At 39.3% G+C, this 115,343-nt stretch carries 96 protein-coding genes and 3 pseudogenes (1 of these 99 running past the window's edge); 54 read left to right on the forward strand and 45 right to left on the reverse strand.

Annotated elements, in window-relative coordinates; all coding sequences use genetic code 11:
- Positions 1–245: 245 nt before the first annotated feature.
- Positions 246–563 carry a hypothetical protein gene (locus SAGCYANO_RS27900; RefSeq protein WP_202223055.1) on the forward strand — a complete coding sequence of 106 codons (318 nt, stop codon included), beginning with the start codon at positions 246–248 and terminating at the stop codon, positions 561–563.
- 524 nt (positions 564–1,087) lie between these two features.
- Positions 1,088–1,366 carry a transposase family protein gene (locus SAGCYANO_RS45790; RefSeq protein WP_237396772.1) on the forward strand — a complete coding sequence of 93 codons (279 nt, stop codon included), beginning with the start codon at positions 1,088–1,090 and terminating at the stop codon, positions 1,364–1,366.
- 760 nt (positions 1,367–2,126) lie between these two features.
- Here the strand turns inward: SAGCYANO_RS45790 and SAGCYANO_RS27910 are convergent.
- On the reverse strand, positions 2,127–2,318 hold the full coding sequence (locus tag SAGCYANO_RS27910; protein ID WP_202223056.1) for a hypothetical protein: 192 nt from the start codon (positions 2,316–2,318) through the stop codon (positions 2,127–2,129).
- 176 nt (positions 2,319–2,494) lie between these two features.
- Between SAGCYANO_RS27910 and SAGCYANO_RS27915 the strand changes: the two genes are divergently transcribed.
- From SAGCYANO_RS27915 to SAGCYANO_RS27925, 3 genes are all read left to right on the forward strand, one after another.
- Positions 2,495–2,653, forward strand: coding sequence for a hypothetical protein (locus SAGCYANO_RS27915; protein ID WP_202223057.1), 159 nt, complete (start codon positions 2,495–2,497; stop codon positions 2,651–2,653).
- A gap of 167 nt (positions 2,654–2,820) precedes the next feature.
- A complete protein-coding gene (locus SAGCYANO_RS27920; RefSeq protein ID WP_202223058.1) occupies positions 2,821–3,642 on the forward strand; it encodes an alpha/beta fold hydrolase in 822 nt (273 codons plus the stop codon).
- 415 nt (positions 3,643–4,057) lie between these two features.
- Positions 4,058–4,255, forward strand: coding sequence for a hypothetical protein (locus SAGCYANO_RS27925; protein WP_202223059.1), 198 nt, complete (start codon positions 4,058–4,060; stop codon positions 4,253–4,255).
- Positions 4,256–4,632: 377 nt separating this feature from the next.
- On the opposite strand, the gene SAGCYANO_RS27930 is transcribed toward SAGCYANO_RS27925, so the two are convergent.
- The 5 genes from SAGCYANO_RS27930 to carA form a co-directional block, all read right to left on the reverse strand.
- Positions 4,633–4,926, reverse strand: coding sequence for a DUF1816 domain-containing protein (locus SAGCYANO_RS27930; protein ID WP_202223060.1), 294 nt, complete (start codon positions 4,924–4,926; stop codon positions 4,633–4,635).
- 463 nt (positions 4,927–5,389) lie between these two features.
- Entirely contained in the window at positions 5,390–6,253 is an 864-nt protein-coding gene (rlmB, locus tag SAGCYANO_RS27935; RefSeq protein ID WP_202223061.1) for a 23S rRNA (guanosine(2251)-2'-O)-methyltransferase RlmB, read from the reverse strand.
- A 397-nt stretch (positions 6,254–6,650) separates the two neighbouring features.
- A complete protein-coding gene (locus SAGCYANO_RS27940) occupies positions 6,651–7,061 on the reverse strand; it encodes a Mini-ribonuclease 3 (protein ID WP_202223062.1) in 411 nt (136 codons plus the stop codon).
- A gap of 423 nt (positions 7,062–7,484) precedes the next feature.
- On the reverse strand, positions 7,485–7,862 hold the full coding sequence (locus SAGCYANO_RS27945; RefSeq protein ID WP_202223217.1) for an STAS domain-containing protein: 378 nt from the start codon (positions 7,860–7,862) through the stop codon (positions 7,485–7,487).
- A gap of 372 nt (positions 7,863–8,234) precedes the next feature.
- On the reverse strand, positions 8,235–9,395 hold the full coding sequence (gene carA, locus SAGCYANO_RS27950; protein ID WP_202223063.1) for a glutamine-hydrolyzing carbamoyl-phosphate synthase small subunit: 1,161 nt from the start codon (positions 9,393–9,395) through the stop codon (positions 8,235–8,237).
- Between the two features lie 327 nt (positions 9,396–9,722).
- Between carA and SAGCYANO_RS27955 the strand changes: the two genes are divergently transcribed.
- From SAGCYANO_RS27955 to SAGCYANO_RS27970, 4 genes are all read left to right on the forward strand, one after another.
- A complete protein-coding gene (locus SAGCYANO_RS27955) occupies positions 9,723–10,349 on the forward strand; it encodes a TIGR02281 family clan AA aspartic protease (RefSeq protein ID WP_237396776.1) in 627 nt (208 codons plus the stop codon).
- A 286-nt stretch (positions 10,350–10,635) separates the two neighbouring features.
- Entirely contained in the window at positions 10,636–10,863 is a 228-nt protein-coding gene (locus tag SAGCYANO_RS27960) for a hypothetical protein (RefSeq protein ID WP_202223065.1), read from the forward strand.
- A 94-nt stretch (positions 10,864–10,957) separates the two neighbouring features.
- Entirely contained in the window at positions 10,958–12,163 is a 1,206-nt protein-coding gene (locus tag SAGCYANO_RS27965; RefSeq protein WP_202223066.1) for an RNA-guided endonuclease TnpB family protein, read from the forward strand.
- On the forward strand, positions 12,123–12,542 hold the full coding sequence (locus SAGCYANO_RS27970; protein ID WP_202223067.1) for a TIGR02281 family clan AA aspartic protease: 420 nt from the start codon (positions 12,123–12,125) through the stop codon (positions 12,540–12,542). Before SAGCYANO_RS27965 ends, SAGCYANO_RS27970 begins: the two co-directional genes overlap by 41 nt.
- 573 nt (positions 12,543–13,115) lie before the next feature.
- On the opposite strand, the gene trpD is transcribed toward SAGCYANO_RS27970, so the two are convergent.
- On the reverse strand, positions 13,116–14,183 hold the full coding sequence (gene trpD, locus SAGCYANO_RS27975) for an anthranilate phosphoribosyltransferase (RefSeq protein WP_202223218.1): 1,068 nt from the start codon (positions 14,181–14,183) through the stop codon (positions 13,116–13,118).
- An 899-nt stretch (positions 14,184–15,082) separates the two neighbouring features.
- Here trpD and SAGCYANO_RS27980 point away from each other — a divergent pair.
- Positions 15,083–18,076 carry a PAS domain S-box protein gene (locus tag SAGCYANO_RS27980; RefSeq protein WP_202223068.1) on the forward strand — a complete coding sequence of 998 codons (2,994 nt, stop codon included), beginning with the start codon at positions 15,083–15,085 and terminating at the stop codon, positions 18,074–18,076.
- Between the two features lie 399 nt (positions 18,077–18,475).
- Here SAGCYANO_RS27980 and SAGCYANO_RS27985 read toward each other — a convergent pair whose 3' ends face one another.
- The 3 genes from SAGCYANO_RS27985 to SAGCYANO_RS27995 form a co-directional block, all read right to left on the reverse strand.
- Positions 18,476–20,905: a WD40 repeat domain-containing protein gene (locus SAGCYANO_RS27985; RefSeq protein WP_202223069.1), complete on the reverse strand. Its 2,430-nt coding sequence runs from the start codon at positions 20,903–20,905 to the stop codon at positions 18,476–18,478.
- A gap of 95 nt (positions 20,906–21,000) precedes the next feature.
- Entirely contained in the window at positions 21,001–21,210 is a 210-nt protein-coding gene (locus tag SAGCYANO_RS27990) for a hypothetical protein (protein ID WP_202223070.1), read from the reverse strand.
- A complete protein-coding gene (locus SAGCYANO_RS27995) occupies positions 21,211–21,894 on the reverse strand; it encodes an NB-ARC domain-containing protein (RefSeq protein ID WP_202223071.1) in 684 nt (227 codons plus the stop codon).
- Positions 21,895–22,567: 673 nt separating this feature from the next.
- Between SAGCYANO_RS27995 and SAGCYANO_RS28005 the strand changes: the two genes are divergently transcribed.
- Positions 22,568–23,626 carry a hypothetical protein gene (locus tag SAGCYANO_RS28005; protein WP_202223073.1) on the forward strand — a complete coding sequence of 353 codons (1,059 nt, stop codon included), beginning with the start codon at positions 22,568–22,570 and terminating at the stop codon, positions 23,624–23,626.
- Positions 23,627–23,725: 99 nt separating this feature from the next.
- Positions 23,726–25,216, forward strand: coding sequence for a PEP-CTERM sorting domain-containing protein (locus SAGCYANO_RS28010; RefSeq protein WP_202223074.1), 1,491 nt, complete (start codon positions 23,726–23,728; stop codon positions 25,214–25,216).
- A 1,207-nt stretch (positions 25,217–26,423) separates the two neighbouring features.
- On the opposite strand, the gene SAGCYANO_RS50720 is transcribed toward SAGCYANO_RS28010, so the two are convergent.
- Positions 26,424–26,774, reverse strand: coding sequence for a pentapeptide repeat-containing protein (locus tag SAGCYANO_RS50720; RefSeq protein ID WP_375340011.1), 351 nt, complete (start codon positions 26,772–26,774; stop codon positions 26,424–26,426).
- Here SAGCYANO_RS50720 and SAGCYANO_RS50725 point away from each other — a divergent pair.
- The 10 genes from SAGCYANO_RS50725 to SAGCYANO_RS28060 all read left to right on the forward strand — a co-directional run bounded on the left by SAGCYANO_RS50725 (position 26,741) and on the right by SAGCYANO_RS28060 (position 35,125).
- On the forward strand, positions 26,741–26,836 hold the full coding sequence (locus SAGCYANO_RS50725) for a PEP-CTERM sorting domain-containing protein (protein ID WP_375340012.1): 96 nt from the start codon (positions 26,741–26,743) through the stop codon (positions 26,834–26,836). The two genes, SAGCYANO_RS50720 and SAGCYANO_RS50725, sit on opposite strands and share 34 nt — an antisense overlap.
- A 163-nt stretch (positions 26,837–26,999) precedes the next feature.
- Positions 27,000–27,143: a hypothetical protein gene (locus tag SAGCYANO_RS28020; RefSeq protein WP_202223076.1), complete on the forward strand. Its 144-nt coding sequence runs from the start codon at positions 27,000–27,002 to the stop codon at positions 27,141–27,143.
- Between the two features lie 163 nt (positions 27,144–27,306).
- A complete protein-coding gene (locus tag SAGCYANO_RS28025) occupies positions 27,307–27,450 on the forward strand; it encodes a hypothetical protein (protein WP_202223077.1) in 144 nt (47 codons plus the stop codon).
- 115 nt (positions 27,451–27,565) lie between these two features.
- The gene (locus tag SAGCYANO_RS28030) at positions 27,566–29,461 is read left to right on the forward strand and encodes a vWA domain-containing protein (RefSeq protein WP_237396778.1); all 1,896 of its coding nucleotides are present in this window, start codon (positions 27,566–27,568) and stop codon (positions 29,459–29,461) included.
- Between the two features lie 167 nt (positions 29,462–29,628).
- Entirely contained in the window at positions 29,629–31,428 is a 1,800-nt protein-coding gene (locus SAGCYANO_RS28035; RefSeq protein WP_202223079.1) for a hypothetical protein, read from the forward strand.
- A gap of 101 nt (positions 31,429–31,529) precedes the next feature.
- Positions 31,530–31,883, forward strand: a complete 354-nt coding sequence (locus SAGCYANO_RS28040) for a XisI protein (RefSeq protein WP_202223080.1) — start codon at positions 31,530–31,532, stop codon at positions 31,881–31,883.
- A gap of 57 nt (positions 31,884–31,940) precedes the next feature.
- Positions 31,941–32,123, forward strand: coding sequence for a hypothetical protein (locus SAGCYANO_RS28045; protein ID WP_202223081.1), 183 nt, complete (start codon positions 31,941–31,943; stop codon positions 32,121–32,123).
- Positions 32,124–32,199: 76 nt separating this feature from the next.
- Positions 32,200–32,868, forward strand: coding sequence for a tetratricopeptide repeat protein (locus tag SAGCYANO_RS28050; RefSeq protein ID WP_202223082.1), 669 nt, complete (start codon positions 32,200–32,202; stop codon positions 32,866–32,868).
- Positions 32,869–33,213: 345 nt separating this feature from the next.
- Complete coding sequence (locus tag SAGCYANO_RS28055; RefSeq protein WP_202223083.1) at positions 33,214–33,873, forward strand: sugar transferase; 660 nt, start codon at positions 33,214–33,216, stop codon at positions 33,871–33,873.
- A gap of 142 nt (positions 33,874–34,015) precedes the next feature.
- On the forward strand, positions 34,016–35,125 hold the full coding sequence (locus SAGCYANO_RS28060) for a trypsin-like serine protease (protein WP_202223084.1): 1,110 nt from the start codon (positions 34,016–34,018) through the stop codon (positions 35,123–35,125).
- Between the two features lie 516 nt (positions 35,126–35,641).
- Here SAGCYANO_RS28060 and SAGCYANO_RS50730 read toward each other — a convergent pair.
- The 9 genes from SAGCYANO_RS50730 to grpE all read right to left on the reverse strand — a co-directional run bounded on the left by SAGCYANO_RS50730 (position 35,642) and on the right by grpE (position 44,472).
- Positions 35,642–35,734 (reverse strand): DUF3368 domain-containing protein, encoded by a 93-nt coding sequence (locus tag SAGCYANO_RS50730; protein WP_202223085.1) that lies wholly within the window; start codon positions 35,732–35,734, stop codon positions 35,642–35,644.
- A gap of 208 nt (positions 35,735–35,942) precedes the next feature.
- Positions 35,943–36,098: a hypothetical protein gene (locus tag SAGCYANO_RS28070; protein WP_202223086.1), complete on the reverse strand. Its 156-nt coding sequence runs from the start codon at positions 36,096–36,098 to the stop codon at positions 35,943–35,945.
- 277 nt (positions 36,099–36,375) lie between these two features.
- Complete coding sequence (locus SAGCYANO_RS28075; RefSeq protein ID WP_202223087.1) at positions 36,376–36,606, reverse strand: UPF0175 family protein; 231 nt, start codon at positions 36,604–36,606, stop codon at positions 36,376–36,378.
- Between the two features lie 365 nt (positions 36,607–36,971).
- The gene (gene rsgA / locus SAGCYANO_RS28080) at positions 36,972–38,084 is read right to left on the reverse strand and encodes a small ribosomal subunit biogenesis GTPase RsgA (protein WP_202223088.1); all 1,113 of its coding nucleotides are present in this window, start codon (positions 38,082–38,084) and stop codon (positions 36,972–36,974) included.
- Positions 38,085–38,518: 434 nt separating this feature from the next.
- Complete coding sequence (locus SAGCYANO_RS28085) at positions 38,519–38,788, reverse strand: sulfurtransferase TusA family protein (RefSeq protein ID WP_202223089.1); 270 nt, start codon at positions 38,786–38,788, stop codon at positions 38,519–38,521.
- Between the two features lie 384 nt (positions 38,789–39,172).
- Entirely contained in the window at positions 39,173–40,294 is a 1,122-nt protein-coding gene (gene dnaJ / locus SAGCYANO_RS28090; protein ID WP_202223090.1) for a molecular chaperone DnaJ, read from the reverse strand.
- 890 nt (positions 40,295–41,184) lie between these two features.
- Positions 41,185–41,325, reverse strand: a complete 141-nt coding sequence (locus tag SAGCYANO_RS28095) for a hypothetical protein (RefSeq protein ID WP_202223091.1) — start codon at positions 41,323–41,325, stop codon at positions 41,185–41,187.
- A gap of 2 nt (positions 41,326–41,327) precedes the next feature.
- Positions 41,328–43,361 carry a molecular chaperone DnaK gene (gene dnaK, locus SAGCYANO_RS28100; RefSeq protein ID WP_202223092.1) on the reverse strand — a complete coding sequence of 678 codons (2,034 nt, stop codon included), beginning with the start codon at positions 43,359–43,361 and terminating at the stop codon, positions 41,328–41,330.
- Between the two features lie 385 nt (positions 43,362–43,746).
- Positions 43,747–44,472 carry a nucleotide exchange factor GrpE gene (gene grpE, locus SAGCYANO_RS28105; protein ID WP_202223093.1) on the reverse strand — a complete coding sequence of 242 codons (726 nt, stop codon included), beginning with the start codon at positions 44,470–44,472 and terminating at the stop codon, positions 43,747–43,749.
- A gap of 860 nt (positions 44,473–45,332) precedes the next feature.
- Between grpE and SAGCYANO_RS28110 the strand changes: the two are divergent.
- The 8 genes and pseudogenes from SAGCYANO_RS28110 (at position 45,333) to SAGCYANO_RS28140 (ending at position 57,448) form a co-directional block, all read left to right on the forward strand.
- A pseudogene (locus SAGCYANO_RS28110) lies at positions 45,333–47,503 on the forward strand (GspE/PulE family protein).
- A gap of 208 nt (positions 47,504–47,711) precedes the next feature.
- Positions 47,712–48,818 (forward strand): type IV pilus twitching motility protein PilT, encoded by a 1,107-nt coding sequence (locus SAGCYANO_RS28115; protein ID WP_202223094.1) that lies wholly within the window; start codon positions 47,712–47,714, stop codon positions 48,816–48,818.
- Positions 48,819–49,510: 692 nt separating this feature from the next.
- The gene (locus SAGCYANO_RS28120; protein WP_202223095.1) at positions 49,511–50,644 is read left to right on the forward strand and encodes a type II secretion system F family protein; all 1,134 of its coding nucleotides are present in this window, start codon (positions 49,511–49,513) and stop codon (positions 50,642–50,644) included.
- Between the two features lie 6 nt (positions 50,645–50,650).
- Positions 50,651–50,782, forward strand: a complete 132-nt coding sequence (locus SAGCYANO_RS48150; RefSeq protein ID WP_255502737.1) for a hypothetical protein — start codon at positions 50,651–50,653, stop codon at positions 50,780–50,782.
- 553 nt (positions 50,783–51,335) lie between these two features.
- Complete coding sequence (locus SAGCYANO_RS28125) at positions 51,336–51,815, forward strand: hypothetical protein (protein WP_237396780.1); 480 nt, start codon at positions 51,336–51,338, stop codon at positions 51,813–51,815.
- A gap of 737 nt (positions 51,816–52,552) precedes the next feature.
- Positions 52,553–53,938 carry a lipoxygenase family protein gene (locus SAGCYANO_RS28130; protein WP_202223096.1) on the forward strand — a complete coding sequence of 462 codons (1,386 nt, stop codon included), beginning with the start codon at positions 52,553–52,555 and terminating at the stop codon, positions 53,936–53,938.
- A 1,264-nt stretch (positions 53,939–55,202) separates the two neighbouring features.
- Positions 55,203–56,234: a catalase gene (locus SAGCYANO_RS28135; RefSeq protein WP_202223097.1), complete on the forward strand. Its 1,032-nt coding sequence runs from the start codon at positions 55,203–55,205 to the stop codon at positions 56,232–56,234.
- Between the two features lie 608 nt (positions 56,235–56,842).
- Complete coding sequence (locus tag SAGCYANO_RS28140; RefSeq protein WP_202223098.1) at positions 56,843–57,448, forward strand: Uma2 family endonuclease; 606 nt, start codon at positions 56,843–56,845, stop codon at positions 57,446–57,448.
- 361 nt (positions 57,449–57,809) lie between these two features.
- On the opposite strand, the gene SAGCYANO_RS28145 is transcribed toward SAGCYANO_RS28140, so the two are convergent.
- The 3 genes from SAGCYANO_RS28145 to mrdA all read right to left on the reverse strand — a co-directional run bounded on the left by SAGCYANO_RS28145 (position 57,810) and on the right by mrdA (position 62,775).
- Positions 57,810–59,063, reverse strand: a complete 1,254-nt coding sequence (locus SAGCYANO_RS28145; RefSeq protein ID WP_375340007.1) for a bifunctional sterol desaturase/short chain dehydrogenase — start codon at positions 59,061–59,063, stop codon at positions 57,810–57,812.
- A 20-nt stretch (positions 59,064–59,083) separates the two neighbouring features.
- A complete protein-coding gene (locus SAGCYANO_RS28150; protein WP_202223099.1) occupies positions 59,084–60,337 on the reverse strand; it encodes an RNA-guided endonuclease TnpB family protein in 1,254 nt (417 codons plus the stop codon).
- A gap of 644 nt (positions 60,338–60,981) precedes the next feature.
- Positions 60,982–62,775, reverse strand: coding sequence for a penicillin-binding protein 2 (gene mrdA, locus SAGCYANO_RS28155; protein WP_202223100.1), 1,794 nt, complete (start codon positions 62,773–62,775; stop codon positions 60,982–60,984).
- Between the two features lie 371 nt (positions 62,776–63,146).
- Here mrdA and SAGCYANO_RS48155 point away from each other — a divergent pair, with 371 nt between their 5' ends.
- From SAGCYANO_RS48155 to SAGCYANO_RS28165, 3 genes and pseudogenes are all read left to right on the forward strand, one after another.
- Entirely contained in the window at positions 63,147–63,278 is a 132-nt protein-coding gene (locus tag SAGCYANO_RS48155; protein ID WP_255502738.1) for a hypothetical protein, read from the forward strand.
- An 826-nt stretch (positions 63,279–64,104) separates the two neighbouring features.
- Positions 64,105–64,425, forward strand: a pseudogene (locus SAGCYANO_RS28160) (four helix bundle protein).
- Between the two features lie 3 nt (positions 64,426–64,428).
- On the forward strand, positions 64,429–65,601 hold the full coding sequence (locus SAGCYANO_RS28165) for a transposase (protein ID WP_202223101.1): 1,173 nt from the start codon (positions 64,429–64,431) through the stop codon (positions 65,599–65,601).
- A 631-nt stretch (positions 65,602–66,232) separates the two neighbouring features.
- Here SAGCYANO_RS28165 and SAGCYANO_RS28170 read toward each other — a convergent pair.
- The 9 genes and pseudogenes from SAGCYANO_RS28170 to SAGCYANO_RS28195 form a co-directional block, all read right to left on the reverse strand.
- Entirely contained in the window at positions 66,233–67,411 is a 1,179-nt protein-coding gene (locus SAGCYANO_RS28170; RefSeq protein ID WP_375340008.1) for an RNA-guided endonuclease InsQ/TnpB family protein, read from the reverse strand.
- Between the two features lie 121 nt (positions 67,412–67,532).
- Positions 67,533–68,231, reverse strand: coding sequence for an N-acetylmannosamine-6-phosphate 2-epimerase (locus SAGCYANO_RS28175; protein ID WP_202223103.1), 699 nt, complete (start codon positions 68,229–68,231; stop codon positions 67,533–67,535).
- 664 nt (positions 68,232–68,895) lie between these two features.
- Positions 68,896–69,246, reverse strand: coding sequence for a response regulator (locus SAGCYANO_RS45795; protein ID WP_237396781.1), 351 nt, complete (start codon positions 69,244–69,246; stop codon positions 68,896–68,898).
- Between the two features lie 53 nt (positions 69,247–69,299).
- Positions 69,300–69,440, reverse strand: a pseudogene (locus tag SAGCYANO_RS48160) (ATP-binding protein); the annotation flags it as partial.
- A 29-nt stretch (positions 69,441–69,469) separates the two neighbouring features.
- Positions 69,470–69,703 carry an ATP-binding protein gene (locus tag SAGCYANO_RS49485; RefSeq protein ID WP_307785984.1) on the reverse strand — a complete coding sequence of 78 codons (234 nt, stop codon included), beginning with the start codon at positions 69,701–69,703 and terminating at the stop codon, positions 69,470–69,472.
- Between the two features lie 55 nt (positions 69,704–69,758).
- A complete protein-coding gene (locus tag SAGCYANO_RS45805) occupies positions 69,759–70,823 on the reverse strand; it encodes a histidine kinase dimerization/phospho-acceptor domain-containing protein (protein WP_307785985.1) in 1,065 nt (354 codons plus the stop codon).
- Positions 70,775–71,416, reverse strand: coding sequence for a hypothetical protein (locus SAGCYANO_RS28185; protein ID WP_202223104.1), 642 nt, complete (start codon positions 71,414–71,416; stop codon positions 70,775–70,777). The genes SAGCYANO_RS45805 and SAGCYANO_RS28185 overlap by 49 nt, the downstream gene beginning before the upstream one ends.
- 533 nt (positions 71,417–71,949) lie before the next feature.
- Positions 71,950–72,117, reverse strand: coding sequence for a hypothetical protein (locus SAGCYANO_RS28190; RefSeq protein ID WP_202223105.1), 168 nt, complete (start codon positions 72,115–72,117; stop codon positions 71,950–71,952).
- Between the two features lie 334 nt (positions 72,118–72,451).
- A complete protein-coding gene (locus tag SAGCYANO_RS28195) occupies positions 72,452–73,756 on the reverse strand; it encodes a serine hydrolase (protein WP_202223106.1) in 1,305 nt (434 codons plus the stop codon).
- A gap of 587 nt (positions 73,757–74,343) precedes the next feature.
- Between SAGCYANO_RS28195 and SAGCYANO_RS45810 the strand changes: the two genes are divergently transcribed.
- Genes SAGCYANO_RS45810 through SAGCYANO_RS45820 form a run of 3 tightly spaced genes read left to right on the forward strand, consistent with a single transcriptional unit; the run spans position 74,344 to position 75,491 of the window.
- Positions 74,344–74,679 (forward strand): helix-turn-helix domain-containing protein, encoded by a 336-nt coding sequence (locus tag SAGCYANO_RS45810; protein ID WP_237396783.1) that lies wholly within the window; start codon positions 74,344–74,346, stop codon positions 74,677–74,679.
- Entirely contained in the window at positions 74,618–74,977 is a 360-nt protein-coding gene (locus tag SAGCYANO_RS45815) for a hypothetical protein (protein ID WP_237396784.1), read from the forward strand. Before SAGCYANO_RS45810 ends, SAGCYANO_RS45815 begins: the two co-directional genes overlap by 62 nt.
- A 10-nt stretch (positions 74,978–74,987) precedes the next feature.
- Complete coding sequence (locus tag SAGCYANO_RS45820; RefSeq protein WP_237396785.1) at positions 74,988–75,491, forward strand: transposase; 504 nt, start codon at positions 74,988–74,990, stop codon at positions 75,489–75,491.
- A gap of 583 nt (positions 75,492–76,074) precedes the next feature.
- Here SAGCYANO_RS45820 and SAGCYANO_RS28205 read toward each other — a convergent pair.
- The 5 genes from SAGCYANO_RS28205 to SAGCYANO_RS28225 all read right to left on the reverse strand — a co-directional run bounded on the left by SAGCYANO_RS28205 (position 76,075) and on the right by SAGCYANO_RS28225 (position 81,858).
- Entirely contained in the window at positions 76,075–78,207 is a 2,133-nt protein-coding gene (locus SAGCYANO_RS28205; RefSeq protein ID WP_202223107.1) for an FkbM family methyltransferase, read from the reverse strand.
- Positions 78,208–79,629: 1,422 nt separating this feature from the next.
- Positions 79,630–80,412, reverse strand: coding sequence for a glycosyltransferase (locus tag SAGCYANO_RS28210; RefSeq protein WP_202223108.1), 783 nt, complete (start codon positions 80,410–80,412; stop codon positions 79,630–79,632).
- A 37-nt stretch (positions 80,413–80,449) separates the two neighbouring features.
- Positions 80,450–80,824, reverse strand: a complete 375-nt coding sequence (locus SAGCYANO_RS28215; RefSeq protein WP_202223109.1) for a hypothetical protein — start codon at positions 80,822–80,824, stop codon at positions 80,450–80,452.
- Positions 80,811–80,987, reverse strand: a complete 177-nt coding sequence (locus SAGCYANO_RS28220) for a hypothetical protein (protein WP_202223110.1) — start codon at positions 80,985–80,987, stop codon at positions 80,811–80,813. The genes SAGCYANO_RS28215 and SAGCYANO_RS28220 overlap by 14 nt, the downstream gene beginning before the upstream one ends.
- A gap of 313 nt (positions 80,988–81,300) precedes the next feature.
- A complete protein-coding gene (locus tag SAGCYANO_RS28225; protein WP_202223111.1) occupies positions 81,301–81,858 on the reverse strand; it encodes a hypothetical protein in 558 nt (185 codons plus the stop codon).
- Between the two features lie 418 nt (positions 81,859–82,276).
- On the opposite strand from SAGCYANO_RS28225, the gene SAGCYANO_RS28230 reads away from it, so the two are divergent.
- Positions 82,277–83,632: a DUF642 domain-containing protein gene (locus tag SAGCYANO_RS28230; RefSeq protein WP_202223112.1), complete on the forward strand. Its 1,356-nt coding sequence runs from the start codon at positions 82,277–82,279 to the stop codon at positions 83,630–83,632.
- 31 nt (positions 83,633–83,663) lie between these two features.
- Here SAGCYANO_RS28230 and SAGCYANO_RS28235 read toward each other — a convergent pair whose 3' ends face one another.
- Together SAGCYANO_RS28235 and SAGCYANO_RS28240 are read right to left on the reverse strand one after the other, a co-directional pair.
- Positions 83,664–83,966 carry a hypothetical protein gene (locus tag SAGCYANO_RS28235; protein ID WP_202223113.1) on the reverse strand — a complete coding sequence of 101 codons (303 nt, stop codon included), beginning with the start codon at positions 83,964–83,966 and terminating at the stop codon, positions 83,664–83,666.
- A 130-nt stretch (positions 83,967–84,096) separates the two neighbouring features.
- Positions 84,097–84,243, reverse strand: coding sequence for a hypothetical protein (locus tag SAGCYANO_RS28240; RefSeq protein ID WP_202223114.1), 147 nt, complete (start codon positions 84,241–84,243; stop codon positions 84,097–84,099).
- A gap of 185 nt (positions 84,244–84,428) precedes the next feature.
- Here SAGCYANO_RS28240 and SAGCYANO_RS28245 point away from each other — a divergent pair, with 185 nt between their 5' ends.
- From SAGCYANO_RS28245 to SAGCYANO_RS28305, 12 genes are all read left to right on the forward strand, one after another.
- Complete coding sequence (locus SAGCYANO_RS28245) at positions 84,429–85,931, forward strand: DUF642 domain-containing protein (protein WP_202223115.1); 1,503 nt, start codon at positions 84,429–84,431, stop codon at positions 85,929–85,931.
- Between the two features lie 73 nt (positions 85,932–86,004).
- Entirely contained in the window at positions 86,005–86,238 is a 234-nt protein-coding gene (locus SAGCYANO_RS28250) for a hypothetical protein (protein ID WP_202223116.1), read from the forward strand.
- Between the two features lie 610 nt (positions 86,239–86,848).
- A complete protein-coding gene (locus SAGCYANO_RS28255) occupies positions 86,849–87,073 on the forward strand; it encodes a hypothetical protein (RefSeq protein ID WP_202223117.1) in 225 nt (74 codons plus the stop codon).
- Between the two features lie 1,447 nt (positions 87,074–88,520).
- Positions 88,521–88,766 (forward strand): zinc ribbon domain-containing protein, encoded by a 246-nt coding sequence (locus SAGCYANO_RS50735; RefSeq protein ID WP_375340009.1) that lies wholly within the window; start codon positions 88,521–88,523, stop codon positions 88,764–88,766.
- 378 nt (positions 88,767–89,144) lie between these two features.
- Entirely contained in the window at positions 89,145–89,435 is a 291-nt protein-coding gene (locus tag SAGCYANO_RS28270) for an interleukin-like EMT inducer domain-containing protein (RefSeq protein ID WP_202223119.1), read from the forward strand.
- A gap of 161 nt (positions 89,436–89,596) precedes the next feature.
- The gene (locus SAGCYANO_RS28275; protein ID WP_237396786.1) at positions 89,597–91,783 is read left to right on the forward strand and encodes a polyprenyl synthetase family protein; all 2,187 of its coding nucleotides are present in this window, start codon (positions 89,597–89,599) and stop codon (positions 91,781–91,783) included.
- A 529-nt stretch (positions 91,784–92,312) separates the two neighbouring features.
- Positions 92,313–93,842 carry a hypothetical protein gene (locus SAGCYANO_RS28280; protein WP_202223120.1) on the forward strand — a complete coding sequence of 510 codons (1,530 nt, stop codon included), beginning with the start codon at positions 92,313–92,315 and terminating at the stop codon, positions 93,840–93,842.
- Between the two features lie 1,059 nt (positions 93,843–94,901).
- Positions 94,902–95,963, forward strand: coding sequence for a hypothetical protein (locus SAGCYANO_RS28285; protein ID WP_237396787.1), 1,062 nt, complete (start codon positions 94,902–94,904; stop codon positions 95,961–95,963).
- 603 nt (positions 95,964–96,566) lie between these two features.
- Complete coding sequence (locus tag SAGCYANO_RS28290; RefSeq protein WP_202223121.1) at positions 96,567–97,151, forward strand: Uma2 family endonuclease; 585 nt, start codon at positions 96,567–96,569, stop codon at positions 97,149–97,151.
- Between the two features lie 77 nt (positions 97,152–97,228).
- Positions 97,229–100,831: a CHAT domain-containing protein gene (locus SAGCYANO_RS28295; protein WP_202223122.1), complete on the forward strand. Its 3,603-nt coding sequence runs from the start codon at positions 97,229–97,231 to the stop codon at positions 100,829–100,831.
- Positions 100,832–100,921: 90 nt separating this feature from the next.
- Positions 100,922–101,488, forward strand: coding sequence for a Uma2 family endonuclease (locus SAGCYANO_RS28300; protein WP_202223123.1), 567 nt, complete (start codon positions 100,922–100,924; stop codon positions 101,486–101,488).
- Positions 101,489–101,833: 345 nt separating this feature from the next.
- Positions 101,834–101,986, forward strand: a complete 153-nt coding sequence (locus tag SAGCYANO_RS28305) for a hypothetical protein (RefSeq protein WP_202223124.1) — start codon at positions 101,834–101,836, stop codon at positions 101,984–101,986.
- 295 nt (positions 101,987–102,281) lie between these two features.
- Here the strand turns inward: SAGCYANO_RS28305 and SAGCYANO_RS28310 are convergent, their stop codons facing one another.
- Together SAGCYANO_RS28310 and SAGCYANO_RS28315 are read right to left on the reverse strand one after the other, a co-directional pair.
- Positions 102,282–102,539: a hypothetical protein gene (locus SAGCYANO_RS28310; RefSeq protein WP_202223125.1), complete on the reverse strand. Its 258-nt coding sequence runs from the start codon at positions 102,537–102,539 to the stop codon at positions 102,282–102,284.
- Between the two features lie 28 nt (positions 102,540–102,567).
- A complete protein-coding gene (locus tag SAGCYANO_RS28315; RefSeq protein ID WP_202223126.1) occupies positions 102,568–102,825 on the reverse strand; it encodes a hypothetical protein in 258 nt (85 codons plus the stop codon).
- Between the two features lie 60 nt (positions 102,826–102,885).
- On the opposite strand from SAGCYANO_RS28315, the gene SAGCYANO_RS28320 reads away from it, so the two are divergent.
- A complete protein-coding gene (locus SAGCYANO_RS28320; protein ID WP_202223127.1) occupies positions 102,886–103,344 on the forward strand; it encodes a hypothetical protein in 459 nt (152 codons plus the stop codon).
- Positions 103,345–103,500: 156 nt separating this feature from the next.
- Complete coding sequence (locus SAGCYANO_RS28325) at positions 103,501–106,236, forward strand: valine--tRNA ligase (protein WP_202223128.1); 2,736 nt, start codon at positions 103,501–103,503, stop codon at positions 106,234–106,236.
- Between the two features lie 160 nt (positions 106,237–106,396).
- Here SAGCYANO_RS28325 and SAGCYANO_RS28330 read toward each other — a convergent pair whose 3' ends face one another.
- Positions 106,397–106,690: a hypothetical protein gene (locus SAGCYANO_RS28330; RefSeq protein WP_202223129.1), complete on the reverse strand. Its 294-nt coding sequence runs from the start codon at positions 106,688–106,690 to the stop codon at positions 106,397–106,399.
- Positions 106,691–107,202: 512 nt separating this feature from the next.
- On the opposite strand from SAGCYANO_RS28330, the gene SAGCYANO_RS28335 reads away from it, so the two are divergent.
- Positions 107,203–107,553, forward strand: coding sequence for a hypothetical protein (locus SAGCYANO_RS28335; RefSeq protein WP_237396788.1), 351 nt, complete (start codon positions 107,203–107,205; stop codon positions 107,551–107,553).
- 102 nt (positions 107,554–107,655) lie between these two features.
- Here the strand turns inward: SAGCYANO_RS28335 and SAGCYANO_RS28340 are convergent, their stop codons facing one another.
- Entirely contained in the window at positions 107,656–108,504 is an 849-nt protein-coding gene (locus SAGCYANO_RS28340) for a hypothetical protein (RefSeq protein ID WP_202223130.1), read from the reverse strand.
- A 514-nt stretch (positions 108,505–109,018) separates the two neighbouring features.
- On the opposite strand from SAGCYANO_RS28340, the gene SAGCYANO_RS28345 reads away from it, so the two are divergent.
- The gene (locus tag SAGCYANO_RS28345; RefSeq protein WP_202223131.1) at positions 109,019–109,393 is read left to right on the forward strand and encodes a XisI protein; all 375 of its coding nucleotides are present in this window, start codon (positions 109,019–109,021) and stop codon (positions 109,391–109,393) included.
- A 277-nt stretch (positions 109,394–109,670) separates the two neighbouring features.
- Positions 109,671–110,093, forward strand: a complete 423-nt coding sequence (locus tag SAGCYANO_RS28350; RefSeq protein WP_202223132.1) for a Uma2 family endonuclease — start codon at positions 109,671–109,673, stop codon at positions 110,091–110,093.
- 208 nt (positions 110,094–110,301) lie between these two features.
- Here the strand turns inward: SAGCYANO_RS28350 and SAGCYANO_RS28355 are convergent, their stop codons facing one another.
- Both SAGCYANO_RS28355 and SAGCYANO_RS28360 read right to left on the reverse strand, forming a co-directional pair.
- The gene (locus SAGCYANO_RS28355; RefSeq protein ID WP_202223133.1) at positions 110,302–111,075 is read right to left on the reverse strand and encodes a Uma2 family endonuclease; all 774 of its coding nucleotides are present in this window, start codon (positions 111,073–111,075) and stop codon (positions 110,302–110,304) included.
- 736 nt (positions 111,076–111,811) lie between these two features.
- Positions 111,812–115,343, reverse strand: the 3' portion of a protein-coding gene (locus tag SAGCYANO_RS28360) for an NACHT domain-containing protein (protein WP_202223134.1). It continues 680 nt past the right edge of the window; only the last 3,532 of its 4,212 coding nucleotides appear in the window; its start codon lies off the right edge, out of view; the stop codon is at positions 111,812–111,814.

Genomic DNA, 115,343 nt, shown 5'->3' on the forward strand with positions numbered 1-115,343 from the left:
TTTAACAATATGTGGTTTAGTGCGACTAAGAATTGGCTCATTTATATTAGTATAAATCATCAAAAACTGAGATAAAAATAATAAATCAAAGTCTAATAAATATTTGAATTAGTAACACTAAGTGTCTCTGATACCCATAAAACTGTACAAATTAACTATCTTCATAAGTAGCGATAACCTCCGGTTAAGCGTACGCTATCGCTCCACTAAAGATAGTTAGTATAAGCGTTTGAGTATTTTTGGAGATGTCTATTGCCGACCGAGAAGCGGATTTTTATGACTTATTTGCTTGTTGTGAGCATCTGGGGTCAGATTTTTTGATTAGAGCTGTTCAAAATCGTCGTTTGGCAGGCTGTGAGCAGGGTTTATGGGAAACATTAAAGTCAGTTGAGCCTCAAGGAACGATTATGGTGGAGGTCAAACGCAATCCGACTCGACCAGCCAGAAAAGCTGCTTTAACCATTCGTTATACCACTGTTACCCTTCAACCACCTCAGAATCGAGCCAAAAAAGAACAACTAGCTCCCTTGACATTACAAGCAATTTTTAGTCAAAGAAGTTGACCCACCAACAGAAATTGAACCGATTAACTGGTTACTGCTGACCACATTAAAGATTACCAGTATTGAAGATGTCAACAAGTATGTTCAATGGTACAGTCATCGTTGGTTAATTGAACGTTATCATTATGTTTTAAAAAGTGGTTGTGGCATGGAGAAATTACAATTAGACCTCTCCAAAATAGAAATTAAGGTAAAATTGTAGTGCCCAATTATATATATACTGTCCCCAAATGAATAATGTATTAGAATATATTTATAATCATCCACTCATAAACAAAAAGGATTATTGGTATTACAGATAAACAACTAATAAAATTAATAGAAAATGCTCAAAAAGTTGAAGACAAAAAAAGACAGGCGATAATGCTCCGCATCGCTAACGCGAACGCCAGTGAAGAAAAAAGATTTAAATAGGGAGGAGGAAGAAAAAAATCTTTAGGCAAGGCGAAAGAGATAATGTTGACATTATATTATTTGCATCATGTACCAACATTTCAACTGCTAGGAGCAACCTAAGCGAGTTAGTGAATCAACAGCAAATAATATTTTTCGCGCTTTGGAGCGATATTTTGAGGGAATTATTACCATCTAGTTTACTAGAGGAATTCTCGGGAAAAGAAAACGAATATTTATGGATAAAAGAAGCTTTGACAGAAATAGAATTGATAGTTGATAGTACAGAACAGGATATATTCAGGCCAAAAAATGATGAAAAGCAGAAAAAATATTACTCAGTCAAGCCAAAAAGTCATACGTTAAAAAATCAAATAGTAATCACTAGCTTTGGGAAAAGAAATAGTTGATGTAATAGTAGGAGAAAGAGGTCCAGAGAGTGATATAAATTTATTCAAAAAACGTAAGCATTCAGCTATCAGCAGTCAGCTATCAGCAATTAGTAATGAATAATTACTTCTGAGGTTTTGTCCAGGAACTTTGGTAGTAACTTTTTATTATTTTTCAATTTCAAAGGTTGCTTTTACCTTCCCTAAAATTAATAGCTGATAGCTAATAGCTGACGGCTGTTTGCGCAGCATTCCGGAGGAAATGCTTACCAAAAAACAACAAAAAAAGTTTGATAAAGAACAAAGATTTCAAAGAGATAAAGGTGATCAAAGTGGGGAAATAATTGACAGGCCAAAGAAAAAAAAGAAACCATAAAATGTCATACAAAGTCAAGAAAGAGAATCAAAAAAAGCTCAAAAAGAAGATTTGTAGAACATGTAATAAGACTGATAAAAATCTGCGCGAGTGGCACGAGAAAGATTCAGATTAAAAGAGAGTAACCAGTGAAAAAGTAATTTTAACAATATGTGGTTTAGTGAGATTAAGAATAGGAACACTAATGTTAACATAAATCATAACTTTAGGTATAGTAAAAAGCCAGAAATAATTACATAAAAATGCTAAAGAATTAACAATAACTATCTGTAATACTATAAATCTCATAAAAAATGACTATCTGGAGGAGCTGGCGATCGCTCTCTCAAAGATAGTTACAGTAAGTGCTTGATAATTTTTGGAGATGTCTATTAGAGACAGCACAAACATTAGAGATGGCTTTGGCTACCTATAGTATTGTTGCTTGGCGTTTGTTGTGGTTAACGGGACTTTAGCTCGTTGTTCTCCAACGAGCAGTTGTGAACAAGTTTTAGAACCATTTCTTGTGGCAAGTTTTATATGCAACCATACACCACCAACTTTATCCTGATTCAGCACCACCAACTCTGGCTCTCTGTTGTGAATTGGATTGCTCAATTGGGCGGATTTTTAGGTCGAAAAGGTGATGGTTCTCCTGGTGTTAAAGTTCGGGCTGCGTGGCAGATCGCGATTGCATGATCTTGTTAAAGGCTGGGTTGTTTGTCAGTCTCTTATGATTAATTAAACGTCAGTTCAACAGAATTTTCATCGCCGAACTTCAGATTCACCCAGCTTTGAGCTTTATAGCTGATATTACCTCCAAATCTAATGATCGACCAGCAGAACTTAATGACGATTTTCCCAGAGTCAGTTTGGCGTTGGCGGAGGATGGTGGCGGCAGCTATATCGCTACTCCATACATAAATGCTTTTTTTTGTCAAACCTTATGTTAAGAAAGATGTGGGTAATGGATAGCTTACTAAGGGGGTTAGGGGGATCTGGGGGCTGGGGGCGGTCTAAAAGTGTATCTCACCAATTTGAGAAACGCTATAAAAATAAAAAGGCTGTAGTAAATCTTTAAGAATTATCGTTATAAAAAAACTTTACAGAAAATATAATCATGGTCTCATCATTACCACTAAATTTTCAAGTCAAAGGACAAGGTTTTCCCATTCTTTGCCTCCACGGACATCCAGGCTCGGGCCAATGTATGTCAGTGTTTACCAATTCCCTCTGCCAAAACTTTCAAACTATTGCTCCTGACTTAAGAGGTTATGGCAAAAGTTATACGAAAAAAGACTTTGAAATTACTCAACATTTAGTAGATTTAGAAACACTGCTAGACCAACTTCAGATACCCAAATATTTTATCTTAGGATGGTCGTTAGGTGGAATTATTGCAATGGAGTTAGCTCTAAAAAACCCAGAGAAAGTTGCTGGTCTGATTTTAATAGGTACCGCAGCACGACCTAGAGGTAATCATCCACCCATTACTTGGCAGGATAATCTTTATACTGGTTTGGCGGGGATCATAAATTGGTTTATACCTGGATGGCAATGGAATATTGATACTTTTGGCAAGCGATCGCTATTTAGATATCTCATTCAACAACACACTCCTGCCACCTATAAATATTTAGCAAAAGAAGCAGTCCCTGCCTATTTACAAACTTCTAAATTTGCCACTAGAGCATTAAATCAAGCTTTAAGAAGTGGCTATAACAGATTGAGCGAGCTGCCACAGATACAATGTCCTTGCTTAGTATTAGCTGGAGCTAGCGATCGCCATATTACTCCTGAGTCCAGTCAAGAAACAGCTCTACATCTCAATCATGCACATTGGCAATGCTATCCTAACACCGCTCATCTTTTTCCTTGGGAAATTCCTCAGCAAGTGTTAACAGATATAAAAAAATGGATGCAGCCTCACCAAACATATTAGAAATTCTGGCGTTGCTGATTCTGGGTATGATGCAAGCCCCCTAGCCCCCTAAAATTGGAGGGAATAAAACTCTAAAAGTCCCCCAAAATTCCAGGTTTAGGGGGCTTGACCAGAACCAAACAATCGCACATTCATACTTCAATTCAGCAACGCCGAAATTCTTGTAAAAGTCAATTAAAAGTCAAAACTCAGAAAAATTGATAATTTCCTATTTATAACTTATCGGCATTGCTGAAAACAGATATCAAGACTGAAATTAAAGTAAATCAAGAGTATTCATCAGCTTTACCGAAACATTGTGGTTTAAAGCTTCCCCTTTTAAGAGGATAATAAATAAAAATTGTCATTATTAGTCAATCCTATCCGTTTTAAAGGAGAGGTAATTCTAAATTCGCGCATTCTAAATTCTAAATTCTTGAATACCTTTCTATCTACTATCAAACAAGTAGCTAGTATCTATGAATCTTATCGACTATTGACACTCCACGGACTAAAGTCGCGTGGATTCTTCAGAGGAGCTGTAAATCGGGCTAAAGCCACGATTTCCACATTGCTCGAAACGGCCACATTGCCAGTACCGTACCGTAGTACGTATACAGCAGCAGCTCACTAGGCGGTGTCAATTGCCACTACTCTCTCCGGTCTAGACCATTGAGGCTACTTTTTTTAGTTGTTGGTTGATTCACTCGCTCTGAGGTACAACGTGCTGACTAACGGCTGGAAACAGAGTGCTAACTGACACCGGGCAACCTTTTCGGTTAACCACCATTTAACTGAAGCGTCCATTAGCTATCGGGCTTTCACCATGATTCAGAGGTCTTCGTGTCTTTGGAGCTAATTATAACACATTTTTTTGACTACGGGTTAAAACCCGTCGAGTCGTTTCCCTCCAGCCGTTAAAACTGGCTGGTTTCACACTTACCGAAAATTTAAGATGACTTCAATGTTATACTATTATTCAGCAACACCATTTATCTTCAAATTTGATATTTAAAAGGATAAGGTTTGGGGACTAAAAGCAGAACTTACTACTCTTGTATCGCTACTATTTTCCAATTCATCATAAATAGTTAACTCCATAGGTTTAGACTGCTCAATAGACACCTGAATACCCTGAGCAGCTTCATCTTTTAAATCTTCTATATAACCAGCCTCAGCAGATTTTGCTTCTTCAGGTGTCAAAAAAGGTCCAAAATAATAAGTGCAACGAGGGTTAGCAGTAAAAATTTTAACCCACCAATCTAGACTAGAGAAGTTTAGTAAGTTTACCAATCTTTCTTTCATACTATGTTAATTATCGTTGTATTAATCGTTGTATTAGTAGTTGCTTTTGAAGTTACTGATTCTCACATCTACCAATGTTTGTGACTTTACGAGCAAAAGTTCTAAACAAACTATCAGGAAAAATTTGAATCAATAACTAAACTATACAAATTATAAAGAGTGTTTATTATAGTGAACTGGGAGTTTCAAAATCTATTTCGCTGGTAGTAGCAAAGTAGCTTATAGAAAGCCGTTTTACCCATGTTAAGCTATACTTCATTCTCTCTATTTTGTTATACTACGCCAATTCTATTTTTTCAATTTTTTCAATGATATTTTAGTAGTTGTGCATTGTAATGGTAGTCTATTTTAATTATTTTGCTCAAGGACAATGGTAGATGGTAGTAGGGGCATCTTGCTCCCATGAAGCAGTGCTATTGATCCCCATCTACCATTACGCTAGCAGGACTATCAATATTTTTTACTACATACGCCAACTTTTTGACCAGCGTTGTCTATGGATCTCATAAAGGGCCATACCCGTTGCTACTGATACATTGAGACTAGGTGTATTCCCTGACATTGGTATAGATACTAAAGTATCACATTTTTTTTGGATGAGAAGGCTTAAACCCTCTGCTTCACTGCCAATAACTAAAACAATAGGTCCTGTAAACTTTACGGTATGAATAATATCCCCATTATCAGCTACAGTACCATATACCCAAAATCCCTCTTTCTTCAATTCATCCAAAGCACGACTCAGATTAATAACTCTGGCTACCGGAAAATTTTCCAAAGCTCCTGCGGCAACTTTTGTTACAGTCGAAGTTATTCCTACTGCTCGTCTTTGCGGAATAATTAAACCTTGTACTCCCATAGCTTCTGCCGTTCTAATAATGGCTCCTAAATTATGGGGATCGTTGAGACCATCAGCTACTAGCAATATAGGTTGCTCGGTTTTAGACTTAGCTTGAGAAATTAGTTCGTCAAGCTCTTTATACTCGTAAGGAGATATTTGAGCAGCAATACCCTGATGATTTTTTCTGTGGGTAATTTGATCTAGGCGTCTATCGTCTACTTCATCTATGATCGTACCTCTGGCTTTAGCTTCATTGAGCAATGTATGAAACCTGGGATCGTATCTTAGTGGCGGAATAACCCAGATGCGGTTTAAGGAACGCTCACTTTTGAGAGCTGCTTGTACGGTATGTCGTCCATAGATTAGATCGTCATCTTCCCTTGTAGTCTCTGAACGATCATTGTTTGACTGCTTACTTTTGAGTTTTATTGATTTCTGTTTTTGGGGTTTGTCTTGAGAGTCAAATTTTGAAGGTTTTATCGGCATAGCTAATATCAAATTTAGTTTTATTTCTAATACAGAGGGGCCTATGCCAGAAGGCCCTTGGTAATATAAGTACTTGTGCAAAATTAATTTAACATTTGTAAGTAGGGAGTAGAGGAGTGGGAGAGTGGGGGAGTGGGAAAAAAACCTAAATAAATCCTCCCTCTTGGTCCATTGGATATAGCGAGGAGACCTCGCCACCCTACGGGAAGCTCCGAAGATTTACCGCTTTCTTTTAATTGGAGCTGAGGTAATAATAGCTGACATCATTAGGTAATTTGTCCCAAGTTCAATCAATACCATTACCGTTGCACCGACTGCCAAAATGTAAAAAAAAGTAGGGAAAGAGTATATTTAGGTAAATTTAGGCTTCTGTTTTTACCCCTGTGAAATTAACCTTTTAATTCTTTCTATCCTTTATATCTAATTCTATATAGCCTAGTAATTGGTTTAATCGTTGAGGATCTGTTAAATATAAGTACCCAATTAAAGCTTCTAAACTGGTCGCCTGTTGATAAACTTCTGGATCTAATCTTTTCGGTTTCCCAAAAGCAGCGTTGCGCCCTCGTTTGAGAATATCTAACTCTAAACTGGTAAGATGAGGTTTTAAATTATGTAAATGATGGGCTTGACTTTCTGCTCTAACTTGGGCTACCACAAGTTGATGATAAGACCGCGATCGCTTTGCTGGTATCAAGTAGTAGCTCCGAATAAACAATTCATAGATAGCATCCCCCAGATATGCCCAAGCTGAGGGTGTAATTTCTTGAATTTCTGTTGGTGTTAGTGCGACAAGGTTTAAATGTTGCAAACCGATCGTTCTCCTCGTTAGCCCAGCCTTTCTACTCGATCAAATATTAGTCGTAACTCATAGCGGTTTTCAAATAAATAGACTACAGTGGCCAAAGTATTATTCTACTGCCTACTCCCTGGGACCTACAGACGTTGCATGCAATGTCCCTACCTCCCTAACCCAAAAGAATTTTGTAGTCTACTGAAATGAATTGGGCTGTAACTTAAGTTTGGGTCTCAATTTACCAGTACAGGCCAAATTTTATTGTCACAATATTTCTAGTTTTTCCTATACTGACAATTATTATTTAAGTACCAATTTTTTCTCAAAATTTGGTATTTATCTCGAGCGGGCTTGACCAACTCCCGCCTAGACCTTTGCCTTTTGACGGGAGATAGCATCTATAAGCTATACTCAACAGTCGGTCATTGCCTGGCTTTGTCAAGATTTCTTGACATTCTCTATAGCTTCATCTAGTGAAGACCGTAAGGACAAAAATTTCTCTAAACGAACCAATTTAACAGTTTGATTTACACGGGCATTGGAGATTATTTGTAACGTACCTTCTTCATATTGTTTGGTATGCTTTACCAGTTGTACGAGTGCTCCTAACCCAGAGCTATCTACAAAATCTATTTTGGACAAATCCAAAATAATATTTTTTGGCCCTTGATCGATTTTTGTCTTCAGTGTTTTGTTAAAAGTACCTTCTGAGAAGGCATCTAGTAGCCCTGTTAAGCGGAATAGCTGGTAATTATCCCTCTCTTCATGAGTACATCTCAGGCTAACAGTTAGGGCTAGTGGCTTAGGCTCAGGAATAACACCCTCCTAGCTTGATTTTGCATAAGTCGAATATACATTATACTTTTTGATGTGAAATTTGTCTACCCCTACAAATAACTTAATTTTTTGAAGTAGCACTCAGCACTCAGCTAGCCTCCTATGGTCGGAACTGCGTTAACAGCAGTCAGCTTATTCTTGGTGTGTAATGGGGATTTTATCCCCCATAAAAGGCGCACCACTAATTTTTTCACCCTAAGCGTGGGGGACTTAAACCCTCGAATTTTTAGCTGACAGCTAAATACTGTTTGCGGAGCATTCCGGAACGGAAAAGCTGATAGCTAGTTAATACAAATTATGCAAAAATTACATAATTTAATTCAGGAATACATAAAATTTGTAGGCAAAATCCTACTTTGATTTCGAGGCTTTAGCTTTCCGCTCATCTTGCATTACCTGGACAAAACGTTCAAATAAATAATCAGCATCGTGAGGACCAGGGCTGGCTTCAGGGTGGTATTGTACTGAGAACAAAGGTAAAGACTTATGTCGTAAACCGGCAACAGTTTGGTCATTCAAGTTAAGATGTGTAATTTCTACCTCAGTAGCTAAAGAATCTGGATTAATCGCAAATCCATGATTTTGACTTGTAATCTCCACTTTTTGCTGCAAACCTGCTGGCTGATTGAGACCACGGTGGCCAAATTTTAATTTAAAAGTGTCGGCTCCCAAAGCAAGACCGAGGACTTGGTGTCCCATACAAATGCCAAAAACAGGTTTAGATGATTTAAGTAACTCTTTAGTAGTCTCAATACCTTCGGTAACAGCAGCAGGGTCTCCTGGGCCATTAGAAAGGAAAATACCATCAGGGTTATACTTCAGAATTTCTTCTGGTGGCGTATTAGCAGGAACAACTACAACTCGACAACCATAGCTAGCTAAACGTCGTAGGATATTTTTTTTCACTCCAAAGTCAATGGCCACGACTGTATACTTTTCTCCACTGTAACCAGAAACAGATGGGTTAAACTCCCAAGCTGCATTAGTAGGTTCAGACCATTGGTAAACTTCTTTAGTTGTTACTCCTTGAACTAAATTCAATCCTGCCATGCTAGGAGCAGACTGAACTTTTTCTAGCAATTCAGTTGGGTCTAGAATTTCTGTAGAAATTGCCCCATTCATTGCCCCTAAAGTCCGAATTTTTTTGGTCAAAGCACGGGTATCTATACCATAAATCCCTGGAATTTTATGTTCTTGAAGATACTCTGACAAAGACAGAGTAGAGCGCCAGTTACTAGGACGTGGACAAATATTACGAGCGATCGCACCTTTGATTTGTGGTTCATTGGACTCTTCGTCTTCAGGGTTTACGCCTGTATTTCCCAACTCTGGGTAAGTGAAAGTAACAATTTGCCCGCAATAACTTGGGTCTGTCAGAACTTCCTGATAACCAGTCATTCCTGTATTAAATACTACTTCTCCAATAGTGGTTCCAGGGGCACCGAAAGAAAAGCCTTGATAAGTAGTTCCATCTGCTAGTACCAGTAGTGCAGGTTGAGCTGAGATTGACATTTTAATTCCTCTAAATTAATTAGTCAGGACTTACGCAAATCTACCTTGAAAACGCCATGTGTAGGGGCGAATGGCATTGGCTAGCGCCAAGCTCCGAATTGCGCCCTCATTGGATTTAGTGTCCGTGCGTAAGTCCTGTTAGTATTAAATTAACAAAAAATCTAGTAGTAATAAGTACAGATTACAGTGACTATTCAAATAAGATAAAATTAACTTAAGCTATTAAATATTACAGTAAATAAATAGTTAAAATTCTTAAAAAATTTAGTAATTATGATTGAAAATTATTCACTCCAGAAATCTAATAATATAAGTCAGGTAAAGCAGATGAAATCAGATACTGAAAAAAAACAACAGGTCGAAACCAGATTTGGGCAAATACCATCAATATTGCTGACAACATTACTTTCTATAACAGGATTTGGCCTTGGTTATACTGCAGGTGCGATCGCTCAAGAATATCCAGGATGTTTTCTCCTTGATGAATTTGGCAATAGGAGAGATTTAACGATATCAGTTTGTGGTCTGTTTCCAGAAGAATTACCAGAGGAGGTATCAACTTCAACTGCAACAGCAGGGTTATATGAAATACCAATTAAAAGTCGTAGCGGTGGTATTCCTGTAATTGATGTTACTTTTAATGCTAATCAAACTTATGAAATGTTGTTAGATACCGGAGCTAGTGGAACATCTATCACTCAGGAAATGGCCAACTCCCTGAAAGTTATACCTAATGATCGGGGAACTGTAATAGTTGCTGATGGCAGAAAAATAGAAAAAGAATATGGAATAGTTGCTTCTATTTCGGCAGGAGGTTTAGAGTTCAAACAATTTAGAGTTGGTATCTTAGCGCCTGAAGCAAAGTTACCATTACTTGGACAAGACTTCTTTGGTAATTATGATATTACAGTTAAAGAAAAAGTAGTAGAGTTAAAGGTACGTTCTAGTAGTTAAAAGCATCATATTTATAAAAAATTTTATGTGAGGCTCACAGAATAAGGAGTCAGGAGTGAGGAGAAAATCATGGTGGTCAATTAAGAGTCAATAATTAGGAGTAATATCATGTCCGGTAGCATCGGTATTGTATAGATAAGGTAAGGAAGAAGGAAGAAGGAAGAACCTTACTTAATATGTAGATATTTCCCTAACTTTTCTTGTAATAAAAATCAGGTAAAGCAAATGAAATCAGATACTGAAAAAACAACAGGTCGAAACCAGATTTGGGCAAATACCATCAATATTGCTGACAACATTACTTTCTATAACAGGATTTGGCCTTGGTTATACTGCAGTTGCGATCGCTCAAGAATATCCAGGATGTTTTCTGCTTGATGAATTTGGAAATAGGAGAGATTTAACAATATCAGTTTGTGGTCTGTTTCCAGAAGAATTACCAGAAGAAGTATCAACTTCGAGTACCGCAGAAGGAATATACGAAATTCCGATTAAAAGTCGTCGGGGTGATTAACTGTTGAATAAAAATTGTAGAAAGTAGTTGCTATTTGTATAAAAGTGCTTTAATATTAAACAGGTAACTAAAGCTTAGGAAATAATTCAGGTGAATGCGACTTGTTGATAGACATATTATTAACCGAACACATAACTTTTGGGCTTGTTGTGATGAGTTAGCCTTTAAGTCGAAAAACTTGTATAACTTAGCTAATTATTACTGTCGTCAACATTTTTTCTGTACTGGTCATAGTCTGGATTTAACTAAACTGTACCACACCACCAAAGATAGCGATGCCTATAGAGCATTACCAACTAAAGTATCAAAACAAATAATCAAATGCTTGGTGGCAACTTGGCGTGGTTATTTTCAGGCAATCAAAGAATGGTCAAAACATCCAGGGAAGTTTTTAGGTAAACCTAAAATACCAAAGTATAAGGACAAAACCAAAGGTCGAAATGTAGTCATATATTCAAAGGAATCAGTCTATAGAGCAAGTTTAAAAGATGGTATTTGTCACTTATCAATGAGTGAAATCAAAATACCTGTAATTGTAGAAACTGTAATCGAAGTCAGGATAGTACCTGCTACTAGCTGCTATATAATTGAAGTAGTGTATGAAAAAGCTCTTCAGCCACAAATACACTCAACATATATAGCCGGAATAGACTTAGGGATTGACCGATTAGTAGCTCTATCTACAAATAAGCCTGGTGTCAAACCACTGCTGATTAACGGGAAGCCACTAAAAAGCGTCAATCAATTATATAACAAGCGTAAAGCTAAGTACCAAAGTCATCTCAAAGGCAACAGAAAAACCAGTCGTAAGATTGAAGCATTAAGTTATCATAGAAATCGTTTTGTCGAGAATTATCTGCATAACACCAGTAAGTTAGTGGTTGAGTATTTAACCACAAATAATGTTGGTACTGTAGTCATAGGAAAAAATGATAATTGGAAACAAGGTGCAAACATCGGCAAAAAAAACAACCAAAATTTTACTCAAATACCTCACTATAAGTTAATTCAACAGATAACTTATAAGTGTCAACTGGTTGGGATAAAAGTCATTGAAACCGAAGAAAGTTACACCAGTAAGACATCTGCTATTGACCTAGAAAAACCAATATACCATGAAAACTATGTAGGCAAGCGAGTCAAACGTGGCTTATTCAGAAGTGCAAAAGGTAAAGTAATTAATGCCGACGTGAATGGTAGTCTTCAGATAATTAGAAAGAAATTCCCAGGGGCATTTACTGCCGAGGGAATAGTGAGCTGTGCCGTACAGCCAGTATTGGTTAATCCAATATCAAGATAAAAGCTGTTTCATTTTTCTACAGTTTTTTTCGTACGGTGGTACTCCTGTAATTGATGTTACTTTTAATGGTAATCAAACTTATGAAATGATACTAGATACTGGTGCTAGTTCTACTTTAATTACTCAAGAAATGGCAACAGCTTTGAACATTTTGCCTTTTGGGCAAGGAACTTTTACTTTAGCTGATGGTAAAAGTGTAGAACTAGGAGTTGCTATTGTCGGTTCTGTTTCTGCTGGAGGTTTAACAATTAACCAGTTGAAAGTTGCTATTGCTCCTGAAGAGAAGGAAAGGGGTTTGTTAGGACAAAACTTTTTTGGTAATTATGATATGACAATTAAAGAAAATGTAGTGGAGTTGCGGGCACGTTCTAGTAGTTAATTTCATATCTGGTTGCATTAGAGTGTGGGGAGTAGGGGAGTAGGGGAGTAGGGGAGTAGGGGAGTAGGGAGATTGAAGTAATTATAGAATTATCAACATATATTATATAGAATCCCTGATCGTATCTTTATACGCGGTATGTGCTTTTGGCAGAAGTCCGACCCGACGACTGAGGAGTGAAGAGCGAAATTCAGGAACGAGAATAGGGGAGGCAAGCATATGCGACTCCGCGACGACGTTAGTCGCACTTGGTAGCAACCCTAGCAAGTTGAAATTTGCTTCCATCTCCTCACACTCCCCACATTCCCCTCCTGGGAGGGGTTAGGGGTGGGTCCCCACACTCCCCACACTCTCCCTATATTTTTAAATAGATCCACTCAGGGGTTCTATATCAGGAGGGAAGAAGAGGGAGTTTTAAGGTATAAGAAGGAGAAAGTTTTTTTGATCGCTTAATTTCACAGGATTATCGTACAGAAATTATCAATTACTCCCCTCCTGGGAGGGGTTAGGGGTGGGTTCCCTATTCCCTATTCCCTATTCCCTATTCCCTATTCCCTCTTTTGGAGGAGATGTCTAATGATTTAAGAATTGAACTAACTGCTCTAATTTCAACCAAGCTGCCCCACTCTGGAGAATATCTTTAGCTTTAGCAATACCTTCTGCATGAGCTTCTAGTGGTACAACACCTGCTACTTGTAGCGCTAGGGAACTATTCAGAGCAACGATATCTGTTTGTGCAGAAGTGCCTTTACCTTGGAGAACATTCTGTAAAATTTCAGCATTTTTTTCTACTTCCCCACCCTGTAAGGCACTTATGGGAGCAAAATTTAATCCTAAATCTTGGGGGTTAACGGTTGTCATTCGCACCTCACCATTAGATAAAATAGCCAGATCGGTAATATCGCCCAAACCAGCTTCATCTAGTTTTTCTCTACCGTGCAGCACGATCGCCGATCCTACCCCCAATATTCCTAAAGCTTGAGCTATCGTTTCTATTAGATGGGAATTGAACACTCCTATGACTTGACCTTGAGGACCCAAAGGGTTAACTAAAGGACCTAAAAGATTAAACACAGTTCGTACTTTTAAAGTGCGACGTAGAGGAACTACAGATTTCATTGCTGGGTGCCAACCTGGTGCAAATAGAAAAGTAACTCCTACTTCAGACAAAGCAGATATTACTTTTTCTGTGGGAGCACTCAAACGTATTCCTAATGCTTCTAATACATCAGCAGAACCAACTTTACCAGAAGCAGAACGGTTTCCATGTTTAGCTACTGGTACTCCGGCCGCAGCTACGACAAAGGCAACAGCAGTAGAAATATTGAATGTTGAAGCTCCATCTCCACCAGTACCGCAAGTATCAATGACTGGATATTTAGAGTCTGTGATGGGAACGGAGCGATCGCCATTTTCTTTTGTCAGAGATAAAGATTTTAATACTGTTGCCATACCTGCTAATTCTTCAGCAGATATACCTTTAGCTTGTAAGGCAGCTAAAATTGCTCCTGATAGAACGGGTGGAATTTCTTCTTGTAGCCATCCTTGCATTAAATTAGATGCTTGAGATGAAGATAAAGATTGGCCATCAAGTAACTGCTGTAATAAACTCGGCCATTCATTAGTAGAAGAATTAATCATTGGTGTATCTTGTTGGTTTTGAGCAATATTACCAGTGCAACATTTAACCTTATCAAATCTATTCATCACTGAACATCTTTGACAATAGTATGGCATTACCGTAACAGTAAAGGCTGTTGCCTGCAAAGCTAATCCTTAAAGAACTAGCGCGTCCGAGGCCTTTCTTCTCCTTTGAAGAAAGAAGAATCGTTTTCAGAAGGGTAGTGCTGGTATCCGAGCTAACTTCGCCTGGCAGCTAAAATCTACCGAACTGTTTCCAAAAGGCATTGTTTCCTATATCTTACCAGATTTAAGTTGTTTTTTGAGATTTTGAACGCTCAAAAATCAAAGAAATGGATAGGTTTAACAAGGTTTTTGGTTAATAGTTGCGTCTCATAGTTAAAAGTAAATATATATTTTTCCACTATCTGATTATCCTATGTCTATCCCGTATATATATCAAAAGAATATTTTCCACAACCAAACATAAGTCTATTAAAAAAAGCCAAAAGTCAAGTACATGAATTTCTAACCTTCTCTGGAGTGATTTTATTTTTGGCGTTGGTGATTTGAGGTATGATATCCTGTCCAGATAAGAGCGCGAAAAAAAACTTTCTCCTTCTACTCCTGTTTTTTCTTCTTTCTTTCCTCCTGACTCCTGTACGGGCGTTAACGATAGTTATGCGAAGCAAACGGCCGTTTGCTTGCGCATACTTCGTAACGCCCCTACTACCTGACTCCTAAATAATTAAGATTAATATCATAAACTAATTCACCAATAATGGTCACGTCTTCAAGCCAAAGAGTTAGAAATATGTCAATATATATAATAGCTAAGAGGGTGTAGTAATTCAATAATAAACTTCTTCGGTAGGTAAAAATAGTTACATACAAGGATAAATCTGGAACGGGAAAATTGAATGATTAATCGTCAGAAAAGTCAAGAGACATTACAGCAAATGGAAGATAAGTATCTCAGTATATTTGAGAATAAAGTTGTAGGTATTTACCAAACAACACTTGAAGGACGTTACATCAGCGCTAACGCTACACTAGCTCGTATCTATGGTTATGACTCTTCTACAGAAATGATTGCTGCTTTGGCAGATATTAAAAGTCAACTTTATGTAAATTCTCAGCGACGTGACGAATTTGTTGAGGTTTTACGAGAAAAAGGAGAAGTTTCTGAATTTGAATCCCAGATTTATCGCAGAGATGGTACAATAATTTGGATTTCTGAAAATGCCTGGGTAGTTCGAGATCGCCAGGAAAATTTTTTATATTATGAAGGGTTTGTTGAAGATATTACTAGGCGTAAACAAACAGAAGCTGCTTTGCAAGAAAGCGAAGAAAGACAAAGATTATTAATAGAAAGTATTCAAGATTATGCCTTATTTATGTTGGACTCGGACGGATATATAGTAAGCTGGAACCCTGGAGCCGAACATATTTATCAATATCAATCAGAGCAAGTTATTGGTAGACATTTCTCTACTTTTTATACTCAAAAAGATATTAAAAATAACCTACCAGAGCAAGAGTTAAAAATTGCAAGAGAACAAGGTAAATTTTCTGTCGAAAAAATCTGTCTGAGGCAAAACCAAACGCAATTCTGGGCTAATGTAATTACAACAGCTTTGTATGATGATAACCAACAATTACGGGGTTTTTCTCAAGTCACAAGAAATATTACTGAAAGTAAACAAGCTATGGCTATTCAAACAGGATTAATTGCTACGATACAAGCTTCAGAAAAAAAGTTTCGCGATTTATATGAATCCACTCAAGATGCGGTTTTATTCATAAATGAACTAGGTTTTATTGATTGTAACTTTGCTGCTTTAAAATTATTTGGCTGTACTAATAAATCAGAGTTGTGTGGAAAGCAACCTTGGGAATTTAGCCCGACAAAGCAGTCTGAAAAAGAAGATTCAAGTATGATATTTAAACGTTATTTAGAAATAGCATTACAAAGAGGTATAAGTCGTTTTAATTGGCGATATAAACGTTTAGATGGTTCTGAATTTCCGGCAGAAGTTTTCTTAAGTTCTATGAAGTTTGATGGTAGAAGTGGTTGGCAAGCAGTAGTTTTAGATATTAGCAATAGGGTGTTAAAAGAAAAAACACTAAAGCAGGCAAATGAGGAGTTAGAAAAGAGGGTAGAAAAACGAACATTTGAGCTACAGGAAGTAGTTGGGCGATTACAGAAAGAGATATTTGAACGTCAACAAATAGAAGCAAAGTTACGGTTATCGGAGGAAAAGTTCTCAAAAGCATTTCGTTGTAGTCCCAACCCGATCAGTATTACTACTTTTGAGAATGGGCGGTTTATCGAAGTAAATGATGGCTTTTTGGAGATAATGGGTTATTGCCGTGAAGAAATAATTGGCTTTACTGCAGAAGAGTTGAAGATATGGGTATATCCAGAAACAAGAACCGAATTTATGCAGAATTTACAACGGCAAGGAATTGTGAAAAATCAGGAATACCAGTTCAGAGTTAAATCTGGTGCCATTAGAGTATGGTTGTTGTCTGCAGAGATTATTGATATTGGTAATGAGCTTTGTGTGTTAGCAGTTATTACAGATATTACTGAACGCAAACGTGCAGAAGAAGCTTTATACGAAAGTCAAAGAAAATTAGCTACTTTAGTGAGTAATTTACCAGGTATGGCTTATCGTTTTCGTAACGATCCACATAGAAGTGTGGAATTTGTAAGTGATGGCTGTTACTCATTAACTGGTTACCAAGCAAAAGAATTTTTTGGTTCGCAGAAAGTATTTTTATCACAATTAATTCATCGAGAAGATCGGCAACGTTTATGGAATGCTATACGGTTTGCTATACAGGAAAATAGACATTATCAAGTTGTTTATAGAATTACTACTAAGGCTGGAGCAATTAAATGGGTTTGGGAACAGGGAATAGGGGTGTTTTTAGAGCCAGGAAAATTAATAGCTTTAGAAGGTTTTATTACAGATATTACTGAGAATAAAAATGCAGAAGTAGCACTAAAGCAATCTCAAAATGAGTTAAGACAACAAAAGCAAAAATTAGAAAATACTTTGCAAGAACTGAATGAAGCGGAGACGACTTTAACTAATGCTGAAAAGATGTCTAGTTTGGGTCAGTTAATAGCAGGAATTGCTCATGAAATTAAGAATCCTATAACTTCTGTTTATGGAAATATAGTGCATTTGAATCATTATGTTCAAGACATGATGAATTTACTAAATCTTTATCAAGGATATTGTACTAACCCACCAGATTACATTAAAAAAGAATTTGAGGAGATAGATCTTGATTTTATGAGGGATGATTTGCCCAAGGTAATATCAGCAATGCAAATGGGGGCAGAAAGAATTCGTGATATTGTGAGTTCTCTACGCAATTTCTCTCGTAAAGATGATGTGAAAAAAACTCTGATGAGTTTTCACGATGGTATTAATGGTACTTTAGTAATTCTCCAAAATCGTTTGAAAGGTCGTGGGAAAAAACCTGAAATTAAAGTTAATAAGGTGTATGGAGATTTGCCTTTAGTAGAATGTTATGTGGGTATGATCAATCAGGTATTTATGAATTTAATTGGTAATGCTATTGATGCTTTAGAAGAGGCTTTTGATAATTCTAATTGCCTAGATAAAACTCCTACTATTACCATTAAAACAGAAGCTACATTCGACAAAGTTACAGTTAATATTATAGATAATGGTTTAGGTATGGATGAGGAAGTTAAGAAGCGTTTATTTGAGCGATTTTTTACTACTAAACCGGCAGGGAAAGGTACTGGTTTAGGTTTGTCTATTAGTTATCAAATTGTTGTGGAAAAACACAAGGGAAAGTTGACTTGTATTTCTGCTCCTGGTGAAGGAGCAGAGTTTATAATTGAAATTCCCATTACACAACCAGAATAAAGAAGGAAGAAGGAAGAAGGAAGAAGGAAGAAGGAAGAAGGAAGAAGGAAGAAGGAAGAAGGAAAAGTCATACTTGATCTGAGTTTTAAATTTTTGAACTATTCTAACCTTACCTTCGACTATTAACTATATGCAAGATTTCAATGATTAAGTAATTATTAGGATTCAATAACGTTTTCAACGATTATTAGCCAGTGATTGTATATTATTCTTAATGTTTAATACTCCCCCACTTCCCTACTCCCAACTATTGAATAAGTATTCAACCAGATTTGGTATTATCAAAATAATTGAGTCTAAAGCCCCACCTTTTAAGGCGAAATATTTTTGGAGGCTTGCTCAATCAAATCCCCGTTACAAAAATAACTTCTGAGTTCTGAGTTCTGAATTCTGAGTTCGTTAAATGATGGCTCCCAATGCCAACAGAGTCTCTTTTTGACCCTCCGTCAAACCGATCGCGCCTGTAATATTCATTCCTTCATAGAGGCGTTTTGCTTTCAGAGTTTTAATGCAGCTACCTGTTTGAATATTCCACAGTTTAATAGTCTCATCTTCGCTACCACTTGCAAGCATCGACCCGTCATTACTAAAAGCAACAGTTTGAATAGTATTTTCATGTCCTGTTAAAGTTTGCCAGAGGTTGCCACTAGAAACATCCCAGAGTTGAATTGTCCGATCGCCCCCACCAGTTGCTATCAGGTTACTATTAGGACTAAATTCCATCGCTCTAATTTGCTTGGTATATTCTGCCAAAGTATGCAGACATTCACCTGTACTGACATTCCAGAGCTTAACAGTGAGGTCATCACTAGCACTAGCAATAATTTTACCATTAGAACTCCAGGCAACTTGACGCAACTTATCTTGATGTTCTCCTATATCTGTAAGCTCTCCCGTTTCCATATTCCATATTTGTAATAATTTTCCATCACTAGCGATCGCTAAATCCCGATCGTCAGGACTTAAAGCAACTGACCACAAACAGTTTGAATAATCTTTGAAAGTTTGCAGACAGCTATTTGTATTCAGATCCCATAATTTAATGCAGCGGTCGTCCCCAGCACTAATCAGTTTTCTTCCTTCCCTATAGAAAGCAACTAACCAGATCCAGTCTCCATGTCTTTCGGGGAGAACTGAACATTTCCCAGTAGCAATATCCCATAACCTAATCTGACCATCATTTCCCCCACTAGCAACTTTTGTTCCTTGAGGATGAAAAGCAACTGATTGAACACGCTTTGTATGACGACCTAAAGTTTTACTGTCACCTGTTTCAATATTCCAGAGTCTAACCACGCGATCGTCACTGCCACTCACCAGAGTTTGACCATCAGGAGAAAAAGCAACCGACCACACTCGTTGAGTATAACCATCAAGAGTTTTCAAAGATTCACCTTTGCTCACATCCCACAACCTGACACCTCGATCGTCGCTCCCACTAATTAGAGTTTTACCATCACTGCTAAAGGTTATTGCTCGAACTCGTCGGTTTTGTTCGGGTAAAGTAAGTAATAATTTATCTGTCTGAATATCCCATAATTTGACAGTTTGATCTACACTACCGCTAGCCAGAATTTTACTGTCAGGACTAAAAACAACTGACCAAACTCTTCCATTATGTCCTGAAAAAGTTTTCAGACATTCACCAGTATAGATATCCAATAATCTGACAAATTTATCGTCGCTACCAGTGGCTAGAGTTTGACCATCAGGACTAAAAGCGATCGAGCGAACGACATGATTATTCTGTGGGCAAGTGGTGAGGGGTTTACCTGTCTGAACATCCCATAATTTGACAGTTTGATTTACAGTAAAACTAGCCAAAATTGTTCCTTGAGGGTTGAAAGCAACTGCAGATACCCAGTAATTATCTTCCTCTAAAATATGAAGACATTGATGAGATTCAATATCCCATAGTTTTACGGTACAGTCAGCACTAGCGCTCGCCAAAATATTACCATTAGGACTGAAAGCAACTGAGCAAACTTGCTCGGAATGTTCCTCTAATGTAGCAAGACATTCGCCTGTATTAATATTCCAAAATTTAACAGTAAAATCGCTACTTCCACTAGCTAAAATTTGTTTTTGAGGATGAAAAATAATTGACCTTATCCAATTAGTATGACCTAAACAAGTAGCGATCAATTTACCGTCTGCTACTCGCCAAATATAAATATTTTTATCTGCATCTCCTATGGCCCATAATTTGCCATCATGACTAAATGCTACTGAAAGAATGCTGCCTAAAGGTTCGGAAAAAACGGATTTAGATAAATCGGAATGGGCAAAATTAACGTGATGTAATTCAACTCCTTGAAGATAGGCTTGGCAAATAGTTAAATAGGATAAATTATAGTTGCTTAATTCGGTATTTAGCTGAGACAATATATTCAGAATATTTCCTCCTAAATACCCTGGTGCTTGAGGAAATTCTTTTTGCCAATTTGAGATAATTTGTTGGAGTTTATTTTCTACATTTATTTTTCCGCCAAGTTCTTGAAGTAATCTTTCTAGTAATGGTTGGATAATCAGGCGAATTTGAGTTTCTCGAATATAATCTTTGGATGTTGCTTTGCAGAGACAGTAATTATTAAAAAGCTGTATTTTACCTGTCTTAATTTCTTGGAAAATTTCATCTATTAATCGATCAATAATATATTCTCTAGTTACAGGTAGAACTGTATATTCTAATTGGGTAGTTTTGATAAGCGACCGCCGTTTTAAAGATATTAATGATTGGAGTAATTCTTGTTTGATTTGCCATGAAATAATATCTTCTTTTAGTTCTGTATCTGAAACAGGCTCATAATTAATTGCCAGCCAATACATAACTTGCTGTTCTGAGGTAGATAGACGATTAAACTGACATTCATATAAATCGGTAATTTCGTCAAATTTTAGTTGTCCTAGTTTTAAATAATTTTCTACAAATTTAGATAAATTTCCCCCAATCCATCTTGAATACGCGCTGCTACAACTTCTAAAGCAGAAGGATTACCTGCATAATGCTCAATAACAAATTTCCATTCATTTTCTGAGCCTTCAAATTCTCCATATTCTGTAAATATTTTTTGACTGTTTTCTACATTTAATCCTTCTAATTCTAAAATTTTTATAGTTTTAGTTTTTAGCAATTAAATCAATTGCTTCTGGTTTTCTCGACTGGTAATTAACAAACAACTTTGATGAGAAGACTGAGCTATTCGTTGGAATAAATAACCATAGCTTTCATAACCTTCCCGATATTTACCTATATGACAACCACTGTGGAGAATTGATTCTGCATTATCTAGTATCAGCAAACAACGAGAGAATGCAAAATAATTAATTAGTTTGGTTATTTTTTCATCTAGAGTTGATGGTAATGTAGTTTCTTGCTGCTGAGAAAAGAACTTAATTGAATCTTCTAGAATATATTCTATTGTTGGAGATGTTTCCAGACTTCGCCAAATTACATAGTCAAAATTATTCTGAATTTCTTTGATTAATCGTATTGAGAACAAAGTTTTCCCTATACCCCCTCGACCAAGCAGGAAAATTAAATTACATTTATCCTGCAAAATCCATTTTTTTGAACTCTCTAATTGTTGATTACGCCCGTAAAAGTAAGGAAAAACAGGGGAATTTTCTAAATCTAAAGATACAGGCATAGTAGTTGATTCAGATTGAATATTATCAACTATTTCTTCCCAATTTAATCCCAAAGATTTACAGAATGCTTGGAAATACTTAGGTGTTACACCCGTATTTTTTCGGAATCGTTTCCAAGTACCAATTGAAACAGTATCCGCCACTTGTTTCTTCCCATTTTTAACCATAGATAGAAACTTACTGGCTTCATCCAGCCAATTTTCATTATCTAAGGCCCATCCCTTTTCTATTTGGATTTTCTTAATAGTTTCTTTAATTTTTCAAGTCCTTTAGATGAGGCTTTCAGAGTTGTCATAAAAAACTTTACACTCAAGTTGTCAAGAACAATTTTAGATCATTATACTCCAAATTTAGATCATTATACGCCAAATTGAACCGATCTATTTTTGTACTGGAATCTCCAGAAAGCCAATGGCATATTTGAAATTAATTCAATTAATTCAGTTAGTTCTGCTTTGAGTATTTATACGGTTGTACTTTTTTCAGTTAGTTCTAATTTGAGTATTTATGCAGTTGTATGTATTTCTTTAGTACAACTTAAGCATTCAGCTATCAGCTATTAACTATGAGTTATTAACTCATTGTCTTGGAAGAAGGAATTAGTCTCCAAGGAGAATTAAAAGTTATGAAGAATTATGAAGAAAAAGGTCATCAGCTAACCTAATGAGTTGTTTTATTGGGCGTTGCTGATGGGTGGCTATGATTTTTCTTTAATGGCGATGTTTAACTATTAACTGAAAAGCATTTGAGATTTTGCCAAATTTAGGTTTCATAGCTTAATTCAGTAACGCCCTTTATTCTTTCAAAAACTGTTTGCGCAACATTCCGCAGTAGGGGCGAATGGCATTCGCCCTCAAATGGCATTCGCCCTCAAATGGCATTCGCCCTCAAATGGCATTCGCCCTCAAATGGCATTCGCCCTCAAATGGCATTCGCCCTCAAATGGCATTCGCCCTCAAATGGCATTCGCCCTCAAATGGCATTCGCCCTCAAATGGCATTCGCCCTCAAATGGCATTCGCCCTCAAATGGCATTCGCCCTCAAATGGCATTCGCCCTCAAATGGCATTCGCCCTCAAATGGCATTCGCCCTCAAATGGCATTCGCCCTCAAATGGCATTCGCCCTCAAATGGCATTCGCCCTCAAATGGCATTCGCCCTCAAATGGCATTCGCCCTCAAATGGCATTCGCCCTCAAATGGCATTCGCCCTCAAATGGCATTCGCCCTCAAATGGCATTCGCCCTCAAATGGCATTCGCCCTCAAATGGCATTCGCCCTCAAATGGCATTCGCCCTCAAATGGCATTCGCCCTCAAATGGCATTCGCCCTCAAATGGCATTCGCCCTCAAATGGCATTCGCCCTCAAATGGCATTCGCCCTCAAATGGCATTCGCCCTCAAATGGCATTCGCCCTCAAATGGCATTCGCCCTCAAATGGCATTCGCCCTCAAATGGCATTCGCCCTCAAATGGCATTCGCCCTCAAATGGCATTCGCCCTCAAATGGCATTCGCCCTCAAATGGCATTCGCCCTCAAATGGCATTCGCCCTCAAATGGCATTCGCCCTCAAATGGCATTCGCCCTCAAATGGCATTCGCCCTCAAATGGCATTCGCCCTCAAATGGCATTCGCCCTCAAATGGCATTCGCCCTCAAATGGCATTCGCCCTCAAATGGCATTCGCCCTCAAATGGCATTCGCCCTCAAATGGCATTCGCCCTCAAATGGCATTCGCCCTCAAATGGCATTCGCCCTCAAATGGCATTCGCCCTCAAATGGCATTCGCCCTCAAATGGCATTCGCCCTCAAATGGCATTTGCTCTCAAATGGCATTTGCCCTCAAATGGTATTCGCCCTCAAATGGTATTTGCTCTCACTGGATTTACTGTCCGTGCGTAAGTCCTGATACCTTAGAGAATTGCTGAAAAATCAGGAAGTTTTCTGGTAAATCTCAAAAACTAACTGTTTCGTTCATCACAGTTCAACACAAAAGTAATTATGAGCAATCACACAAATCATCAAAGACATCGGTTAACAAGTTTAAGTCAAGCAGTATTAGTAGCGATCGCTTCTACTTTTGGTGTTGGAGTCAAAGTTGCTCTAGCAGATCCAGCAGTTAACCCACCAACAACATTACCTCAAGTATTCTGCTTCCGGTTTACTGATATTAAAGCAGTAGAAGACGACCCAGAAGGAGATAAGTTTCAAATTGCCTTTGAAGTTCTCAACTGGTCTAACCAACCTGCTGCTGGGGTTCGTATTGCTCTCAATCAAGGAACAAGGGGTTTCGAGGGTGCAGCACCCACTCTTGCAGGAGCAGGAATTGACGCTAATGGTCGCCCTCTCGGTCCTGATGCAGATCCCCTGACAGGAAATCAACTATTTACCAACACTGGTAGTGTAGTGCAATCAACTGACACAGCAATTCAATGGGATGCCAGTCAGTTCAACTTTAATACTTTTATTGACGGACCCATACCAAACCGAGACTTGCTTGCTCCTGGACCAAGAAACACTCCTGGTGCTTGCGCTTTAGTTCCTGGCTGTCAAGTTGTCGGCCACCCCAACCCTTTCTTTGGTCGTCCCAACATTGCTGACCCGGAGACCATTGATGATGGTAATAATGTGTTGGATGGTTTCGTTATCACAGTAGATGATTTCGACGAAACAGAGGTACTTTCTTTCAACTGGGATCTCCTTAATGTTGCTGGCAACCGTATTGGAGATACTAACGATTTTGGTTTTGGCACAGTGAATATTGCTCGCTTACCTATCAATGAAACAGGCGATCCTGATGCTGACTTCCGAATTTTTGAGCAAAATACTGGTGTAGGGCGCTCCAACCGATTATTTGCTGAAAATTCTCATACTGTTACAGAATATTCTCCTGTTGATTATGACACAACTATTGCAGGTGGCTTGTCTGCTAGCAATGCCGAGGCAACTCAAGCTGTTAATTCTACAGGAGGAGATGAACCTATTGCTCTATTTGCTGCTGAATTTTCGCCAGGACTTACTGGTGCATTTTTGAATTCAGCGGATAACATTTTCGGTGCTCCAGTGAATGCTACGTTAATAGCTAGTAACCCTGGTGACGGTGGTTCTGGTGACGTTGGTTCCGGTGACGGCGGTTCTGGTGACGTTGGTTCCGGTGACGGCGGTTCTGGTGACGTTGGTTCCGGTGACGGCGGTTCTGGTGACGTTGGTTCCGGTGACGGCGGTTCTGGTGACGTTGGTTCCGGTGACGGCGGTTCTGGTGACGTTGGTTCCGGTGACGGCGGTTCTGGTGACGTTGGTTCTGGTGACGGCGGTTCTGGTGATATTGGTTCTGGTGATATTGGTTCTGGTGACGTTGGTTCTGGTGATATTGGTTCTGGTGATATTGGTTCTGGTGACATACAACCAGAGTCTGTCCCTGAACCAAGCACACTGGCAATGCTAGGAATGACAACCCTCGCTTTATTAGGTTATAAACGTCGTCGCAGTTAATTAAATATATCAGGACTTACGCAAATTAACTGTTAAAGCACCATCTGTAGGGGCGAATGGCATTGGCTAACGCCAAGCTCCGCTAACGCCCTCACTAGATTTAGTCTCCGTGCATAAGTCCTGTTTGCCCCACAACATCAAACGCCCCGACATTAACTGAGTGTATAGAAGTCAGTAATTATGATTAATCAAATAAACCATGAAAGACATCGGTTAACAAGCTTAAGTCAAGCAGTATTAGTAGCGATCGCTTCTACTTGTGGTGTGGGAGTTAAAGTCGCCCTAGCAGATCCACCAGTTACACCACCTCCTGAAACTTTACTTCCTCCAGTTTTCTGCTTCCGGTTCACTGATATTAAAGCAGTAGAAGACGACCCAGAAGGAGATAAATTTCAAATTGCTTTTGAAGTTCTCAACTGGTCTGACCAAGCTGCTGCAGGCGTCCGTGTTGCCCTCACCGAAGGAACATTCGGTATTGATGAAGCTCCCATTTTTGCAGGTGCAGGAATTGACGGTAATGGTCGTCCTCTCGGTCCTGATGCAGACCCCTTACCAGGAAATCAAGTGTTTAACAACACTGGTGGAGTAGTTGAATCAACTGACACAGCGATTCAATGGAATGCGAGTCAGCGTAGCTTTAATACCTCGACTAATACCTTTATTAACAGACCAATACCAAACCGGGACTTACTTGGTGTTGGACCAAGAAACACTCCTGCTGCTTGTGCTTTAGTTCCTGGTTGTCAAGTTGTTGGTCACCCCAACCCTTTCTTTGGTACTCCTCAAGTTGCTGACTGGGAGACCGTTGATAATGGTAATAATGTGTTGGATGGTTTTGTCATCACAGTAGATGATTTCGATGAACAAGAGGTAATTTCTTTCAACTGGAATCTCCTTGGTGTTGATGGCAACCCTATTGGTATGCCTGGTGATGGAAACGAATATGGTTTCGGAACAGTTAATATTGCCCGCACAGCCATCAGCGAAAGCCTTGATGCTGAATTCCGGATCTTTGAGCAGAATACTGGTGTTGAACGCTCCAACCGATTATTTGCTCAAGATTCCTATAAGGTGACGGAATATTCTCCTTCGACTGATGGCGAAGTTATTGCTATGTTTGCAGCAGAGTTTGGTGCAGGTATTACTGGTCAGTTTCTCAACTCAGAGGATAATATTTTTGGTTCTGCTGTTAATGCTCAGTTAGTAGCTAGTAACCCTGGAACTGGAGGCACTGGTGGAACTGGCACTTGTGAAACTGGCACTTGTGGAACTGGTGGAACTGGAACTGGCGGAACTGGAACTGGTGGAACTGGCACTGGCGGAACTGGAACTGGCGGAACTGGAACTGGCGGAACTGGCACTGGCGGAACTGGAACTGGCGGAACTGGAACTGGTGGAACTGGCACTTGTGGAACTGGCACTTGTGGAACTGGCGGAACTGGAACTGGAACTGGCGGAACTGGAACTGGAACTGGTGGAACTGGAACTGGTGGAACTGGCACTGGTTCCGGTGGTTATGATGATATACAACCAGAGTCAGTTCCCGAACCAAGCACAACTCTAATGTTAGGTCTGACAGCACTAGCCTTATTTGGCTATAAACGTAAACGTCGTAGTTAATTAAATTCGATCCCCCCTAACCCCCCTTGTCAAGGGGGGAACTGGTTAAAGTGTAAGAGGGAGAACACAAAATTCAAAATGATTGTTCGTGCCAAATCTATACCAGCCATGGATTTTGAGCAACTAATTTGTCAAATTCCTTAGCCCCCCTTACTAAGGGGGGTTGGGGGGATCGCCTTGTTTTGTCAACGTCAAAGCCACAATTAATCACCTATCCTATTATGAACAGAACCTGTCAAACAATTCTCAGGCCATGCTAGGAATGATAGCGATCGCTTTATTAGGTTATAAACATCGTCGTAGTTAATTAAATTCGATCCCCCCTAACCCCCCTTGTCAAGGGGGGAACTGGTTAAAGTTGAAAAGGCACAAGACAAAGTTAAAAATGATTGTTCGTGCCAAATCTATACCAGCCATGGATTTTGAGCAACTAATTTGTCAAATTCCTTAGCCCCCCTTACTAAGGGGGGTTGGGGGGATCGCCTTGTTTTGTCAACGTCAAAGCCACAATTAATCACCTATACTATTATGAACAGAAACTGTCAAACAATTCTCAGGCCATGCTAGGAATGATAGCGATCGCTTTATTAGGTTATAAACATCGTCGCAGTTAATCACATATATATATAGGGGCGAATGCCATTCGCCCCTACTAAACCAAATATTAGCACCTACATTTTTTGTCGAAGAACCAATAGACCTAAAAAGGTTGACAAACAGACAAAACTAATGAATCTTAAGAACCAATACTTACAAACTGGGACTCTCTACCTAACTTTGCTGATTGCAGGAACTCCTGCCGCAACCGCCGCCACCTTACAAAGCGCTGATGTAGTCGTTCTTATTGATGAATCCAATTCTATGTCCGGCGAGCAACGATGGATCGGCAACATGATTCCGCAGCTAGATGCAATTCTGCAAAGCCAAGGTCTCACAGGTCAACGCTTTGGCCTTGTTGGATTTGGTAGTGGTCGCCCGGATCTCTTGGGGCGTTCTGTGCCTGTAGGTGGAGCCAATTTTGGTACTTCTGCTGAATTTGCCAGTGCCACGAATAACTTACTCGTATCTGGCAAGTTTGAAGATGGTTATTCTGCCATTGACTTTGCTCTGAATAACTACACCTTTCGGGAAGATGCTGCTGTTAGCTTCATCCTCGTGACAGACGAAGATCGAGATAATGGCAACTTTGGTCTCAACTTCACCAATATCCTAGCAGGGTTAAAGCGAGGAACCGAAAACACTGAAGATGATATTTTATTAAATGCTATAGTCAACGCCAACTTTGTGAATAATGCCATTGGAGTCAACTCTGAAGCAAATGCTTATATTGCTGACGGTAGAGGTGGATACACAACGACCCAACTTCCATCCCTAAATGGTATTGTCACCAGTAGTTTTGAGAATACTAAACCAGATTATGTAGACTTAGCTCTTGCCAATGGTGGTGCAGCATGGAACTTGAACCAACTGCGAACTGGTGGTTTAACTACAACCTCTTTCACAAAGGCATTTATTGATGCCAACGTCCGAGATATTCAGCAACAGCAGGCACCTGAAACAAAATTACCTCCAGTCTACAACCTCCGATTCACTGATATTAAAGCTGTGGAAGACGATCCAGAAGGAGATAAATTTCAACTTGCCTTTGAAGTTCTCAACTGGTCAGACAAACCTGCTGCTGGAGTTCGTATTGCCCTCAATGAAGGAACAGATTTTTTTCCCATCATCGAGGAAAGATCCTCTTTTGCAGGTGCAGGAATTGATTTTAACGGTCGTCCTAACGGTCCTGATGCAGAACCCCTACCAGGAAATTTACTATTGGCCAATAGTAGTCGAGTAGTAGAATCAACTGATACAGCAATTCAATGGGATGCTAGTCAGTTTGACTTTAATACCTCTGTCAACGGACCAATACCAAATCGCGACTTACTTGGTGCTGGACCGAACAACACTCCCGATGCTTGCGCTTTAGTTCCTGGTTGTCAAGTGATCGGGCACTCCAACCCTTTCTTTGGTCGTCCCGACATTCCTGACCTAGAGACCGTTGATGATGGTAATAATGTTTTGGATGGTTTCGTAATCACAGTAGATGATTTCAACGAAGGAGAAGTGATTTCTTTCAATTGGAATCTCCTGGATGTTAATGGCAACCCTATTGGAACCCCTGATTCTGGAAATGAGTATGGTTTCGGGATAGCAAATATTCTTCGCACACCTATTGGTGAAGACCCCGATGCTGACTTCCAGATTTTTGAGCAAAATACTGGTGCAGATACCTCCAAGCGATTATTTGCTGAAGATTCTTATCGGGTTACAGAATATTCTCCTGTTAGTTATGACACGACTCTTGCCAGAGCTTTTTCTGCTAGGAATACCGTGGCAACTCGGACTATTAATTCTAGAGGAGGAGATGAACCAATTGCTCTATTTGCTGCGGAAATTGGGACAGGAATTACTGGTGCATTTTTGAATCCAGCGGATAACATTTTTAATTCTAGTATCAATGCTAAATTATTGCCTAAACCAACTCCACCTGTGGAACCGGAGCCAGTTCCCGAACCTAGTACGATGGCCATGATAGGGATGACAGCGATCGCTTTATTGGGCTATAAACGTCATGGTTAATCAAATATATGTAGGGGCGAATGGCATTCGCCCTCACTCGATTTAGTATCCATGCGTAAACCTTGCTTACTATGCTTTGCCGCGGTTTGACCATGAGTTAGTACCAATCTTTTTAGTCAAATGGAGCGATCGCCTCTCAACAACTTTTTGTTTATTAACGTAAAGTTATGAAATTACCCAATACTTGTTCAAGATATCTTGGACTAACTACTTCCCTTTTTCTGGAAATTGCCACATCTCAACCTGCTCAGGCAGCAACTCTTACCTTTGAGAGCATACCTAACTCGTATGAGGGGATGCCAATTCACAATCAATTTCTAAATGACTATGGCATGACTTTTAGTCTGATAGGGGGAGGGTTTCCTGTGTTGGCTGAAGTTGGTAGACCTCGTGCTGCCTTCACAACAAATAATGGAAAACACAAGGATAGACCTATAAGCGCAGCAAACGGTAGTTTCTTTATAACCGATGACTATAGAGGAAGGACAAGACCAAAAACTCTGCGCGTTAAATACGATAAACCTGTGTCATTTGCATCCGGTGAGATTTTAGACATTGACCAGAGGTATAAAAAAACTGAACAATGGACAGTTAAAGCATTTGATATTGATAATAAGCTGCTAGCGAAGGACGTTTTCACCTCCGGCGATCAAGATACTAGGACAGATGATGGAAAAGCTACTCTTTGGAAATTTAATAATCTCAGTAGAGATATTTCTTATGTTGACTTGGAATTTACTGGAACAAAAAGAGATTTTATTGGAGTAGGATTTGACAACTTTTTTGCTAAAGTCGCTCAACCACCGCCACCACCACCACCTCCTCCTCCTCCACCACCGCCGCCTCCAACGAAATTACCTTCAGTATTCTCCTTCCGATTCACTGATATTAAAGCTGTGGAAGACGATCTAGAAGGAGATAAATTTCAACTGGCCTTTGAAGTTCTCAACTGGTCCAACCAACCTGCTGCTGGGGTTCGTATTGCTCTCAATGAAGGAACAGATTCTTTTCCCATGATCGACAAAAGACCCTTTTTCGCAGGAGCAGGAATTGACAGTAATGGTCGCCCTAACGGTTCTGATGCAGACCCAATACCAGGAAATCAACAGTTTGGCAACAATGGTGCAGTAGTGCAGTCAACTGACACAGCAATTCAATGGGATGCCAGTCAGTTCAACTTTAATACCTTTACTAATAGACCAATACCCAACCGCGACTTGCTTGGTGTAGGACCGAGAAACACTCCTGGTGCTTGCGCTTTAGTTCCTGGTTGTCGAGTTGTCGGCGGCCGTCCCAACCCTTTCTTTGGTACTCCTCAAGTTGCTACAGAGACCATTGATGATGGTAATAATGTTTTGGATGGTTTCGTTGTCACAGTAGATGATTTCGACGAAGGAGAAGTAATTTCTTTCAACTGGAATCTCCTTAATGTTGATGGCAACCTTATTGGAACCCCTGTTTCTGGAAATGAGTATGGTTTCGGTACAGCAAATATTGTTCGCACACCTATCGGTGAAGATCCTGATGCTGAATTCCGGATTTTTGAGCAAAATACTGGTGTTGAGCAGTCCGAGCGATTATTTGCTCAAGGTTCTTATCAGGTTACGGAATATTCTCCTGTTAACTATGACATAACTATTGCAGGTGCTTTGTCTGCCACGAATTCCCTGGCAACTCAAACTGTTAATTCTACAGGAGAACCTATTGCTCTGTTTGCTGCAGAAGTTACAACAGGAGTCACTGGTGCATTTTTGAACCCAGCGGATAACATCTTTAACTCTCCTGTGAATGCTCAGTTAGTAGCTAGTAACCCTGGTTCCGGTGGTTCTGATTCCGGTGGTTCTGATTCCAGTAATCCTGGTGACAGTGGTTCTGGTGACATACAAACATCAGTTCCCGAACCTACTACAATGACAATGATAGGGATGACAGCGATCGCTCTATTGAGATACAAACGTCATGGTTAATCAAATATATGTAGGGGCGATTCGCGTTTGCGGAGCATGACCTTAGGAAATCCCCCCTACCAACGGTCATTCACCCCTACCCAAATTAAAAAAATTATTCAATGAAAACCACAAATCAACTCTTAGACCTGGAAAAGTGGCGTGAAACACTCATAAAAATCTGGCAATACTACGCCGCTTTTCCTTACCACTATGGTAATATGAAGACATACACGAGTGTTAGTAGAGATGGTAACCATTTTCTATTAGTCTATAAAGGATGGGAAGATGGTCGCCGTGTATATGGTACTATTGTCCATGCTGAAATCCGCAATGATAAAATTTGGATTCACTACGATGATATAGAAAATGGTATTACAGGTGAACTTGTTGATGCTGGAGTACCGAAGGATAGAATTGTACTTGCTTTTCATCCTCTAGAGATTCGTCAACATACTTGGTCTCCAGTTGTCTAATATTGGCTGGTTGATTGTCGATATCGACACCAACTATGCTGAATCTATTACCGTGCAATGGTTTTTGGCTTCCTCAAAAAATTGTCGATTTTTACTGTCGATTTTCGACAATCTTTTAATTTTTCTGTTATAGACTTGACAGTAGAACAACAAACAGAATCAGTTCCCGAACCAACTAGCACATTAGGAATGGCCGATTTAGTGGCGATCGCTCTGTTTGGCTATAAACGTCGCAGTTAATCACATATAAGCGAATGGCCATTCGCCCCTACCAATAAAAAACAATACAACTATCCAATTACCAACTACAAAAATTATGAACAGAATCTACAAAACTCTTCTCATTCTCACAATAACTACCACACTCAGTAGCTTAAACATAGCCTGCCAAAAAATCACCGAAGTAGAAGCTATCAACGACCGCGCCGTAGAAAAAGTAGCCCAGAAAGATTATCAAGGGGCAATCGCTGACTACAACAAAGCCATTGAAAAAGACCCCAACGATGCTACATTGTACAATAACCGCGCCAATGCTCATTTCCAAGCCAAAAATTATGAACAAGCTATAAAAGACTATAACCAAGCCATAAAAATTAATCCCCAAATGGCAGACAGTTATTACAATCGTGCCTACGCTCGCCAACAACTAGCAGACTTCAAAGGAGCAATAGCAGACTACAACAAAGCATTAGAATTTGCTACCGATGAAAAAACTAAAATCAAAATTTATGGCAACAGGGCGACAGTAAATCACACAATCAAAGATTACCAAAATGCTATAGCTGATTATGCTCAAGTCATCAAAATCAGACCAGACATACCTCAAATTTACTCCAACCGAGCCAATCTTTATTATCAACAAGGAAAACTAGAACAAGCGATCGCTGATTACCGCAAAGCAGCAGACTTGTATCAACAGCAAGGAAATACTCAGTCTCAACAAGAGTTACTAGCTATTGTCTCTCAAATTGAACAAACCAATTGAAATAGCAGTCAGCGGTCAGCGGTCAGCTATTCCTACGGAATGCTGCGCAAACAGCTTCTAGTTGCGTTTATAATGGGGGATACTCAAGAGAAGCCGCTCCGCGTCTACAAACCCCCATAAAAGGCAAACCACGGGCTTTTTCAAATAAGCGTGGGGGACGTCGAACCCTTGGATTTTTAGCTGAAGTCCGTAGTTCCTCTGCAAGAAACTAGCTAAATGCTGGCAAGGGTCCCATGACTATCACGAAAAGCTAATAGCTAGTTAAGTAGAGAGTAGGGAATAGGATAACAAGCAAAAAATATTATCCCGTCAATTGTACCATATTAATCCAATATGCTGTAAAATATGACTCTAGCTTTACAACACCACCATTCAGCCAATCCATATAGACAAACAACTCATCCATCTGTCACCAGCAAAACCAAGCGTTTAATTGACATTTTGGGTGCTTTAGTAGGATTAGCTATTACAGGAATAGCCCTTATTCCCATCGCTATTTTCATCCAACTCGATAATCCCGGTCCGTTATTTTTTACTCAAGTGCGATGTGGTTTTTTGGGTAAAACTTTCCGCATGAGAAAATTTCGTTCAATGATTGTTGGTGCAGAAAAATTCAAGCATTTAGTTAAAAACGAAGCTCAGGGAAATATGTTTAAAAACGAATGCGATCCTAGAATAACCAACATTGGTTGTTTCCTCCGTAGAAGTAGTTTAGACGAACTACCCCAATTTTGGAACGTTCTCAAAGGAGAAATGAGTTTAGTCGGAACTCGCCCTCCTACTATTGATGAAGTGGAACTGTATCAAACACATCACTTGCGCCGACTGGAGGTAAAACCAGGCATTACTGGTGAATGGCAAGTAAATGGTCGTTCCAGAGTTAAAGACTTTGAAGAAGTAGTGCGTATGGATTTGAAGTATCAACAAAAATGGTCTATTGCATACGATCTACAATTAATATGGAAAACTATTTGGGTTGTCTTCAATAAATCTGGGGCGTGTTAAGAATTTAGAATTTAGAATTTAGAATTTAGAATTTATATCCTAAAAACTTTGGCAATACAACTTTTCTATGCCTACCAAACCTAAATTACTACTCTGTACCGACGTTGCAAGCTTCCGTCCCTACCTAATAACGAATTGAATCATGATTAACCGCTTAACTTCCTCAATCACACTTTTAATAACAACCATTTGTTTCAATAACATTGCCCATGCTGGCACCATCCGTCATGACCGCACCGACGAACAATATACCTCCTTAGCAGAACTATTTCCCAGTGTCGGTTATCTGGAGACAAAATTCTCCTCTGATGAACATATTTGTTCTGGCACTCTAATCGATCCAAATTACATTCTTACCGCAGCACACTGTATTGATATCAACGACCAAACTCTACTCGATGCTAACTTCTTGGCAGGTGGTATTTCCTACTCGGTTACAGATACTACTGTCCATCGGGGTTGGTTTTCTAGCGATCGAGACTTTAGTGCTGGGTATGATATCGCTGTCTTGCGTCTTGCCACTCCAGTCTTAGACCTGCCATCAGCTCCCCTATTCACAGGTTTTGATGAATCCGAAGAAATAGGAACTTATGTTGGTTTCGGTGCCACAGGCAACGGTTTCACTGGTTATTTACCCAATACAAAAGGTACAAAAAGAGCAGGTCAAAATATTATTGAGCTTGGTAGTAGTTTGGAATTGTCTGAGAGGTTATTATTCTCAGATTTCGACAGTCCCCTAACATCAGACCCTACCAAACCAGACACCATCCCTCTAGACTTAGAATATCTCATTGCTCCTGGAGATAGTGGAGGCGGATTATTTATTAATGGTCATATTGCTGGCGTTAATTCTTTTGGGTGGGGGCGAAACGACGGCTTAAATAATTCTAGCTACTACGATTTTGTTGGTTCCACTCGTGTTTCATCACATATTGATTGGATTAATGGTGCAATGTGGGCAATGGAAGAATTGAGGACTGGCGATCCTTTATACGAAACTAATTTTACTACCACTGGTAACAAACTTCAAAATAATCTAACTCCGATCGGGACAGAACAACATAACAATTCAGATACATCCAATGGGGTTTCTGCGATCGCAGATTGGGGTTTTGAAAATTATCAGGATTATCTGGATCGAGATTTGAAACAAATATCTGTTGAAGACATTCCCGAACCAGATATAGATTACGGTATTTTGGCATTTGGTATTTTATTTATATTAGCAAAATGGGGTTGTAGGTTGGGTTAAGCGATCGCTGTAATTAGATGGGGAGTAGGGGAGTAGGGGAGTAAGGGAGTAGGGGAGTAGGGGAGTAAGGGAGTAAGGGAGTAGGGGAGTAAGGGAGTAAGGGAGATGGAGAAATATTTGGTAATGGTTGAAGATGGAAGATTTTTTTATACCGAATTAAACGGATTTGATATAACAGGACTCACGCAAATCAACCTTAAAAAACGCCTGTTAATACTTAGGGTTTACTGATTAAATCTTAAATAATTACCAGATAAAGGTTTTAGCCTTTTTAGGTATTGAAAAAGTACATGGTTTTCAGCTCTTCATGCTCAAAAAGGAGCGCATTTTTAGCCCATAGTTGGGCAAAAAAATTCTCCCCTACTCCCCTTTTCCCCTCCTGGGAGGGGAGGGGCGAGGGTGGGTCCCCTACTCCTTAAAAAAGACTTTTTCAGCAAACCCTACTTATCCTCCTTCTCCCACAAGGGCTAAAACTTGTTGATAAATATCAGAGCTTACCCAAAAACCACTATTAATTCAATCATCTAATATAGGTTTAATTGATGAAATTACCCCTAACTGTTTAGCCTTCAATAATACTCCTAATGTTCCTGTTATTGGAATTCCCAATTTAGCAGCCTCTTTTCTACCTTTGCGTTCGTCAACTATTAATAAATCATATCAAATCCGGTAGCATCGGTGTAATTAGATGGGGAGATGGGGGGATGGGGAGATGGAGAAATATTTGGTAATCGTTGAAGATGGAACATTTTTTTATACCGAATTAAACGGATTTGATATCAGCCTTTAATTCTAATGCTAAAACAATGGCTTCTGCTTATCCTGGATCTAGCTTAGTTTGTAGATTCATAACCAGAGTTAAATTATTAACTGAACCTTTCTTAATCCACTTCAAACTTTTTATCGCTAAGGTAGCTGGTTCTGTAGCACCAGCATTAATTATTTCCTGATAAACAGTTTCTGGTATAACCACTTCACCATATATTTGTTTAAGTCAATCTAGCTGCCCAACTGTAGCTAAATTACTAATAGGTGATATTAAATCCGTTGGCTTCGGAGTAATATAATTCCGTCGATTTTCATACAATGCGTAAGGGCGTTAACGGCAGCTTTGCGTTAGCAAATGGCCATTCTCCCCTACAATATAGGGCGAATGCCATTCGCCCCTACTCTAATCTCTAAATACTGAATAACACCGATGCTACCGGATTTGATATGATGTGTCACTGACGACTATCATTTTCCTCTGATTATTGTAAATTATAGAAATCTTCCATCAATTCTTCCATACCGTAATGCAAAGGAATTTGACGATTGGCAAGTAACTTTTGAAATGCTAACTGATTCAAACAAGCAAAACGGGCAGCTTGTGCAAGGGTAAAACGTTCCTGTTGAAATAACATAACTGCTATTTCTATTTGCAATTGCCCTTCCGACATCTCAATTTTTTCTAATATTTCGTTTGATATAACAAGACTCATCAGATATAATTTTTGATATTTTTCTTAGTGGCGTTGCTGATTCTGGGTATGATGCAGAGCTAGCCGAGCAAGCCAAAATTGGGGGGAATAAAACTCTAAAAGTCCCCCTTAATCCCCCTCCCGTCCCCCTTGGAAAGGGGGAAGCCAGAAGATGCTGCGCTTTTTGTTGAACGGGGGATTTAGGGGGCGACCAGAACCAAACAATCGCGCATTCATACTTCAATTCAGCAACGTCTTCTTAGTTTATCATATATTTACCGAATAATTAAAGCCTCTCCTTTAAAGGGGAAACAAGAAAAAACGCAAGCTCTAATTATTAATTATTAATTATTAATTATTAATTGTTGACCCCTACTCCCTCTTTTCTAAAATTCATCAAATTCTTCACACAAATCTTGTAACTGCTGATGCTGTAATCTTCTCGAAGAACGCCGATACTTCTTACTCGCTAACTTAGGTTCCAACTTTTGTGCGCCACCTGACTTCATTTTTGCCTTCCAGTTTGACTCAACATCAGGTTTTTGTTGCAAAGCTTCTTGATGCGCGATCGCCTCTTCTAAAAACATCAAATAATATTCATACCTATCCCAATCACCCCTGACTACACAGTTAGGTTCATCCCGATGCAAACAATCACTAAATTGACAACTTCCTTCTTCTAAATACCGTCGCACTTCTGGAAACAAATACCCCAACTCCAAAGGTTCGCACTCTAACTGTGGTTGATTAAAACCAGGCGTATCTGCTAATAAACCCCCATTCGGTAGCTCAAATAATTCAACATGACGAGTAGTATGTCGTCCTCGCGACAACTTTCCTGATACTGCAGCGACTCTTAAATTAACATCAGGAATCAAATAGTTAATTAAACTTGACTTCCCAACTCCAGAAGGACCAGAAATTACAGTAATTTTATTTTTCAGTTTTTCCCACAGAAAAGGCGAACTATCTTTTGCTATCCCCAAACCCACATCTGTTTCCACACTAATAAAAAATGGATCGTAACCCCACTGAGAAATTTTATTGCGCCATCTCTCTATTTCCTCTGACGTGACCAGATCGCATTTATTCAAACATAAACATACCTCTAAACCTGTTGACTCTGCCTTTACTAAAAATCTCGTCAAAGCAACAGGGTCTAAATCTGGTTCTGCCATAGCAAACACTAACATTACCTGATTTGCATTAGCTACAGGAGGACGGTCTAGTTCTGTTGTTCTGGGCAAAACCTCAGCAACAGCACCTCGTCCACCTGTCCAGTCAGGATCTTCTATCACCACCCGATCGCCCACCATTACTTTCTGGCCAATTTTCTTCAATCGCGATCTACGGGTACATAGGAGTTGGGTAAAATTTTCTGTTGTTTTTTTTACCAAATCATCTTTTGTATCGAGCTTAACTTGGTAAAAATTCGCTTGGACTGCGACAACTGTCCCTACCAAATCCTTATTTGCTTTTAAGATGTCACCGCTCAACATAAACTTACTCAAAGGTCTGAAAGCTTAGTTATTCGCAGTGGATCGACCACCACAGGGTTAAACGGCAAACCCTTTATTCCTTGGTCCAAGACATCAGGAATTACTTTTTTCATTATATTAAATGACCCATTTTGGTAATAACATGACGTTCAACTAGCTTCATACCTTAATTGTAGCTGATAACGACTCAATGGATAGATAACTGAACAAACTTACTCATTTTAGTTTAATAGCTATAGTTATGAGTAAGTTTGATAAACTTTAGATAAGTTTTCCCTTTCTGTATTTACCGAATAATTAAGGTTTAAAGCCTCTCCTTTAAAGGATAAGCAAGAAAAGATTTTCATGATTAGTCAATCCTCTTCTTGAAAAGAAGAGGTAATTCTAAATTCTAAATTCTAAATTCTAAATTCTTGAGCCCTCTTGTGAACAACTCATGCAACCGCTTCTGGGCAACGCACCTTCAGGATAAAATATTCAGAGCGATCGCTTATTTCTTCTATTTGATAACCTTCTATAGTCAAACTATCAGGTACTTGCTCTATTGGTTCTCCTGGGTCTAGCCAAACTTCCAAAATTTCTCCTGGCATCATCTTTTCTAAGTGCAGTTTTGTCTTAACAAAATTAATTGGACAGGGAGTACCTCGCAAATCTATTTGGGCATCTGGTATTTTTTGTTGCTGGATTTGAGGTTGAGAATCCATAATTTAATATTGTTTCTCCAATCTTTTCTGTTAGTATTTAATAGTTAGCTTTAACGAACTGTGAAAAATTCGGAAGCAAATAAGTTTTTATACCCTAATTTTTAAGACATTTTCATCAGCAAACCAAATAGGAATACTTTCATAGCAATTGAAGGAAATAGCGCGGACATATCAAAAGTTTAAAACTTAGACAATACCAGATTTTTCTCTCCTTCAGTCCTTCCTTTTTCCCTCTGCTATGCTCTATTTATCAAAATCCTAGAGTTTTACCATCAATAAATTACCGAATAATTAAGGTTTAAAGCCTCTCCTTTAAAGGATAGGTAATTATTAATTATTAATTATTAATTATTAATTATTTAATATTCCCTTTCCAGATCATTTTTAGTTAAATAAGTTTCCTAAAAATCCTTCCAAACCACCTTTTCCAGTACGATCACCTCTAATACTTGCCAGTTTTTCCAGCAACTCACGTTCTTCAGGAGTAATTTTTGTTGGAATATCTATTACTATTGTAATCAGATGATCACCACGACTTACAGGATTACCCAATCTCGGTACTCCTTTGTCTTCTAAAGTTAGAACAGTATTTGGTTGAGTACCTGCTGGAATTATTAATTCTGCTTTGCCATCAACTGTATTTATCTCCAGACTACAGCCCAAAATTGCTTGTAAATAACTAATTTTTATTTCAGATAGAATATTAATTCCATCTCTTCTAAACTCTGAGTCTTTTTTGACCCCCAAGAAAACATACAAGTCTCCAGGTGGTCCACCCATCTTACCTGCATCTCCTTCTTTAGATACTCGTAACTGAGTACCATTATCCACCCCTCCTGGGATAGTAATTTTTATCTTTTTTGTCACCTCATTTTGCCCACGTCCACCACAGGTTGGGCACTTTTCTTCTATTATTTGCCCAGTACCATTACACGAAGGACAAACTGAAACTTGAGTGAAACTACCGAAAGGAGTTCTTGTTGCCCGGCGTACTTGACCAGTTCCTCCACAAGTAGAACAAGTTATTGGTTTTGTGCCTGGTTTAGCACCCGAACCGTTGCAAGTTTCACAAACCTCTAAATGTTTGATTGTTAGTTCTTTATCCCCACCAAATACAGCTTCGCGGAAATCCAGATTTAGGTCTATGCGTAGGTCATCACCTCTAACTGGACCTGTACGCCTACGCCCTTGTGTCCCCATTCCTCCAGAAAATCCACTGAAAAAGCTTTCAAATATATCAGCGAAACTGTCTGAAAAATCTGTGGAGAAACCTTGCGCTCCTGCTCCTGATACTCCTGCTTCCCCAAAGCGGTCGTAACGAGCTTTTATTTCTGGGTCTGAGAGAACTTCGTAAGCACGATTTATTTCTTTAAAGCGTTCTTCTGCTCCTGGCTCTTTGTTCACGTCTGGGTGGTACTTACGAGCCAACCTACGGTAAGCACGCTTTAGTTCCTCTTTGTCTGCTGTACGAGAAACACCTAGAATTTCATAATAATCGCTGGCCATAGAGCTGATTGCCTAGAATTAATGTTAATATGTGTATTTTTAAATTTTATCTTTGAATTACCCAACAGATACATCAAGCTCGGCAATTCGCGGCAAAAGTAGGGAAAACCGTTAATAGCAACGTGACGGTAGAACCATCAAAGTAGGCGGTATCGCGCTAACGCGCCGCTTCGCTAACGCAATGCTTTGAGAAAAATTCCCAAAGCGCCATTCCCATCTCTCGGCATTGAGTGGCCGCCATGCGGATATTTAAAATGCTTTGAGCCTCCTAAATTTTGATGAACACCACTGCCCGATCGTACAAGTTTTGGAAGTATATTCCTCAGTTACATATATAAAATACGGTTGCGCCTAGTTTTAAAGCGTGGAACTTAAGAGTTTGTTTGAAACAATAATATGCCCAATTTAGCATTTGGCGGACTGACGCACGAGAAAATATTTGCGTTTTTTCTCTCCTGAGTTGGTAACCATTTGGGATGACTCAAAAGTTCGGAGAAAGATGACGCGATACTCGTATGTGTTCATCTTATATTATTAGACTATTTACCTGAAATTGCCAGGGATTCTAAAATATAGTCAATGCACCCTTACAGCTAGAGTTAGCTGCAAGTACTATATTATTATTTTATATTATTATATCAAAAATTTCATCCGCATTCTCATAAAACTCCAAGTAAGTTACCAATTTAACGGCCACCCTAATTACTATGGAGCAGGACTTTTTGCGACTGAAGATTAAAAATATCGGGCGATCATGTTATCCGGTGTTAAATTTACCAATATATTTATCCCTATTTTACCACTCTTATATAGACTTTTTTGTTAATCAAAATCTTACTCCACCTAATCACTACATTATCTTTTCTATGGCCTGTTTCATACCCAACTGCCTACACGGTGGTTAAAATTTTTTGGGTTTTGTAGACACGGAGTGGCGTGTCGAAGACTATCGCCATGCAATTAGACCTTCTTCTTTCTTCCTTCTTCCTTCTTCTTTCTTCCTTCTTCCTTCTTCCTTCTTCCTTCTTCAATGCTATAGGAATGGATTTTTTCCAAATTCACTCTCAGGTTCTTCAGTTGATTCTTTAACCTTAACTGAAGTGGCCTCATTTTTAGTTGTGTTACTATCAATTGGTGTATTAGTTTCTTGCTCCAAAGTTTCTTCCTCTGAAGTTTCTGGTTCTGTAATTTCTGAATCTTGAGGAAGCTTAAGAATTTTCTCTTTTTCTGGTGAATCTATTTTTTCACCCCCACTTTGGTCGTATAAAGTTTCACCTAAAGCAAAAAGCTTTTTCCTGAACTCTTCAATTTGTTGATTTAACTGGTCATAATTATTTTCACTTTCTGAGTTAACTAAAACTTGCTTCAACTGTCCATAGCTTTCTTCAAGTTCTGTTGCTAACTCTTCATCAATAAAATCACCATGTTCTTTGATAGTTGCTTCGTAATTGTATAGAAGAGTATCTGCCTGATTTCTCAATTCTGCTAATTTTTGTTGTTGAATATCCTGTTCCGCATACATTTCTGCTTCTTTTTGCATTCGTTGAATTTCTGCTTCATTCAGACCACCTGTATTACTAATTTCAATACTTTGTTCTCTACCTGTGCCCAGGTCTAAAGCCTTAACTTTCAGAATTCCATTAGCATCAATATCAAAGTTAACTTCTATTTGAGGTATCCCTCTAGGAGCTGGAGGAATTCCTTTCAGTAAAAACTTACCCAGACTTTTATTATCTTTAACCATTGCCCGCTCACCTTGAAGGACATGAATTTCTACAGAAGTTTGTCCATCCACGGCAGTAGAATACATCTGAGAACGACTGGTAGGAATTGTCGTATTTCTTTCTATCACCTTGGTATATATTCCCCCCAAAGTTTCTAACCCCAGGGACAAAGGAATCACATCTAATAATAAGAGGTCTTTAACTTCACCACTTAAAATACCAGCTTGAATTGCTGCTCCCGATGCCACAGCTTCATCTGGGTTAACTGATGTATCAGGAGTTTGAACCTTAAAATAATTACTTATTGCTGCTTGAACTGCTGGTATTCTAGTAGAACCTCCCACCAGAATAATTTTGTCTATCTTTTCCGGTGTCATACCAGCATCTTTCAGAGCTTGTTCCACTGGTTTAATCGTACTTTGAGTCAGATTTTGTATTAATTTTTCAAATTTAGCACGAGTTAATTGGGCCTCCAAGTGTTTTGGCCCTGTTTCATCAGCAGTGATAAATGGTAAATTTATATTGGTAATCTGGGCAGAAGATAGTTCAATTTTCGCCTTTTCTGCTGCCTCTCGCAGTCTTTGTAGCGCCATTTTATCTGCCGATAAATCTGTACCTTCCCGGTTTCTAAACTCCTCTACCAACCAACGGACTACATAATTATCAAAATCATCTCCTCCTAGATGGTTGTTACCGGAAGTTGCCTTAACTTCAAATACACCATCTCCTAACTGTAAGATCGAAACATCAAAAGTCCCGCCACCAAGGTCAAATACTAAAATAGTCCGGTCTTGGTCTTGCTTATCTAAGCCATAAGACAAAGAAGCGGCAGTTGGTTCATTAATAATTCGCAGCACTTCTAGACCAGCAATTGTCCCCGCATCTTTCGTCGCTTGTCTTTGTGCATCTGTAAAGTAAGCGGGTACTGTGATTACTGCTTGAGTTACAGATTCTCCTAAATATTTTTCAGCATCCTGCTTCATTTTTTGCAGAATCATTGCTGAAATTTCTTGAGGTGTATAATTCTTACCTCTTATCTGAACATTTACAGTATGATCTTTACCCTTTACACAGGTATATGGAACTCGGGAACGCTCTTCTTCTGTATCGTCCCATCTTCTGCCAATAAATCTTTTGATACTGTAAACTGTATTTACTGCATTGGTTACTGATTGTCTCTTTGCTAGTTGGCCAATTAAGCGTTCGTTTCCTTTCGCAAATCCTACAATACTTGGTGTTGTACGCCCACCTTCTGAGTTGGAAATTACAATTGGTTTGCCCCCTTCTAAGACGGCCACACAACTATTAGTGGTCCCTAAATCAATGCCAATGACTTTTCCCATAGTGCTTCGGCGTTCTTATAGTCAAAATTCTTTTGAGTTTTCTTTGTTAAGTTGTATTCAGAACAGCTCTAGTAATCTTGGTAAAATATTAGATTGACATTTTTACCGAATAATTAAGGTAAAAATCCTCTCCTTTAAAGGAGAAAAAGCGGTCAAGGGATGGTGAGGTCTCCTCGCCATATCCAATTGGCCAAGAGAAGAAAAATTTTCCTTTTAGTCAATCCTATCCGTTTTCAAGGAGAGGTAATTATTAATTATTAATTATTAATTATTAATTATTAATTATTAATGAAGCCTGTATTTTCTTTGAGCTGATTTTGAAGATTCTGAATACAACTTATTAAGTGTTAAGTGTGGTGATTAAACAAAAACATGAAACTGCTGCTTAACCTTCTGCATCAGTTTGAGCTTCTTCTGTAGACTCTTCAGGTTCTGGAGCTGTCGCTACTTTTACCATGGCGTGTCGGAGGACACGATCTCCGAGAGTATATCCCCGCACTAACTCTTCTGTAACAGTTCCTTCTGGATATTCTGTTGTTGCTTCTCGCATTACTGCTTCATGTAAATTTGGGTCAAACTCTTGACCTTCTGGGCGCATAGGAGAAACTCCCAGTCGTTTGAGACTATCTACCATTTGCTTATAGACAGTCTGATAGCTCTTGTGGATATTCATTTCTCCATCATTAGCTGGTTTAATCTGGGAACGAGCACGGTCAAAATTATCAATTACTGGTAATAATTCGATGATTGTGGAGCACTTCACTTGTACGTCTATTTCTTCTTTTTCTTTTTGTGTACGTTTACGGAAGTTCTCAAAGTCTGCTGCTAGTCTTTTGTATTGAGTCTCTTTTTCTTCTAGCTGAACTTTGGTAGTTTCTACCTGAGTTTGCAGAGATTCATTTGCCTCTTTTAAAAGGACTATATTCTGTGATATTTGTTCTAAGTTCTGTTGCTCTGTATTTTCTGTATTTACAGAAGCATTATCTTTAGACTCTTCTTCAATATTATCAAGTTTTTGAGATGAGTCTAGTTCTGCGTTTTGCTCAACCGCTTGCATATTTTCATGTATTTCTTGATTTGTTGTTTCTGCTGATGGTATCTCTCCTACCATTTAATTTTCTCCTGAATACTGACGGTTGTTACTGTTTTTATTTGGCTTTTTTTATGTGATTTTTTCATCATCGAAAAGCACTATAAAAATACAGACTTTTAACTACTATATATGATTATGACTGCCTTTTAACTTATTTAGTTATCAGGTTTTTAGCGCCAAAGTTATACATGATTAGCAAATATAGTGGTTTAGATTAAAGAAATTATAGATTACTTAATTTTTATGAAAAATACCTAATCAATTTCTTTGTAAAAATTTGCTAATATTACTAATTAAATCTATGTCACAAATAAAATTATGGCACTCCCTAGGGAAGTACTGAGCTATAGTAAAAACAAATACTTTTTACATACTTTTAAACTAGCAAAGGTTAAGCTTGTTTAACTGGTAAACTATTAGCATTAGTTTATTATATAGTTAGGACCTTCTTAAAATTCAGATAGATTGTAATATTATCTCAGTTAATCTGAAGTACTTCCTCAGATGTCAAAAATAAATCATCATCAAAAATAGACTGCCCTAGTTATATGGCCTGATGTTTTTCGCCGACATTGTGTCCCTGGATATTTCTTGACTATAGTTTCAGATTATACCGAATTATTTCATATTCACCAAAACATTTTTACCGGAAAATCATGATAATTACTGGCCTTAGTTTTAATTTAGGAATTTTGTAGAATATAGACTATCCCTAGATTAACCTAAAAATGCTATTCAAAGACTTAGAGGCACAAAATTAAACCATAAAACCGGAAACACTTAATTAAGTAAACTCAGTTAACGACTTGTTAAGCTGGTGTAAATTTTATCAAAAACTTAGGGAATACTTAGATTCAGGAGAACTTAATTTATCAGCCATGGCCCAAACCTCTTCACGGAATTCACGCACTGCTATAGTTGCCCTTAGTAATCTTTCTCCTTTTGGGAACAAACTGGTTCAGGCAGGCTATGTCAACATTGAACAATTCCAACAATGTCAAGTTGAAAGCCGTAAAACAGGTAAATCTTTGACAGAGCTACTGGAAGCTCTGACAGGACAACCTTTACCTGCTGAATTACTGAGGCATTATAAAAAGCAGCAGCTATTTGAACTAATGATTTTTCATGGTGTAGCTGCCTTTGACCCAGAAATTACTCAAATTCCACCACAACAAGTATCTTATCTAATCGACAAAGTAATTCCCATAGAAACTTGTCGTCGTAACCGGATGGTACCACTATTTAGCCACGAAACTCATTTGGCCAATCAGTTAGTCCAAGCTGGTAAAATAGACCAAAACCAAATGTTAAAAGTTTTGACCCAAAGCATTGGTTCACAAGGTACATTCGTTGAGGAACTAGAAAAGTTTACTGGAGATTCACTGCCGTCAAATTTGCTGAATGAATATGAAAAACAGCAACCTTTTGTGATGGTAGGAATGGCAGATCCTGATAACCTCCAAGCTTTAGATGAACTGAAAAATAAAATTCTCAGACATCGTGGATTAACTTTACAGCGTCTGGTCATTACTCCAGAAGATTATCAAAACCTAATTAACTACTACTTAGACGAGCAAACGAAAAAGGACGCTGTTGCTGCGAAGAAGGCAGAAGAAAAAGAGTTAGAGTTGGAGTCAGGATTTTTGAGACTCAGGAATTAGAAGAAGCTGAAGATGAGAATGCGGTAGAGGACATAGCACAAAGCATCTCTGAGGCTGAAGATGCTCCTGTGATTAAGGCTGTTAATGTAATTTTAGTGAAAGCTCTGAGTGAGGGAGTATCAGATATTCATGTGGAACCTCAAGAAGAATTTATCAGAATTCGGATGCGTAAAGATGGGGTATTGCAAGAATATTTTCGGTTTCCGAAAAAAGTTATCCCGGCTATTACTTCCCGCTTCAAAATTATCGCTAACTTAGACATTGCTGAACGACGGCAAGCTCAAGATGGCCGTATTCGCAAAGTATTTAAGGGACGTACTATCGACTTCCGGGTAAACAGTTTACCTAGTCGCTATGGTGAAAAGATTGTTTTACGGATTTTGGACAGCTCTAGTACCCAGCTAGGGTTGGGTAAGTTAATTACAGACCAGGATACTCTGGCTTTAGTGAGGGAGACTGCTAGTCGTCCATTTGGATTAATTTTGGTTACAGGGCCAACAGGTTCTGGTAAGTCTACTTCTCTATATTCTATTCTGGCAGAACGAAATGATCCTGGGGTTAATATTAGTACGGCGGAAGACCCCATTGAGTATGCTTTGCCTGGAATTACTCAGTGTCAAGTGATTCGAGAAAAAGATTTAACTTTTGCTAATATCCTCCGGGCGTTTCTGCGACAAGACCCTGATGTTCTACTGGTGGGTGAAACACGGGATAAGGAAACAGCAAAGACGGCCATTGAGGCAGCATTAACTGGACACTTAGTTTTAACAACTCTACATACTAATGATGCAGCAGGAGCGATCGCTCGACTTGATGAGATGGGAGTCGAATCTTTTATGGTCTCTGCTGCTTTGTTGGGTGTTTTGGCACAACGTCTCATGCGTCGGGTTTGTAGTGAATGTCGAATTCCCTATACTCCTGAACCCAAAGAGTTAACTCGTTATGGTTTAGTTCCTTCTCAGGAGCAGGATTTTACTTTCTACAGAGCAAACACTATACCAGTTGAAGACCGGAGGGTATTGGCAGAAAGGGACGAACTTTGTAAAAAATGTGGCGGTTTAGGTTACAAGGGTCGTGTGGGTGTTTATGAATTTATGAAGTCTACAGAGCGACTACAAACTCTCATTACTCAAAGAGCGCCTACAGAACAAATTAAGGAAGTAGCAGTTGAGGAGGGGATGATTAGTTTGTTGCAGTATAGCTTGAATTTGGTGCGACAAGGTTATACCACTTTTGAAGAGGTGGAGCGGGTAACATTTACTGACTCTGGTCTGGAGGCAGAAATGAAACGTCAAGCTAAACAAAATCTAGTTTGTAAGTCTTGTGGTGCTGAGTTAGAGGCAGAATGGCGAGATTGTCCTTATTGTATGACGCCTCGCTTTGAATAGTTGAGGAGTAATTAAAAAAGCGGTCAGCACCTCAGCAGTCAGCACCTCAGCAGTAAACCTTATAAAAGGGGACTGTTAACCTTCCGCGCACCTTCTGGTTTATAGAAACCAGGGTTAAACCCAGAACTACTAAAAGCTGATAGCTGAATGCTAAAAGCTAATAGCTAGTTAAGTACAGCAAATGCAACGTTTTCGGGAGATTTAAATTATGTCTTTTATGATTGAGGATGTGTTGGAGTCCCTTGTAGAACAGGGCGGTTCAGATGTACATATCCAAGCTCGCGCTCCAGTTTTTTTTAGAATTAGTGGCCAACTTACACCTCAGCCACAGTTTGGAGAAAATCTTGACCCACTGGAAGTACAAAACCTGATTTTCCAAATGCTTAACAATATGCAACGTAAGCAGTTGGAGCAAAATTGGGAACTTGACAGTGCTTATGGTGTTAAGGGGTTGGCTCGTTTCCGTTTAAATGTTTATCGGGAGCGGGGTAGTTGGGCAGCTTGTATGCGTGCTTTGGCTTCTCAAATTCCTAATGTTGATAAGCTTGGGGTGCCCATGATTTTACGGGAGATGACTGAGCGACCTAGGGGGATGTTTCTAGTGACAGGACAGACTGGATCTGGGAAAACAACTACTATGGCGGCTTTGCTAGATTTGATTAACCGTACCCGTGCTGAACATATTCTCACTGTTGAGGACCCTATTGAATATGTTTTTCCTAACGTTAAGAGTTTGTTTCATCAACGGCAAAAGGGAGAAGATACAAAAAGCTTTTCTAATGCTTTGAAAGGAGCACTTCGTCAAGACCCGGATATTATTCTGGTGGGAGAAATGCGGGACTTGGAAACTATTGCTTTGGCTAGTACCGCAGCAGAAACAGGTCACTTGGTATTTGGGACTTTGCATACTAATTCGGCTTCTGGTACGGTAGACCGGATGTTGGATGTTTTTCCACCAGAACAACAATCTCAAATTAGGGCACAGTTGGCTAATTCTATTGTTTGTATTTGTAGTCAAAACTTGGTGAAAAAAGTTGGTGGGGGTCGTTGTGCTGCTCAGGAGATTTTGATTAATACTCCAGCGATCGCTAATTTAATCCGGGAATCTAAAAATGCTCAACTTTATTCTCAAATTCAGATGGGCAAGAAGTTAGGTATGCAGACTATGGAAATGGCTCTTGCTGATCTATATAAAGAAGGAAAGGTTACTTGGGAGAATGCCATGGCTAAAGCGGTAAAGCCGGATGAACTTGCAAATTTGATTGGTCCAGAACCTACTAAGGGGAAGGCGGATAAGGGGAAAGTTCGTCGTTAGGTATTGTTTCAACAATTAATAATTAATAATTACCTCTCCTTTAAGAGGATATCTGAAAAGTTTTTTAATACTGAATTTTGCCCCCCTAGCCCCCCAACTTTGGGGGGAACAAGAGTAAATTTGCTTCTAAAAGAGGAGGCTTTCAACCACAATTTTTTGATAGTTTGTAGGTAGTATAGGAGTGAGAAGTATAGCAGAATTTTATACAATTTTCCTTTCTCCTCAGCAAAACTTTTGCTTGTAATTATAGCGCTACGCGCTAGGGAACAGGAAACAGGGAATAAATGGACTGTAAAGTAAAGGGTTTTTTGCCTGCGGAATTCGTCAGGAAACAGAATTGAACAATATTTTAACTAATTCTTGTAGTGCTATATGTAAAAAACTTCTTGAGAGGTGTGTAGATAAAAAAAGGTTTTTAGCTTAACGTCTGATTTGGAAACAGAGTAAAGTGACATAGTAATTAAAAACTTTTTCAACAGCAACTTTAAAACAACGCAACCCAACCTAACAGACATCTTCAGTAATAAAAAATTAAATTAATTATTGCACTATATACATCAATTATTTCCCCCCTACTCCCTTTTTCCCCTCCACGGTCGGGGGAGGGGCGAGGGGTGGGTCCCTACTCCCTATCTTGGTGGAGATGTCTAATAGTAATTTATTCAAGATTAAAGAAATGAGGAAACTAAACTATGACTAGCAATTTAGCCGGGAAAAAATCTAAAGGTGGATTAGAAGAACAATTAAAAGCATTTGAAGAAAAATTAAACGTCGCTCTTGCTACAATTACTGTTAAAGACTTAGCTGTCTTTGCCCGTCAATTTGCTGCGATGTTTAATGCCGGCGTGCCGATGGTTAGATGTCTTAAAGTATTAAAAGAACAAACCTCTAACTATAAGATTAAATATGCTTTGAAAATGATTAGTGCAGAGGTAGAAGAAGGCACTGAATTATCAGAAGCAATGAGAAAACATCCTGCTTGTTTTGATGAGTTATTTCTGAGTATGGTAGCTGCTGGAGAGGTGGGTGGTGTTCTTGATGAAGTGCTAGAGCGTCTGGCAGTTATGTTGGAGAAAAATGCTAAGACTTTGAGTGAAATTAATTCTGCTATGTCTTATCCAAAAACTGTTATGTTTATTGCTTTGGCAGTATTTTTTGGGATGACGACTTTTCTATTACCAACCTTTGCCAAAATTTTTGAAGAAATTGGTACTGAGTTGCCAGCTTTTACTGTTTTTATGTTAAGTATTAGTGATTTTTGTAGAACTTGGCCTCCTATTCCTCAAGTAACGGCAATAGGAACAATTATTTTTATTTACATTGTTTATACAATGGTTTATAAAACGGAGCAAGGTAGGCTATTTTTTGACAAAATATTTTTGAAACTCCCTATTTTTGGAGATATTATTGAAAAGTCGGCAGTGGCTCGTTTTTGTATGATTTTTGGTACTTTGACTCGCTCCGGTGTACCAATGTTGAAGTCTCTGGAAATTGTGAGAAATGTGGCAGGAAATGCGGCGATCGCTGAGTCTGTTGAGTATGCAAGGCAAGAAATTCAAAGTGGGGGAATGATTAGTATAGCTCTGCAAGAAAAGCAAGTTTTTCCTTCTTTGGCAGTGCAAATGATGGCTATTGGAGAGGAAACTGGTGAGTTGGATGCGATGTTGATGAAGGTGGGGGCTTTTTATGAACAAGAAGTTGAAGAGGCTGTTAAGTCTTTGACAAGTATGTTGGAACCTTTAATGATTGTTGTTATTGGTGCGATGGTTGGTTCGATTTTGCTTTCTATGTATTTACCTATGTTTAAGGTATTTGAAGATTTGTAGAGTGAATTGAAGAAGGAAGGAATAAGGAAGAAGGAAGAAGAAAGAAGGAAGAAGGAAGAAGGAAGAAGGAAGAAGGAAGAAGGAAGAAGGAAGAAGAAAGAAGGAAGAAGGAAAAGTATTACGTTGTCTGAGTTTTAAACTTTTGAACTGTCAAATACCTTTCCTTCGACTACTATAACAACTTGTATTCCTTAGAGCTGATTTGTAAACTTCGCCAAAAGTTTTATATTATCTAGCTTTTAGCAATTAAGAATTTACTTGACAAAAATCCTGGAATCTAAGTATAGCAAGTAATTCAGTGCCTTAATATTTACTTTATAAATCAGCTCTTACTCCTATCCAAATTTTATATAGCAAAGAACGAGTTGGTGTTGACATAGACTGACGATCAACTTTAGAGAGGAAAATGTTTTTCCTACTGTTCCCTACTCCCTACTTCCTACTTCCTACTCCCTATTTTAAATAGTAGAAAATTATTATAAAATAGTAAGCATTCAGCCGTCAGCTATCAGCTAATAGCTGTTTGCGCAGCAGTCCGCAGGAAATGCTTACATAAAATATAAGAAAATATTAAATTTATTATGGTTATTAAAAATCAGATTACGAAGCATTACTAGCAGAATATAGTAATTCACAAGCAACTATTGCACTACTTAAACAACATAGACCATACTTAGAAATGCTTCCCAGTATGCGTCGTCCAGAAGATAGTTTAGTTGTTATTCCTTTACCTATTATTCGGTTAAGAAAACAGGGTGATGAGTCAGGAAAAACTTTTCCTTTGCCTTGCGATCTAGGAATTTTTATGTGCGACCCTGAGTGGAAGGTTAAGACAGGAGCAGAAATTTTTATTTTTATTTATAGACCTCAAGAAGACTTTTCCGATCTACTAAGTCGTTGGCGACAAACTCAGATTTTATTAGATAAAGAATATGAATGGGTAATGCCTCAAGATTATAAACATATCTACTCTCAAGAAACGGAAGAAGTTTATCCTTTATTTGTTTTATTTTCAGAGACTCCAGAAAGGATTAAAAGAGGATTTATCGGAGCAGCTTTACCTTTCGTTGTACAGCCAACTTTTGATTCGATAGAAATGGAAGTTGAGGAGTCGAATATTGAAATACAAACAATGTTATCTCAGATAGATGATGGGGTTAATGATGGTTAAGAAAAACAGAGGTTAGTGTTGCTACGCGGAAGTTAAAAGTCAGTACAGGTGAATGGCTATTTGCTGACGCAAAGCTGCCGAATGGTGCCTGTACAAAAGCGAGTGCTAATTAGCGAGGTTTCCTGCGGGACGCCTACTGTGTGGAAGTAATTCCGCACACAGCTCCTCCAGAATCTAATACCACTTTGAAAAAAGAATGCTACAAAAGGGTAGAGTTTTATCGGATATGCTTAAAAATAGCTTCTCCAGTTCATTTTAGATATTTATATCTATTTTTTTTCCCTTTTTTCAATATTTTTCCCTCTTCCTTCTTCCTTCTTCCTTCTTTCGTACGGACTATGTAACGTCCCTACCATTTGTAACAAACATTTATCACCCTTGGTATAAGACGCACTCAAGACAGTTAAAAGTATTGATTTGTAATTGTTTTAGGATTTTGTAACTGGTCAGTTATTTCCGCCGGAGGAGGCTAACTGATAACTGAAATGACAGTTTGCTATTCCCTATTCCCTATTCCCTAGCGCTATATTTGTATTGAAAAATTCACAAAAATTTAGACTAATTTGTGCTGGACAGACGATATTTCTCTTGGTAGTAAACAGGAAAAAATATAATTACAGAAAATTACAGCAAGTAATAAATTTTGTGTAGATGCTCAGTGTAAAAAAAACAGTTTCTGGTAAGTAATAGTAGAGTCGTTAAACTTTCTCAAAAGCAAGAAAAAGTAATTAAAAATAATGAGTCCATCATCCAGTAATCTGAAAGAAAGATTTAAATACTACGGTAAACCAGGAAAAGACTTTCCCCGATTCGACCCCGATTTGCCCTTGCCTGAAGAAGTTGAACCCACCGCGAGATATGAAGCTCATCTTGGTTTGCGGGTTTTCCCCACCTTGCCTTTACTTCCCCTCGGTAAGTGTCAATTGTTTTCAGGATTGGCCAAAAAGTTTGGTGTCCGCAGCATGACTGGTCCCTCCTTCAGGCAATGGATGCCTTCTAACTTAAGTCGTCTGCGTTACGATAAGTTCAGCGATGAATATTTTGTAGAACGGCGTTTAAATGGGTTTAATCCGGGAAAATTGAATCCTGTTGAAGGTAAGGAATGGCAATATGCGGTTAATTACAAAACCGGACGCTATGAAGTTGAGCCAGGAGGAGTCCTCCCTGAATATATTGAAGCTCGTTTTTTACTACGCGATCGCGCTCTTCATGTTCACTCAATTGACTATGATCTAAAAAAACAAGCTTTCACCTATTATCCCACAGATGGAGGAAAATGGCAAAAGGCAAAATATTATTTTCGCAGCGCTGAATACGTTTTTCAGGAAATTCAGTCTCATTTGGGACGGACTCACATGAATATGGACCAGTATGCGATGGCATTTTATCGCAATGTTATCAAGAATCCAATTCGCGAGCTTTTATTGCCTCACTTTGAAGGATTAATTCATATTGACAAGAAAGGAGCATCCCTGATTATTGGTGATCAAGGCTTTATCCCCACAGCCTCCGTTTTGACTGCAACAGGTGTAGATGGGATTCTGGCAGAAGAAATTGCTCAGTTGGATTATCACTGGTCGCCTGATGAACGTGCTCTACCCGATCCTATTGATAATAATCATTTTGATCGTGCTTCTTCTGCCATGTGGGAACTGCTGGAAAAATATGTTTCCGAATTTTTTGCTAATAATAAGCAGGAAATTAAAACTTATTGGAATGAAATTGAGGAGATGTCTAAAGATTTAGTTACTCATTCCGTTTTCAAGCAGCCGAAAAAATTAGCTATTAAGAACCAAGAGGACTTGCAACAGCTTTGCGTTTATATTCTTTATCACTGCACTTTCTTTCATTCTTGGGTTAATAACAAACAATATGAAGATGGTGGAGATGTTGAGTATGCTTCGATCGGACTGTGGGATAAGGACGATCCGAACTATGACCCTAAAAAAGTTGAAGAGCGATATGATGCTCAAGTGAAATTAATGTGGAGTTTAGCAAATGTTCATTATAACCCGGTCATTGAGTATGGTCCTCCTCCTCTCAAAGAACTGCTTTGGGAATATCGCGATCGCATCGAACCAGGAATTCCTTTAGGATGGATTATGATGAGTATCAATATTTAGGGTTTGCTGAAAAAGTATTTTAACCCACCCCTAACCCCTCCCAGGAGGGGAAGGGAGGAGACAACCCACCCCTAACCACTCCGGTGGAGGGGAAGAAAACCCACCCCTAACCACTCCGGTGGAGGGGAAGAAAACCCACCCCTAACCACTCCGGTGGAGGGGAAGAAAACCCACCCTAACCACTCCGGTGGAGGGGAAGAAAACCCACCCTAACCCCTCCGGTGGAGGGAAGAAAACCCACCCTAACCCCTCCGGTGGAGGGGAAGAAAACCCACCCCTAACCACTCCGGTGGAGGGGAAGAAAACCCACCCCTAACCACTCCGGTGGAGGGGAAGAAAACCCACCCCTAACCACTCCGGTGGAGGGGAAGACAGGAGAAATGGGAATTATAGAGGAGGTAGTCGGAAAAATTGTAAGAGTGATTTTTCTGCTATAATCGTCCCAAAATACTAGCTTTATGCAGCTCAAAAAGCTTAAAACAGGCGCACTTTTTTAGACCAAAAAATGCTAAAATCCATATCATTCAATGCTTTGATATTTAATCAGCAAGCCCTATTTAGACCGGGACTTACGAACTCCAACCAATAAACTGGGTTTATGGCCCTCATTATTTGCTTTAAGAGCAAGAATTTGGGTTAATATACCCAGTCGATCAAAATAAATTGAGATGATTTGCATAGTATAAATACCTGCCAAGCTACGGATTTACACACTACTTTTAATATTCGGCGTTGCTGATTCTGGGTATGATGCAAGCCCCCCTAGCCCCCACCCATTGGGGGAATAAAACTCTAAAGTCCCCTTGATCCCCTCCCGTCCCCCGCAGGATCGGGGAAGCCAGATGTTGCTGCGCTTTTTGTTGAACGGGGATGCGCGGGGGCGAAGGCGAGAACCAAACAATCGCGCATTCATACTTCAATTCAGCAACGCCTAATATTCAAATTAAAGTGCGGAATGTGGGTTTTAAGGTGAAATATTTTTGGAGCGAAGCTCAAATCTCCGTTACAAAAATAACTTCTGACTTCTGACTTCTGACTTCTGATATCATGTCCGAACGCAATCGTTTGTGTAAAAGTTAGCGTAAATATCTACAGGGAATTTAAGTTTTTTTCTTGCTCTTTCTTAAGTTTTTCTGTCTATTCCCTATTCCCTATTCCCTACCTTTGCTATACAATACCGATGCTACCGGACATGATATGACTTCTGACTTCATTCAGGTAAGTCCTGTAGATCGAGAAAACACGAGAACGGAGATAGCAATCAATGAAAAAAATTTGGAACACCATTCTCTTCTTTTTTTACTTAATTTCTGCCTCGTTACTATTTATGTTGGCAGCATTTAAAAACAAGGGACGTGCAACTCATAAATATGGTGTCGGTGGTGCTGGAACTTTGAAAGTGGTCGATAGTCCGGAATTTCCCCAACACGAATTTTGGCAAGGTGAGAAGGTTTTTTCCGTACAAATTCGCCACGGTGCAGTAACATTTGAGGATGATGCAGCAATGGACCTTCGCAGTGCCTCTCTCAAACTTAGCGACCCCTCAGAAAAGAGCGTACTCGATATCATTATGAATACAGGACCTCGCACTTTTAGAGACATCATCGAATTTTGGAATTTTACCTTAGCATCTATACGAGATAAAGAAGAGGGTGAACTTGTTAGTTCTAAAGGACTCAAGGTCTATTGTGAAAGTCAACCAATCTTTAAAGATATTTTCGCTGAAACTCTACGACGCGCTCCTGATTCTTTTAGTCAGATGCATTATCACTCGAAGTTAGTCAATTATTTTAAGGCTAAAGATGGCAAACTTAGGTATGTTAAGTACCGTCTTCTTCCTGAAGACCGGGGAGTAGATTCTGGTTTAATATCGGGAGAGGATTGGGAAAAACCTTGGTTGCAAAATCGCCTTCCTGATGAGACCAGACCTATTGATTATCTCCGCAAGGAATATGTTGAGAAACTTTCCCAAAAACCTATTATCTATCATCTCCAATTACGCTTGCATGAAGATATTCAAGGGGATAAAACCAAGATTTTTACCCAAGAAGTAGAGTGGAGCGAAGAAACTTCCCCTTGGCTGGATTTAGCAACGATCACCATAGATCGGTCGCTTTCTTTTGAAGAAACGGAGAAACTATCTTTTGATATTGGCAGGCAACCAGATTCTTTGGGTGCAGTGGAGGTGTTTGATGCTCACGACCCTAATTCTGTGAATGCTGCTCGTCTTCGGATTTATGGTTTATCTCTTGCTGTAAGGAGTTTTTTATACAAAAAAAGCGGCAAGTTTCACTAGGGTTTGCTGAAAAAAGCATAGTAGGGAGTGGGGATAGGGGAGTAGGGGAGTAGGGTAGTAGGGGAGTAGGGGAGTAGGGGAGTAGGGGAGTAGGGGGAGTAGGGGAGTAGGGAGTGGAGGAGTAGGGAGTAGGGAGTAGGGGAGTAGGGGAGTAGGGAAAATAGAAAGATTTACTGTTTAAGCACTCATGATATCATGTCCGCTGGGGCGCGTTTGTGTAAAATCAAGGGTGAATATCTACAGGAAATTTACGTTTTTTCACACTTTTAAGCCTTCTTCCCTCTTCCCTCTTCCTTCTTCCTTCTTCCTTCTTCCTTCTTCCTTACTTCACTATATAATACCGATGCTACCGGACATGATATGATAAGTTTTTTTATCACTAATTATCCGGACATGATATTACACTTTGGAGTCAGGAAGGCAGGAGGTAGAAGGGAAGAAAAGGCCCTTACGAGAAAAAGTTTTTGGTCGCGTAAGCGGAACGGAGTTCTATCGTGCTCTTATCCGGACATGATATTATTTTCAAGGAGAGGTAATAATTAATAATTAATAATTAATAATTAATAATTAATTGTTGAAATAGCTGAATTAAATGCAAATAGTCAACTATGGACACAATAACAAAACAAAGATTAACTTTTGACCAATTTATAGAGAATTATCCTGATGATGGTAAGTTTTATGAATTGGTGAATGGAGAAATTGTGGAAATGAGGGCGACAAGAAACCATGATGATGTGGCAGACTTTATCGCTGATTCTTTTAAAGAAGAAATTAAACGTCTGAACCTAAATTATGTGGTGAAAAATACGGCGGTAATTAAAACTTTAACTGTAGATAAAATTGAACAAGGAAGAAAACCTGATGTAAGTGTAATTAATCGGGATTTTTGGCGTGCTAACCGTGCTGCTTATGCTGCTTTAGATGAACCAATTCAATTAGCTGTAGAAGTAGTTTCTACTAATTGGGAAGATGATTATGTTGATAAATTTGATGAATATCAACGTTTGGGAATTTTAGAGTATTGGATTGTTGATTATTTAGCTATTGGTGGGAGAAAATATTTGGGAAAGCCAAAATTTCCGAGTGTATTTGTTTATATTTTAAATCAAGAAAGTCAATATAATATGACTCAATTTAGAGGTAATGAAAAAATTGTGTCTTTGACTTTTCCAGAATTGTCTTTAACAGCAGAAGAAATTTTAAATGCTTAATATCATTTTTCGGGTAATTAGTGATTTTATAATTGAAGAGTCATATCATGTTGGTAATTAAAAATGTTTATATTTGGGAAATATATGAATGAATTTTTATGTGTATTTTAATAGTTGAGTTTCTGTGAGAACGGGAGCAAGATGCTCCCACTAGGTATACTATTATAGCAGTCAAAGGAAAGGGCGCGGAAAGTTAAAAAGTTTAAAACTCAGACAACGTAATACTTTTTCTTCTACCTTGTTCCTTCTGCTATACAATGCACCACTACCAAATTTTAAATGCTTAATAAATGATATTATATTAAACGTTATTGAGGGGCTTGGAGACCAAAATTACCTACTTTTTAGACTCGCTCTAAATTTATTTAGAAGTAAATAATTTAAAGTAAGTATAAACTAAAAATTCTTTGATAGGAATAGCTACAAAAGTAATAGGATTAATTGTGACAATAATTGTTCTAACATCTGCTTTTGCTAATTTTACTATCTGTTTTGCTACCCAATCGGCAGACATAATTCCGATGGGATTAAGATTACTTTTAAACGGACCTAATATTAGCTTCCGAATGACACAGGGAGCATCTAATCTTCGTAAAGTAACTAAATCTCCAAGAGTTCTTTTTGTGAGTTCATATAGAGGACTAAAAGCTGGAGAAACTTCTGCTTCTGAAGTGTTAACCCAGACTTCTTTACAAGCAATATCAACATTTGTTCTTACCGTTTTAAGGAATATTTCTAACATTCGCCAGCTAGAAAAAGTATTAATTTCATAAGATTTAGCGATCGCCTCTGCTGTCTTTTCTCCATGTACATTAATGCCGTGATTTAATACTAAAATATCTACTTTTTCAAACAAATCTGCTAAATTATTTTCTTGACTTACTTGCCAATTTATGGTATTTACTTCTAATTCTTTACCATCTATATTTAAGGTAATAGTTTGATTCCCAGAAGTAAGGGCAATTACTTTTGCACCTGCTTTGTGAAGATGTCGGAGGAGCGATCGCCCTAAACTTCCAGAAGCACCTGTAACAGCAATAGTTTTACCTTTGAGAGAAAGTGCTGTACCCATAAGTTTATCTACCAGACTCAGAGTGCCGCAAAAGTAAGCATTTTGATTATCGAAGTGGTGACGCCAATGATAAGAGCGGTTGATAAACCAATGAGCAGGAGGCGCTGAGAATGCACCGGGAAGATGATTTATATCTGTAAGTTGGTCAGCATTAGGAATACCAGTAGCACGAGCGATCGCCGGAAAAAAGAAACTTAAAGTATAAACAACACCTGCTAAAGTAGCCCAATGATAAGAAGGTATCCAAACAAAAGTTAGTGCCCAGAGTAACAGACTAAAAGTCAACATGACAAGAGATTCTGGCACATCGTGATACCAAGTAGCTTTTTGATAAATTTCCGTACTGACAGGAGTCAAGTCTGGGCGGAAAACACGATGATGCCAACCGTGCCATTTATATAAAGGTGACCAAACATGAGAAACCACATGATAAATATCTCGCACCAGTTCCACAAATAATATAGAACCGAGAACCCAACAAATGTTTGCTATCCAAGGGTTGACCAGATAAAACTGCTTCATAAAACCGATATAAAACGTCATAATTAGTGATATTTTAATGTTTACTTCCTGCTTCTACCGGAACTGTCGGCAGCACTCCGTCCACAGGCATCAACGGTCAAGCCGACCGCATCTCTTGAGTGTGTCTTACATTCCGAGGTTTCCTCGGAATTACACACTCGCTTTCTTAAATTAATTGAAGCATTCAAGTCTCGGTCAATTGATAAACCGCATTCTGGGCAGTCATAAGTTCTGATGTTTAAAGGCATATCCTGTACATGACCACAACTAGAGCAAGTCTTAGAAGATGGAAAAAATCTGTCTACTACTACTAATTCACAGCCGTACCATTGACACTTGTATTCTAGCTGTCTTCTAAACTCATAAAAGCACTGTCTACTTATTGATTTGGCTAGTTTATGGTTGGCTAACATACCAGACACATTCAAATCTTCAATCACAACAATGCTGTGGTTCTTGGCTAAATATGTTGTCAATTTATCAAGTGCATCTTTGCGGATGTTAGCTACTCGTCTATGTTGTTTGGCTAGCTTGACTACAGCTTTGTACCAATTGCTTGAATGCTTAACTTTCTTACTCAGTTGTCTTTGTAATTTAGCTAGTTTGTTTTGCGCTTTTTTGTAAGGCAAAACACTCTTGAATACTTCACCATTACTTAGTGTTGCTAATGTCTTAATTCCTAAATCTACACCTACAACTTCTGTAGTTTTATTAGTTGCAGTCGGAGTAAGTTCATAGCTGCAACTTAAATACCAATCACCAGCTTGTCTGCTGATAGTTATTTTCTGAGTTGTTGCTTCAATGGGTTCATAAGTTTTCACAATACCAATAAAAGGTAATTTGTGACTCCATCCGTTTAGTTCTATTGGTTTTCCACAATTATCTATTGTGTTTGCGTAGCATTCCGTAGGAAATGAATCAGACCTACCTTTCTTCTTAAACCGTGGGCGTTTACCTAGACCTTGTTTGCGCAGCATTCCGCAGGAAAAGAACCTCTTAAATGCTTCACCCAAGTTAATAAAAGCATATTGATAAACTTTAGATGAGAGGTTTTTCATCCAGGGGTAGAGGGGTTTGGTGTGATTAGTAAAAACCTCTCTGAGTTTACGTTTGCGCAGCATTCCGTTTGCGTAGCATTCCGAAGGAAAGGAAGGGTTGGGCTTGTAACCATCTGTGTAAGCATCATTCCATAAACTTAAACCCCAGTTATAGCACCATCGAGAGTAGCCCGCGTGTTGAGCAAAGAACGTTTTCTGCTTATTATTTAATTTGAGTTTAGTTCTAATGGATTTCATATATGGGTGAGTGCAACCTGTCTAAAAGTATGCTTCAGGGCGTATTATATCATTACTCTTTGATTAAGTCAATGCTCCATAAACCTCACTATCAAATATGTTATACAAATATACTTTAAACTAATACTAGAAGTATTGCTTTTCTGACAGGAAGTCTAAAATTATATCATGTCCGGTTGAATAGTTATAAAAAGCGACGGAGGAGTCAGGAGTCAGCAGAGAAGAAAGAAGAAGGAAGAATGAGGAATTTTTTTTCATAAAAAAAGCACTACGTCTTTTGGTTAAAACAATTATTTAGTTGTAAGGTAACAGGGAACAGGGAGAAATAATTGATAATTTTTTGATTTTTGATTATCACGCCTATGTCTATTTAGCCGGACATAATACTATAGGAGTCTAAGGAAAGAGCGCGGACAGATCAAAAGCTGAAAACTCAGAGGTTGTTTGTAAAGAATTATGAAGTGTTTTGACTACTCGCAAATTGAGTATTTTAGCCTATAAAGTCTGGCATAAATAACTAAGTTGTTACAGTTTAAAGGGCTATCATTGTACATTACAAAACTTTACAAACAGTCTCTCAGACAAGGTAAGATTTTTCCTTCTTCCCTCTTCCCTCTTCCCTCTTCCTTCTTCCTTCTGCTATACTATTTTCCTTTATTAGCAAAATAAGCATCAAAAATAGCTTTAGCAATAGGTGCCGCACCTACCGAACCGTAACCACCTTCCTCAACTGCAATTGCTACAGCGATTTCAGGATTATAAGCAGGTGCAAACCCTATATACATCGCATTATCTGCTTGTCCTGGAAGTTCCACCGTACCAGTCTTACCCCCAGATAACGGGATAGTACCATCATTCAACCTCCGACCAGTACCCTTCCTCACCACATCAATTAATCCTTCGCGCACTGTATTAATACTTGAAGGTTTCAGACCAGTTTTAATTGATTTAGTAGCTGCAGTGCCAGTTTGAGATGCCAATAAATGAGGTTGCACTCGATACCCACCATTAGCGATCGTGCTGACCATCACTGATGATTCTAAAGGAGTTACCAACACCAAACCTTGACCTATACCCATAGTCACAATATCAGCAATATGCCAAGGTTCTCCATAAATCTCTTCTTTTTCTTTAGGAGTGGGAATTTGACCATGATTACCATCTATTCCCAATAGTTTTAAGTCAATACTGCCACCAATACCTAACTCTCGACCCGACTTAGAAATTATTTCCGGGCCAATATTCACAGCCATTTGATAGAAAAATGTATTGCTACTGTAAGCTAAAGCATCCCTAAAACCAATTAACCCATAACCTCCACTATGTTCGTTAAAAGTGATGCCACCAATAGTGACAGAATTATAAGTTCTCACTCTAGAGTTAGGAGAATACTTACCAGACTGGAGTGCTGCAACAGAAGTAACACCTTTGAAAGTGCTTCCTGGTGGATAACCCTGGAGCGCACGATTCAAAAAGGGCTTACTTGCACCTTGCAGACGTTGCCATTCCGAGGTTGTCATCTTACCAGTAAATAGGCTAGGGTCAAATGTAGGTCCGCTTGCCATTGCTAAGATTTCCCCTGTTTTGGGATTGATGGCAACTGCAGCACCCCGGCGGTTTCCGAGGGCTTTTTCTGCTGCTTTTTGAATATCGAGATCGATAGTTAATTTGACTGGTTTGCCTGAAATTGGGTTTTCGACTCCCAATTCCTGGATTTCGTTACCTTTAGCGTCAACTTCAATCAAACGATTACCCCAAACTCCCTCCAAGGTAGAATTTGCGGTACTTTCTATCCCCATTTTACCAACGATCATTCCCATTGGGTATTTGGGGTTAGATATCAATTCTTCTTTGGTTGCTTCGCCAGTGTATCCAATCAGATGAGCTGCTAAACTGCCATTAGGATAGTGCCGGATATTTTCGGTACGGACTTCTAGTCCTCGTGTTTCACCAGCTTTTTCTGCTAATGCTATGAAGGTAGTGGGATCGAGATTAGAAATAATTCTGACTGCTAGGGGTGAATTATAGCCAACCTCTTCTAGCTTGTTGATAATATCGCTGGCGGAAATGTTTAAAATTGAACTTAATTCTGTTGCAACTTCTGACCACTCTGTAGGTGAGTATTCTTGAGGCCACAAATATACAGAGCGAGAGAGTTGGTTACCCGCTAAGATTTTACCTTTGCGGTCGTAAATTGTGCCACGACTTGCGGCCACTGGCACTAGACGAATGCGGTTGTTTTCTGCACGTTCCCGGTTATACTCTCCCTGAATTAATTGTAGTTGTACTACACGATAAGCATTGATGCCAATTAAACTGGTAATTATTAGCATCATTGTTAATGCTTGTACAAAGCGACTACGTTTCGATGCAATTTGTTGCGCAGCATTTCTGGCAACGTAAGGAAATTTAAAATATAAACTAATATCTTGAGCCATTATTATTGCATAAGTGTTTCATCTTGATTTTTCTTTACACCCTGCATTTTATCCGGAATATTAACCACTTTCTCATAGATATATCATATATCTTTAATATTAGACATTTGGTAAAAGCTAGGTTTTTGCCCAGGCATTACCAAGGTTTGAGATTAATTATCAGATTGGTCTATGTGTGGTTAATTAGTATACTTACTTAATTATATATTTTCGAATTCTAGTTCGTGGTATAGAACACCACATTTTGCTATGAGTGAAAAATGAATGATTATAGGGCGTTGCTGATTATGGGTATGATGCAAGCCCCCTACCCCCCACCCATTGGGGGAATAATATCAAATCCGGTAGTATCGGTGTAATTAGATGGAGGGATGGGGGATGGGGGATGGGGAGATGGGGAGATGGGAACCCACCCTAACCCCTCCGAGGAGGGGAATATCGAGAAATATTTGGTAATGGTTGAAGATGGAACATTTTTTACCGAAGAATTAAGAATTAAATAATTAAATAATTAAATAATTTAGGTTTAAAGCCTCCCCTTTCAAGGGGAAACAAGCGGTCGAGGGATGGCGAGGTCTCCTCGCCATATCCAATCGACCAAGAGAGAAAAAATTTTCCTTTTATTCAATCCTCTTCCTTTTAGGGAGAGGTAATTATCAATTATCCATTATCAATTATCAATTATTGAAGTGCCGAATTAAACGGATTTGATATAAAACTCTAAAAGTCCCCCTAAATTCGGAATTTAGGGGGCTTGACCACAACCAAACAATCGCACATTCATACTTCAATTCAGCAACGCCGATTATAGCAGTTGCCATTATTGTATATAACATAATTAAAAGCTTAAAACCCAGACAAAGCAAGATTTTTTTTCTCTCCTAGATCCCTAGGGTCTGTCATCAATTAGAACTATAAGCTTTGTGAGTCAAGGTTTTTAGCGTCTGGAGTATTTCCAGGCCAAAAGCTCAAAACTCTTGCTACATAGCACTTTCAGATTTAATTGATGACACGCCCTAGTATCATGTCCGGTTGAATAGTGATAAATAAAGACGGAGTCCTCAGGAGTCAGGAGGACCGAGTCAGGAGGACCGAGTTATATCAAATCCGGTAGCATCGGTGTAATTAGATGGGGGGATGGGGAGATAGGGGGATGGGGAGATGGGGGGATGGGGGGATGGCTGACAAGGGTAGGTTTTTTACATTAATCGTATAATGGGAGTTAGACAAGGTAGACAAGGGGGGAAAGTGGACAAGGGAGAAGAAGAAAAAAGAGGGATTAAAACTCATGAAGATATCATTATCTATCAAAAAGCATTTGATGCGGCTATGACTATCTTTGAATTATCAAAACAATTCCCTACTGAAGAAAGATACTCTCTGACTGACCAAATTCGTCGTTCCGGAGCGCTCTGTTTGTGCCAACCTTGCGGAGGCGTGGCGAAAAAGAAGGTATCAAGCATCATTTGTCGCGCTTATTAAATGATTGTGAAGCTGAATCTGCAGCAAACGCAAGTCTGGCTCAAATTTGCTGTGAAGTGTAACTATATATCTCCAGAACAAGGAAGAGAATTATATAGCAAATATAATCAAATTTTAAGTGGACTAGTCAAAATGATTAATGCTCCAGAAAATTGGTTAATTGGTTAAGCTATGTTAAAGAATAAGTATCTTAAAGACTGGTCAAGAATTGTATCTTATCACTTTCCTCATTTGTCATTACCGGAAATAGCAGGCTTAGTTAGTTGGAGTTTTGGCATGGTTATAACTGGCTCAAGCAGTCTAACTAGAGTTTCTGAATTGATTGCTAAAGTGAATGGAGAAAAAACTAATACAGTACGAAAACGACTCAAAGAATGGTATCAAGAGAGTAAGGCAAAAAAAGGTAAAAATAGACTTGAATTAGATGTTAATAAATGCTTTGTACCTTTACTAAAATGGATTATTAGCTTATGGAATAGTGAGGAAAAATGGCTGCCATTGGCAATAGATGCAACTAATATTGGGCAAAACTTTACGGTTCTGTCTCTTCATACTCTCTATCAGGGTTGTGGTATTCCTGTAGCCTGGAAAATTGTGAAAGGTACAGAAAAAGGCTCTTCGAAGCCTCATTGGCAAAATCTGTTTAAATCTTTATCAAATGCCATACCTGATGATTGGCAAGTCATTGTCTTGGCAGATAGGGGATTGTATGCTGATTGGTTATTTGCTGAAATTTGTGCTTTAAATTGGCATCCTTTTTTGAGAATCAATGATCAAGGAACATATCGAATAATAGGGGAAAATGAATGGCAACCTTTAAAGACAGTTGTGCCTCAAACAGCAATGAGTTGGTCAGGTAAGGTTAGTTGTTTTAAAACTAACCCTATTGATTGTACTTTATTAGCCTGTTGGTCTGAAGGTTACAAAACTCCTTGGTTAATTATTACTGACTTAGAACCAGAACAAGGAAATGCTCAATGGTACAGTTTACGCTTTTGGATTGAATCAAGTTATCGAGATGTTAAAAGTGATGGTTGGCAGTGGCATAAAACCAGATTAAGAGAACCAGCTAGAGCTGAGAGAATCTGGTTAGCTATGGCAGTAGCTACTCTCTGGACTGTAACAGTTGGTACTAATGAACAGCGACATTTATCAGACAAGTTCAAAAACCAAGTAATTACCGAAAACTGTGAAAATCAGCAACTTGAATTGAAGCCAACAAATCGAACTATATCTTGTTTTTTACAAGGACTAATTAATATTGTTGCTGATTTACTTTGCGGTAAAGGTATTTCCTTAAATGGATTATTTCCACAATCATCTTTTGTTGTGAATACTTCGTAATATACATTCATCTTCTTTCTTCCTTGTCTACTTTCCTTCCTTGTCCTCCTTGTCTCATCTCCACTATCCTATGTAAAAAACCTACCCTTGTGAGTGGGGGGATGGGGAGATGGGGACCCACCCCTAACCCCTCCCTGGAGGGGAGAAATATTTGGTAATCGTTGAAGATGGAACATTTTTTACGTGCCGAATTAAACGGATTTGATATTAGGAGGAAAAAAGAAGGAATAGAAAAAGAAACAGGAATTACGCAAATTAACCTTGAAAGCACCATATGTAGGGGCGTTAACGTAGTTGTGCGTAGCAAATGGCATTTGCGTTCCGCAAAGCTCCGAATTGCGCCCTCACTTGATTTAGTGTCTGTGCGTAAATCCTGAGAAAGTTTTTATTACTAATTAAGCGGATATCATATCACTCCCTCACTCCCTCACTCCCTCACTCCCTCACTCCCCCACTCCCTCACTCCCCCACTCCCTTACTCCCCACTCCCTTACTCCCCACTCCCTCACTCCCTCACTCCCTCACTCCCTCACTCTCTCACTCCCTCACTCCCTCACTCTCTCACTTAAGAAATAATCTCCATTTTTTGACATCCTCCCCGGCCTAAAGGCACGGGGATTCCTACCGAGCCTTAGCTCCTCGACGGGTTGACGTTTTGCTTCGCATAGCTGCCGCTAACACAGACTGCTGCTACCTTGACGCTAGTCTTACGCTTGCCTCCACGTCCGTTTTTTGTCTCGGACTGCCCGCCCGCGACTAATATATTTATTGCTGCATTCTCGTCTCTGTCGTGTTTTGTACCACAGTTGAGACATTCCCATTCTCGCACTGATAGGTCTAATTTACCACCTTTAAAACCACAAGTAGAGCAGGTTTGAGATGTTGCTTCCCACCTGCTTATTACTCGAAAATCGCGACCGTATTTTTCAGCTTTTCCTTCTAATAGCGTTCGGAATTGTCTCCAGCCTAAATCAGAAATTGCTCTGGATAGTTTGCGGTTTTTAACCATACCTGAAACGTTCAAGTCTTCTAAAACAATTGTTTGGTTTTCACGAATTATTTCAGTAGATAATTTATGTAGAAAATCTGCCCTAGTATCCTTTAATTTGGCATAGAACTTTGCAACTCTCAGTCTAGCTTTTTCATATCGTTTCGACCCTAAGGTTTTGTCAGATAATGACTTACTTAACTTTCGATATTTCTTGATTCGTTTTTTGAGTGGCTTAGGAGCATCAACCTTTGTACCGTCACTCAATGTTGCAAAAGTTTTAATTCCTAAATCTATACCTACTGAATTTTTATTTTCAGGTAAAGTTTCTGGTTGTATTTCTACTACAAAACTCAAAAAATATCTATTAGCTGAATCTTTGATTACTGTTACTGATGATGGAGCAGCGGGTAACTCTCTTGACCAAACTATTTTCAGCTTTCCTATCTTGGCCAAATAAACTTTATGCTGACCAATTTTAAACCCTCCCTTTGTAAACCTAGCGGTCTGTCTTGACTTCCTACTTTTGAATCGTGGAGGTCTTATAGGTTTACCTTTTCTGTTGCTTTTGGTTGATTGAAAAAAGTTTGTAGGGGCGAACGGCCGTTCGCCCCTACGGTTTAAATCATTTAAAGATTGCTGTAATGGAATAGCAGAAACCTCTGATAACCACTCTCTATCTTCATTTTTTTTAGCCTTAGTAATAAACTGTTTTTGTAGTTGTGAGTTAACAGGCTTCTTCTCTCCTGATTTGTACTTTTCCTGACAGCAAGCTAGACTATCATTCCAGACCACACGGACACAACCAAATAGCTTAGCCAATCGGTGTTTTTGTCCCAATGTTGGATATATACGGTACTTAAATCTCGCTTTCATAAAATGACTTTTGAACTAACAACATGATAACATAGTCTGTGAAAAAAAAATAAACTAAAAAGTCGCCCTAGAAGGGCGAGGCTTTAAACCCAATTTTTCGGTAAGCTTTGACTTTACTATCAATTCCTGTAATATCTGTCCCAACAACAACAGCATTAGCTCCTAAATTCATAGCTTTTTTTGCCATTGCGGGAGAAGCAATACCTCCTTCACAAATTGCTGGTACTTCTAAGTTTTCTACTATCTGTTTTAGCAACTCAAAACCAGGAGGAGATTTGGCGATCGTTTGCTCAGTATAACTATATAGAGTAGTGGCAACAAAATCGGCACCTGCTTCTACAGATAATTGTGCTGCTTCTATAGTATCTACATCTGCCATTACTGGTTTTCCTAATTCATTATGAATACGAGTAATTAATGTTACTAAAGTTTCTCCTCCCGGACGTTTTCTGGCAGTAGCATCAACAGCAATAATATCTGCTCCGGCCTTGGCGATCGCTTCTGCATCTGAAAATTGGGGCGTAATATAAACTTCAAATCCTGGTATTTGTTGCTTCCACAAACCAATAATTGGTTGAGTAATTCTCTGTCGTACTGCTCGAATATGAGATGGGGTATCTATTCTCACTGCTGAAGCTCCCTGATTTATAGATGCTTGTGCCATAGCTGCAATGACTTCTGGATGATGTAAAGGGGAGTCAGTGGGAGCTTGACAAGAAACGATTAAACCTTGTATTAATGATAAGTTTGGGTATTTATTAGTCATTTCAGTTATCAGTTATCAGTTATCAGTTTAACTATCAAAGCACTGGTAAATAAAGGTAATATCAAATCCGTTGGCTTCGGAGTAATATAACTCTGTTAATCGCTATACAATTGGTAAGGGCGAATGGCCATTTGCTGACGCAAAGCTGCGCTTTATATGTCGCGGAGCGTTAACGGAGTTATGCGGTAGCAAAACGCCCCTACTCTTATCTTTAAAGATTTAATAACACCGATGCTACCGGATTTGATATAAAAACATTCTCCATCTTCACCATTACCAAATATTTATAAATTTTTTCCCTCCTGACTCCTGTCTCCTGACTCCTGACTCCTACTTCAAAAGATTTTATACCGATACTACCGGATTTGATATAAGCGCCTTTTGAGATTAGAAGAATGTGCGCCTGTTTCAATTCACTTACCCTCAAAAAGTGAGAATTTGAGTGAGAATTTGAGGGGTGAGTATGGCATAAAAATCTCTCGAACAATGATTCCTCCTACTTTCTCTGTCTTCCCAAGCTCCCCACAGGAGGACACGGAGAAGGGGAGACACGGAGACACGGAGAGAGGAAGATAGGGTGTCACTGACACACCGCGTCCCCGCGTCCCCGTGTCTCCGTGTCAAATCTTACACCCTCCCCACACTCTGCTTTTTTCAGCAAACCCTACTTAGTCAGTAAGTCTATCATTTTACTCAATAAATATTCGAGATTAATTGGTTTAGTCAAACATTCATCTGCACCAACAGCATAACAAGATTCTGAATCTATGTATGTATCAAAAGTAGTTAATGCCAAAATTTTGAGTGTTTGACTACGATTTGTTTGGCGTAACTGCTGGATAATTTCTACACCATCTATTCCTGGTAATTGCATATCTACAATTACAGCAACAGGCTGCAACAAAATGGTTTGCTCTACTGCTGTAGAACCTTCTATTATCCATACAACTTTTAATCCTGCTGCTGTCAAAATATCGCAAATTAATGTAGCAATATCTTCTTCTTGCTCAATCAATACTACGCTACCTTGCAAGGATAAAATATTAGGTGAATTTTCTTCTTTTTGTTTTAATTCTTCGTTTTTAATGTGAGTGTTTGTGCTGGTAATTTTACGGTAAAAGTAGAGCCAAAATTAACAGCAGATTCTACTTCAATAATTCCGCCATGAAGTTCTACTAATTGTTTTGTTAAAGCCAGACCTAAACCTGTACCACCTTGCTGACGATTATAAGGAGAATCTAGTTGTTGAAATTTCTTAAATAATAATGGTTTTGCTCTTCAGAAATTCCTATACCAGTATCTTCTACTTGAAAAATTGCTGTATCTTTATCTCTTGTAACTTTAAGTATGACACTCCCACCACTAGGAGTAAATTTAATTCCATTACTGACAAGATTAACTAGAATTTGTTTAACTCGCTTTTTGTCGGCAGTAAATGGATCTTGTTGTGGATTTATTGCTTGTTCTACAATGAATTTGACTTCATTTTTTCTGCTTTTTCTCTAAACATTTTCCAAACTTCATAACTTAATTTAGAGAGAAAAAATTACCAATCTTTAAAACTGCTTTGCCAGCTTCTACTTGAGATAAATCTAGAATATCATTGATTAATTCTAGGAGATGTTCGCCACTATCATGAATTATTTGTAAATAATCTCTTTGCTTTTGTATTGGTATTGTTTTAGCTCCTCTATTGCCATAAGACCAGCGTAAAAGAGTTGAAGAAATGCCAATAACACAAGTGAGAGGAGTGCGTAATTCATGGCTCATTGTGGCTAAAAATTCACTCTTAGTAAGATTAGCTGATTCTGCTGCTTGTAGAGCATCATAAAGGTCTTGAGTCCGCCTGGCAACTTGCTTTTCTAAAGTTTGTTTTTGCTTTTGCAATTCTCCATATAATTGAGCTTGGTAAATAGCGATCGCTAAGTGTTCTGCAATTTTTTTGATAAATCTTTTTTCATTATCTTGCCACTCTCGAATAGAACAGTGATGGGCTATTAATAATCCCCATAATTGTCGATCGACTATAATTGGTACTACTAATTTTGCTTTAACTTGATGTTGTTGCATCAATTCTACTAAGCAAGGAAATTGACCATACACTACTTCTATATCAGTTATGGCATGAACATAGACTTTACTATATCTAGCTATAGAGTTATGTGGAAGATAAAAGCAGTTTTCTTCTTCAGTTAAACCTAATACTGAAGAAATATTTTCTGATGCTAATGCTTCATATTGAACGTATCCTTTTCGTTGATTTTCGGATGTAACATTATTTGTTAATGATAAGGGATTATTGAATTGATAAATTAAGAATCTATCTACTTTAATTAATTTTTGAACTTGCTCTACAGTAGTGGATAAAATTTCTGGTAGTTCAAAATTTTGACTAATTTTGGTTGTTACTTGATTCAGAAGTATCTCTTGTTCTAGTTGTTTGCTTAGAGCTTGTTCGATAGGTTGACATACTAATGGATATTGTTGATTATTCAGTGTTGAATCTGGTCCTGATAATCCATAAATATCAACTTTTGAATCATCTATGGAGAGGAAATTTGATTTCTGAGAATAAGATTTATTTTTATTGATTTTTGACTACTTGTTTGCTCTAAAATAGAATCTATATTTTCATGATAAGTCAATAATTTTAGTAATTTCAAGGTAAATTCATCCTGGAGATTTGTATTATTGACTTTCAGGTTACTTATTTTAGATTTAATTTGAGAGGCGATCGCTAAGTTACTATTATCTTCCTCTATAGTACTTAAAACCTGGTATACAAAAAGTTTGATTGTCTCTGGGTCAAAAGTTAAACCTACATTAAATTTTAAATTTCCCACATTTTCACTTGAAAAAGGAAAGGTAAAAGGGTTAGATTGGGAATTATTATCTTTTTGTCGGTCTTCTATCTTCTGAATCTGATTATCTAACGACTCCTTGGCTATTGTGCCCCACAAAAGTCCATTAAACTCCTCTGAAATAACTACTGTAAATTTTAGGTCTGGAAATTTATGAGATTGAGTAGTCGCAAGTATATCTTCTGTAATTAATATGGTCTTCAAACCTTGAGTTGTTTGTTGCAATAGCTGACTTAAAAGCTCAAGGGTATTTAAAGGTAAAATTAAGTTTGGTTTTGCAGGTGGAAACTGGGCATCCCCGGCGGTCTTGGATAAAATGGCCATAATAATATTCAGGACCAGGACAAAGAGTATTGCTTATGTATATTATTAAGCATTTTTTAGATTTTAGATTATTTAATCTAACTGTAAATCTATCCAATTTAACATATTCTCATAGCATATTTTTTCATCTGCTTATTCTTAATTATTTTCAATGACCGAAAAATTCAGGTCAATAGCCTCCCCTTTTAAGCTATCCATTACCCACATCTTTCTTAACATAAGATTTGACAAAAAAAGCATTTTATGTATGGAGTAGCGATATAGCTGCCGCCACCATCCTCCGCCAACGCCAAACTGACTCTGGGAAATCGTCATTAAGCTCTGCTTGTTGATAAGAATGATTTTGAAGTAACATAAGCTACAAAACTTACTAAAAATTAACTATTTTGTCAGGGCGATCGCCAAACTGACTCTGGGAAAATCGTCATTAAGTTCTGCTTGTTGATAAGAATGATTTTGAGGTAATATCAGCTATAAAGCTGAAAGCCTGGTGAATCTGAAGTTCGGCGATGAAAATTTTTTTGAACTCACGTTTAATTAACCACAAGAGACTGACAAACAACCCAGCCCTTAAAAAAATCCGCTTCTCGGTCGGCAATTGTCACTACTTGCAAGTGATTGGGAATGATTGACTCAGTTTTAATTAAACTATCAAGCCATCTTTGACTTTCTTTTTGTGTGGGAAGTACAGATATTAACAATTAAACGCTTCCAGTGGGGGCATCTTGCCCGCGACGGGTGTACCTCACCAAGGTGGAATCCGCTGTATAAATTAGGTATAAATTAGGTGGAGTACTTAGTCATCTATCTAGTGCAGGATGGCAGAAATAACTAACCAGTTATAAAATCCTAAAAGGCTTACCAATCAATACTTTTGACTGTCTTGAGTGCGTCTTACATTCTGTTGGCGTAGCCTTTCCGCAGAAAATGGAAACCTCAGAATTACGGACTCGCTTTTGTAGGGGCGCCATTCGGCAGCTTTGCGTCAGCAAATGGCCATTCGCCCCTACGACTTTTAACTTCCGCGTAGCCGCACTAGAGCAAGCCATCATTATCCATTAGATATTTTGCCACCTTATTAATAGAGGTACGAATCTGGATATCGCGTCCACCACGACTATCAATTACAGTTATTACATACACTTCACCATTAATACTTAATCCTAAAGTAGTACCCAGAGCGCGAGAATTTTCTCCCGTCTTTTCACCAAGCCATTTTACTTCTGGTAATTCTTCTAGGGCAGCATATCCTAATAATCTATCCTTCTGACGGGCTAAGGCTTCTATCAATACATCAGAATTTGGATACTCATAATTATATATTGAGACCATCATATCTGTCAGTTCGTTGCTAGTCAGGGTATTACGACCTTTACCAGGATTTTTAGGCATGATCCGGTTACCCATCAGTTTGTAGTTAACACTCATCACTTTGTAGCCATCATCTTTGAGAACTTTATTAATATAAGGTTGTCCTAAATAATCAATAAGTTGATTTGTGGCAATATTGCTACTATGGTCAATCATTTGCCCAACTAGAGTTTTAAGGGGATAGGGCTTTCTTGCTCTAATTTCTGAAGCATCTTCAGTAAAGTTTCCTCTACTCACATATATAGGAGTATCTAAACTAATATTTTCTGTGGAGGCTTTCTGCATTGCTGCTACAGCAACAGGAACTTTAATTAAACTAGCAGGACTAGCAGGTGGTTTATTGCCGTTTAGGTCTAAACATTTCCGCCGGAGGTTACAAATAGCGATCGTTGCTCTGCTAGATAGACCACTGTCTTTACGAATTTTCTCTAAAAAGTTTGATTTTGTTAGGTTTAACTGATAATAAGAATCATTCAGACTACGCTGGTATTCTTTGATCTTTTTAGTAGTTTTTTCTGCTATCAATGAATCGGTAGGAATTGCTTCTAAATTAGAAAGAGCTTGCTGCCAGAGGTGTTTTTCTGTTTCTCTAGTTTTGACAGTTGGATTTTGCATCTCTCCTACTTCTGATGCTTGAGCACCCAGGGTTAATGCTTGACGCCAGTTATCATTTGCTCGTTGTTCAATTAATATTTGAACTTCAATTTCTTGTAATTTTTGTAGCAAGTTTTGTTGCTTTTCTAATACAGTGTCATCCTTATCAGAAAAGAATAATTGCTTTCTGGGAGTAGGTAGAGATTCTAATTTTTCTACTGTGCGATCGCGCATATCATAGAGTTCTTGTAAAGACTGAGTATAAGATTCTTCTGCCCAGGAACTCTCTATACTCCCAATTGAAATTATGGTAATACTAGCTATTGTTGTTAAAGTGCTAGTCAGAATATGTCTAATTTTTAGTCTTCCGTACATTTAATTTACCTCACACAAATAAATAATTTTATGCTGACCAATAAAAATATAATCTTTTAATCTTTATTGTATCCACTTGTCTAAATTGAAATTATGGTAATACTAGCTATTGTTGTTAAAGTGCTAGTCAGAATATGTCTAATTTTTAGTCTTCCGTACATTTAATTTACCTCACACAAATAAATAATTTTATGCTGACCAATAAAAATATAATCTTTTAATCTTTATTGTATCAAATTGTCTAACTAAATACAAATATATAGTCTTTATTTATTATATTTTTGTAATTTTGTCAACTCCTATTCATCTATTAACAAAGTTAAGTAGGAGGAGAGAGATAATAAATAGTAGTTTAAAAGCATATTTACTCAGGGTTATTATTCTAATACGATTACTAATTATCCGGATACTATATTAGACATTTTAGAAAGCCAGTTTATATCATGTCTCTTTAAATACTCACAAATAAAGAAATTGTTAGGGAGATGGGGAGATGGGGAGATGGGGAGATAGGAGGTGGGGTAATTAACAGCTTGACATAATCTATGATTATCTACTATAATCTCTGAATATCTATATTTAGTTTTATGCTACTAGGATTTAAAACTGAGTTACACCCTAACAATCGGCAAAAGACTTTACTGGCTAAACACGCTGGTGTAGCCCGTCATGCTTATAATTGGGGACTATGGTTAACTAGGAACATTCTCGATCACAATTCAAATAATTCTTCAGGTAAACTGAAATTTCCCACATCTATCGACCTGCATAAACTTTTGGTGGCAATGGTTAAACCTAATAACTATTGGTACTACGAAGTATCTAAAACAGCGCCTCAATATGCTTTGAGGTATTTGTCAAATGCTTGGAAACGTTGCTTCAGCAAAGTGTCTGCTCAACCTAAATTCAAGAAAAAAAGGTAGAGATGATAGTTTCACTTTGGATGGTTCAATTACAGTCGGTTTTAATCAGATCAAACTGCCCCGAATTGGATGGATTAAAACTTATGAAATACTGCCAGATAATGTCACTCCTAAGTCTGTAACTATTAGCAAAAAAGCAGGCCGTTGGTTTTTGAGCTTTAAAATAGAAAGAGAATCTCAAATTACTGAGAAGTCAGTAGACGTGGTTGGTGTTGATCTAGGTGTAAAATCTCTAGCTACGTTATCAACTGGTGAAGTATTTGAAGGTGCTAAACCTTACAAAAAAGTTAGAATCTAAACTATCACGATTGCAATACCTAAACAGGAATAAAACCAAGTTTTCCTCTAACTGGAAGAAAGCACAACTCAAGATAGCTCAGTTACACAATAGAATAGCTAACATCAGGAAAGATACATTGCATAAACTAACAACCTATTTGGCTAAAAACCACAGCCAGATAGTAATAGAAGACCTAAATGTATCAGGAATGATATCAAATCACAAGCTAGCTAAGGCTGTTGCTGACATGGGTTTTTATGAGTTTCGTAGACAGTTAGAGTATAAGTGTGAATTATACGGTTCTAAGTTAATTGTTGTTGATAGATGGTTTCCTAGCTCGAAGACTTGCTCTCACTGTGGTGAGGTGAAACAGTTTCTTTCTTTATCGGAGCGTGTCTTCAATTGCGAAGGCTGCAATTTTAGTTGCGATCGAGACCTGAATGCAGCGTTAAATTTAGCTATGGCGGTCAGTTCGACCGTGACAGCTTGTGGACTGGATAACGCCGACGTTGCCAGAATGAAGCAGGAATAGAACAGATAATCATAGATTTCTATAGATTATCATAGGTTTCTAAGAACGGAGATAGAAAAATATTTGGTAATGGTTGAAGATGGAACATTTTTTTATACCGAATTAAACGGACTTGATATCATACCATGCATGAAAAAAGAATCTTATATCAAATCCGGTTGAATACTTAATTATATAGTTGAGAGTAGGGGACTCACCCCTAACCCCCCGGTGGAGGAGAGCAGGGGAGATTAAATAGACATCTCCAATCATCAAAAATCAAATCAATTATCGTACATAAATTATCAATTATTTCCTCCTACTCCCTACTCCATAAGCGTGGTGGAGATGTCTAGTATTGAAGTAATTTAAGAAATTATCAACAGTCTCTTATATCAGCAGATTCGGTAGTGCAATTAACCGGATTTGATATTACGAATAAATAAGTGTGATTAAAAGACAAGAGCAGGAGATATCTCTTTGACAAAAAAAGAGAATTTCTAACCTAAAAACTGGTATTGAAGCCATTCCCATACAACTCCTGACTCCTGACTCCTGTGAAATCACACATTTATTCAGCAATGCCAAAATTATGTACGTCCCACTACCTAAACAACGGCAAACTATTCCAAGGGTCAAAAGAAATCAACTTCTGGGATGGAAAATGGGGGCGACAGAAAAATTTGCCCTGTTGGTTGAGCATGGAAGCAGCAAAAGAGAAAGTGCTATTCGATATTGCTACAGCATCAGCGTGACTTAATACATAAAAATCTCTATAAAACTCTGCCTCTGGTAACTCAACTCCTAAATCTTTTGCTGTTATCGGTTGATATTGGGCAAAACACCCCAACACTGCTTCTACATCGTCGCTGGCAACATAAAGTATCGGATCTTCCAGAGTCTCCCAGAAACCCCGCAACCATTCGCCATACCATTCCCAAGGAGCTATCCAATGAGGGTAGAGATAAAAATAATCTCCCAGTCGTAAATGTATTGCCACTATTGTCTTACCTTTTGCCTTCAGACCTTCCCAGGCCACCTGCATTTTCCCTTGAATTTCCTCAACTGGTTGAAATAGCGATCGCCAATATTCTTGGTGTTTGACATAGTAAGCGGTGTGATATTGGAAATATCCCCAAAAATCAACATTGCTTAAAGTTTCTGGGGAATTGACAATACTAGAAATCGACATATTGCTTTCTATATTTTCGGAAATAACTGGGAGCGGTCGCCTAATTAGCAGGTCGTCTAACCCAAAAATATTTTTTCCGATCCACTCTGGGGTTTCTACTCGCAAATTATGTTCTTTGGCATAGATTTTTAAGAAACCGTACTGGAAAAGTTGATTGGCAAATCCGCCATTGTTGCCCAAAGTTGACATGGTAATAGTCGGTTTCTTGACATAAAAAGCATCGCCCCAAGAATGGTGATAAGGTGTGGTCGTTGCTACCCGATCAAAACCTACTTTTTCCAGAAATTCGTCGATATCGTCAATTAAGGGGCAACCTTGATAAATTTCCTCATAATTGACTTCAATATTAATCCCATCTATAAATTGCAACGCATTGCTCGCCCCTTGCAATGCTAACAATTCAGCTCCTTGAATGTCGATATTAAGGAGATTAAAATCTTCCGGTGGCAATTCTAATTCTGCCAGGAGACTATCCAGAGTTTTTGCCTCTACAGTTACTTTAGATATTTCTCTGGTATAGATACTCTGGTCGCTATCATCTTTTGGTGATAAAATCGAACTGCTTTGCTCATTAGCAGCAATGTGCAGATCCACCAAACCATTCCGCTCGCATAAAGCATAATTAGCTACTCGCACCTCTGGCATTCCTGCCATCTTTTTCTGGAGGCGGTCAAATACTTTGGGGTTAGCTTCTACAAACAATACATTTGCCATTCCCATTTCTTGATATGCTTGAATTTCTTCCCCTTCATAAGCACCAATATGAATTACGCCCCTTGGTTGAATCGAATTTTGCGAACAAAGTTTTGCCAAATCGAACATCTGGGGAAACTGCCCCAAAACTCCAGAAACAAAACGCTCGTTAACAGCTAAAAAGTTACACCATTGCCAGTCTTCATCTGCGGGCAAAAATTCTGGTTTGTAATCTAATTTATCAGGCAAAATTTTAAACAAAGAATAGCGATATTGTTGTAGGAATTCAAAAACAGTTTTCAAGGAAATTCCTGCATCTTTAAAAGTACTGCCATATTCAAATTGGAGATAATCTATTTTGCCCGACTGCAACATTTTTGTTGCTCCTTTTAAGACATCCAACTCACTGCCTTCAATATCAATTTTGAGGAAATTAATCCGTTTAATTTGCCACCGTTGACAATAAGCATCAAGAGTGGTAAGCAAAATTGGAAACTGCTTGGGCGTTCCTAGATGAAACAATTTTTCATCTTCGGAGTTACGGCGATATAAAGTATTAAGGAAGCGAGTATCCTGATAATCGTAAAGGATTTTTATTTCTTCCGAATTAGACAGGGCAAAGTTATTGGCAAAAACTTGCCCAAGACTAATTTTTTGGGCGAGATTACCTACTAATTTTTGGTAGGTTTGCGGGTGAGGTTCAAAACTATGTATCTCCAGGCGATCGCCTCCGCATTTTAAAACTTCATCAGTCCACTGACCGATATACGCACCGACATCAAACACAACATTTCCAGAACGAATAAATCTGGCAATGACATTTAATTCTCCAAGGTCAAGGGTAGCTTTCATTATCAAAAAAGAGGACGCAAATCAAATCTATCTTTAATTTTTTTATCAACCAAAGATATGATATATACTTAATATTGCTGAGTATATCATATCATGTCCGGTAGCATCGATATTGTATAGAGAAGGTAAGGAAGAAGGAAGAAGTAGGGGCGATTTCCTAGGTCATGCTCCGCAAACGGGTAATTAGGAGCATTCCGGAACGGAAATCGCTCCTACAAGAGAAGGAAAAACTTTATATGGTGCTAGATATTTCCCCAACTTTATACACAAACGATACCAACGGACATGATATCAGTTCGTCGATCAAAAATTTATCTCCAATGCAAATATTAATATTATATCATGTTAGGTTGAATAGTTATAAATAAACGACGGAGGAGTCAGGAGTCAGGAGGGAATAAAGAAGGAAGAAGCAAGAAGGAAGAAGCAAGAAAAAAGAGAGACGTTGCTGATTCTGGGTATAATTTTGCCCCCCTAGCCCCCCAAAATTGGCAGGGTCAATTTATTGTCACCAGAGAAAAAGGGAGTAGGGGAGCGGGGAGTGGGGGAGTGGGGGAGTGGGGGAGCATTTGTCAATTCATTGTCAAGGGAGAAAAATTGTATCCTTTGAAATTTTGTACATCTTGCTAGAGTTAGTTAACCAAAAATATAGAGTTGTAAATATTCTAGGCGCGACAATGAATTAGCCCTGCCCAAAATAGGGGGGAATAAAACTCTAAAATTCCCCCTTGATCCCCCTCCCGTCCCCCGCAGGATCGGGGGAAGCCAGATGTTGCTGCGCTTTTTGTTGAACGGGGGATGCGCGGGGGCGAAGGCGAGAACAAAACAATCGCACATTCATACTTCAATTCAGCAACGCCAAAAGAGAAAGTTTTTTGGTCGCGTCAGCGGAACGGAGTTATATCGCTAATTACAGCCCTTTTCAGATTGATAAACCACATCATCATAACCAAAAACCTATAAGGGCGAATGCCATTCGCCCCTACTGTGGTTTACTGAAATGAAAACCGCTGTAGGGCTTGCTGAATAAATATCAAAGCATTTACAGGTAAAGGTTTTAGACTTTTTAGGTCTGAAATACCTTGATTTTCAGCCCTTCATGCTCATGCATTGAGCGTATTTTGGGCGAGAGTTGGGCAAAAAAATACTCCCGTACGGACGCCCTTATGCAACGTCCCTACCCTACTCCCCTACTCCCCTCCTGGGAGGGGGAGGGGCGAGGGGTGGGTCCCCTACTCCTTAAAAAAGACTAGTGAAGCGCAAACCCTAATTATCCGGACATAATATTAGACATCTCCAATGATAAAAAATGAAATCAATTATCCCGCATAAATTATCAATTCTTTCCCCCTACTCTTTACGGACGCCCTTATGCAACGTTCCTACTCCCTACTCCATAAGCGTGGAGGAGATGTCTATTAATTATGAATTCCCTAGTCCTAACAAACCCTCGATCGCATCCACAGCCACCCCAACACCATCTTCTGCTTGTAGCAGGCGACCCACACTAGCTGCTCGCTCCTGATAAACTGGGTCGAACAACAACTGCTTTAACTCCGCAGCTAGTACAGCAGCAGAATAGCGATCGCGACTCACTTGCCGACCCACACCTAAGCTCACCACCCGCGCTGCATTATCATAACGGTCAAAATCATCAGGTACTATCAACGTTGGACGACCTGACAACATTGCCTCCCCAGTAGTACCCACTCCTCCATGATGTACGATCGCCATTGACCGGGGAAAAAGTTCTGAGTGTGGAGCGTAATCAACTGCAATTGTTCCCTCTGGAAGTAACTCTGACGACACTTGTCCCGCTTCCTTTCCCATCAACAAAACAGCCCTATAACCCAACTCTTTCAAAGCAGTGGCAGCCTCAACGTAAAAGTTACCGGGAGTCATAACTGCCAATGAACCCAAAGTAAAAATGATGGGAGACTCTCCACTATCTAAAAACTGCATCAATTCTACAGATAAACCCTTTGAGTTTTGTGGGCGGTAAAAAGGAAAACCTGTAACCACAGTTGAGGACGGCCAATCTAGTTGTGGGGCTGCCAACAACTCTGAAAATAAGGCTAAAACTAAATATGGCGATTGCAAATCACTAACTAGAGGATGACAACTGGGTGCTAAACCAAGTTCCTTTCGTAGTTGTCGCCAAGGGGCGAAAAAGAAACGCGATTGCCACTGAAGATGCCTTGCCATACCATCTTGCATCCCTGTTACTTGTATTCTTTCGTAATCAGAGAGGGGGGATATTTCCGCTCCAAAGATAACTTTGAAGATCGTAAGCAGATAAGAAAGAGTAGGGCGAGAGGATACAAGATACCCAAGGGATGCCAATTTTTTCTGCCACCAGAGAACCTGCAAAAGTGAGGGGATGAGTTATTAGTAAATCTGCTCCGGTGCTTGCTGCCATTAGGTCGGTGTAACTAGCCCGTAAATGCGGCATTAACATATAACAGACAACGTACTCGATCGCTCGCCCTTGGGACACCATCAGACTCAGAAATTCCCCATCTCTTTCAAAATTTGGCAAACTATCTGGTCTGACTGGATAAAATTCAATACCTTGAGCTTCCACTTGTTGACGGTATCTCTCGCTAGTGGCGATCAAGGGTAAATGACCTCGTTTTTTTTAAACCTTGAGCGATCGCTAGATAAGGATATAAGTCACCCAAGGAACCGAAGGTAGTCAGCACAATGCGCTTACTGTTGGTTGTTTGGGACTGCGTGAAGCCTATGTTTGCTTGGGAATTGAGTTCTGTTTTGTAATTCATTTCAGTGAACAGTTATCAGTATTTTCCTTATTTCAGGACTTACGCAGAACCACCATATCTTGTAGGGGCAAATGGCATTTGCCCTCTAGAAGTAGCGTATTGTCCAAGAGTTTGCGTAAGTCCTGATTTTCCTTTTTTATCCCTTACAAAGGGGAGGCTTTATACCTTATATTTTTGGTCATATCTAAAATTCTATAATTGTATCATGTCCGGATAATTAGTGACAAAAAAACTTTCTCCCTTTAAACCTTTCTTTCCCTTATGCCTTCTGCCTTCCTTCGTCCTAAGTGTAACTATTCAACCGGACATGATATTAGTCATCTACCAGATACGGTTTGACCTCAATCGTCAATACATCTTCTGGTACATTATTGATTAAATAATTGTAAGTAGGTTTCTGTGTTTCGAGGGGTGATGGTAGGTTGCCAGTAGAAGAAGCAGACCAGGATTGGTCAAACTCCATCCACAATTCCTGCAATTGATGATTAGTAGCACCATCGGCTAAAATTCGTGTCACCACTTCATATATACCTAATAATTCATCCATATTGTTACGGGCATAAATTTGGCCATTTGCTATCGCTCCATCCATAGTTAATCTACCTGCTACAATATCTCTAAAGGTATGAGAATCGCTACAGAAATCTATTGAGTTTGGTGTTCCTAAATACTCAAAGTTAAGTTGAAGGCGATCGCCCCCCTGGGCACTTACTTGTAATATAGTACCATCAATAGCAATCGTCGCAGTTTTTTCAGACACAATATGCACCAAATTTTTCCATGTTTCCCCACCCTGGAGGCGAAGAGTTTCTATCAAGCAGCGTAACCATGTGGCTAATTGTTCCTGACGTTTTGTGGTAGTATTTGTCATTTCAGCAAACAGTTATTAGTTATGAGTACCTCTAGCTTATATTAATATCATGTCCGGATAATAGCGTGATAAAAAACCATTACTCTTGAAACCTTTCTTTCCCTTCTGCCTTTTGCCCTCAGCATAGCTGCCTTCCTTCCTCCAAAGTGTAACTATTCAACCGGACATGATATAACTGCTTCACAAAACTGATACAAAGCGTCACAAAAAAATTACGAATTGGTGTATACAACTTGTCTCTTGGTCAACATTCCCTCTGTTAGTCTCATGGATATGGCGAAGAGACCTGCTCTTGACAGAGCCACTCCGCAAAAATGTGTCTCGGTATTGACACTGAGCTTTTCTGAAGTTATGCTGAAAACTGTAAACTTTTCCACAACTCATCTCATCAGATATGAAACGAATATTACCTTGGGTGATGTCAGTGCTACTGGCATTTACCTTTTTGAATATCAGTCCTTCATCAGCGATCGCTGCCGATAATATAGTAGTCAATGGCAGCTTTGAAACACCCGAAGTCGAATTTGTCGATTTCAAACGTTCAATTGAAGGGTGGGATTTATCTGATGGACTGGCAATTGAAATTGATAGTAAATGGGTAAGCAAGCCCTTTGAGGGGTCACAGCTTGTGGAAATGGACAGTTATAGTGTGACTGGAATTTATCAGGATATTCCCACTGAAGCGGGTAAGACCTATAAACTTACCTTTGCATTTAAGGGTAACCCTGACACTCCTGAGAGCAAGCTGAATGTAGGTTGGGGAGATAGCATAGTTGCCAATCTCAGTAAAACAGCAGCGGATACTGAATGGGAGACTTATACCTACGAGCTCAAAGCCACTAGCACCAGCACTCGTCTGAGCTTTGACAATCTTGATGAGATATCAGATGGTATGGGTAGCTATATTGATGCAGTAAGCGTGGTGGAGAAGTCTCTTGCAGTCATTGGCGAATTTGGCCGTATTTCCAACCTGAACCATGAAATACAAACGGTTAGTCTCAGCCATAACTTTACTGCTCCGGTTGTCTTAGCCTTACCTCCTTCCTTCCTCGGCTCACACCCTGTAGCAGTACGCTTGAGCAACATCACCAGCAATAGCTTTGATGTCCGACTGCAGGAACCTAGTAATTTTGATGGCACCCATACAACAGAAACCCTCAGTTTCATAGTCCTAGAAGCTGGACAATGGAAACTTGATGATGGCACTGTTCTGGAAGTGGGAGTCCATAATACATCAACAACCGTTGGTAGGAACTTGGGCAGTAGCAGTTTCGATACAGTGAACTTCAGCAGCGAGTTTGGTGCTTCTCCAGTAGTATTTACAGAGCTACAGACCAGCAACGGCCCTGATTTTGTTTACACTCGCCAACAACCAGCCACTACTGATAGCTTCCAAGTGGCCATGCAAGAAGAGGAGATCAAAACTGATGGTCACACTGAGGAAACCATTGGTTGGTTAGCTATTGAAGCAAGTGATACCGGCAATTGGTCAGGTCATAAGTATCAAGCTCAAATTGTCAGCGGTATTCAGGAAAATTTTGTCAATATCGGCTTGAGCGGTTATGAGGAAGGGCCACAGTTGATTGCGGCTATCGCCACCTACAACGGTCCAGATAGTGCTGGACTGCGGTATCAAAACTTAACTAATAACGGTGTTGAAATCAAAATAGAGGAAGAGACCAGTTTAGATGAAGAAACCGATCACACTACGGAAAATGTCAACATCTTGACGATCGAGGGAAGTGGGGAACTCCAAGCTGCTCCGGCAAGCTAATTGCTTCCTATACTTTTATTAGCGAGCAATGCTAAAGATGGGGAGGAATATGTAGAACTGGACAGTTTGGATCAAGTAACTCAAATCTATCAGGATATTCCCACTGGAAAGCTACATGAGTAAGGCTAGTTTTCGCATCGGAAGATTTCTTACCGACATTTGGTGAAAAACCCGTTTGCGCAGCATTCCGTAGGAAAAGGTGAGAACCTTCAGGAAAGTGTGTTAACCGTGGCTTGTATCGTTCAGCAGCAGGAATATTAATCAATGCAGACTGCAATGGTGCAGCTAACATCACTAAAAAAGTAGCGACACAGCTAAGTTTAGACTTAGCCAAGGTCAGTAGGGAAGTTTTGATGCTTCCACAGCAATATAAGTTAGATAGTCTAACTAAAAAGTATCGTAAGCAGTGCGTTGCGTGGCAATAGCGCCCGCACCCATCACATCTGCTTAGAATCCAGGGTGTTTTAACCCCTGGAGACATCAATTAGGCAGAATACTACTTGAATTATCAATTGTCCATTCCTAGAAAGCACAATCTCTTCCCCTTCTAGAGAAAAGCGATCGCCATTCTTAAGTGCCGCAGTGGCGATCGCTTCTGGCCTCAAGTCCAATTTCTAAAACTCAGCCGCTCTCTACTTCAGTCGAATTTGACAGGTTGATAGGGGTTAATTTTTTTGTCTAAAATTACTGCTACAGGGACAACATAGTGAAAAAAAATGTGTATCGGTATTGACACTTAGCTTTTCTGAAGTTACGCTGGAAACTGAAAACTGTTCGACAACTCATCTCATCAACTATGAAACGAATATTACCTTGGGTGATGTCAGTGCTACTGGCATTTACCTGCTTGAATATCAGTCCATCATCGGCCGCTGCCGAGAACTTAGTATTGAATGGCAGCTTTGAAGATCCAGCGATCGACACAGTACTAACTTACGAAACTTCATTTAATGGCTGGAAACTGTCCAAGGGTTTCTTGATGGAAATAGACCGCGATATCTTCTATGGAGCAAGCAATGCCAAAGATGGGAAACAATATGTGGAACTGGACAGTTTCAATCAAGTAACTCAAATCTATCAGGATGTTCCCACTGAGGCAGGTAAGACTTACAAATTAACCTTTGGATTCAGCCCCCGTCCAGAAAACCCAGAAAACAAGCTGAATGTCCATTGGGGAAATACCACTATTGCTAAACTGGAGGCAAATGGGGAAGGTTTATCTAAAAGCGATTGGCAGGATTATAGCTATGGCGTTAAAGCTACAGGCACTGAAACTCGTATTAGCTTTGATAATCTCAACGAGACACCTGATGGTCTTGGTTCCTTAATTGACGCGATTGGCCTAGAAATTCTAAATTGTGATTTGGGGGATGATGATTGTACGATTATCATTCCTCCCGATGGAACATTTGTGATGCCAGTCACTATTCCGATTCCAGAAGATGCAGGGGTACTGCCTGTGGATTTAATCCTCACCCAAGACTTGACCAGTTCCTTCTCAGATGATTTGCCAACTCTCAAGACAGTGATTCCTGACTTAGTGACAGAATTGAAAGCTGTCCAACCCGATACAAACTTCGGTCTGGCAAGTTTCGCAGACAAGAAGATTTATGGAACTCCTGATTATTATGTGTACAAGACGGAGTTGCCTCTGACGAGCGACAGTAGTGTATTTGAGGACGCAGTTGCAGGGTTAGCCACTCTTGGAGGAGGAAAGGACTTCCCCGAGTCATCCTTGTCAGCTCTGATGCAAGTTGCTTTACGGACAGATGGCGAGTTGGAATTCCGAGATGAGACTCGTCGGATTGCTATTATCTCTACAGATGATGCTTATAAAAAAGCAGGGGATTATCCACAAGGTACGCCAAACAATGGAGATACAGTTCTCGATGAGGCAGAAGACTATCCTTCTGTGGCTCAGACGAAGGACGCAATCAATAATGCTAATATCCTTCCCATATTCCTAGTAACCAGACCTTTCATATCCACCTATAATAACTTGGTGAGTCAGTTAGGGGTAGGAGCTGTAGTCGAACTGCAGCCTGACAGTTCAAATTTGGTTGAAGCTGTACTGGAAGCAATAGAGATATTAAACCAAACTGTGACTGTTGTGGCCGTAGATGATGATTACGGTTATGTGCAAAGCATCGATCCGGACTACTTTGAAAATGTTGTTCCTGGCTCGGAATTAATAACCTATGTCACCTTCAAAGATACTGGACTAGGTAGCGGAGATGATGTGACAATTCGCGCTCTAGGAATTGGCGATCTAGTTGTTGATGTTAAAGTCCCTTTGTAATCTCTATCCGTTGAGCGATGGCGGAGCGTGACCAACGGTTGGGTAAGTTAGGATAAGTTCAGTAGAACGGAAATTGACTGATGGCCAAATGGCGGTCGCTCTTTTGCCAGAAAGGTTGGGGAAGACAAAAATTCTCAAGGGCGATCGCTTAAAGGAATATCTAACATTATGTCAATTTTTGTCCAATTATTCGGTTTCTGTTGTTAGTTCCAGAAAAAAATCAGAAAACCCCACCAACTTTGATGTCGGCAAGGGGTCTCCCGTTATACATAAGTTAACGGGAGGGGAATTGCCGAACAACAAATAAACCGCGTAGCGTCCGCTTATTTCTTGCATTTTGTGCTTTTTTGTGTTATTTGTATCATATCAGGAGTAGCGGTAGTACGCACCTGAGAGAACCATGAAAACAAATAGTGAGTATGGGGTTCAATTGCTGAAGTTAAGCGTCAACCCATGAAAAGGTAAAACTCTTGAGGGAACTTTCCGGAGTACAGAATTGTTTAGTACAAAAAGGCGGTGGGTCTTGTAGTCTGGTGTCTGTGCAGGGTTAAGTGGCTGCACTCCCTGTGTTTCGCTCCGCGACATGTAACGCGCAGCGTTGCGCCAGCAAAACAGAAAGCCCGCGTCCGTGAGGTTGGTCCGCCTACATCATAATCTTTGATTTGATGTAGGAGAACGTCACGAAACGTCTTAATACATAGAAGTTGAACATAAGTTAAGACCTATAGAATTAAAGACCTTGAAAGAAGGAAAATTCTGGATGATTAATATCGGCCCACTCAAAAACAAGGTGATAGAAAGAAAACTCAAAGGAAAATGAAAAAAGCACTCCAGACACCACTTCTACTCCTTATGTACTATATCCAACTGACTGTGTTGAAATAGTCACACCGCTCAAAGGTGCCCTTGAGACTTTTGTGATGAATTTAAGTACTACTGAAGAAGCCATTCTCTATACAGAGATAAATAATCCATTTAGTGGGCCTCGTACAACTACCTACGAACCCCTAGAGAGTTTTGGTTATTTATGGCTTACAGACCGTGAGGGAAAATACATAATGTGCAACAATACATCGCCAGATCGAACCCAGGACATTCCCCTAGAGGTTATTATCTCTTCGTTGGGTACTGAACCTGCTTAACGAAGTCGATCGCAACATTCATGCAACAAAGCCTTATTTCTCAGTAGAAAAAGCCATTAAACTAATTGACATCTCCAGGGGTTGAAACACCCTGGATTCTGTGGCAAATCCACCGCAAATGGGACGGGGCGTTTAAAGTGCGGAAATAAATTCCGCACGCAGCCCCTCATAAATCCACATTTGCTTAAAGCCTGTCAACAGACTCCTAAACTCCTCCCTCGGCATAGATCGAAATCTAGCTGTGAGTTTACTTTTTTTTGTTAGCTTTCACGAGTGGTTTTACTCGCACTGGTTGGAGCAATCTTCTCGCTGCTCTAGCTGCCTACTTGCTTTTCGATGCCGAATGCGGAGCTAACAGCCGTCGTAGGAAGTTAATTCCCCGTCTCCTGTCCACCGGAATTTCACCGCAAAGCACGCTCATGTCATGGCGACAAACCTTGTTCCTTATTCCTCTAGTATAGCAGATTTTTACTTCGCTTTATTACCCGCGTGTCGTTTTTAACCAGCCGTTAAAACGGGCGCTGCGTACTTCCTCCCGACACTTTTTAGGTTTAATCGCTTTTTTGAGTTTGGGGAGCGCGATCGCGCTACCCCGCAAACTACTATTGGGACTCTATCAAAAACAAAACCTACAGTCAAGACTCAAATGACAAACAAAAATTAAATATTTAGGGCTTGCTGATTAAATCTAAAAGTATTTATATATAAAGGTTTTAGCCTTTTTAAGTATCAAAAAGTGCGAGGTTTTAGGTGGTAATGGTGAAAAAATTTAGGATTTTGGTCAAGAGTTGGGCCGAAAAATCAAGGGACGATTCTTCCTACTATCTCCTCTATAATTCCCCTAACTCCTGACTCCTGACTCCTGACTCCTCCCCTTACCACTCATACTTTTTCAGCAAACCCTATTTACAGCGCTTTTCAAATTGATGAACCACATCTTCACAAGCAAAAATCATGTAGGGGCGCCATTCGGAGCTTTGCGGAACGCAAATGGCCATTTGCTTCGCATAACTATCGTTAACGCCCCTACTGTGGTTTACCCAAATGAAAACCGCTGTAATATGACTTTTTCATCTCGACATATATACATTCAACTGCTATAATTATCTACGTTAAACTTTAGCTCTATTTTTTTCTAGTAAAAGTAATCCAGATCGATTGACATACTCCCGACGTTGCCCATGGCGCGACAACACGGGATTCTTCAGTCATAAAAAAAAGTGACCGCTGTTTTAACAGAGGTGATGTCCTCCCCCTGTGTTGACCTTGATAATAACATGCATATCTCCTAGCTTGTCAAGGGTATAGGAAGGTTTTATTTGTGGAGGTATCCGACTCAAGGCCCTGGCTTTCATCCCGACGCTCCCCTAATAGCTGCCGCACTTGCTCCGCCTTTTCCTGACGGAATGCTCCGCTTGCCATGTCGGCGACAGCCGTTAACGCAGTTATGCGAAGCGCAAAACGGGAGAGCGCGGGACTTCCCGCTAGGGAAGTTAAAAAAGCATTGTTCTTTTTAATACCAGTGTTTTTGATAAGTATCAGAGAGTGGGATTGTCCAGAGTGTGGTAGCCACAATGACCGTGATATAAACGCAAGTATAAATATATTGGCTGCGGGAGGAGCAGTGTCAGCGCCAGTCGCTCATGGGGGAAACTCCCAAGACCGCGCTGGCTTGTCTGTGGAGCGACTGTAAGACCATCTGAGAGTAAATCCCCGTTTGCGGAGCATTCTGTAGGAAAGGCGGGTGCGATGGAGCGGGAATCCCGCTCTGTCTCGTAGAGCAGCGTCGGGAGGATGTCAATATCAGACAAAATTAACCAGCGTTGGTGAAGCGCGTGTATGATATTAATCCTAATTATTTAGGAGTCAACCCACCCCTCGCCCCTCCCCTCCCAACCCACCCTAACCCCTCCCAGGAGGAGGGAAGTCAGGAGGACCGAGTCAGGAGGTTTGAAAGAAGAAGAAACAGTAGTAGAAGAAGAAAGTTTTTTGTTTATGCTTTTATCCAGACAAAATATCATACCTCTTTTCACCAACGCCAATTAACCAATAGAGCAGACGTAAAATTAACATGGCAATAAAAAAAATCACTATAACTGCTACATCCAATGGCTATACAGCCAAATATTATGAAGGAGGAGTACCCAAAGCCAAAATTTATATCGATGGCCAAGAAATTAACTTCGGCAGCTATAGTTGGGGTATCAATGTGGCCGTATTCGATGAAGTCACAGGTAAACCACTATTTTGTAACAGATTTGATACTCCCATTGGCAACAGCTACATCTTTGCTGATTTCATCAACAACCTGCCAGAAGGAAAGATAGTTGCCCTAGCAATCAAAGGCAATCTAGTTCAATAATAAAAAATAAAATAAATTATTCCACAGAAACTATCAGTTCTTTCCCCCTACTCCCTACTCCCTATTAATATTATTATTTGTTGCTTGTTGTACTAAAAAAATGTGTTTCATGTTAAGTGATAAAATGTTTGTCTTGAAGAGTATTGAGCTATAGAAAATTTATGTTTGCCATATTTTTATGTTGTATAGTCTTGAGTTTTTTTACTTGGTTAGTGTACCAACCTGATGCTCACAAATCAAAGCGTTCTCAAAAACCAGCAAAAACCATTGTCTCAAACGATAAAGCAGAGAACTACTACCGATATCCTTCCAATGGGAAGTCTGATTCAGTTTTGTTAACAGTTTCTATTGAAGTGCCAAAAGGACAGGAAGCTGAAAAAATAGAGGTCCAAGGAAACGGAAGAACTGTTCTATTAGCAAATGAAAGCCAGTCTAATGGTAATGGTAAGACTAATTCAGTCTTGGTAAAAATTTCCATAGAAATGCCCAAGGAACAGGAACTCAAAAAACACGATCATCAAACCAACCAAGTAACTGCTCTAGTAGCTAACGGACATCAATCTACTGCTAATGGTAATGGTAACAATGGAAATCAAGGTAGTAGTAACGGCCATTTAGCCATAGTTAACACTGCTCCAGAAGTCAAAGTTGAGCCTACTCAAGTCCACCCCCCTAAACCAGATGATAGCAATGGTAACAATGGAAATCAAAGTAGTAGTAACGGCCATTTAGCCATAGCTAACACTGCTCCAGAAGTCAAAGTTGAGCCTACTCAAGTTCACCCCCCTAAACAAGATAATAGCAATGGTCACAATGGAAATCAAAGTAGTAGTAACGGCCATTTAGCCATAGCTAACACTGCTCCAGAAGTCAAAGTTGAGCCTACTCAAGTTCACCCCCCTAAACAAGATAATAGCAATGGTCACAATGGAAATCAAAGTAGTAGTAACGGCCATTTAGCCATAGCTAACACTGCTCCAGAAGTCAAAATTGAACCTACTCAAGTTCACCCCCCTAAACAAGATAATAGCAATGGTCACAATGGAAATCAAAGTAGTAGTAACGGCCATTTAGCCATAGCTAACACTGCTCCAGAAGTCAAAGTTGAGCCGACTCAAGTTCACCCCCCTAAACCAGATGATAGCAATGGTGGATCTGTAGGGACAGAAACTACTATACCATTGCCTAACGGAGGTAGCATACAACTACCAGATGAGGCAGAGAGTATTGCAACTCCTCCAAGTCCAGAGAAACCCCAGTTTGATAAGACTATTATTAATGAGACATTGCAACAATCTCGACAAGCAATTACTGGCAGGATTATGCAGTTTATTGATTTTAAGCGCGATATATCCGGAGGTTATGCTCCGCTATACGAAATGCTGAAAGATTATCCATTTCGTAAGGGGAAGATGTTGCGACCTACAATGTGTATTAGTGCAGCAAGGGCAATGGGAGGAATGGGGGATAGAGCTTTGACAACAGCGGCAGCTCTGGAGCTATATCATAATGCTTTTTTAATACATGATGATATAGAAGATGGTTCTGAGTCTCGGCGGGGTAAAGAAACTCTGCATCACGCTATTGGGATAGCTCGGGCAATTAATGTTGGCGATGCTACTAATGTTTTAGCCGTTGGTCTATTACTGGAAAACCTATCGGCGATCGGCATACAAAAAACTCTCAATGTCTTGCATGAAATAGAATTTATGGCACAGCAATCTGTGGAAGGGCAAGCAATGGAGTTGGATTGGGTGGCTAATAATACTGGTCATCTAACAGACCAAGACTATTTTACCATGTGTGTCAAGAAAACTTGTTGGTACACTTTTATGACTCCCTTGCGGATCGGTTTAATTATTGGACACCCTACGGCGAATCTTACTGAGCTAGTTAAACCTCTGGCAGATATAACTCGGTTTGGGATGATTCTGGGGATTGCTTTTCAGATTCAAGACGATCTACTTAATATATTGGGAGATTTGAAAACCTATGGTAAAGAAATAGGGGGAGATATCTATGAAGGTAAACGCACAATTATGTTGAATCATGTTATTGCTAACAGCAACGCTGCGGATCGGATTTTAGAAATTTTGGCGCTGCCACGGGAACAGAAAACACCAGAACAAATTGAGTTTATTCTGGAAGAAATGAAGCGTTGCGGTAGTATCGACCACGGTTGGTATTTAGCTCGAACTCTCGCCAACCAAGCTGACAATATTTTTGAGTCTATGGATTTTCTCAGGCCAGAATCTCCTTTGCAACCGGGAGAAAATTGGGGATCGTCTCTGCAAGACCGTCGCTTTCTGAAACAACTGATTAACTATGTGATTTATCGAAATTTGTAAAATTAGGGAATAGGTATGGAGGGAACAGGGAATAGGGATATAGATAAAGATAAGCTCTCTAGTTGACTTTTTATCAAAACATAGCACTACGCAAATAGGTTATACCAAGTCCGGATAATCAATGATAAAAAACCTATTCCCTATTTGTAAAATTAGGGAATAGGTATGGAGGGAACAGGGATATAGATAAAGATAAAGATAAGCTCTAAGCTCTCTAGTTGACTTTTTATCAAAACATAGCACTACGCAAATAGGTTATACCAAGTCCGGATAATCAATGATAAAAAACCTTTTCCCTTCTAACCTTTTCTGTCCTCACAGGAGTGCGCATTCCCTCTGTTGGTCAGCGTTCCGCAAGCGAGCTGGCGTCGTCGCGGGGTCGCACCGCTTCTGCCTTCTGCCTTCCTTCCTCTAAAGTGTAAGTATTCAATCGGACATGATATTACTTCTGAATTCTGACTTCTAACTTCTGACTTGCGCGTAGCGCCATATCACTACTACCCAAAAAATTTACAAGATTTAGGCAAATATGAACTCATTCCAACTTCCGCAACTTCAATTCCAGCTACAACCTGGTTCAACTGTGCTTCTACGAATGTCTTTTCACAACCGAATGAAGGAGGCTATACTGTTACGCCCTACTTTAGATGATTGGGTAGTAGATGGCGATTTAGTTGTATCGGCAAACCAAAGCCTCGAACCAGAATACATTTATCTGTTTTCGGGTAGTGATGCTAATCAAATGATGACAATTTCTCTTCCTGGGGATGTGTTACCTGGACAAAGGTTAAAAACTTGGTTGCGATTTCCTGGCATTCAAGAAGAGGCTATTCCTATTGATGTAGCATTTATGCCAGTCGTACAACCGCATCCTCAAGTTGTAGAGTTTCTCCTTGTTGTTAAATTTCCTATTTCTGGGGAAACTAATTCTGGATTTTCTCATACTTTAGACCCTACTATGGCGGGTATTTTTGGCTTAATATCAGGGGTCATCGATCTGGATAAAATTCCTACTCGTTGGTTGGTGGCAGAACTTTTAATCGTTATTGCTCAAAAAGGAGAAGAATACGCTCAAACTTTACCAGGCAGTAAATTGCTGGAACAACTTAAACACACTGTTTTTTATCAAAATGGAATAGTTGCTCTTACCTCTGCTCAACTCCCTGGTTGGATATCTGAAAGTTTGACGATCGCTAATACTATTTTAGGGGGCAGCACTCAGACACCGGGAACCCAAAGATTACTTTATATCTGGGAAAGATGGTTATTGAGTTTGGTTGAAACAGATGTGGAAGCAGAGGGGGTAGGTAAGCAAATTTTTGTGCCACCATTTTTGGCAGAAACAGTAGTTGCTAAATTAGGGACGGATACCGATCGCTGGTTGGGTAATATTCTCTTGGGTTTAGCAATGTTGTCACCTCGTATTGGTAAGACTTTGGGCACTATTGCCGAACTTGTAACCCCCATAGCTATTGCTGATGCCAAGGCAACTGAGGCGGGTTATGTTTTGGCAACAGCATTGCCGGGATTAAATTTCTTGCCAGTACGGTGGTTGGTAGTGGAACTATTGGTAGTTCTTGCCCAAGTAGGAAATGAGTATGCTGACAGTGAAATGGGACATCAGTTAAGCGATCGCCTGAGTCGTACTCGCTTCTTTAAAAATGGTGTAGTTGCTTTAGCATCGGCAAAAGTGCTTCGGTGGCTGCAGATTAGTCAGTCGTCTGCTACTGCTTTTGCTAATTCCATTGGTGGTACAACAGGAATGGGAGGAATGTTGATTTTTTGGGAATTGTGGTTGTGGAGTCTGCTGCCAGATAACAGTAATATTCAGAGCTTAGTTCCCAAGAATTCTACCAGGGAAGCTTTGAGCGCAGAATTCGGAATGAATGGCGATCTTTGGTTTGAGGCAATTATTTTGGGGTTAGCAGTTATTTCCCCCAGGATAGCAACCATATTAGAAGCGATCGCTACTTTAGCACCAGAAGTTGTAACTCGCCCCTCCCAACCTCAAACTCTTGTTGAAGATGTAATTGGGGAATCTAAATCTATTCAACTTTGACAATGAATGAACGGCGTTGGTGAAGCGCGTATATGATATTAATCTTAATTAGGCGTTGCTGATTCTGGGTATGATGCAGAGCTAGCCGAGCAAGCCAAAATTGGGGGGAATAAAACTCTAAAAGTCCCCCTTGATCCCCCTCCCGTCCCCCTTGAAAAGGGGGAAGCCAGATGTTGCTGCGCTTTTTGTTGAACGGGGGATGCGCGGGGGCGAAGGCGAGAAAAAAACAATCGCACATTCATACTTCAATTCAGCAACACCCTTAATTATTGAGGAGTCAACTCACCCCTAACCCTCCCAACTCACCCCTAACCCCTCCCAACCCACCCCTAACCCCTCCCAACCCACCCCTAACCCCTCCCAGGAGGGGAAGTCAGGAGGACCGAGTCAGGAGGAAAGAAAGAAGAATAAAGAGGAATATAAGGAGAAAGTTTTTTGTTCGCGCTCTTATCCGGACATGATATCATACCTCTTTTCACCAACGCCGAATGAACAAATATTAGCATTTTGTAGGTTGGGTTGACAAAGGAAACCCAACAAAGACTTAGTGGGACTTACACATTTTCTGGGCAGAAAAATGCTTGTTTGCGCAGCATTCCGCAGGAAAAGTCAGTCTAGACAAGGGAATTACGTCAAAGCCCTAAAAATGGCTAGAACCCTTGGTAATAAAGGAATTATATCTTTTCGACGTAAAAGCCTCTGGCTATCTATATTTGAGCCTATTTTTTGCTGCTTTTTTGTGTAAGTCCCGTTAGGGTTTGCTGAAAAAAGCAAAGTGTGGGTACCCACCCCTAATATAGAATCCGGTTGAATAGTTATTGTATAGTTGGGAGTAGGGGACCCACCCCTAACCCCTCCGGTGGAGGGGAAGAGGGGAGTGGGGAGTAGGGGAGATTAAAGGTTTGAAGTAATTTAAGAAATTATCAACATATACTATATAACCGGATTCTATATAACCCCTCCGGTGGAGGGGAATGTGGGGAGTGTGGGAAGTGTTGGAAAATTTTAGGCTTGTCACACTACTTGATATCACTGGATGTACTGATAACTGAAATAACTATGGATGAAAGAACATTAGCTAGTGTAGAACAATTACGCATTCCTACTACTGACCAGTCAGCACCTTTAGACTGGAAAGACTGGTATCATTTTATTTTAATGGAACCCAAAAGTGGGCTGAGAGTTTTGGTGAATTTGACTCTCAGCGGTAGACTGACTGGGGGCGAACTACAATTGAGTTTTATTGCTACTATACCCAGAGAATTTCTGCCCGCTGAACTTCATCAGGACAATAATTTAGCAACATTCGGCACTGCCTACCCCCAGAGATGGGTGGCGGAAACTGTGAGTCGCGAACCCTTGCGGTTACAAGGTCAGAATGTTTCTTTAGAAATAGATGGCAGACAATCACAGGTAACGGTGCAAGATGAAGGGTCTGGGTTGGCGATCGCCTTTACAGCTTCTGCGGAGGCCACACCATTGTTAGTAACAGAAGAATCTCCTTTCGGTAGCGGTTTTATTGGTTGGGGTTTGGTGCCTGGTTTACAAGTGGCGGGGGAATTATCTGTTGGCGGGGTGAATTTTCCCATCCATCGAGATTGGTTTTGCTACCATGACCGCAACTTTGGTCGGTTTCGTTGGGGGGAGGATATCGGTTGGGAGTGGTTTGTCGCTTTTGCAACTTGTAATGACGGTCAAACTTTGACTCTGGTTTTAGATAGACGTACTAACAGAGACCATTCTGAGTGGGGGTTATCTTATATATTCGTTTATTTGGGAAATAGGTTGCGAAAGATTTTTCTTGGGACAACTTTGGCGATCGACTGGGAATGGTCGAGGACTGGGGTGTTACCGATGCGATTGCCGGGAATTATGGCTAGCGTGTTTGCCCATCGCAGTGTGCCCATGCCCGAAAGTTTGCGAGTGGAGGCAGCAGATGAGCGCGATAGTTTGTCGGTTGCAGTGAATTTTGATAGTGCGATGGAGTTGGTAGTGCCCGATAACAGAGCGCGTCAATATAGTTTTATTGAGGAGGTGAGCGGTAATGTGGAGGTGAAGCTCTTGCTAGATGGAGAGATATTGCACGGTCGGGGTTTGATTTATGCCGAGTATGTTGTCTAGATATCCTGCTTAACAAAATTTTTTTGGCGTTGCTGATTCTGGGTATGATGCAGAGCTAGCCGAGCAAGCCAATGCGTGGGGGGAATAAAACTCTAAAAGTTCCCCACGCATTGGGGGACCAGCAGGGGCTTGACTAGAACCAAACAATCGCGCATTCATACTTCAATTCAGCAACGCCAATTTTTTTTTGCTTACTTCTGCCATGGTAAATTTGTCTTAAATATCTAATATTATGTCCGGTTGAATACTTATAAGGAGGAGTCAGGAGTCAGGAGTCAGGAGTCAGGAGGGAAGAAAGAAGAAGAAAGAAGCAAGAAGAAAGAATAAAGAGTAGGAAAAGGAGAAAGTTTTTTGATCACGCTATTATCCGGACATGATATAATACCGAATCTCACGCATTATTGCTACATATCGAAGAATGTTTAGAGTTAAAGTCGGTGGGGTTAACTTTAACAATGACTGATATTTATGATGAGGTTTTATAGCTTTAAACATTTAGTGTATTAGTGGCTTTAGTTATTTAGGAGAGAAGGGGGGAATTTTGTATCATTCTTTTTTCAAAGTGGTATATATAATTGAACAAAAGAAAGAAAAGAGGAAATTATGATTGCTCAACCTGAAAATTCTCAAAAAATGACAGCGGAAGAATATTTAGAATGGGAAGCTAAACAGGAATTTCGCCATGAATATGTGGATGGAAAAATTTTAGCTATGACTGAAAATAATATTCCTTATAATAATATTGTTCTCAATTTTTTTACGGCTTTACATTCCTCTGTTCGTCAAAAAGGCTGTAGAATTAATGTGTTAGATGCCAAAGTTCAGGATGCTAAAAATAATCGTTATTTTTATCCAGATTTAGTGATTAGTTGCAATGCTGATGATTTAAAATCTCGCGACTTTATCCAACATCCTAGTGTTATTATTGAAGTTCTTTCTCCCAGTACAAGGGGTTACGACCGCGACGATAAGTTTAAATATTATCGTCAATTTTCGAGTTTGCAAGAGTATGTTTTAGTAGATTCAGAATCAATTTATGTTGAGATTTATCAGCGTGGTGAAGGGAGAATGTGGCTTTATTCTGCATATACTGAGGGAGAAGATTTTACATTATCTAGTATTGAATTTAATTGTGCTGTTGATGTTTTATATGAGGACGTTAGTTTTGAGACTGAAGAACAGAAATAAATATAGAAAGAAAATTGCATAACTGGTTAGTTCTACAGAGATATAGTTGAGTAATATCAATTTTAAGAGTTAATTTTATGAAAGGGATAGTTAGATATTCTCTGGTGTGGGGAGCAACAATTATTAGTATCTGTGGGTTAACTGTGGGGATGGTTAAGCCAGTGGTGGGGGAAATTAAGCCTGCTGTGGTAGCGCAACAGTCTGGGGAAGTAGAGGAACTAGAGCAACTTCTTCAACAAGCTGCTCAGTTGTCAAAACAGGGCAAATATAGTGAAGCTATTCCAGTATTAGAACGTGCCTTAGTTATTTTAGAAAATGCAGGTGCTTCTCAAACCCCTGAAACTGCCCTACTTGTTAACTTTTTAGGTCTGCAGCACTTTTACCTAGGAAACTACACCAAAGCCGAACTCCTATATAAAAAGTCTCTTGCAATCACAGAGAAGGTATTAGGAACTGACCATCCAAAAGTTGTCACTAGTCTCAACAGCTTGGCATTACTGTACCAAGACCAAGAGAAGTATACAGAAGCCGAGCCCCTATTGCAAAGGTCTATAAAAATATCAGAGAAAGTATTAGGAACTGATCATCCAGACCTGGCCACTAGCCTCAACAACCTCGCAGGAATGTACCGTGATTGGGGGAAGTACAAAGAAGCCGAATCCTTATACCAAAGGTCTCTAGCAGTTACAGAGAAAGCATTAGGACCCGATCATCCAGAGGTTGCCACTAGCCTCAACAACCTGGCATTACTGTACCAAGACCAAAGGAAGTACAAAGAAGCCGAATCCTTATACCAAAGGTCTCTAGCAATTAAAGAGAAAGTATTAGGAGCTGACCATCTACACGTTGCAGTCAGCCTTAATAACCTGGCAAGACTGTACTACACCCAAGGGAAGTACAAAGAAGCCGAATCCTTATACCAAAGGTCTCTAGCAATTAAAGAGAAAGCATTCGGAACTGACCATTCAGATGTTGCCACTAACCTCAACAACCTGGGATTAGTGTACAAAGACCAAGGGAGGTACAAAGAAGCCGAAAAGCTATTCCAGCGGTCTCTAGCAATATCAGAGAAAGCATTAGGAAATGACCATCCAAAGGTTGCTTCTAGCCTTACTAACCTGGCAGGACTGTACCATATCCAAGGGAAGTACACAGAAGCCGAACCTTTACACCAAAGGTCTCTAAAAATCAGAGAGAAAGCACTAGGAAATGACCATCCAGAGGTTGCAACTAGCCTTAACAACCTGGCGGGATTGTACCGTGAGCAAGGGAAGTACACAGAAACCTTACAGCTATTGCAAAGGTCTCTAAAAATCAGAGAGAAAGCGTTAGGAACTGACCATCCATACGTTGCCACCAGCCTTAACAACCTGGCAGTACTGTACATAGACCAAGGAAATTACACAGAAGCTGAACCCCTACTCCAAAGGTCTCTGGCAATATTTGAGAAAGCATCAATAACTGATCATCCAGAGGTGGCCACCCACCTTAACAACCTGGCAGAACTGTACCGTGTCCAAGGGAAATACACAGAAGCATTACCCCGATACCAAAAGTCTCTGGAAATATTTGAAAAAGCATTAGGAACTGACCATCCAAATGTTGCCTCTAGCCTTAACAACCTGGCAGGACTGTACCAAGAGCAAGGGAAGTACAAAGAAGCTTTATCCCGATACCAAAAGTCTCTGAAAATCAGAGAGAAAACATTAGGAGCTGATCATCCAAGCGTTGCAGTCAGCCTTAATAACCTGGCAAGACTGTACCGTGACCAAGGGAAGTACAAAGAAGCTGAACCCTTCCAGCAAAAGTCTCTAGCAATATTTGAGAAAGCATTAGGAGCTGACCATCTAAATGTTGCCACCAGTCTCAATAGCCTGGCAATACTTTACCATCTTCAAGGGGATACAACAAGTGCAATTGAATATTTTGTCCGTGGAATGGAAGTAGAAGAAGCGACCCTCACTTCTTTCCTAACCACAGGTTCGGAAAGTCAAAAACAAGCTTCCATGATAAAGCTCTTAGGAACAACTCATCTAACAATATTCCTGCATCTCCAGGGCGCACCCAATAACCCAGACGCGGCCAACCTTGCCCTTACTAGCATTCTCCGGCGCAAAGGTCGCATCCTAGAGTCTGTCACTGACTCACTCCAAGCTATCCGCGATAACCTCACCCCAGAAAACGAAAAACTCCTTGATGATCTGGCAACCACCCGCGCTCAAATAGCTGCCCTTATCTACAACAAACCGGAAAGTATCCCACCAAAACAATATCGCCAACAAATAGCTACCCTCAAAGGTAAAGCAGAGAAATTAGAAGTTGACCTTTCTCTAGCTAGTGCAGCATTTGCTAAGACCAATAAACCAGTAACTATTGAAACAGTACAAAAGTTAATTCCTGCTGATGCAGCATTAGTGGAAATAATGCAATATTATCCTTACGATTTCAAAGCTAAACCAGGTGAACAATGGGGAGAACCCCGCTACGCAGTTTACATCCTCCATTCCACAGGCGCACCCCAATGGTTAGACCTGGGAACAGTAGAACCCATCCACAACACCATCAGCGAATTTCGCGACAAATTATCAGAACCAAATAGTTCCATCCAAGAAGTTGCCCGTACCTTAGACCAACAGGTAATGCAACCCATCCGCGAAAAATTAGGCAATGCTAAACACATCCTGTTATCTCCAGACTCCCAACTCAACCTCATTCCCTTTGCTGCTCTCGTGGATGAAAACAACCAATATTTAATCGAAAACTATACCATTACCTACCTCACCACCGGACGCGACCTGCTCAAACTTGACATCGACTTTCCCTCTAAACAACCACCGATATTAGTTGCCAACCCCGAATACGACACCCCAGGAAATCCTAATTCTGCTCAACTGGTTGCTAATAGTAAACGTGGTAACAAAAAACCTACTAGAGATATTGGCAGTTCTTTATTTGCTCCAGAAAACTTAACTTTTGGAACATTACCGGGAACGCAAGCAGAAGCAGAAGCTATTGCACCAATGTTATCAGAAGTGACTTTGTTAACCAAGTCGAATGCTACAGAAAATGCGCTCAAACAAGTCAATGCACCAGAAATACTCCATATTGCTACCCACGGTTTCTTTCTGGAAAAGTTGAAAGAAGTTGCACCGCCAATATTGGGAGTCGGTCTGATAGGAGAATCCGATTTTAATGCTCTTACCACCTCGGGTGCACCAGGAAAATTAGAAAACCCACTGTTACGTTCAGGTCTAGCTTTAGCAGGGGTCAACATTCGTAAAAGCGGTAATGAAGATGGAGTGATGACGGCGTTAGAAATTGCGAATTTGAGTTTAGGCGGTACAAAGTTGGTGGTATTGTCTGCTTGCCATACAGGAGTCGGAGATGTGAATGTGGGAGAAGGAGTTTATGGTTTGCGTCGGGCGTTAGCTATTGCTGGTAGTGAAAGTCAGGTAATTAGTTTGTGGCAGGTGGGTGATTTTGCCACGAAGGATTTTATGGTGAAATATTATCAGAGGGTGTTGAAGAATGAGGGGCGCTCAGAGGCAATGCGACAGACACAGTTAGAGATGTTGGGAACTGAGGGATATCAACATCCTTATTATTGGGCATCGTTTATTCCGTCTGGGGAATGGCGCGGGATGAGAAGTCAGAAGTCAGAAGTCAGAAGTCAGAAGTAATCCCTGACTAAGTTAGTAATCAGAAAAGATGCCAGACTTATACCCAGGTTTAGATATAATTATCCATATAATATTGAGAAACTAATAACTATGGAATTAGCAACTGCATTTATTTCAACCACAGATTATCTGGAAGGGGAAAAAATGAGTCCCATTCGCCATGAATATCTCGGCGGTCAAATATTCGCTATGTCTGGTGGCAGTGAAGAACATAACCGCATTTCAGGTAATATTTACGCTAGTTTATTAACACATTTACGGGGAAGCGGATGTAAAACTTTTATTGCAGATATGAAAGTCAAGATTGCCATTGCGGAAAATAGCTCGGATATTTTTTATTATCCCGATGTGATGGTAACTTGCAACCCACAAGATACAGAAAAATATTACAAGAGTTATCCCTATTTAATTGTGGAGGTACTTTCCCCTTCTACCCAAAATTTAGACAGACGAGAAAAACGATTGAATTATCAAAGTTTAGGAAGTTTGCAAGAGTATGTATTGGTTGATCAAACAGAAATGAAAGTAGAAGTTTATCGTCCATCAAAAACTGGTTATTGGTCTAAGGAAAGTTTAGGAAAAGAAGATTGTTTAGAATTAAAGTCGGTAGGGTTAACTTTAACAATGGCCGATATTTATGATGAGATTTTGATATAGCATTCAGCTTAAGTCAAAACTTTAGCGGTGGTGCATTTTAATGGTCATGTATTGTCCGGTAATATTTGTTACGAGAACAGTGGGAGCATCTTGCTCCCGTGCCAGGTATTCTTTTTTGCTGTATACCATTACGCGATCGGGACTACCAAAATTCTGTAGGTAAAGGATTTCAATTTTATCAATGCTCTAACACTTTTTTGTACTGCTATATTCAACAATTAATAATGGCTTTGTTGCATGAAAGTATATCGCTGTCGCACTTGCTCCGCATATGTACTTCATAACGCGCGGAAACTGCTTTCAATAATTGATAATTACCTCTCCCTAAAACGGAATAGAACATCAATGTTTGACAGAAAAAGGCTGAAACTTTTACCTGTAAAAGCTTTGAAATTTAATCAGCAGAGTAATAACTATTGGACAATAGTAAATAGAACATCAATAATCACGAAAGATAGCGATCGCTTTCTCAGCAGAGTAATAACTATTGGACAATAGTAAATAGAACATCAATAATCACGAAAGATAGCGATCGCTTTCTCAGTAGAGTAATAACTATTGGACAATAGTAAATAGAACATCAATAATCACCAAACACAGCGATCGCTTTCTCATTAGAGTAATAACTATTGGACAATAGTAAATAGAACATCAATAATTGCCAAACACAGCGATCGCTTTGTGTGCAGAGCAATAACTATTGGACAATAGTAAATAGAACATCAATAATTGCCAAACACAGCGATCGCTTTGTGTGCAGAGCAATAACTATTGGACAATAGTAAATAGAACATCAATAATCACCAAATACAGCGATCGCTTTGTGTGCAGAGCAATAACTATTGGACAATAGTAAATAGAACATCAATAATCCCGAAAGATAGCGATCGCTTGGCAGTGCAGAGTCATAACTATTGGACAATAGTAAATAGAACATCAATAATCCCGAAAGATAGCGATCGCTTGGCAGTGCAGAGTCATAACTATTGGACAATAGTAAATAGAACATCAATAATCCCGAAAGATAGCGATCGCTTTGTGTGCAGAGCAATAACTATTGGACAATAGTAAATAGAACATCAATAATCACCAAATACAGCGATCGCTTTGTGTGCAGAGCAATAACTATTGGACAATAGTAAATAGAACATCAATAATCCCGAAAGATAGCGATCGCTTGGCAGTGCAGAGTAATAACTATTGGACAATAGTAAATAGAACATCAATAATCCCGAAAGATAGCGATCGCTTGGCAGTGCAGAGCAATAACTATTGGACAATAGTAAATAGAACATCAATAATCCCGAAAGATAGCGATCGCTTTGTGTGCAGAGCAATAACTATTGGACAATAGTAAATAGAACATCAATAATCCCGAAAGATAGCGATCGCTTTGTGTGCAGAGTCATAACTATTGGACAATAGTAAATAGAACATCAATAATCCCGAAAGATAGCGATCGCTTGGCAGTGCAGAGTAATAACTATTGGACAATAGTAAATAGAACATCAATAATCCCGAAAGATAGCGATCGCTTGGCAGTGCAGAGTAATAACTATTGGACAATAGTAAATAGAACATCAATAATCCCGAAAGATAGCGATCGCTTGGCAGTGCAGAGCAATAACTATTGGACAATAGTAAATAGAACATCAATAATCCCGAAAGATAGCGATCGCTTGGCAGTGCAGAGTAATAACTATTGGACAATAGTAAATAGAACATCAATAATCCCGAAAGATAGCGATCGCTTGGCAGTGCAGAGTAATAACTATTGGACAATAGTAAATAGAACATCAATAATCCCGAAAGATAGCGATCGCTTTGTGTGCAGAGTAATAACTATTGGACAATAGTAAATAGAACATCAATCAGAGTCAAACACAGCGATCGCTTTCTCACCAGAGTAATAACTATTGGACAATAGATAAATGAACATCTAACTGAAATGACCTATAAATTATGGCACAATATTAAGGACAATTAAACAGTCCAAATAATTCATATTATCTATGACCAAAACCATACCAGAACTACCAAGCAAATACGATGCATTCTCAACTGAGGCAAAATGGCAGAAATATTGGGAAGAAAATAACACTTTCAAAGCTGACCCCAACCATCCAGGGGACCCCTACTGCATAGTCATCCCCCCACCAAATGTTACAGGTCGCCTCCATTCAGGTCATGCTTTTAACAACTCCCTCATTGACGCTCTCATTCGTTACCATCGGATGCGCGGCGACAACGCTCTCTACCTCCCCGGTACCGACCACGCGAGTATTGCCGTGCAAACTATTCTGGAACGGAAACTGAAAGAAGAAGGCAAAACCCGCTATGATATTGGGCGAGAAAAATTTTTGGAACGCGCTTGGGAATGGAAAGCTGAGTCTGGCGGTACTATTGTTAACCAACTACGTCGTTTGGGAGTTTCCACAGACTGGACTCGCGAACGTTTTACCCTGGATGAAGGTTTATCAAAAGCTGTTATCGAAGCATTCATGCGTCTCTACGAAGAAGGTCTCATTTATCGCGGTAACTATCTGGTCAACTGGTGTCCTGCGAGTCAGTCTGCTGTTTCTGACTTGGAAGTTGAAAATAAGGAAGTTAATGGCAACCTCTGGCATTTTCGTTACCCCCTTACTGATGGCAGTGGTTATGTGGAAGTCGCTACTACTCGTCCGGAAACAATGTTGGGAGATACTGGTGTCGCTGTTAACCCCAATGATGACCGCTACAAAAATCTCATTGGCAAAACTCTGACGCTACCAATAATGGAACGGGAAATACCTATTATTGCGGATGAGTTGGTTGACCCTGAATTTGGTACTGGTTGTGTTAAAGTTACTCCCGCTCACGACCCCAATGATTTTGAAATGGGTAAACGTCACGACCTACCATTCATTAATATTATGAATAAGGATGGCAGTTTGAATGAAAACGCGGGACCGTTTGTTGGTCAAGACCGTTTTGAGGCACGGAAAAATGTTGTTAAACGGTTAGAGTCAGAGGGTGTTTTGGTCAAGGTGGAGGACTATAGTCATAGTGTTCCCTATAGCGATCGCGGCAAAGTACCCGTCGAACCCCTACTCTCAACTCAGTGGTTTGTCAAAATTAAACCCTTGTCTGATAAAGCGCTGGAATTACTGGATAAACACAACCAACCAAAATTTGTTCCCGAACGTTGGACGAAGGTTTATCGCGACTGGTTGGTGAAAATTCAGGACTGGTGTATTTCTCGGCAACTTTGGTGGGGTCATCAAATTCCTGCGTGGTATGCTGTGAGTGAAACTAATGGGGAAATTGCCGATAACACTCCTTTTATTGTTGCTCGTTCGGAAACGGAAGCGTTGGAGCAAGCAAAAGCAAAATTTGGTGCTGATGTCAAAATTGAACGAGACCCAGATGTGCTTGATACCTGGTTTTCATCTGGTTTATGGCCGTTTTCAACATTGGGCTGGCCTGAAAACACTCCCGACTTAGCAAAATATTATCCTACTAGCACTCTTTCTACTGGTTTTGATATCATCTTTTTCTGGGTAGCTAGAATGGCAATGATGGGAACTCATTTTACTGGCAAAATGCCGTTTGAAACGGTTTATATTCACGGTTTAATGTTAGATGAAAATGGGAAAAAACAATCTAAATCTGCTGGTAATGGTATTGACCCTTTATTGTTAGTAGAAAAGTATGGAACTGATGCTTTACGTTATACTTTGATGCGAGAAACTGCTGGAGCAGGGCAAAGTGTGAGGATGGATTATAATCGGGAAACTGATGAGTCTGCATCGGTTGAAGCGTCTCGAAATTTTACTAATAAAATTTGGAATGCTGCTCGATTTGTGATGATGAAATTAGAGGGTAAATCTCCTCAAGAATTAGGTGAACCAGAGGCGGATAAATTAGAGTTAGTTGACCGTTGGATTTTGTCTCGTTTCTATCAGGTTGTACAGCAAACTTGTGATTATTTAGATAATTATGGTTTGGGGGAAGCTGCGAAGGGACTTTATGAATTTATTTGGGGAGATTTTTGTGATTGGTATCTGGAATTAGTTAAATCTCGGCTTCAAGGTGAGGATGAGATTTCTAAGTTAGTGGCACAACAAACATTGGGTTATGTTTTGGATGGAATTTTAAGATTATTACATCCTTTTATGCCTCATATTACTGAGGAAATTTGGCATACTTTGAATCAAGTTGGTGAGGAAGATTGTTTGGCTTTGCAGTCTTATCCGAAGCTGGATAAATCTTTAATTAATTCTGATTTAGAAGCGGAGTTTGAGTTATTAATTGGGGTGATTCGGACTATCCGAAATTTACGGTCTGAGGTTGATATTAAACCGAAGGTAAAAATTACGGCAATTTTGCAGAGTGAGAATGAGAAAGAACGGAAAATTTTGAGTAAAGGTGAGGTTTATATTCAGGATTTAGCTAAGGTCGAAAAGTTGAATATTACTCCTAGTATTGATGCGGAAGTTGGTCAAACTATTGCTGGTGTTTTTGGTACTGTGCAGATTTTAATTCCATTATCTGGAGTAGTAGATATTGAAGCTTTATCTGCTCGGTTGGAGAAGAAATTAGGAAAGTTAGAAAAAGAGATTTTATCTACTTCTAAAAGGTTGAGTAAACCAGAGTTTGTTAAGAAAGCTGATGCTAAATTTGTAGAGGAAACTAAGAATAATTTAGCCGAGGCAGAAAAACAGGCAGAAATATTGCGCGATCGCTTACTTCAGTTAAAGTCAAATTAGGTATATTTGGTTGGGTTTAGTTATTAGCTAACCCAACCGTTAATTTATTGTCTAGCAACAACTTTTTCTATTTGGCAGTAATTCAGGAATTTTGATTATTGTTTTGGGAATGCAGCCATCAGAAGTTAGACCTTACACATTTGATGAAGTAGCAATTGATTTAATCTATAACCTTTTGATCGTACTTAGTATATTTAACCATCTCATTAACAGACTCTTGAGAAATTTTTAGATAGACATTTGGATTATTCAGACGACAACGTTGAATAGGAATACCTAAAGAAATAGCTGCTGCTATAAATGCACCATTACAAACATATCTACGAAAACATCCTTCTACCATATGTTTATAGCTATAGCTTCCTTGGTTAGTATTAAAAGTTTCAGTTTTATCTACTTTACTTAGCCATTCTCGACAAAGTAAAAATTGTTTAAGTATTTCATCAGAAAGCATTTATTCTGGTTTCATTGTTATTTTATAACCTGTCGGTATAAAATATAATCCATTGTCTGTTAGTTTAGGTTCAACTTCTAAAACCTTTTCCATTTCTTTTTTAAAAATTCTAAGTTAACCGATTCTTTATTCATACAATACTCCTAAAATATTTCCCTATTGGCTTTGTAGTTTGAGTTTCGCTGTTGCTTAATTCAATAAAGCGTTATTATAACATACTTATCCAAAAATGGTATTATTTAACCATAAATAGAATTATATATTGCTCTTTCATTAACTGCTTTTATAGACTTTTTTGAAGTAGAAAAGATTGGTAAAACATTATTGGATGACCGCCGATTAAAACTAATTATTTTTAATTCACAAACAGAGGATCTTGTAAGATAGATACCATAGAAAACTATCGTCAAATAATTAAAAAACTATTAACAGAATATGCTGAAATACCAACTGTTGGAGGTTCTTTTTCAACAGTTTGATATACCTCTCTCAATTTTATCAATCCCTAAATTTTGAGTAAAGGTGAGGTTTATATTCAGGATTTAGCTAAGGTAGAAAAATTGAATATTACTCCTAGTGTTGATGCGGAAGTTGGTCAAACTATTGCTGGTGTTTTTAGTACCGTACAAGTTTTAATTCCATTATCAGGAGTAGTAGATATTGAAGCTTTATCTGCTCGGTTGGAGAAGAAATTAGGAAAGTTAGAAAAAGAGATAGAATCTACTTCTAAACGATTGAGTAAACCAGACTTTGTAAAGAAAGCTGATGCTAAATTTGTAGAGGAAACAAGGAATAATTTAGCCGAGGCAGAAAAACAAGCAGAAATATTACGCGATCACTTACTTCAGTTAAAGTCAAATTAGGCTTATTTGGTTGGGTTTAGTTATTAGCTAGCCCAACTTTTTGATTTTGAAAATAAAGAAAGCAAAGAAATTTGCTAGTCAGAGGTATTTATCATTCTGTTATTAAACAATTGGATTTTCTATAAACTGAATAAATTGTTTTCCTAAATCTGTTGTGATACTTTCTTGGGAGTTATATTTTAAATCTGAGATAATTTTGTCAATATTTTTGGTATGTTTTACAGTCCTAAAATTTTTTTCATACTTACGACGAGGTATAAAAGGATTTGAGTCTGATATTATTGACTCTATTTCATCAGTTGCTTCTTTTAATATTTCTTCTGCATCATCAATAAAAGAAGCAGTTGGAGGTTCTTCTTCAAAAGTTTCATATACTTCTCTCAATTTTATCAATCCCTTACCGCTTAATTCTAGTAATATTTGATTATAAAAATCGCGATTTTTCTCTAAATCTTGCAAATTAGCCAAAAATTCTTCGTAATTATAATTATCTATATAATGCAGAATTCTGAGCAATCTAATATGAGACACAGTAAATTCATCAATCCATTTAAGAAAAATTACTTGAATATCATCTTTAAGAGAGTTAGGAATAGCCGAATTTAAAACTGCATTTCTCAATACCTCTAATTTTTCTTGCTGATGCTCACATTCAGCAATACGGATAGCTTTTTTGAAAGTTGTCTGAAATGTTGGATTATCAAAATTTACTGCTTCAATTTTTTGCTGTAAAATCAATAAATATTCTACTAATTCATCTAAAAAATCATGTAGTCTTTGACTAGAAGGTTCCTTAATATAAGTCTCATAAAAAGCTACTAAAACTAAACTTATTCCTGGAATTGCACTAAGCAATGCTTTACCAGCATTATAAATTTTATCCTTACTATTTCCTTGCTTTAATAACTCTAATTTTTCTTGTAGTTCGGAATTATTATTTGTATTGCTCATTAAATATTTCCTCCTATAATAAATCATAGTTAAATATTATAGCGAGGTTGATCTAAACCCTGTATGTGGTGAAAACCGTAGTTTTGTAGGTTGGGTTTTGCTCTCGCTTAACCCAGCAAAACATTATTACAACACGCTTATGGAAACATGATATTACCGAACCAGAAAGAGAGTTATATCTGGCTCTTCCATTAACTGCTTTTACAGATATTTTTGAAGGAGAAAAATTTGGTCAAATATTATTGGATAATCACCGATTAAAACTAATTATTTTGTAAGCATTTCCTGCGGAATGCTGCGCAAACAGCTATTAGCTGTCAGCTATCAGCAAGAAAACTCTGTTGTTAAGGACAGTGTTTAAATTAACAACTGACTTTAAGGGTAACGGAGGCAACTTTTGTAGTAAGACAATTAATAAAGCTTTTATCCTAAACTAAAAGCAATAGCTGATAGCTGATGGCTGACGGCTGAATGCTTAGATTATTTTTAATTCACAAACAGAGGATATTGTCAGATGGATACCATAGAAAACTATCGTCAAATTATTAAACAATTATTGACAGAATATGCTCAGATACCAACTACTGAAAGTGGGATAGAAAATAAAACAATTTTTGACTCAGAAAATGATAGATATATGTTAATTTCTTTAGGTTGGTCTCAAGAAAAACGGATTCATTACTGTATAATTCATCTTGATATTATCGCAGGTAAAATTTGGATTCAAGCCAATAATACTGACTGTTTAATAGCAGAAGAATTAGTTGCTGCTGGAATTCCTGCTAAATCAATTGTTTTAGGAATGCAGCCTCCAGAAGTCAGACCTTATACAGCTTATGGAGTAGGAATACAAGAGAGCGATCGCCTGATTCAGTTAAAGTCAAATTAGGCATATCTGTAGGGGCGAATGGTATTCGCCCTCCCTATTTTTCTTTGCAACTCCATCCAGACTTCTCCGTAATTTCATTTAAGCCTTCTTCCCTCTTCCTTACAAAACAAGCTAAAATAAAAATAAATCTCTGAAAAAAACAATATCAAATTATGACCAAAAAATAAGGTCTCAAGCCTCCCCTTTCAAGGGAAAAAAAATAAAGCTCCATATTTCAAGCCTCTGACTTAAGGCAGACTGATAACTGATAACTGATAACTGATAACTGATAACTGAAATGACAAATCTTACTAAATGGACAGTAGAAGATTATCATCGTATGATAGATGCAGGAATAATAAAAAATCGTCAAGTAGAATTAATTAATGGAGAAATTATTAATATGAGTCCAGAGGGACCAATTCATCGTTTTATCAATCATAGAGCAGTTAAATACTTACGTTCTATTTTAGGAAATCTTGCAGAAGTAATGGAAGCACATCCTGTTACTTTAGTTAACTCTGAACCAGAACCCGATATTACCATTGTTCGTTCTCCCGATACATTATATTTAGACCGTCATCCTGATGGTAAAGATATTTATTGCATTATTGAGATTGCTGATAGTACATTACAAAAAGATTTAGGAACTAAAAAGACATTATATGCAAATTCAGGAATAGAAGAATATTGGGTAATTGATGTTGCTAAAAAAATTTAAAAGTATTTCGTAATCTGATGAATAATGAATATCAAATTGAACAAAACTATCAAGATGGAATTATTTTTCTCATGGCGTTTCCTTCAGTAGAAATTTCAGTCCAAAAAATAATTGAAATTGATGAAAAGGATATTTAGATAAGATACTAAGGAGCGATCGCTCTTTAACAACAACTGCTGCAGGTAGAGCGATGGTCTATATTATACCTTTAATTCAACTGGTCTGGATCGATACCCAACTCTCGCAAACGCGCCGCCAATTTTTCAGCTCTTTGTTCCGCTTGCTGCCGCTCTAGCTCGGCCTGCTGTCGCTGAATTTCCGCCTCCAGTCGCCCTTGTCGCTCTTGCTGTAGCTCAAATTCTGCTTCCTGTCGTGCTTCTTCGGAAGTCAAATATCGGTTTCCTTGTTCGTCATACCAATACAACCATTCTCTGGTAATTCCTTGAAATGTTCCTACTTCTGTACCAATACCCAGACCTATTTCTGGCATCCACATTGGGTTATCTTCTTGCAGTTCATATTTCCCTTCTCCATTGAGACGGTATAGAGTCAATTTAGGTTTGCGTACCCGTAGGGGAGCGTAAATTACATAGTACAACACTCCGTATTGAGCATATTTTCTTTTTTTCTCCTTATATTCACCTCCTGGAGTTTTCGATACTACTTCTAATGCAAAGGAAGGAATTACCCCATTTTCTTCCCAGGTAACATAACTTAAGCGCAAGTTTTCATGTTTAACGCGCTCCACTCCCAGACATAAAAAACCATCTGGTGCAATAGCTTTTTCGTCTGGAGAATAATACCACCCCATATCGATACCAAAAAACCAATCGTTACGGTTTGCCCAAATGTAGTTCAGAATTGATTTTAATAACTGAGCAATTGCATCTTGTATTTCGCTATCCACTGGTTTACCGTCTTGATATGGTAATTCTTCCATGGTGGGAAGACGCTTTTGGGTTTGAGAATCTGATGTTAGCATTGTATTGTTTGTCTGTTTTCATTAATTGATGCTTGAAATGCTTTGTATTTCCGTAATTTAGCATAGGCGATCGCTTTTCGACAACAACACAATAAGTTTGTATGTGTATGAGGTCGAACATCAAAAATTAACTTCCCAGGCGGGAAGTCCCGCGCTCTCCCGTTGGCGGAGGATGGTGGCGGCAGCTATTAGGGGAGCGTCGTATGGGAAAGCCAGGGCCTTGAGTCGGATATCTCCACAAATAAAACCTTCCTATACCCTTGACAAGCTAGGAGGTATGTATGTTATTATCAAGAGCAAAACAGGGGGAGGACATCACCTCTGTCAAAACAGCGGTCATTTTTTTTATGACTGAAGAATCCCGCGTTGTCGCGCTATGCGCAACGTCGGGAGTATGTCAATACTTTGCAAATTTGCCCCCCGAGCAAGCCAATTTTGGGGGGAACAAGAGTCAATTTTCTTCTCAAAGTCCCCCAATTTTGGGGGATTTAGGGGGCTTGACTGTAGCAAATGACTTCTCAGATATTTTGCCCCCCGAGCAAGCCAATTTTGGGGGGAACAAGAGTCAATTTTCTTCTCAAAGTCCCCCAATTTTGGGGGATTTAGGGGGCTTGAATGTAGCAAATGACTTCTCAGATATTTTGCCCCCCGAGCAAGCCAAATTTGGGGGGAACAAGAGTCAATTTTCTTCTCAAAGTCCCCCAATCTTGGGGGATTTAGGGGGCTACGCACAGCGCTATTGCTCTACCGCTCCTAATGCTGTGAGGCTTGCTTTTTGAATGTCGCTTAATCCTTTGACTCCCCTAATGTTGGCGTTTTCATAAGGTCTAGGTACTCTCAGGGTTTTGATGTACTTTCCTGTTTTGATGTTCCACAGTTTTATTGTTTCGTCGGCGCTACTACTGGCAACAATTTCACCGTCTGGGTGGAATGCTACTGCTAATACCCAACTCTGATGTCCGCTAAAGGTAGCATAGGGTTCGTGAGTGTTGACGTTCCACAAGCGGACGGTGTTGTTGTTTCCTCCACTTGCTAATAGTTGACTGTCTGGACTGAAGGCGATTTGATAACTCCAGATTTGTTGCCCTTCAAAAATAGCGATACATTCCTGGGTGCTGACATCCCACAGGCGCACGGTTTGGTCATACCCTCTAGCTGCTAAAAGCTTGCCATCAGGGCTGAATGCAACTGAGTGTATATCGCCTTTATGACCTTGGAAGCTGGCACATTTTTCATTCGTAGCAACATCCCACAGTTGAACACTATATTTGATTCCCGCAGTAGCTATTTTCTTACCATCAGGACTGAAAGCAACTGCAAAAGTTTTTCTAGTATGGTGCTTAGGGAAAGTTTTCAGGTACTGCTTGGTCTTGACATCCCATAATCTGACATAGCGATCATCTCCTGCACTAACTAATAAACTATTATCAGGACTAAAAGCAACAGAATACACTTGGTCTATATGTCCTTGCAAAGTTGCTAAACATTTATTGGTATTAACATTCCATAACTTAACTGTCCGATCAAAACTTCCACTAGCTAGAGTTTGACCATCAGAACTAAAAGCGACTGACTGGACACGCTCCTGATGTTCCCGCAAAGCTGCCTTTACCTCTCCTGTTTCTACATTCCAAAGTCTCACATTATAATCGTCACTCCCACTAGCTAAAGTTTTGCCATCGGGACTAAAAGCGATGGAGCGAATCCAATTATCCCAACCTGCTAAAGTTACTTGGGGTTTGACATCATGAATATTCTCAAGATTCCATATTCTCACCTTTTTATCACTACCACTACTGACTAAAGTCTTGCCATCTGGACTAAAAGCTACCTCTTTTACCCAAGAAGTATGTCCTAGCAAAGTTTTCAGGAGTTGTGTATGATGTTGATCGCTCACATCCCACAATTTTGCAGTTAAATCTCCACTTCCACTAGCAAGTATTTTTCCATCTGGGGAAAAAGCCAGCCCTCTGACTTCATTATCATGTGCGCGTATAGTAACTGGGTTAGGGATATGATCAAGATCTGCAATATCCCAAAGTTTGATAGTAAAGTCAACACTACCACTTGCCAAGATTTTACCATCAGGTTTAAAAGCAAGAGAGCGGAGTGCATCTTTATGTCCTGACAAAGTAGCTAAACATTCACCGTTAGCAACACTCCATAGCCTGATATTTGTGTCTGTACCAGCAGTTGCCAAAATTTCTCCACTGGGACTAAAAGTAATTCTACTGAACCAATTTGGGTTTCCTTGTAAAGTTACCAGACATTTGCCATTACTAAGATCCCATAATTGTGGTGTAGCGCCTATGCTAGTAGTAGCTAAGGTTTCAATATTCGGACTCAAAGCAATAGCTTTGAAAAAATTAGGAGCTATAGATAAGTTTTTCAAACATTTACTACTTGTCAAATTCCAAAATTTTACTGTTTTGTAAGAACTAGCACTAACAAGAGTTTGACCGTCAGCAGCAAATTTTATAGTTCTGACTATATGGGTGTGACCTTCCCAAGTCAAAAGTTTTTTACCATCAGCAACTTGCCACAAATGAATTTTTCCAGACTCATCACCTGCTGCCAATAACTTACTATCGGGAGTAAAAGCAAAAGACCTGACTGTATTCATAGATTCCCTAAAAATACAATCAGCCATATTTGCCTCAGCCAAATTAACACCCTGCAAACTAGCACCAGTAAAGTCAGCACCCAAAATAATAGACTGACTGAGATGACAACCCTCCAAACCAAACTTATCAGTCATCACCAACAAAGTCGCCGCATTCCCACCAACATAACCAACCTCTGCCGCAGTTTTTCCCCTCGTTCCCTCCACAACTTCCCGCAACCTACCACAAACATTCTGCTTTTCCTCCTTCCCTTCCCCTAGACGCAACATCGGCAATAACAAATCCAAAACCGCCTTTGTCAACCGCATTTTTCCCAAAGTCGAACGTAAATTTTCCAGACATTCCCGAGAAAAATTGTTCAGAGGAGGAATAGAAATAACCCCTCCCTTAGCATCCACCTCCCGACGGAAATATTCAGACCAAGTACAATTTTCACCCATTGCCTCCAAATTAACATGAGACTGCATCCGCGCCACCTCCACAAAATCATCAACCAATACTCCCAACTCCGCAGCAAACTTATAAGCAACAAAAAATTCCAACATAGAACGATGAGCAGGAGAATAGTCGCCATCCTCATTTCTAATCAATATTGTCTGACCCATCATATCATAATGCCAATGATCCAAATCTCTTTGTTCCTGCACCCTTGACTCAAACAAACGCCGAATGCGGTCAGGAAATTCCCGATAATTCAGACTCATCCGGTCATTAGATAACATTTCCCAAGAAAGTTCGCAGAGAAAATAAAGCTTATCTGCAAGAGAAGTAAAAGTCCGCTCTTCCTTAATATCCCCTTGCATTTTATGTGTAACCGCATACAAATATATCCGCGCCAAGTCGATCGCTTTCCCTTTCTCTATTTCAGGCAACGCTGCCAAAATTAACTCACTCATCACCGGGCGTCGCGCTAAGTCTAAAAGTTGGGAATTATTCATCACTTTTTCTACCGTAGAAGGTTCGGTATTGAAAGAAAGTACCTGACGAATTTGCTCATCGTTAAATTTTTTCAATTCCAAAACTTCAAATTGTGGCGGTTCCCCAGTCAGGTTAGCAACAGAAGCTTGTAACTCAGCATTTAACAGAGCGCGACCTTCCTGTGCTTCGGGAAAATGTTCGGTGCGACAAGTGAGAATAACCTTCGCCCCCGGTACCACCGTTTGAGCTAACTCCCAAAAATTATTAATCATCTTTTGTCGGTCAACCCTCGCTGCCATCTCGTCAAAACCATCAAAAATTACCAACAACTTACCCATACGGTTGAGTAATTCAAAAGCAGAATAACCGGGTAGAGGAATTTCATGTTGTCGGAAAAAGAACTCGGAAAATAGAGACTCCATATTAACTGCTTTAGCATAGTCCCGCAGCAAAATAATTATCGGCAAACGCGGGCGTTCCACACCTCGTTTTTTAGCATTCAAATATTTTTGTAACTGCTGCCAAGCATAGTGAAAAACAAACCAAGTCTTGCCAGTACCAAACTCCCCCAAAACCGAGAGATGCTTTTTCACCGGGTCATCGAGCCATTTATCAATGTAACCATCTATCCAACCGTCCGCTTCCTCGTAGTCACTCACCCCTATTTTTTGTTTCGTATCGGGGTCAACTTCCTCCTTCCGACAAGCAAGAGGTACATATTTTTGA

The organism is Okeania sp. KiyG1, from assembly GCF_014132355.1.
Taxonomy (GTDB): domain Bacteria; phylum Cyanobacteriota; class Cyanobacteriia; order Cyanobacteriales; family Microcoleaceae; genus Okeania.

What these genes read in the sequence shown, in the direction of transcription:
- SAGCYANO_RS28120 (WP_202223095.1), top strand. Translation starts at nt 49,511, where the DNA reads ATGACTAGCAATTTAGCCGGGAAAAAATCTAAAGGTGGATTAGAAGAA.
- SAGCYANO_RS28145 (WP_375340007.1), bottom strand. Translation starts at nt 59,063, where the DNA reads ATGACGTTTTATATCGGTTTTATGAAGCAGTTTTATCTGGTCAACCCT.
- carA (WP_202223063.1), bottom strand. Translation starts at nt 9,395, where the DNA reads ATGTCAATCTCAGCTCAACCTGCACTACTGGTACTAGCAGATGGAACT.
- rlmB (WP_202223061.1), bottom strand. Translation starts at nt 6,253, where the DNA reads ATGCCGATAAAACCTTCAAAATTTGACTCTCAAGACAAACCCCAAAAA.
- SAGCYANO_RS50735 (WP_375340009.1), top strand. Translation starts at nt 88,521, where the DNA reads ATGCGAAGCGCAAAACGGGAGAGCGCGGGACTTCCCGCTAGGGAAGTT.
- SAGCYANO_RS28300 (WP_202223123.1), top strand. Translation starts at nt 100,922, where the DNA reads ATGGAATTAGCAACTGCATTTATTTCAACCACAGATTATCTGGAAGGG.
- SAGCYANO_RS28295 (WP_202223122.1), top strand. Translation starts at nt 97,229, where the DNA reads ATGAAAGGGATAGTTAGATATTCTCTGGTGTGGGGAGCAACAATTATT.
- SAGCYANO_RS28040 (WP_202223080.1), top strand. Translation starts at nt 31,530, where the DNA reads ATGAAAACCACAAATCAACTCTTAGACCTGGAAAAGTGGCGTGAAACA.
- SAGCYANO_RS28085 (WP_202223089.1), bottom strand. Translation starts at nt 38,788, where the DNA reads ATGGATTCTCAACCTCAAATCCAGCAACAAAAAATACCAGATGCCCAA.
- SAGCYANO_RS28130 (WP_202223096.1), top strand. Translation starts at nt 52,553, where the DNA reads ATGAGTCCATCATCCAGTAATCTGAAAGAAAGATTTAAATACTACGGT.
- SAGCYANO_RS28350 (WP_202223132.1), top strand. Translation starts at nt 109,671, where the DNA reads ATGACAAATCTTACTAAATGGACAGTAGAAGATTATCATCGTATGATA.
- SAGCYANO_RS28245 (WP_202223115.1), top strand. Translation starts at nt 84,429, where the DNA reads ATGAAACGAATATTACCTTGGGTGATGTCAGTGCTACTGGCATTTACC.
- trpD (WP_202223218.1), bottom strand. Translation starts at nt 14,183, where the DNA reads ATGATTAATTCTTCTACTAATGAATGGCCGAGTTTATTACAGCAGTTA.
- SAGCYANO_RS28075 (WP_202223087.1), bottom strand. Translation starts at nt 36,606, where the DNA reads ATGAGTCTTGTTATATCAAACGAAATATTAGAAAAAATTGAGATGTCG.
- SAGCYANO_RS27965 (WP_202223066.1), top strand. Translation starts at nt 10,958, where the DNA reads ATGCGACTTGTTGATAGACATATTATTAACCGAACACATAACTTTTGG.
- SAGCYANO_RS28325 (WP_202223128.1), top strand. Translation starts at nt 103,501, where the DNA reads ATGACCAAAACCATACCAGAACTACCAAGCAAATACGATGCATTCTCA.
- SAGCYANO_RS27930 (WP_202223060.1), bottom strand. Translation starts at nt 4,926, where the DNA reads ATGAAAGAAAGATTGGTAAACTTACTAAACTTCTCTAGTCTAGATTGG.
- SAGCYANO_RS28165 (WP_202223101.1), top strand. Translation starts at nt 64,429, where the DNA reads ATGTTAAAGAATAAGTATCTTAAAGACTGGTCAAGAATTGTATCTTAT.
- dnaK (WP_202223092.1), bottom strand. Translation starts at nt 43,361, where the DNA reads ATGGGAAAAGTCATTGGCATTGATTTAGGGACCACTAATAGTTGTGTG.
- SAGCYANO_RS28150 (WP_202223099.1), bottom strand. Translation starts at nt 60,337, where the DNA reads ATGAAATCCATTAGAACTAAACTCAAATTAAATAATAAGCAGAAAACG.
- SAGCYANO_RS28125 (WP_237396780.1), top strand. Translation starts at nt 51,336, where the DNA reads ATGCGTCGTCCAGAAGATAGTTTAGTTGTTATTCCTTTACCTATTATT.
- SAGCYANO_RS28220 (WP_202223110.1), bottom strand. Translation starts at nt 80,987, where the DNA reads ATGAATTACAAAACAGAACTCAATTCCCAAGCAAACATAGGCTTCACG.
- SAGCYANO_RS45815 (WP_237396784.1), top strand. Translation starts at nt 74,618, where the DNA reads ATGCTTGGAAACGTTGCTTCAGCAAAGTGTCTGCTCAACCTAAATTCA.
- SAGCYANO_RS28230 (WP_202223112.1), top strand. Translation starts at nt 82,277, where the DNA reads ATGTCAGTGCTACTGGCATTTACCTTTTTGAATATCAGTCCTTCATCA.
- SAGCYANO_RS28305 (WP_202223124.1), top strand. Translation starts at nt 101,834, where the DNA reads ATGTTTGACAGAAAAAGGCTGAAACTTTTACCTGTAAAAGCTTTGAAA.
- SAGCYANO_RS28205 (WP_202223107.1), bottom strand. Translation starts at nt 78,207, where the DNA reads ATGAAAGCTACCCTTGACCTTGGAGAATTAAATGTCATTGCCAGATTT.
- SAGCYANO_RS28010 (WP_202223074.1), top strand. Translation starts at nt 23,726, where the DNA reads ATGAGCAATCACACAAATCATCAAAGACATCGGTTAACAAGTTTAAGT.
- SAGCYANO_RS28185 (WP_202223104.1), bottom strand. Translation starts at nt 71,416, where the DNA reads ATGGCCATTTTATCCAAGACCGCCGGGGATGCCCAGTTTCCACCTGCA.
- SAGCYANO_RS28290 (WP_202223121.1), top strand. Translation starts at nt 96,567, where the DNA reads ATGATTGCTCAACCTGAAAATTCTCAAAAAATGACAGCGGAAGAATAT.
- SAGCYANO_RS28005 (WP_202223073.1), top strand. Translation starts at nt 22,568, where the DNA reads ATGGCATTCGCCCTCAAATGGCATTCGCCCTCAAATGGCATTCGCCCT.
- SAGCYANO_RS28345 (WP_202223131.1), top strand. Translation starts at nt 109,019, where the DNA reads ATGGATACCATAGAAAACTATCGTCAAATTATTAAACAATTATTGACA.
- SAGCYANO_RS28035 (WP_202223079.1), top strand. Translation starts at nt 29,629, where the DNA reads ATGAAATTACCCAATACTTGTTCAAGATATCTTGGACTAACTACTTCC.
- SAGCYANO_RS28030 (WP_237396778.1), top strand. Translation starts at nt 27,566, where the DNA reads ATGAATCTTAAGAACCAATACTTACAAACTGGGACTCTCTACCTAACT.
- SAGCYANO_RS28060 (WP_202223084.1), top strand. Translation starts at nt 34,016, where the DNA reads ATGATTAACCGCTTAACTTCCTCAATCACACTTTTAATAACAACCATT.
- SAGCYANO_RS28285 (WP_237396787.1), top strand. Translation starts at nt 94,902, where the DNA reads ATGGATGAAAGAACATTAGCTAGTGTAGAACAATTACGCATTCCTACT.
- SAGCYANO_RS28195 (WP_202223106.1), bottom strand. Translation starts at nt 73,756, where the DNA reads ATGTACGGAAGACTAAAAATTAGACATATTCTGACTAGCACTTTAACA.
- SAGCYANO_RS28330 (WP_202223129.1), bottom strand. Translation starts at nt 106,690, where the DNA reads ATGCTTTCTGATGAAATACTTAAACAATTTTTACTTTGTCGAGAATGG.
- SAGCYANO_RS28135 (WP_202223097.1), top strand. Translation starts at nt 55,203, where the DNA reads ATGAAAAAAATTTGGAACACCATTCTCTTCTTTTTTTACTTAATTTCT.
- SAGCYANO_RS28175 (WP_202223103.1), bottom strand. Translation starts at nt 68,231, where the DNA reads ATGACTAATAAATACCCAAACTTATCATTAATACAAGGTTTAATCGTT.
- SAGCYANO_RS27995 (WP_202223071.1), bottom strand. Translation starts at nt 21,894, where the DNA reads ATGGTTAAAAATGGGAAGAAACAAGTGGCGGATACTGTTTCAATTGGT.
- SAGCYANO_RS28340 (WP_202223130.1), bottom strand. Translation starts at nt 108,504, where the DNA reads ATGAGCAATACAAATAATAATTCCGAACTACAAGAAAAATTAGAGTTA.
- SAGCYANO_RS45810 (WP_237396783.1), top strand. Translation starts at nt 74,344, where the DNA reads ATGCTACTAGGATTTAAAACTGAGTTACACCCTAACAATCGGCAAAAG.
- SAGCYANO_RS28270 (WP_202223119.1), top strand. Translation starts at nt 89,145, where the DNA reads ATGGCAATAAAAAAAATCACTATAACTGCTACATCCAATGGCTATACA.
- SAGCYANO_RS28140 (WP_202223098.1), top strand. Translation starts at nt 56,843, where the DNA reads ATGGACACAATAACAAAACAAAGATTAACTTTTGACCAATTTATAGAG.
- SAGCYANO_RS28115 (WP_202223094.1), top strand. Translation starts at nt 47,712, where the DNA reads ATGTCTTTTATGATTGAGGATGTGTTGGAGTCCCTTGTAGAACAGGGC.
- SAGCYANO_RS28280 (WP_202223120.1), top strand. Translation starts at nt 92,313, where the DNA reads ATGAACTCATTCCAACTTCCGCAACTTCAATTCCAGCTACAACCTGGT.
- SAGCYANO_RS27980 (WP_202223068.1), top strand. Translation starts at nt 15,083, where the DNA reads ATGATTAATCGTCAGAAAAGTCAAGAGACATTACAGCAAATGGAAGAT.
- SAGCYANO_RS28055 (WP_202223083.1), top strand. Translation starts at nt 33,214, where the DNA reads ATGACTCTAGCTTTACAACACCACCATTCAGCCAATCCATATAGACAA.
- SAGCYANO_RS28275 (WP_237396786.1), top strand. Translation starts at nt 89,597, where the DNA reads ATGTTTGCCATATTTTTATGTTGTATAGTCTTGAGTTTTTTTACTTGG.
- grpE (WP_202223093.1), bottom strand. Translation starts at nt 44,472, where the DNA reads ATGGTAGGAGAGATACCATCAGCAGAAACAACAAATCAAGAAATACAT.
- SAGCYANO_RS28355 (WP_202223133.1), bottom strand. Translation starts at nt 111,075, where the DNA reads ATGCTAACATCAGATTCTCAAACCCAAAAGCGTCTTCCCACCATGGAA.
- SAGCYANO_RS28050 (WP_202223082.1), top strand. Translation starts at nt 32,200, where the DNA reads ATGAACAGAATCTACAAAACTCTTCTCATTCTCACAATAACTACCACA.
- SAGCYANO_RS28045 (WP_202223081.1), top strand. Translation starts at nt 31,941, where the DNA reads ATGGTTTTTGGCTTCCTCAAAAAATTGTCGATTTTTACTGTCGATTTT.
- SAGCYANO_RS28210 (WP_202223108.1), bottom strand. Translation starts at nt 80,412, where the DNA reads ATGGCAAGGCATCTTCAGTGGCAATCGCGTTTCTTTTTCGCCCCTTGG.
- SAGCYANO_RS27955 (WP_237396776.1), top strand. Translation starts at nt 9,723, where the DNA reads ATGAAATCAGATACTGAAAAAAAACAACAGGTCGAAACCAGATTTGGG.
- SAGCYANO_RS48155 (WP_255502738.1), top strand. Translation starts at nt 63,147, where the DNA reads ATGGGGGATGGGGGATGGGGAGATGGGGAGATGGGAACCCACCCTAAC.
- SAGCYANO_RS28225 (WP_202223111.1), bottom strand. Translation starts at nt 81,858, where the DNA reads ATGACAAATACTACCACAAAACGTCAGGAACAATTAGCCACATGGTTA.
- SAGCYANO_RS27900 (WP_202223055.1), top strand. Translation starts at nt 246, where the DNA reads ATGTCTATTGCCGACCGAGAAGCGGATTTTTATGACTTATTTGCTTGT.
- dnaJ (WP_202223090.1), bottom strand. Translation starts at nt 40,294, where the DNA reads ATGGCCAGCGATTATTATGAAATTCTAGGTGTTTCTCGTACAGCAGAC.
- SAGCYANO_RS27920 (WP_202223058.1), top strand. Translation starts at nt 2,821, where the DNA reads ATGGTCTCATCATTACCACTAAATTTTCAAGTCAAAGGACAAGGTTTT.
- SAGCYANO_RS27985 (WP_202223069.1), bottom strand. Translation starts at nt 20,905, where the DNA reads ATGTATTGGCTGGCAATTAATTATGAGCCTGTTTCAGATACAGAACTA.
- mrdA (WP_202223100.1), bottom strand. Translation starts at nt 62,775, where the DNA reads ATGGCTCAAGATATTAGTTTATATTTTAAATTTCCTTACGTTGCCAGA.
- rsgA (WP_202223088.1), bottom strand. Translation starts at nt 38,084, where the DNA reads ATGTTGAGCGGTGACATCTTAAAAGCAAATAAGGATTTGGTAGGGACA.